At 42.4% G+C, this 115,343-nt stretch carries 105 protein-coding genes, 1 tRNA gene, 2 rRNA genes, 1 pseudogene and 1 riboswitch (1 of these 110 running past the window's edge); of the genes and pseudogenes, 79 read left to right on the plus strand and 30 right to left on the minus strand.

Going from position 1 to position 115,343, the window contains the following annotated elements; genetic code table 11:
- The 6 genes and pseudogenes from V6C11_RS09970 to V6C11_RS18705 form a co-directional block, all read left to right on the plus strand.
- Positions 1–91, plus strand: a 23S ribosomal RNA gene (locus V6C11_RS09970); the annotation flags it as partial.
- Positions 92–164: 73 nt separating this feature from the next.
- Positions 165–281: ribosomal RNA gene (gene rrf, locus V6C11_RS09975) — 5S ribosomal RNA — on the plus strand.
- A 185-nt stretch (positions 282–466) separates the two neighbouring features.
- Positions 467–1,642: an FkbM family methyltransferase gene (locus V6C11_RS09980; protein WP_333531013.1), complete on the plus strand. Its 1,176-nt coding sequence runs from the start codon at positions 467–469 to the stop codon at positions 1,640–1,642.
- A gap of 450 nt (positions 1,643–2,092) precedes the next feature.
- Entirely contained in the window at positions 2,093–2,218 is a 126-nt protein-coding gene (locus V6C11_RS09985; protein ID WP_333531014.1) for a hypothetical protein, read from the plus strand.
- Positions 2,215–4,755: a sensor domain-containing diguanylate cyclase/phosphohydrolase gene (locus V6C11_RS09990; RefSeq protein ID WP_333531015.1), complete on the plus strand. Its 2,541-nt coding sequence runs from the start codon at positions 2,215–2,217 to the stop codon at positions 4,753–4,755. Before V6C11_RS09985 ends, V6C11_RS09990 begins: the two co-directional genes overlap by 4 nt.
- An 18-nt stretch (positions 4,756–4,773) precedes the next feature.
- Positions 4,774–4,896 (plus strand): annotated as a pseudogene (locus V6C11_RS18705) (hypothetical protein); the annotation flags it as partial.
- Positions 4,897–5,412: 516 nt separating this feature from the next.
- Here the strand turns inward: V6C11_RS18705 and V6C11_RS09995 are convergent.
- Positions 5,413–6,078 (minus strand): universal stress protein, encoded by a 666-nt coding sequence (locus V6C11_RS09995; RefSeq protein ID WP_333531016.1) that lies wholly within the window; start codon positions 6,076–6,078, stop codon positions 5,413–5,415.
- 387 nt (positions 6,079–6,465) lie between these two features.
- On the opposite strand from V6C11_RS09995, the gene V6C11_RS10000 reads away from it, so the two are divergent.
- A complete protein-coding gene (locus tag V6C11_RS10000) occupies positions 6,466–8,832 on the plus strand; it encodes a Na+/H+ antiporter subunit A (RefSeq protein ID WP_333531017.1) in 2,367 nt (788 codons plus the stop codon).
- Positions 8,833–8,922: 90 nt separating this feature from the next.
- On the opposite strand, the gene V6C11_RS10005 is transcribed toward V6C11_RS10000, so the two are convergent.
- Positions 8,923–10,167, minus strand: a complete 1,245-nt coding sequence (locus tag V6C11_RS10005; RefSeq protein WP_333531018.1) for an IS110 family transposase — start codon at positions 10,165–10,167, stop codon at positions 8,923–8,925.
- A gap of 301 nt (positions 10,168–10,468) precedes the next feature.
- Here V6C11_RS10005 and V6C11_RS10010 point away from each other — a divergent pair, with 301 nt between their 5' ends.
- The 12 genes from V6C11_RS10010 (at position 10,469) to V6C11_RS10065 (ending at position 20,308) form a co-directional block, all read left to right on the plus strand.
- Entirely contained in the window at positions 10,469–10,891 is a 423-nt protein-coding gene (locus V6C11_RS10010) for a Na(+)/H(+) antiporter subunit B (protein WP_333531019.1), read from the plus strand.
- A gap of 1 nt (position 10,892) precedes the next feature.
- Positions 10,893–11,234, plus strand: a complete 342-nt coding sequence (locus V6C11_RS10015; RefSeq protein WP_333531020.1) for a Na(+)/H(+) antiporter subunit C — start codon at positions 10,893–10,895, stop codon at positions 11,232–11,234.
- Complete coding sequence (locus V6C11_RS10020; RefSeq protein ID WP_333531021.1) at positions 11,227–12,708, plus strand: Na+/H+ antiporter subunit D; 1,482 nt, start codon at positions 11,227–11,229, stop codon at positions 12,706–12,708. Before V6C11_RS10015 ends, V6C11_RS10020 begins: the two co-directional genes overlap by 8 nt.
- 21 nt (positions 12,709–12,729) lie before the next feature.
- Complete coding sequence (locus V6C11_RS10025) at positions 12,730–13,215, plus strand: Na+/H+ antiporter subunit E (RefSeq protein WP_333531022.1); 486 nt, start codon at positions 12,730–12,732, stop codon at positions 13,213–13,215.
- A complete protein-coding gene (locus V6C11_RS10030) occupies positions 13,215–13,499 on the plus strand; it encodes a Na(+)/H(+) antiporter subunit F1 (RefSeq protein WP_333531023.1) in 285 nt (94 codons plus the stop codon). Before V6C11_RS10025 ends, V6C11_RS10030 begins: the two co-directional genes overlap by 1 nt.
- Positions 13,477–13,842: a monovalent cation/H(+) antiporter subunit G gene (mnhG, locus tag V6C11_RS10035; RefSeq protein ID WP_333531024.1), complete on the plus strand. Its 366-nt coding sequence runs from the start codon at positions 13,477–13,479 to the stop codon at positions 13,840–13,842. The genes V6C11_RS10030 and mnhG overlap by 23 nt, the downstream gene beginning before the upstream one ends.
- A 405-nt stretch (positions 13,843–14,247) precedes the next feature.
- Entirely contained in the window at positions 14,248–15,138 is an 891-nt protein-coding gene (gene menA, locus V6C11_RS10040; RefSeq protein WP_333531025.1) for a 1,4-dihydroxy-2-naphthoate octaprenyltransferase, read from the plus strand.
- A 10-nt stretch (positions 15,139–15,148) separates the two neighbouring features.
- Positions 15,149–15,775: a CPBP family intramembrane glutamic endopeptidase gene (locus V6C11_RS10045; protein WP_333531026.1), complete on the plus strand. Its 627-nt coding sequence runs from the start codon at positions 15,149–15,151 to the stop codon at positions 15,773–15,775.
- Between the two features lie 147 nt (positions 15,776–15,922).
- Positions 15,923–17,515 (plus strand): HAMP domain-containing methyl-accepting chemotaxis protein, encoded by a 1,593-nt coding sequence (locus V6C11_RS10050; RefSeq protein WP_333531027.1) that lies wholly within the window; start codon positions 15,923–15,925, stop codon positions 17,513–17,515.
- A 175-nt stretch (positions 17,516–17,690) separates the two neighbouring features.
- Positions 17,691–18,431, plus strand: a complete 741-nt coding sequence (locus V6C11_RS10055; RefSeq protein WP_333531028.1) for an SIMPL domain-containing protein — start codon at positions 17,691–17,693, stop codon at positions 18,429–18,431.
- A gap of 290 nt (positions 18,432–18,721) precedes the next feature.
- Positions 18,722–19,615 (plus strand): methyl-accepting chemotaxis protein, encoded by an 894-nt coding sequence (locus V6C11_RS10060; RefSeq protein WP_333531029.1) that lies wholly within the window; start codon positions 18,722–18,724, stop codon positions 19,613–19,615.
- Between the two features lie 15 nt (positions 19,616–19,630).
- Positions 19,631–20,308 carry a type IV pili methyl-accepting chemotaxis transducer N-terminal domain-containing protein gene (locus tag V6C11_RS10065; RefSeq protein WP_333531030.1) on the plus strand — a complete coding sequence of 226 codons (678 nt, stop codon included), beginning with the start codon at positions 19,631–19,633 and terminating at the stop codon, positions 20,306–20,308.
- 55 nt (positions 20,309–20,363) lie between these two features.
- Here the strand turns inward: V6C11_RS10065 and V6C11_RS10070 are convergent, their stop codons facing one another.
- The gene (locus tag V6C11_RS10070) at positions 20,364–21,242 is read right to left on the minus strand and encodes a hypothetical protein (protein ID WP_333531031.1); all 879 of its coding nucleotides are present in this window, start codon (positions 21,240–21,242) and stop codon (positions 20,364–20,366) included.
- Between the two features lie 93 nt (positions 21,243–21,335).
- Here V6C11_RS10070 and V6C11_RS10075 point away from each other — a divergent pair, with 93 nt between their 5' ends.
- The 4 genes from V6C11_RS10075 to V6C11_RS10090 all read left to right on the plus strand — a co-directional run bounded on the left by V6C11_RS10075 (position 21,336) and on the right by V6C11_RS10090 (position 25,037).
- On the plus strand, positions 21,336–21,989 hold the full coding sequence (locus tag V6C11_RS10075; protein WP_333531032.1) for an NUDIX hydrolase: 654 nt from the start codon (positions 21,336–21,338) through the stop codon (positions 21,987–21,989).
- Between the two features lie 352 nt (positions 21,990–22,341).
- The gene (locus tag V6C11_RS10080) at positions 22,342–23,328 is read left to right on the plus strand and encodes an ABC transporter substrate-binding protein (RefSeq protein ID WP_333531033.1); all 987 of its coding nucleotides are present in this window, start codon (positions 22,342–22,344) and stop codon (positions 23,326–23,328) included.
- Positions 23,329–23,338: 10 nt separating this feature from the next.
- Positions 23,339–24,262: an ABC transporter permease gene (locus V6C11_RS10085; RefSeq protein ID WP_333531034.1), complete on the plus strand. Its 924-nt coding sequence runs from the start codon at positions 23,339–23,341 to the stop codon at positions 24,260–24,262.
- Positions 24,240–25,037 (plus strand): ABC transporter ATP-binding protein, encoded by a 798-nt coding sequence (locus tag V6C11_RS10090; protein WP_333531035.1) that lies wholly within the window; start codon positions 24,240–24,242, stop codon positions 25,035–25,037. Before V6C11_RS10085 ends, V6C11_RS10090 begins: the two co-directional genes overlap by 23 nt.
- A 39-nt stretch (positions 25,038–25,076) precedes the next feature.
- Here V6C11_RS10090 and buk read toward each other — a convergent pair whose 3' ends face one another.
- The gene (gene buk, locus V6C11_RS10095) at positions 25,077–26,135 is read right to left on the minus strand and encodes a butyrate kinase (protein WP_333531036.1); all 1,059 of its coding nucleotides are present in this window, start codon (positions 26,133–26,135) and stop codon (positions 25,077–25,079) included.
- A 140-nt stretch (positions 26,136–26,275) separates the two neighbouring features.
- Between buk and V6C11_RS10100 the strand changes: the two genes are divergently transcribed.
- On the plus strand, positions 26,276–27,289 hold the full coding sequence (locus V6C11_RS10100) for an asparaginase (protein ID WP_333531037.1): 1,014 nt from the start codon (positions 26,276–26,278) through the stop codon (positions 27,287–27,289).
- A 36-nt stretch (positions 27,290–27,325) separates the two neighbouring features.
- Here V6C11_RS10100 and V6C11_RS10105 read toward each other — a convergent pair whose 3' ends face one another.
- From V6C11_RS10105 to V6C11_RS10125, 5 genes are all read right to left on the minus strand, one after another.
- Positions 27,326–28,156 (minus strand): methyl-accepting chemotaxis protein, encoded by an 831-nt coding sequence (locus V6C11_RS10105; protein ID WP_333531038.1) that lies wholly within the window; start codon positions 28,154–28,156, stop codon positions 27,326–27,328.
- Between the two features lie 142 nt (positions 28,157–28,298).
- Positions 28,299–28,742, minus strand: coding sequence for a hypothetical protein (locus V6C11_RS10110; protein WP_333531039.1), 444 nt, complete (start codon positions 28,740–28,742; stop codon positions 28,299–28,301).
- 115 nt (positions 28,743–28,857) lie between these two features.
- A complete protein-coding gene (locus V6C11_RS10115) occupies positions 28,858–29,172 on the minus strand; it encodes a DMT family transporter (protein WP_333531040.1) in 315 nt (104 codons plus the stop codon).
- Positions 29,172–29,513: a DMT family transporter gene (locus V6C11_RS10120; protein WP_333531041.1), complete on the minus strand. Its 342-nt coding sequence runs from the start codon at positions 29,511–29,513 to the stop codon at positions 29,172–29,174. Before V6C11_RS10120 ends, V6C11_RS10115 begins: the two co-directional genes overlap by 1 nt.
- Before the next feature lie 102 nt (positions 29,514–29,615).
- Positions 29,616–29,712: riboswitch (guanidine-I (ykkC/yxkD leader) on the minus strand.
- A 14-nt stretch (positions 29,713–29,726) separates the two neighbouring features.
- Positions 29,727–29,867, minus strand: coding sequence for a histidine kinase dimerization/phospho-acceptor domain-containing protein (locus V6C11_RS10125; RefSeq protein ID WP_333531042.1), 141 nt, complete (start codon positions 29,865–29,867; stop codon positions 29,727–29,729).
- Between the two features lie 155 nt (positions 29,868–30,022).
- Here V6C11_RS10125 and yqeB point away from each other — a divergent pair, with 155 nt between their 5' ends.
- The 17 genes from yqeB (at position 30,023) to V6C11_RS10210 (ending at position 49,189) form a co-directional block, all read left to right on the plus strand.
- Positions 30,023–30,823, plus strand: coding sequence for a selenium-dependent molybdenum cofactor biosynthesis protein YqeB (yqeB, locus tag V6C11_RS10130; protein WP_333531043.1), 801 nt, complete (start codon positions 30,023–30,025; stop codon positions 30,821–30,823).
- Between the two features lie 9 nt (positions 30,824–30,832).
- A complete protein-coding gene (locus tag V6C11_RS10135; protein WP_333531044.1) occupies positions 30,833–31,609 on the plus strand; it encodes an XdhC family protein in 777 nt (258 codons plus the stop codon).
- Positions 31,602–31,922: an XdhC family protein gene (locus V6C11_RS10140; RefSeq protein WP_333531045.1), complete on the plus strand. Its 321-nt coding sequence runs from the start codon at positions 31,602–31,604 to the stop codon at positions 31,920–31,922. Before V6C11_RS10135 ends, V6C11_RS10140 begins: the two co-directional genes overlap by 8 nt.
- 18 nt (positions 31,923–31,940) lie before the next feature.
- A complete protein-coding gene (locus V6C11_RS10145) occupies positions 31,941–32,966 on the plus strand; it encodes a molybdopterin-binding protein (protein ID WP_333531046.1) in 1,026 nt (341 codons plus the stop codon).
- Position 32,967: 1 nt separating this feature from the next.
- Positions 32,968–33,600, plus strand: a complete 633-nt coding sequence (locus V6C11_RS10150) for a nucleotidyltransferase family protein (protein WP_333531047.1) — start codon at positions 32,968–32,970, stop codon at positions 33,598–33,600.
- Positions 33,601–33,717: 117 nt separating this feature from the next.
- The gene (dpaL, locus tag V6C11_RS10155) at positions 33,718–34,932 is read left to right on the plus strand and encodes a diaminopropionate ammonia-lyase (RefSeq protein WP_333531048.1); all 1,215 of its coding nucleotides are present in this window, start codon (positions 33,718–33,720) and stop codon (positions 34,930–34,932) included.
- A 22-nt stretch (positions 34,933–34,954) separates the two neighbouring features.
- Positions 34,955–36,142, plus strand: a complete 1,188-nt coding sequence (locus V6C11_RS10160; protein WP_333531049.1) for a YgeY family selenium metabolism-linked hydrolase — start codon at positions 34,955–34,957, stop codon at positions 36,140–36,142.
- A 13-nt stretch (positions 36,143–36,155) separates the two neighbouring features.
- Complete coding sequence (locus V6C11_RS10165; protein WP_333531050.1) at positions 36,156–37,748, plus strand: N-acyl-D-amino-acid deacylase family protein; 1,593 nt, start codon at positions 36,156–36,158, stop codon at positions 37,746–37,748.
- A 13-nt stretch (positions 37,749–37,761) separates the two neighbouring features.
- Entirely contained in the window at positions 37,762–39,090 is a 1,329-nt protein-coding gene (gene ssnA / locus V6C11_RS10170; protein WP_333531051.1) for a putative aminohydrolase SsnA, read from the plus strand.
- Between the two features lie 44 nt (positions 39,091–39,134).
- Positions 39,135–40,484 carry a nucleobase:cation symporter-2 family protein gene (locus tag V6C11_RS10175; RefSeq protein ID WP_333531052.1) on the plus strand — a complete coding sequence of 450 codons (1,350 nt, stop codon included), beginning with the start codon at positions 39,135–39,137 and terminating at the stop codon, positions 40,482–40,484.
- Positions 40,485–40,505: 21 nt separating this feature from the next.
- Positions 40,506–41,585, plus strand: a complete 1,080-nt coding sequence (locus tag V6C11_RS10180; protein ID WP_333531053.1) for a 4Fe-4S binding protein — start codon at positions 40,506–40,508, stop codon at positions 41,583–41,585.
- A gap of 214 nt (positions 41,586–41,799) precedes the next feature.
- Complete coding sequence (gene hydA, locus V6C11_RS10185; protein WP_333531054.1) at positions 41,800–43,194, plus strand: dihydropyrimidinase; 1,395 nt, start codon at positions 41,800–41,802, stop codon at positions 43,192–43,194.
- A gap of 219 nt (positions 43,195–43,413) precedes the next feature.
- Complete coding sequence (locus V6C11_RS10190) at positions 43,414–44,064, plus strand: Crp/Fnr family transcriptional regulator (RefSeq protein WP_333531055.1); 651 nt, start codon at positions 43,414–43,416, stop codon at positions 44,062–44,064.
- A 345-nt stretch (positions 44,065–44,409) separates the two neighbouring features.
- Positions 44,410–45,894: an SLC13 family permease gene (locus tag V6C11_RS10195; RefSeq protein WP_333531056.1), complete on the plus strand. Its 1,485-nt coding sequence runs from the start codon at positions 44,410–44,412 to the stop codon at positions 45,892–45,894.
- 26 nt (positions 45,895–45,920) lie between these two features.
- Entirely contained in the window at positions 45,921–47,786 is a 1,866-nt protein-coding gene (locus tag V6C11_RS10200) for an aryl-sulfate sulfotransferase (protein ID WP_333531057.1), read from the plus strand.
- Positions 47,787–47,945: 159 nt separating this feature from the next.
- On the plus strand, positions 47,946–48,866 hold the full coding sequence (locus tag V6C11_RS10205; RefSeq protein ID WP_333531058.1) for an NAD(P)/FAD-dependent oxidoreductase: 921 nt from the start codon (positions 47,946–47,948) through the stop codon (positions 48,864–48,866).
- A gap of 14 nt (positions 48,867–48,880) precedes the next feature.
- Complete coding sequence (locus tag V6C11_RS10210; protein ID WP_333531059.1) at positions 48,881–49,189, plus strand: thioredoxin family protein; 309 nt, start codon at positions 48,881–48,883, stop codon at positions 49,187–49,189.
- A 55-nt stretch (positions 49,190–49,244) separates the two neighbouring features.
- On the opposite strand, the gene V6C11_RS10215 is transcribed toward V6C11_RS10210, so the two are convergent.
- A complete protein-coding gene (locus V6C11_RS10215; protein ID WP_333531119.1) occupies positions 49,245–49,793 on the minus strand; it encodes a DsbA family oxidoreductase in 549 nt (182 codons plus the stop codon).
- 377 nt (positions 49,794–50,170) lie between these two features.
- Here V6C11_RS10215 and xdh point away from each other — a divergent pair, with 377 nt between their 5' ends.
- Together xdh and V6C11_RS10225 are read left to right on the plus strand one after the other, a co-directional pair.
- The gene (gene xdh, locus V6C11_RS10220) at positions 50,171–52,735 is read left to right on the plus strand and encodes a selenium-dependent xanthine dehydrogenase (protein WP_333531060.1); all 2,565 of its coding nucleotides are present in this window, start codon (positions 50,171–50,173) and stop codon (positions 52,733–52,735) included.
- A 253-nt stretch (positions 52,736–52,988) separates the two neighbouring features.
- Positions 52,989–53,882: a DMT family transporter gene (locus tag V6C11_RS10225; protein ID WP_333531061.1), complete on the plus strand. Its 894-nt coding sequence runs from the start codon at positions 52,989–52,991 to the stop codon at positions 53,880–53,882.
- Between the two features lie 99 nt (positions 53,883–53,981).
- Here V6C11_RS10225 and V6C11_RS10230 read toward each other — a convergent pair whose 3' ends face one another.
- Positions 53,982–54,425 carry a hypothetical protein gene (locus tag V6C11_RS10230; RefSeq protein ID WP_333531062.1) on the minus strand — a complete coding sequence of 148 codons (444 nt, stop codon included), beginning with the start codon at positions 54,423–54,425 and terminating at the stop codon, positions 53,982–53,984.
- A gap of 232 nt (positions 54,426–54,657) precedes the next feature.
- Here V6C11_RS10230 and V6C11_RS10235 point away from each other — a divergent pair, with 232 nt between their 5' ends.
- Genes V6C11_RS10235 through V6C11_RS10250 form a run of 4 tightly spaced genes read left to right on the plus strand, consistent with a single transcriptional unit; the run spans position 54,658 to position 59,200 of the window.
- Positions 54,658–55,206: a SiaB family protein kinase gene (locus V6C11_RS10235; protein ID WP_333531063.1), complete on the plus strand. Its 549-nt coding sequence runs from the start codon at positions 54,658–54,660 to the stop codon at positions 55,204–55,206.
- Positions 55,207–55,216: 10 nt separating this feature from the next.
- Entirely contained in the window at positions 55,217–55,606 is a 390-nt protein-coding gene (locus tag V6C11_RS10240; protein WP_333531064.1) for a DUF1987 domain-containing protein, read from the plus strand.
- A 40-nt stretch (positions 55,607–55,646) separates the two neighbouring features.
- A complete protein-coding gene (locus V6C11_RS10245; RefSeq protein WP_333531065.1) occupies positions 55,647–57,512 on the plus strand; it encodes a SpoIIE family protein phosphatase in 1,866 nt (621 codons plus the stop codon).
- Positions 57,488–59,200 (plus strand): bifunctional diguanylate cyclase/phosphohydrolase, encoded by a 1,713-nt coding sequence (locus V6C11_RS10250; RefSeq protein WP_333531066.1) that lies wholly within the window; start codon positions 57,488–57,490, stop codon positions 59,198–59,200. Before V6C11_RS10245 ends, V6C11_RS10250 begins: the two co-directional genes overlap by 25 nt.
- On the opposite strand, the gene V6C11_RS10255 is transcribed toward V6C11_RS10250, so the two are convergent.
- A complete protein-coding gene (locus tag V6C11_RS10255; RefSeq protein WP_333531067.1) occupies positions 59,107–59,988 on the minus strand; it encodes a sulfite exporter TauE/SafE family protein in 882 nt (293 codons plus the stop codon). The genes V6C11_RS10250 and V6C11_RS10255 overlap by 94 nt on opposite strands.
- A 16-nt stretch (positions 59,989–60,004) precedes the next feature.
- A complete protein-coding gene (selD, locus tag V6C11_RS10260) occupies positions 60,005–61,060 on the minus strand; it encodes a selenide, water dikinase SelD (RefSeq protein ID WP_333531068.1) in 1,056 nt (351 codons plus the stop codon).
- A gap of 114 nt (positions 61,061–61,174) precedes the next feature.
- Here selD and V6C11_RS10265 point away from each other — a divergent pair, with 114 nt between their 5' ends.
- On the plus strand, positions 61,175–62,056 hold the full coding sequence (locus V6C11_RS10265; RefSeq protein ID WP_333531069.1) for a LysR family transcriptional regulator: 882 nt from the start codon (positions 61,175–61,177) through the stop codon (positions 62,054–62,056).
- 115 nt (positions 62,057–62,171) lie between these two features.
- Entirely contained in the window at positions 62,172–62,303 is a 132-nt protein-coding gene (locus V6C11_RS10270; RefSeq protein ID WP_333531070.1) for a hypothetical protein, read from the plus strand.
- 126 nt (positions 62,304–62,429) lie between these two features.
- On the opposite strand, the gene V6C11_RS10275 is transcribed toward V6C11_RS10270, so the two are convergent.
- Positions 62,430–63,293 (minus strand): DUF6544 family protein, encoded by an 864-nt coding sequence (locus tag V6C11_RS10275; protein ID WP_333531071.1) that lies wholly within the window; start codon positions 63,291–63,293, stop codon positions 62,430–62,432.
- 180 nt (positions 63,294–63,473) lie between these two features.
- On the opposite strand from V6C11_RS10275, the gene V6C11_RS10280 reads away from it, so the two are divergent.
- The 10 genes from V6C11_RS10280 (at position 63,474) to V6C11_RS10325 (ending at position 74,730) form a co-directional block, all read left to right on the plus strand.
- Positions 63,474–64,076 (plus strand): TetR/AcrR family transcriptional regulator, encoded by a 603-nt coding sequence (locus tag V6C11_RS10280; RefSeq protein ID WP_333531072.1) that lies wholly within the window; start codon positions 63,474–63,476, stop codon positions 64,074–64,076.
- Between the two features lie 129 nt (positions 64,077–64,205).
- Positions 64,206–64,691, plus strand: a complete 486-nt coding sequence (locus V6C11_RS10285) for a PaaI family thioesterase (RefSeq protein ID WP_333531073.1) — start codon at positions 64,206–64,208, stop codon at positions 64,689–64,691.
- Positions 64,692–65,049: 358 nt separating this feature from the next.
- Positions 65,050–66,627 (plus strand): DUF1538 domain-containing protein, encoded by a 1,578-nt coding sequence (locus V6C11_RS10290; protein ID WP_333531074.1) that lies wholly within the window; start codon positions 65,050–65,052, stop codon positions 66,625–66,627.
- 168 nt (positions 66,628–66,795) lie between these two features.
- On the plus strand, positions 66,796–67,509 hold the full coding sequence (locus tag V6C11_RS10295; RefSeq protein WP_333531075.1) for a P-II family nitrogen regulator: 714 nt from the start codon (positions 66,796–66,798) through the stop codon (positions 67,507–67,509).
- A 550-nt stretch (positions 67,510–68,059) separates the two neighbouring features.
- The gene (ppsA, locus tag V6C11_RS10300; protein WP_333531076.1) at positions 68,060–70,675 is read left to right on the plus strand and encodes a phosphoenolpyruvate synthase; all 2,616 of its coding nucleotides are present in this window, start codon (positions 68,060–68,062) and stop codon (positions 70,673–70,675) included.
- A gap of 168 nt (positions 70,676–70,843) precedes the next feature.
- Complete coding sequence (locus tag V6C11_RS10305) at positions 70,844–71,731, plus strand: phosphate ABC transporter substrate-binding protein (protein WP_333531077.1); 888 nt, start codon at positions 70,844–70,846, stop codon at positions 71,729–71,731.
- Positions 71,732–71,794: 63 nt separating this feature from the next.
- On the plus strand, positions 71,795–72,658 hold the full coding sequence (gene pstC / locus V6C11_RS10310) for a phosphate ABC transporter permease subunit PstC (protein ID WP_333531078.1): 864 nt from the start codon (positions 71,795–71,797) through the stop codon (positions 72,656–72,658).
- A gap of 1 nt (position 72,659) precedes the next feature.
- Positions 72,660–73,499 (plus strand): phosphate ABC transporter permease PstA, encoded by an 840-nt coding sequence (gene pstA / locus V6C11_RS10315; protein ID WP_333531079.1) that lies wholly within the window; start codon positions 72,660–72,662, stop codon positions 73,497–73,499.
- 1 nt (position 73,500) lies between these two features.
- Positions 73,501–74,247: a phosphate ABC transporter ATP-binding protein gene (locus V6C11_RS10320; RefSeq protein ID WP_333531080.1), complete on the plus strand. Its 747-nt coding sequence runs from the start codon at positions 73,501–73,503 to the stop codon at positions 74,245–74,247.
- Between the two features lie 12 nt (positions 74,248–74,259).
- Positions 74,260–74,730 (plus strand): HAD family hydrolase, encoded by a 471-nt coding sequence (locus V6C11_RS10325; RefSeq protein WP_333531081.1) that lies wholly within the window; start codon positions 74,260–74,262, stop codon positions 74,728–74,730.
- 177 nt (positions 74,731–74,907) lie between these two features.
- Here V6C11_RS10325 and V6C11_RS10330 read toward each other — a convergent pair whose 3' ends face one another.
- Entirely contained in the window at positions 74,908–76,041 is a 1,134-nt protein-coding gene (locus V6C11_RS10330) for an NAD(P)/FAD-dependent oxidoreductase (protein ID WP_333531082.1), read from the minus strand.
- A 362-nt stretch (positions 76,042–76,403) separates the two neighbouring features.
- Between V6C11_RS10330 and V6C11_RS10335 the strand changes: the two genes are divergently transcribed.
- The 9 genes from V6C11_RS10335 (at position 76,404) to V6C11_RS10375 (ending at position 86,522) form a co-directional block, all read left to right on the plus strand.
- On the plus strand, positions 76,404–76,841 hold the full coding sequence (locus tag V6C11_RS10335; RefSeq protein WP_333531083.1) for a universal stress protein: 438 nt from the start codon (positions 76,404–76,406) through the stop codon (positions 76,839–76,841).
- A gap of 442 nt (positions 76,842–77,283) precedes the next feature.
- Positions 77,284–79,194 (plus strand): acyltransferase family protein, encoded by a 1,911-nt coding sequence (locus V6C11_RS10340; RefSeq protein WP_333531120.1) that lies wholly within the window; start codon positions 77,284–77,286, stop codon positions 79,192–79,194.
- A 4-nt stretch (positions 79,195–79,198) separates the two neighbouring features.
- Positions 79,199–79,912: a response regulator transcription factor gene (locus V6C11_RS10345; protein ID WP_333531084.1), complete on the plus strand. Its 714-nt coding sequence runs from the start codon at positions 79,199–79,201 to the stop codon at positions 79,910–79,912.
- The gene (locus tag V6C11_RS10350; protein ID WP_333531085.1) at positions 79,909–81,303 is read left to right on the plus strand and encodes a sensor histidine kinase; all 1,395 of its coding nucleotides are present in this window, start codon (positions 79,909–79,911) and stop codon (positions 81,301–81,303) included. Before V6C11_RS10345 ends, V6C11_RS10350 begins: the two co-directional genes overlap by 4 nt.
- Entirely contained in the window at positions 81,296–82,768 is a 1,473-nt protein-coding gene (locus V6C11_RS10355; protein WP_333531086.1) for a hypothetical protein, read from the plus strand. The genes V6C11_RS10350 and V6C11_RS10355 overlap by 8 nt, the downstream gene beginning before the upstream one ends.
- A 510-nt stretch (positions 82,769–83,278) precedes the next feature.
- Positions 83,279–83,602, plus strand: a complete 324-nt coding sequence (locus V6C11_RS10360; protein ID WP_333531087.1) for a hypothetical protein — start codon at positions 83,279–83,281, stop codon at positions 83,600–83,602.
- A 152-nt stretch (positions 83,603–83,754) separates the two neighbouring features.
- On the plus strand, positions 83,755–84,078 hold the full coding sequence (locus V6C11_RS10365; RefSeq protein ID WP_333531088.1) for a hypothetical protein: 324 nt from the start codon (positions 83,755–83,757) through the stop codon (positions 84,076–84,078).
- Positions 84,079–84,873: 795 nt separating this feature from the next.
- Positions 84,874–85,215: a PadR family transcriptional regulator gene (locus V6C11_RS10370; protein WP_333531089.1), complete on the plus strand. Its 342-nt coding sequence runs from the start codon at positions 84,874–84,876 to the stop codon at positions 85,213–85,215.
- Complete coding sequence (locus V6C11_RS10375; RefSeq protein WP_333531090.1) at positions 85,206–86,522, plus strand: FtsW/RodA/SpoVE family cell cycle protein; 1,317 nt, start codon at positions 85,206–85,208, stop codon at positions 86,520–86,522. Before V6C11_RS10370 ends, V6C11_RS10375 begins: the two co-directional genes overlap by 10 nt.
- A gap of 464 nt (positions 86,523–86,986) precedes the next feature.
- Here V6C11_RS10375 and V6C11_RS10380 read toward each other — a convergent pair whose 3' ends face one another.
- On the minus strand, positions 86,987–87,952 hold the full coding sequence (locus tag V6C11_RS10380) for a hypothetical protein (RefSeq protein WP_333531091.1): 966 nt from the start codon (positions 87,950–87,952) through the stop codon (positions 86,987–86,989).
- Between the two features lie 165 nt (positions 87,953–88,117).
- On the opposite strand from V6C11_RS10380, the gene V6C11_RS10385 reads away from it, so the two are divergent.
- Together V6C11_RS10385 and V6C11_RS10390 are read left to right on the plus strand one after the other, a co-directional pair.
- Positions 88,118–88,684 carry a hypothetical protein gene (locus V6C11_RS10385; protein WP_333531092.1) on the plus strand — a complete coding sequence of 189 codons (567 nt, stop codon included), beginning with the start codon at positions 88,118–88,120 and terminating at the stop codon, positions 88,682–88,684.
- Between the two features lie 805 nt (positions 88,685–89,489).
- Positions 89,490–91,946 carry a hypothetical protein gene (locus V6C11_RS10390; RefSeq protein WP_333531093.1) on the plus strand — a complete coding sequence of 819 codons (2,457 nt, stop codon included), beginning with the start codon at positions 89,490–89,492 and terminating at the stop codon, positions 91,944–91,946.
- On the opposite strand, the gene V6C11_RS10395 is transcribed toward V6C11_RS10390, so the two are convergent.
- The 3 genes from V6C11_RS10395 to V6C11_RS10405 all read right to left on the minus strand — a co-directional run bounded on the left by V6C11_RS10395 (position 91,935) and on the right by V6C11_RS10405 (position 94,470).
- Positions 91,935–92,972, minus strand: a complete 1,038-nt coding sequence (locus V6C11_RS10395) for a hypothetical protein (protein WP_333531094.1) — start codon at positions 92,970–92,972, stop codon at positions 91,935–91,937. The two genes, V6C11_RS10390 and V6C11_RS10395, sit on opposite strands and share 12 nt — an antisense overlap.
- An 88-nt stretch (positions 92,973–93,060) precedes the next feature.
- Positions 93,061–93,984, minus strand: coding sequence for a tyrosine-type recombinase/integrase (locus V6C11_RS10400; protein ID WP_333531095.1), 924 nt, complete (start codon positions 93,982–93,984; stop codon positions 93,061–93,063).
- Positions 93,985–94,385: 401 nt separating this feature from the next.
- Positions 94,386–94,470 (minus strand) — tRNA-Leu (locus V6C11_RS10405).
- A gap of 201 nt (positions 94,471–94,671) precedes the next feature.
- Between V6C11_RS10405 and V6C11_RS10410 the strand changes: the two genes are divergently transcribed.
- Together V6C11_RS10410 and V6C11_RS10415 are read left to right on the plus strand one after the other, a co-directional pair.
- On the plus strand, positions 94,672–95,064 hold the full coding sequence (locus tag V6C11_RS10410; RefSeq protein WP_333531096.1) for a hypothetical protein: 393 nt from the start codon (positions 94,672–94,674) through the stop codon (positions 95,062–95,064).
- Positions 95,065–95,206: 142 nt separating this feature from the next.
- Complete coding sequence (locus tag V6C11_RS10415; protein WP_333531097.1) at positions 95,207–96,640, plus strand: NAD(P)/FAD-dependent oxidoreductase; 1,434 nt, start codon at positions 95,207–95,209, stop codon at positions 96,638–96,640.
- 195 nt (positions 96,641–96,835) lie between these two features.
- Here the strand turns inward: V6C11_RS10415 and V6C11_RS10420 are convergent, their stop codons facing one another.
- Both V6C11_RS10420 and V6C11_RS10425 read right to left on the minus strand, forming a co-directional pair.
- On the minus strand, positions 96,836–97,987 hold the full coding sequence (locus tag V6C11_RS10420; RefSeq protein ID WP_333531098.1) for a SpoIIE family protein phosphatase: 1,152 nt from the start codon (positions 97,985–97,987) through the stop codon (positions 96,836–96,838).
- A gap of 12 nt (positions 97,988–97,999) precedes the next feature.
- Positions 98,000–99,721, minus strand: coding sequence for a [Fe-Fe] hydrogenase large subunit C-terminal domain-containing protein (locus V6C11_RS10425; protein ID WP_333531099.1), 1,722 nt, complete (start codon positions 99,719–99,721; stop codon positions 98,000–98,002).
- 208 nt (positions 99,722–99,929) lie between these two features.
- Between V6C11_RS10425 and V6C11_RS10430 the strand changes: the two genes are divergently transcribed.
- From V6C11_RS10430 to V6C11_RS10450, 5 genes are read left to right on the plus strand one after another with little or no spacing between them, the layout of a single operon-like run.
- Positions 99,930–100,916 (plus strand): HlyD family secretion protein, encoded by a 987-nt coding sequence (locus tag V6C11_RS10430; RefSeq protein ID WP_333531100.1) that lies wholly within the window; start codon positions 99,930–99,932, stop codon positions 100,914–100,916.
- Positions 100,916–101,812 carry an ABC transporter ATP-binding protein gene (locus tag V6C11_RS10435; protein WP_333531101.1) on the plus strand — a complete coding sequence of 299 codons (897 nt, stop codon included), beginning with the start codon at positions 100,916–100,918 and terminating at the stop codon, positions 101,810–101,812. The genes V6C11_RS10430 and V6C11_RS10435 overlap by 1 nt, the downstream gene beginning before the upstream one ends.
- Positions 101,812–102,735, plus strand: a complete 924-nt coding sequence (locus V6C11_RS10440) for an ABC transporter ATP-binding protein (protein WP_333531102.1) — start codon at positions 101,812–101,814, stop codon at positions 102,733–102,735. Before V6C11_RS10435 ends, V6C11_RS10440 begins: the two co-directional genes overlap by 1 nt.
- Positions 102,728–103,837 carry an ABC transporter permease gene (locus V6C11_RS10445; protein ID WP_333531103.1) on the plus strand — a complete coding sequence of 370 codons (1,110 nt, stop codon included), beginning with the start codon at positions 102,728–102,730 and terminating at the stop codon, positions 103,835–103,837. The genes V6C11_RS10440 and V6C11_RS10445 overlap by 8 nt, the downstream gene beginning before the upstream one ends.
- Before the next feature lie 17 nt (positions 103,838–103,854).
- Positions 103,855–104,418 carry a TetR/AcrR family transcriptional regulator gene (locus V6C11_RS10450; RefSeq protein ID WP_333531104.1) on the plus strand — a complete coding sequence of 188 codons (564 nt, stop codon included), beginning with the start codon at positions 103,855–103,857 and terminating at the stop codon, positions 104,416–104,418.
- A 146-nt stretch (positions 104,419–104,564) separates the two neighbouring features.
- Here the strand turns inward: V6C11_RS10450 and V6C11_RS10455 are convergent, their stop codons facing one another.
- The 7 genes from V6C11_RS10455 to polA form a co-directional block, all read right to left on the minus strand.
- Complete coding sequence (locus tag V6C11_RS10455; RefSeq protein ID WP_333531105.1) at positions 104,565–105,812, minus strand: glycosyltransferase; 1,248 nt, start codon at positions 105,810–105,812, stop codon at positions 104,565–104,567.
- Positions 105,761–106,258 (minus strand): hypothetical protein, encoded by a 498-nt coding sequence (locus V6C11_RS10460; protein ID WP_333531106.1) that lies wholly within the window; start codon positions 106,256–106,258, stop codon positions 105,761–105,763. The genes V6C11_RS10455 and V6C11_RS10460 overlap by 52 nt, the downstream gene beginning before the upstream one ends.
- A gap of 269 nt (positions 106,259–106,527) precedes the next feature.
- Positions 106,528–107,112, minus strand: coding sequence for a lytic transglycosylase domain-containing protein (locus tag V6C11_RS10465; protein ID WP_333531107.1), 585 nt, complete (start codon positions 107,110–107,112; stop codon positions 106,528–106,530).
- A 90-nt stretch (positions 107,113–107,202) separates the two neighbouring features.
- On the minus strand, positions 107,203–107,808 hold the full coding sequence (coaE, locus tag V6C11_RS10470) for a dephospho-CoA kinase (protein WP_333531108.1): 606 nt from the start codon (positions 107,806–107,808) through the stop codon (positions 107,203–107,205).
- A 27-nt stretch (positions 107,809–107,835) separates the two neighbouring features.
- Positions 107,836–108,480 (minus strand): sporulation membrane protein YtaF, encoded by a 645-nt coding sequence (gene ytaF, locus V6C11_RS10475; protein WP_333531109.1) that lies wholly within the window; start codon positions 108,478–108,480, stop codon positions 107,836–107,838.
- A gap of 68 nt (positions 108,481–108,548) precedes the next feature.
- Complete coding sequence (mutM, locus tag V6C11_RS10480; protein WP_333531110.1) at positions 108,549–109,382, minus strand: bifunctional DNA-formamidopyrimidine glycosylase/DNA-(apurinic or apyrimidinic site) lyase; 834 nt, start codon at positions 109,380–109,382, stop codon at positions 108,549–108,551.
- A gap of 23 nt (positions 109,383–109,405) precedes the next feature.
- On the minus strand, positions 109,406–112,051 hold the full coding sequence (gene polA / locus V6C11_RS10485; RefSeq protein WP_333531111.1) for a DNA polymerase I: 2,646 nt from the start codon (positions 112,049–112,051) through the stop codon (positions 109,406–109,408).
- A gap of 232 nt (positions 112,052–112,283) precedes the next feature.
- Here polA and V6C11_RS10490 point away from each other — a divergent pair, with 232 nt between their 5' ends.
- Complete coding sequence (locus V6C11_RS10490) at positions 112,284–113,732, plus strand: S41 family peptidase (RefSeq protein ID WP_333531112.1); 1,449 nt, start codon at positions 112,284–112,286, stop codon at positions 113,730–113,732.
- An 89-nt stretch (positions 113,733–113,821) separates the two neighbouring features.
- The gene (locus V6C11_RS10495) at positions 113,822–114,433 is read left to right on the plus strand and encodes a DedA family protein (protein WP_333531113.1); all 612 of its coding nucleotides are present in this window, start codon (positions 113,822–113,824) and stop codon (positions 114,431–114,433) included.
- 17 nt (positions 114,434–114,450) lie between these two features.
- Here V6C11_RS10495 and V6C11_RS10500 read toward each other — a convergent pair whose 3' ends face one another.
- Positions 114,451–115,176, minus strand: a complete 726-nt coding sequence (locus V6C11_RS10500; RefSeq protein ID WP_333531114.1) for a TVP38/TMEM64 family protein — start codon at positions 115,174–115,176, stop codon at positions 114,451–114,453.
- 142 nt (positions 115,177–115,318) lie between these two features.
- A protein-coding gene (locus V6C11_RS10505; RefSeq protein ID WP_333531115.1) for a cupin domain-containing protein crosses the window boundary here: on the minus strand, positions 115,319–115,343 show its end. Its footprint extends 320 nt past the window's final position; the window shows 25 of its 345 coding nt (coding positions 321–345); its start codon lies beyond the right edge, outside the window; the stop codon is at positions 115,319–115,321.

Here is a 115,343-nt window from a genome sequence, read left to right on the forward strand (position 1 = left end):
TCCCATGGAGACAACATGGTAGATAGGCCGGGAGTGTAAGAGCAGCAATGTTTTCAGCTGACCGGTACTAATCGATCGAGTTCTTGACCAAAGCAGAAGACGCAATACGAAGTAGCTGTTTAGTTTTGAGAGAACAGATAAGATTATATAATAGCATATAAGTTTCTGGTGGCGATACCGGAGGGGGTACACCTGTTCCCATCCCGAACACAGCAGTTAAGCCCTTCAGGGCCGATGGTACTTGGAGCTCACGCTCCTGGGAGAGTAGGTCGTTGCCAGAGTATTTTTAAAACCCTACAGTTGCAATAACTGTAGGGTTTTCTTATGTGCAGAAAGTGGCAGGGGGGATGTTTTGTTTGCCATATCCTTACCACCCCAAAATAATCCCTCGTTGGGAACGATTTACCAGGCCTTTACATAGTTTAAAATGGGGTCTGTGATCTGCTGAAAATAATAAGAAAAAGGGGTGGTAACAGTAGAAAACAACAATGACATGCGACGGAGAGCGGACGACGGGCTGGAGCAAGACCAAAAGGCAATCATTGAAAGATTTATCCGGGAAGGAGACATCGTCTTAGATACCTCTTTAAAGATAGAAGATTGGGGAGAATACATCCTGCAAAGAATTGCCGATGTTCAGCTTCACCGACTTGACGAAGAGAATATGTCCCTGGATGATTATTGCCGGGCCAAGGAAATTTACAGAGTAAACTTCTTAAGAGTGGATGAAAGGGATCAGGAGTTTAACGTTTTATTAGGCGCTCATCAATTAATAATGAAGGAAAATATTGATTATATACAGTTCAGATTTACAGATACGTCCCCAAACAGTGGAGCAAAATTGCTTCAATTACTGGAAGATTTGCAAAGACATCATTACCAAATTTTCCTGATTCAGAATCATGCTGCCTTGCGTATTGAAAAGATAGTCCCTTCCTTGTCGCAATTTCATAACCGTTATTTTTTAGTGGTTAACGGCAGACTTAAAAGGCATGTATTAGGTGGCCCGGCAGAGATGTTTGATTTAAATGTGTTATGCAGGGAGCATGGTATTAAACCTAAGGGTGTTATTCATATTGGTGCCCATGAAGGAAAAGAGTTGGCAAACTACTTAAAAATGGGCTATCAAAAAATTCTATTTATTGAGGCAAACCCCGAGGTCTATCAAAGGTTGTTGGACCATATCCAGGGCAGAGATAATGTATTGGCTGTTAATGTAGCGATTAGTGATTACGATGGGATGATTGAGCTTCATGTCACTAATTTTGATCAAAGCAGTTCGATCTTGCCTTTAAAAGAACATAAAGATATTTACCCTGGTATCCAAGAAGCATATCAAACGAAAGTCCCCTGTCGAACCCTCGATCAACTGCTTAGAGATTTGGAACTGCCACCAGAGGATTATAACCTTCTCAATATAGACATCCAGGGAGCGGAGTTGAAAGCTTTGCAAGGAGCAACTCAAGTGCTTAAAAATATTGACGGCATTAACACAGAAGTTAACTTTGCGGAGCTCTATGAAGGCTGTGCCCTCATTCACGAAATAGATGAATTTCTTGAGAAACAGGGGTTCCAACGTGTTGAAACCACCTGTCCATTTCATCCCTCCTGGGGAGATGCCTTCTATATACGAAAGAAGTAGTTTATTTCCCGTGATGCTGTATGGATGGTGCCGGTTGTTGAATTAATAATTTGTCCGGCAAGTGTCATGGGACTGTTAAAATCTGTTCAGCTTTTAGAGACTAATTAGCTAAACGTTAGGCATAAGAAACCCCGCAGTTGTAATGACTGTGGGGTTTCTTATGCCTAACGTTACCAAAAGGCTATTGGCTTTCTATAGCAGAGGATAAAAAGGTAGTTTCCAATGAATTTGACAAAGCTACCTTCGTAGGAATTCCTAGGAGATAAAACCGATGCTGTTCCCTTCTTACCAATCCCTAAAAAAAACATGACAAAATTTCTCTTTTCCTTTATCTATATTGACTTAAATAAAAGGGGTATATATTCTACTTGTTAACAAGGTAATTCTGCCTTATTAAATAAGTTATTGTAAGGGCTTTGGGTATTTTTATGTGAAAAGGTGACTATTTAAATGAAAAAATATTTGGAAGGTTATGCTTTAGAATACAGTAATTATCATCTGCAACAGGAACTTAAAAAGAAAGATGAATTATTAGAAGTATTCTTTCAGCAATCACTGGGCGGCTTTTTTTTATGATGCTGGAAGAGCCGGTTTTTTGGCATGACGATGTGGACAAAGAAAAGGTTATGGATTATGTATTTGCCCATCAAAGGATAACCAAGGTAAATGATGCTATGCTTTTACAGTATGGCCTTTCCCACGAAGAATTTATCGGACTCACCCCCAAAGACTTTTTTTCTAATGATCTTGCCTATGGAAAAAAGGTTTGGACAGAGTTTTTTGATCAAGGCAGGTTTCATGTGAATATGGAAAGAAGGAAAAAAGATGGTTCACCAATGTGGGTCGAGGGAGACTATTTCTGTCTCTACGATGACCAGGGCAGAATTGTCGGACATTTTGGTATTCAACGGGAACTTACGGAAAGAAAAAGATTGGAAAGGGAATTAGAGGAGACCCATATTAAGCTAAAAACTGTGCTGGATAATTCTGATTCCGGGATGATCTTTGAAGACAAAAATCGCACAATCGTTTATTGTAACAAAACCTTTTGTAAAATGTTTAATCTCCCGTCGCCGGATCTTTGGATCGGTAAACAGTGTGAAGTGTTAATGGAAAAGGCAAAACTACTATTCGCCGATCCCGAGGGATTTGTTAACAATATATTGGCTATTATTAACAACCCAAGGATTGTCAAAAATGAAGAATTACACCTAGCAGATGGCAGAATATTGGAACGAAGTTTTGTCCCCATTAAGGAGAATGATTTAATCATTGGTTACCTCCGGGAATATAAAGACCTTACTGACAGGAAGAGTTTAGAAAAAAACCTGATGGAAAAAACCGCCTTGCTGTCGAGTTTATTTAATTCCATTCCTGATCCAATCTTTTATAAGGATACCAAGGGTATTTTTCTTGGTTGTAATGCACCCTTTGCAGTTTTAGCCCAAGGAAATGTTGATGAAATTGTAGGAACTACCGATCACCAGGTGTTACCAAAAGAGGTGGCAGATGTGTGTGTGGCCGGCGATCGGGCTGTACTGACCCAAGTTAAACCCAGACGAACGGAAGAATGGATTCCCTACCCAGGCCGGGGAAAAGCATTGTTTGATACTTTACGGGTCCCCCTGCTGGATACGGACGGCAATGTTACAGGGGTATTGGGTGTATGCCGGGATATTACCGAACGTAAAAGATTAGAAACAAAGTTTGAGAAATTATCAGAGACCCAGTCTATCTTGCTGGACAATATCGATATTCAAGTATGGTATTTAAAAGATATAAATACCTATGGGGCAGTTAATAAAGCCCATGCTGATTTTTTTGGCCTCAAAAAACACCAGTTGGAGAATAAAAACGTCGATGAATTCTTGTCTAAGAAAGAGGCTGAGGTTTGTGCAATGGGTAACAAACGAGTTTTTCAAACGAAAAGGCAAGTTCACACAGAGGAATGGTTAAAAAATGCCAACGGTGAACATCGGCTTATTTCTATTGTGAAAACCCCAAAATTAACTGCCAACAACGAGGTGGAATATGTAATCTGTTGCGGTCAAGACATAACCGAACGTAAAAGGGATGAGTTACAGTTAAAATATCTTAGCCTGCATGATCAACTGACTGGTTTATATAATCGCAACTTCTTTGAGGAGGAAATGAAAAGGCTTCAAGGGGGGAGGGATTACCCCATTACTGTAATGATTTGTGATGTTGATGGTTTAAAAATAATTAATGACACCATGGGTCACGAGCAGGGTGATAAAATGCTAAAGATCTGTGCCAAATTATTAAGCCAAGCCCTGCGCCAGTCAGATGTTATTTCCCGCACCGGGGGAGACGAATTTACTGCCCTACTAGCAAAGGCAGATCAGACCATCGGTGAAAGGATAGCGAAAAGAATTAAACAGCAGGTTGAGCAATATAATAAAACCCATCAAGATTTGCCCTTAAGCATTTCTATCGGTGTAGCCACAGCAACTAACCAGAAAAAATCCTTAAAAGAAGCCCTAAAAACAGCAGATGAACTGATGTACCAGGAAAAATTAATCCAAAAGAAAAGCAGCCGCAGTCAAATTATCGATTCTTTAATGGCGACCTTAGCAGAAAAGGATTATATTACCGAAGGACATTCCCAAAGGTTAGCAAACTATTCTACGAAAATGGGAAAAAAACTCAACCTAACAGCCAATGCCATCACGAACTTGAATCTTTTGTCTCAGGTGCATGATTTAGGTAAGGTAGGAATTCCGGATGCTATTTTATTTAAAGAAGGCCCTTTAACCCAAGAAGAATGGTCAGTGATGAGACAGCACTGTGAAAAGGGCTACCGAATTGCATTGGTATCTCCAGATTTGGCTGGAATTGCTGATTTAATTTTGAAGCACCATGAAAAATGGGACGGTACAGGATATCCCATAGGAATTAAAGGTACAGATATTCCGATCGAATGCAGAATTTTAGCCATCGTGGATGCCTTTGATGCCATGACCAGCGATAGACCCTATCGAAGGGCTAAAAGTATAAAGGAAGCAATTTTAGAACTAAAAGAATGCTCCGGCACACAGTTTGATCCCCAATTAGTGGAGTTATTTTACAAAACCGTGTCGGTTGTTAAATAAGCTGGCTTTCGTGACGTAAGCTCCGCAGCTTGGTACTACGGCGGAGTTGGCACAGCCGCTGAATACGGTATAGTAAACGGATGTGGGAACGGCATAATGACAAAAAACAAGGACATAGGATTTAGGTCTTGCAGCTATTAAAAATGTCATGTATTTTATAAGCAAATGCAAATGAAGGGAGAGAAGATAATTTGCTGGCATCGGTTTTAATTTCCCTGGGGTTTTTACTTTTGCTTGGTTTAATCATGATAAAAGGCTCCTATGAAAGGCTGAATAATCAAGATAGGCCTGAACTTTATCAAATACCAACAGTAAAGCAAGTGCTAAAGTTGTCATTATTTCTTTTCGTGGCCTATGCAGGATTTTTCATCTTCTATAACTGGAAACTGTTTTTGATTTTACTGGTAGTTGGAATTCTTACAGCCAGGTTTACTACTGTGATTTTTTGGGATATTTTGTTTAGCACCATTTTTGGGAACAGAACAAGTCAGCGGCTTCAAAAAAGAAAACCTTACCGGAGTAAGAGGTAATTAATTTAATAGACACGGGTAGACCCAGTGTTGTCACCTTCCAGAGTTAAGCCCTTCAAAAGAGGTCCTCGCCAGAGTAATATTAAAACCCGTTGTCCATGTGACAGCGGGTTTGTGTGTTAATTTGCTAATTGGTAATGTTAACATGCTTAAGTTCTTTTACATAATCTTCGTAGACATAAACCTGCATTGTTTTGTTGTCTTTCATAAATTTAAAAATACCATTGTTGAAATCAGTGCCTACTTCCTTGAAGAAGATACCTTCGTAAACTACTTCTTGGGTATGAACAAAGCTTAAATCGTAGCCCTCCCCTTTTTTAATTAAGTAGGCACGAACGCCATTTTCATAGGTATCTTTTTGGCTCCTGATGGTGCGTGCTAAAGAGATAACATGAAGATCGATAAAAGGAATCTCCCGTAATAAGGAATTGATAAGGGACCCCTTGGTGATTTGTTCCCAGCGGCTTTGGACTGTTTGACCAAGGACGATCTGGGTAATTTGTTTTTCGCGGGCTACCTCGGCAATTACTTTGGACACAGGTCGTTTTTCATTATCTTTAATAATAAATTCTTCCACACCGTTTTCTTCCGCCAACTTTTTCCACTTGTTTATATAATCAAATCTCTCGGCATCTAATTCGTCAACGGGCAACGGATCAATGGTTAATATATAAAAGGGGCAATCCAGCATGCTGGCAATTTTAGCCCCACGGTGTATTAGTCGTTGTCCGTTTGGACCATAGTAAACACATACCAGTATTCTTTCATCCATTCTGGCTCTTTGTATCCTCAATACTAAATCACTCCTCTCATTATAAGTTATCTTAAAGAGTCCATTGTCTTAGTTATTTGGCAAGGAGTCATAGAAATAATTGGAATACTTGGGCCATTATATAATAAACAGAAAAAATGATCAATTATGACTGCTCCCAATATAGGCTCTTATTAAGTGGAAACAAAGGAAATTTATGATATACTAAGTAAGCAATCCGTATTATCCTCTAAAACCTCAAAAATTTCTTCTTACATAAAGCTATTCAATTGAGAATATCAAAAAGTAAACACAGGATAGATAAAAAGATTAGTTAAATATTCTGAGGGGTATATTATAAGCACCTGTCAAACGACCTCTAAAATAAAGGGTGCGACAATATTAACACGAAGGAGGTAAATCTTTCTTTTGTTTTATTTTATTCTTTTATTTCCTTTTTTATTTGCTCTAGTAGTTCCATTACTCTATAAGTACATTTCCCGTATTCATACCGGTTGGTTTGTGTTGGTAGTGCCAACGGTTATATTTATATATATGATAAATCTACTCCCCGTTATAGCTGACGGGGATGCAATTGCTAACTCACTTGCCTGGATACCCTCCTTAGGCATAAACTACAGCACCTATGCAGACGGATTAACGTTAATCTTTGGGTTGATCATTTCAGGGATAGGGGCCCTGGTGGTGCTGTATTCCATATACTACATGTCCAAACAACGTGAAGCCCTGCATAACTTTTATGTTTATTTATTGCTATTTATGGGTGCCATGCTGGGGGTCGTTTTTTCCGATAACATTATCGTATTATATATGTTTTGGGAATTAACCAGCGTAGCATCATTTTTATTAATTGCTTACTGGTATCAACGGAAGCAGTCCCGGTACGGAGCACAAAAATCTTTGATTATAACCGTATTTGGCGGATTAGCTCTCCTGGCAGGGTTGCTGCTGCTCTCAATCATCACAAATACCTTTAGTATTCGGGAAATAATTGCAGCCAATGAAAGCATAGTGGGTCATGAATTATTTTTGCCTGCAATGTTATTAATCCTGCTTGGGGCTTTTACCAAGTCGGCTCAATTCCCCTTCCATATATGGCTGCCCGATGCAATGGAAGCCCCTACCCCCATTAGTGCATATTTGCATTCGGCCACGATGGTTAAAGCCGGTATATACCTGGTGGCCCGATTCACTCCTGTCTTTGGCGGTGCTATTGAATGGTTCTGGTTAGTAACCGGAACGGGGATAATTACCCTATTATGGGGTTCTTTTTCAGCAATCAGGCAAAACGATTTAAAGGCATTGCTTGCTTTTTCTACAATCAGCCAATTAGGAATGATTATGTGTTTGCTGGGCATCGGTTCTATCACTTCATACTCCGCCATCCCGATGGTGGCCGCTTTGTTTCACTTAATGAACCATTCTACTTTCAAGGGCTGTCTGTTTATGGTGGTGGGAATTGTGGACCATGAGACCGGAACTCGTGATGTCCGCAGGCTGGGCGGATTAATGAGCATTATGCCAATAACATTTACGTTAACGGTTATTGGCAGTTTCTCAATGGCCGGTCTGCCACCCTTTAATGGTTTTCTTAGCAAAGAAATGTTTTTCACCAGTGTTTTAGGGGCAGCTAAGTTAAATATATTTCACTTGAAAACTTGGGTTGTTCTGTTGCCTATCCTGGCTTGGACTGCCAGTATATTTACCTTTGTATACTGCATGATTTTGGTATTTAAAACATTTGCTGGCAGATATAAACCAATTAAAGCTGAAAAAGAGGTGCACGAAGCGCCCTGGGGTATGCTAATTTCACCCATGATCCTGGCTTCACTGGTAATATTATTTTTCTTCTTTCCTAATATCGTTTCGAAAAATCTGCTTCAACCAGCCACGGCAGCTATCCTGCCCGGCATCCCAGGGGTCGGGATTGAAAGCAATATTAAAATTTGGCATGGGTGGACAACAGAATTATTGATGACCATTGGAGTTGCAGTTTTGGGAGGGCTTTTATTTATCTTCTTACCTAAATGGTCGGGGATCTATGGATATCTGCCGGAAAGGATTAACCTTAATTATATCTATGACCGAGGATTAGTCGGGATGGAAAGGCTATTTGCCAGGATTACGAATGCCTATATGTCGGAAAGTATCCGTGATTACTTGCTTTACATATTTGTATTTTTTGTGGTTACGATAGGCGGTTCCATGGTGGCGTTCGGTAATTTTGCCTATGATCCTTCCAGCAACGGGCCCATCAGTGCCTATGAAATCGTATTGGTCCTGGTGGTGATTTCTGCTGCTGTTTTGGTTTTGCTGACCAAATCCCGCTTAACGGCTATTATTGCTGTGGGAGTTATTGGCTTCGTGGTAGCAATGTTCTTCGTGATTTTAAGAGCACCTGATTTAGCGCTGACACAATTGGTAGTAGAGACTGTGATGATAGCTTTATTCCTGTTATGTTTTTACCATCTGCCGGAATTGGGACAAGAGGCTGAAAAGCCTGGTTTTCCAGTTGTCAAAACGGTTGTTTCCTTAGGGGTGGGCATATTAGTTACAATGATTGCCCTGACAGCCCAAAGCAGCTCCTTGCATAACCCTATATCTGCCTTTTTTGAGAATTCCTACGAATTGGCAGGTGCCAGAAATATGGTAAATGCTATCCTTGTTGATTTCAGGGGTTTTGATACCATGCTTGAAATCCTGGTGCTGACGATTGCCGGCTTGGGTGTCTACACCTTGATAAATTTACGTTTAAACGGGAGGGATAAAGTCTGAAATAGTAAGCTAGAATTACCTGTAAGCAAAAGGGCATAACAAATAAGCCATCTCTTGATTACTTTAAAAAAGATATGGGAGACAAATAAATTAAGACGCCACCATAATACGGTAACCTTGAGATTTCGCTAATAAAATTGCTTGCTCTACCGTAATTTCACGATTTACTGGAAGAGCATCTGATTTTGTATACAACTCAGCATTATAAGGTTCTTTCTTTTTAAGAATATTGTAAATGGCTGTAAGGAGCATTCTTGCAATGGCAATAATTGCCCGTTTATGACCACGACGCTTTTTAAGTCTTAAGTAGCGGTTACGGATTTCTGGATGCTTTTCACTTTTGACTACAGCGGTGGCACACTGTACCAGAAGCGGCTTTATATAACAGCCAGCTCTTGAAATCCTTACTGACTTTTTCTTTCCAGCACTTTCGTTATTCGTAGGTGTAAGCCCTGCCCAGGAACATAGCTGCTTAGCTGTCGGAAACACGTCCATGTTAACACCTATTTCAGAGACCACGGCTATGGCTGAAAAGATGTTCTTAAAGGACGGAACAGTTAAGATCAGATTAATTTCTTCGGTGTAGGGCACGGAAAGGGAAAGGATGATTTTTTCAAGATCAGACTTGCGTGACGTAAGGTTATCGTAGTGCCGCTTTATTACCTTAAGTTTTTCAGCTTGTTCAGGCGTGAGGAAACCATTGATGGCAAGTTCCAATTCAGGAAGCTTGTCCTTCATAGAACTGTGTACGAGGGGTTCTATGTCGAAACTGTTATCCAGAGGACTTTCCAAAAGCCTGTTAATGATGTTCATGGAGCTTTTGCCAAATGTATCAGAAACAACATTTGCGAGTTGAATATTGGATACAGTTAAACAGTTTTGAAGACGGTTTTTTTCGCTTGACATAAAGTTAGTCAGTTTAAAGCGGTAACGCATAAGATCACGAAGCTGCCTGATAGCAAGAGGAGGCATAAAGCTTCCAGCAACAAGGTCATGCTTGAATAGATCAGCAATCCATTTAGCGTCTTTTTTGTCAGTCTTCTTACCACGGATTGCTTTGACATATTTGGGATGTGCCAGAGTGATGTTGCAGGAATCGTCAAGTACATTAAACACGGGAATCCAATACTTTCCGGTGGATTCCATACAAACATCTTTACAGTTGTTTTCACAAAGCCACTGTGACAACTCTTTCAGCCCTTTGGTAAAGGTAGAAAAGCGATGGCGTTTGTAGGTGGTAACCCCTTTGCTGTTAGTAGTGGCAATACAAGCAACAACAAAAGTTTTGTGGACATCAATGCCACAACAAATTTGGTAAACGATTTTTAAAGCCATAGAGAAAAATCCTTTCAAAAAATTATGGGATAGACAGCATTGACTGATTGCCTGGCAATAAACGAGTAATGTTTATACAAAGATAAGTCTGCGTGCTTAAAGTCACACTTATTTGTGCTTGGAAAGGCAATCTACACATATATAAATGCGGTCACTCCAATGTAGGAGCAGCCCACTCACCTCCCCGTGATTTGTAGTTGACTGTTATCCCTATGGCTTAGAATAATAAAAAAGACGCTCGAATCCAACACATTTCATAACGTTTTGTGCCTTGAGCGAAGCGAAAGGAATGGGTATATAAATGAAGCCCAACGATGTAATTTTGCAAACTGTGACCAAAGTAGTTACTTTTATTATCCTTACCTTTGCAATTTATTTGTTTTTTTCAGGTCATCATGAACCGGGCGGCGGATTTATTGGCGGTCTGGTTGTCACTTCTGCTTTAACACTTCTTTACCTTGCCTTTGATATTGAAACTGTTCGGGAGGGGATTCCTGTTGATTTTAAAATTGTTGCTGCAGTGGGGGTTCTTATTGCAGTGGCAACGGGGATGGGGTCCTTGTTATTTGATAAACCTTTTCTAAGCCACGGTTTTGGTTATTTTAACCTGCCCATATTTGGTACTACTGAGCTGGCAACCGCCGTTTTATTTGATTTGGGTGTGGCTATGGCTGTTGTTGGCACAGGGGTTACGATTATTTTAAGTATAAGTAGGGATGCCTGATATGGAGACTTTAATGGCTTTACTAATTGGTGTGCTGTTTGCTGTGGGGGTTTTTTTAGTTTTATCTAAGAACCTTCTAAAAATTATACTGGGAACATCCATCTTAGCTCATGGCACGCATCTTCTGATACTTACCATGGGGGGGTTAAAAAAGGGTATGCCCCCATTATTATTAAAGGGAGAGGATCTATCCTATACAGACCCCTTGCCACAAGCCCTTATTTTAACTGCCATCGTAATTAATTTTGCAGTGACGGCATTTTTACTGGTATTGGTATACCGAATCTACCAGGATCTGGGTGCTGATAACATTGAGCAACTAAGAGGTACTGCGGATGAATAACCTAGTGATTCTGCCGATGATAATTCCGCTTTTAACAGGAATTATCCTGGTAATCTTTCGACGGAATATTCCTTTTCAAAGATGGATCAGCTTATTTGCCATTCTTTCCACCGCAGCGGCTGCCATCTACCTGCTGCAGATGATTTCCCGGTATGGTATTCAAGTATTGGAAATAGGCGGCTGGGAAGCGCCTTACGGGATTGTTTTAGTTGCGGATATGTTTGCGGGATTATTAATACTAACCACCAGTATTGTAAGTGCTGGATGCCTGTTATTTGCTATTGCCACAGTTGATCTAGAGAGGGAGAAATTTTATTTTTACCCTTTCATGCTATTCCTGGTTACCGGGGTGAACGGTTCCTTTTTAACAGGTGACTTATTTAACCTCTTTGTATGTTTTGAAGTGATGCTAATATCTTCTTATGTATTGATTTCCTTCGGGGGAACGAAGGTACAATTTAGGGAATCGATTAAATATGTGCTGATTAATGTTATATCTTCCACCCTATTTCTTTTGGGAATTGGTTACTTATATGCCGTTACAGGAACCTTAAATATGGCCCATCTTTCCGTTCTAATTGCTGAAACAGGGCAAAGTAGCTTGTTAACTACGGTGGCCATATTGTTTTTAGTGGTCTTTAGTCTAAAGTCAGCCCTGTTTCTTTATTTTTGGTTGCCCGGGGCATATAGTGCCCCTCCCACTGCCGTTGCGGCGATATTTGGCGCACTGTTGACTAAAGTGGGAATATATGCCCTTTTTCGCGTATTTACCCTGATCTTTTATCACCATCCAGAGATAACCCATCTGCTGCTTGCGGTGATGGCGGCTTTGACGATGCTTTTGGGAGGAATAGGAGCAGTCTCTCAGTGGGATATCAGAAAGATCATAGCTTATAATGTTATCATTGCGGTTGGCTTTATTGTCTCTGGATTGGCTGTGTTTACATCCACGGCGATGGTTGGGGCCATTTATTATTTAATACATGACATAATTGTTAAAGGGCTTCTTTTCCTGCTGGGCGGTGTCATGATAGGAATTGCCGGCACCAGTAAACTTAAGGAGATGAGCGGACTCATTCGCAATCATCCGCTCCTTGGCTGGATGTTTTTTATTGCTGTTCTGGCCTTGGCCGGGATACCGCCTTTGAGCGGATTTGCGGGCAAAGTTTTAATGACCCGAGGAATATTGGAAGCGGAGTTTTACTGGCTGGCAGCTATCGGTCTATTGTCCAGTCTGATGGTCTTATATTCCGTGATGAAGATTTTTGTCAGTGGATTTTGGGGACCGACTTATTTGCGCAGTGAGCAGGAAAAAGGAACTACTTCGGGTTTGTTGTTTCCCTGTATGTTTCTGACAGCAGTGAGTGTTGGTTTGGGATTAGGGGTTGAAGGTATCCATTATTATGTTGAATATGCAGCAAATGGCTTGATGAATCCGGATATTTACATTAAGGCGGTATTGAAGGGCTCATAGGGATGCTCATTCAGATAAGAGGTGATCAGGTTGCCTGCGCAGGTATTATTAAATTTGTTTATTGCTTTTTTGTGGATGTTTCTCCAGGATGAGTGGAAAGTGTTAACTTTTTTTAGCGGTTATTTGATTGGAATGGCACTGATTTTTTCGATGCGAAGATTTTTTTCCACGGTTTTTTATGCCAAAAGATTGATAGCTGTCGTTAAACTGTTTTTCATATTTATTAAAGAACTGGTACTGTCCAGCATTTTGGTTATAAGACAAATCCTGCGTCCCAGAATAAATATTACACCAGGGATATTCAGGCTTACGACCGAACTAAAAGGGGACTGGGAAATTACTACGTTAACGCTGCTATTGACGTTAACACCGGGTTCTGTGGTGATGGAGGTAGTGCCTGAGGAAAATTTATGCTATATCCATGTTATGGATATACCGGAATCCAGGGATGCTGTGCTGCATGCTACAAAATCCTTTGAAAAGGCAATTATGGAGGTAACGCGGTAATGTTTGAAGGGATACTTCTAACTGCTTTGTTTTTTTTGTCCGTATCCATTTCAGTGGGTTTATACCGGGTTATCAAAGGTCCTTCCCTGCCTGACAGGGTGGTGGCCTTGGATACCATAGGAATCAATATCATTGCAGGAGTAGCTATTTTTTCTATTTTGTTAAATACCAGTGCTTTTTTTGATGTAATACTGTTAATTGGCATTTTATCCTTCATTGGCACCATCTCCTTATCAAAGTTTATTGAGAGGGGGTATATTATTGATTATAAGCGTGATGATTAAAACCGTGGTAGTTGTACTAATCCTTACAGGTACGGCTTTGAGTATATTAAGTGCCTATGGCATGGTGCGTTTACCGGATGTCTATACCCGCACCCATGCCGCTACTAAAAGCACCACCCTGGGGGTTCTCTGCACCCTGACAGGAACATTCCTTTATTTTGGGCTTATTGAGGGTATTGTAAGCATACGCTTACTATTGGGTATCGCCTTTGTATTTATAACAGCCCCGGTGGCCGGTCATTTAATATGCCGGGCCGCATATCGTTCTGGTGTTAAATTAGCGGAGGAGACTTCTAAGGATGATTTGAAAGAAGTGATTCCCCGGGCCGATACATCTCGTTGACCTGGGGCTAAGAAGAAAAAGCAGCTTAATTCGAACAGGGGAATAATATTAGGAAGGGTAAAAAAGGGAATTTCGCAAAAGGGATAACTTTCTGTGCAAAAACTATATTTTCGAGATTTTAACCGATCTTTGAAAAATTCTATATCCTTGGAGTCCAGGAATTACGAGGCTTCGGACGCACCCACCAAAGTCGGTTACAATTATCTCCCGATTATCATGGGACTATTAAAATCGGTTCAGTTTTTAGAGACTAATTAGCTAAAAATAATTATAAGAAACCCCACAGTTCTAATGACTGTGGTTTTTTTATGCCTAACTTTACCAAAAGGCTATTGACTTTCTGTAAAAGCAATTTTATGATAAAAATGAATCATCATTCATTTTTTGATATTGGGAGGTGGCGAGTTGGTAGGAATATGGTTTCTGGCCCTTAGGCCGTGGTCCTTTACAGCTGCGGCTGTTCCAGTAACATTGGGTACAGTGGTGGCACTACAGCAGGGGTATTTTAATGTTTTATTATTTATTCTTACTTTAATAGGGGGCATTTTATTGCAAGCGGGAACAAATCTAACCAATACATATGGAGATTATATTTCCGGTGTTGATACTCCTGAATCCGCTGTGACTTGCCCTCAGTTAGTAAACAACATTTTAAATCCAAAACAAATGAAAATAGCAGGGATTTACGCTTTTCTATTGGCAGCAATCATTGGCAGCTATTTTGTTTATCTGAGAGGGTGGCCAATTTTTGTATTAGGGAGTATAGGGATTATTTTTGGTTACACCTATACCTTGGGACCAAGACCATACAAATATCTAGGCTTGGGATCAATTTTGGTTTTCTTTCTGATGGGGCCTCTTATGGTCATAGGATCTTACTATGTTCAAACAGGTTTTTTTAACTGGTCAGCCCTTTGGGTTTCTTTGCCGATTGGTTTTCTAGTATCCTCTATTCTCCATGCAAATGATTTGCGGGATGTTAACCATGACTTTATGGCAGGGATTAATACCTTAGCGATATCACTAGGCTGCAATAAGGGCTTCGCATGGCATTATTTGTTGAATATAAGTGCGTTTTTGTCATTGGTTATTTTGCTGGGGATTGGAAAAATACCTTGGTCAGCTTTACTGCCTATTTTTTTAATTCCGGAATTAATTAAAATCATTAAAAAAACTCGGGCTTCTTGGCATGGCGATAGGGAGTGCTTAGTTATGTTAGAAGTAAGTGCGGCTAAATTTCATATGCAGTTTGGCTTGCTGTTTATTGGTGGTTTTTTGCTGGATTTTATAATTTAGGGGGGCTAACATGAAAAACCGCAGGATTAAGGATAGACACGTTTTTATTACCATCGGTTTAGCAATCGTTTTTTGGTATATTACCTTTTCCTTACAGCTATTTAATTTTTGGCTTTCCATGGGATTTGCTGCTACTATGCTAAGTATCTTGGCCATGGGGTGGGGTGGCTTTCCTTATAGCAGAGAACAGCTAAACTTCAGAACCATCGTTATTGGTGTAGGGTCAGCTATATTGCTATACTTTATTTTTTTTCTGGGTAACTATTTATCCCAATTGATTTTTAACTTTGCAAAGCCTCAAATATCATCAATATATAACATTCGCAGCCAGGCAGAAGCCATTGTGATTACGCTCGTTTTACTTTTTATCACCAGTCCAGGTGAGGAGATATTTTGGCGAAACTTTTTACAGAGATGGTCAATGCAAAGGTTTGGTGGGTTTATGGGGTGGATTAGCGCAGCACTGGTTTATGGCGGTGTACATATGTCTTCTGGAAATTTTATGCTTACGATGGCTGCCCTTACTGCAGGATTATTTTGGGGATATATTTACTGGAAAGAAAGAAACACCCTGGCGGTTACAATTTCCCACTCCTTGTGGACAACCAGTATATTTGTCCTTTTCCCCCTCATGTAAATCCGTATTATTTATAAAATTCCTAAAAGTCCTGAAAAAAAGCCTGTGAAACGATGACAACTCTTTCTTTACCTATATTGACTTGAACAAAAGGAATATATATCCTATTTATAAGAAAGGTATTTTTTAAAATTGAGGTGATTGATTGTGAAATTAAACATTAGGCAAAAGCTATTTGCTGGTTTTGGGGTCGTTTTGTTAATAACCCTGCTAACTTGTCTGTATCTGGTCACAAATATGAAAAATATTGACAGAAACTATGGTGAGCTTATTGATCAAAGGGCTTATCTTCGTTATTTGTCAGTGCAGACAATCTCTGAGGGGAATAAGGCAGCGGGCAGTCTAAGGGGTTATATCATTAATGGTAAGGCTGAAGGCCTTGAAAATTTTCAAGGGGCCATTAGCAATATGGAAAAGACCTTTAAGGAAATGGAACCACTCGTAGTGACCGAAGAAGGTAAAAAATTATTTAATGATTTTACCAATAAATTTGCAAATTATAAGGAACGTACAGCTCAGTTAGTTATCTTGATTAAGGAACGTGAAGCAAGCCAAGGTTCTGAAAGAATAGTGGCTGAAAAGAATGTAATGGAACTTTTCGGCAAAAGCAGCGGGGTAATCGTTGACCTGGATCAAGCAGGTAATAATTTTGCAAGTCACGTTTCTGTTTTATTAGAAGATGGCAGTAAAGAAAATGCGGAAAATGTTAATAGGGTTATCGCATTTTCCAGTATCTTAGTTTTTATTACTATTTTACTGGGGCTGATCATTGCCTATGTGGTAAGTCAGATGATTGTAAATCCTGTCCGGGGGGTCAATGAAGAAGCAGCTAAGATTGCCAGCGGCGATCTAAGTGGTAATGAGATAAAAGTGAAATCACAGGATGAAATTGGCCAATTGGCCCAATCCTTTAATACAATGTTTATAAATCTAAAGAATATGGTTCAACAATTGCAAGAAAAATCAAATAGTGTTGCCTCCTCTGCGGAAGAACTTTCTGCCGGGGCAGAAAATGTTTCTGCTGGTGCCAATGAAACTGCTTCCACCATTACCCAGGTGGCGGCAACGGTGGAGCAAGTGTCCACTAACACCCAGAATATTGCAGCCGCTTCGGTTCAGGCCACTAAACATGCCAATGAAGGTGAAATAGCCATTCATAATATTAGGGAAAAAATGGATTCCATTCAAAGGGTGACCGAAGTCAATGGCAAGATAATTAAGAACCTTAATCAATCAACAACCCAAATTTCTAAAATTGTTGATTTGATTAACCAAATTGCTGATCAAACGAATCTGTTGGCCCTAAACGCAGCCATCGAGGCAGCCAGGGCTGGGGAACAGGGCCGGGGATTTGCTGTGGTGGCAGAGGAAGTAAGAAAATTAGCCGAGCAGTCAACGAATGCCACCAAAGAGATATATACCCTCATTGCCAACATTCAACAGGAATCCCAACGGGCCGTTGATAGTATGCAGCAAGCCCAGAACCAAGTGGGTGAAGGTGCTGCTGTTGTCCACAATGTAGGGGAAACAATTGAACAAATCATTTTATCCGTACAAAATATTGCCGATGACATTCAGTCAGTGGCTGCTGCAACGGAAGAAATGACTGCTTCGATGCAAAATGTAGCGGCTGCGGCAGAGGAACAAACAGCAACCATGGAAGAAACTTCTGCCAATTCCCAGGATTTGGCTAGAGTAGCAGAGGAGCTGGACAATATAACTAGACAGTTTAAATTATAAGCCACTAATTTAACCCTTAAATAAGTTAATGTCTTATGATAGCCTAATACTTCTGTATAGATGGAAGATTAGGCTATTTTTATTGTCTGAGAAGCAACACAAATTTTTAAAAAGCTCGTTACAATTATCTGCTTCATACGTCTATATTTTTAAGTTTAATAAAAGGTGGGATTTTATGGAACAATTTAATAAGGGGAAGTATTATGTTATCGCAGCGGGTTTAATTGCTTTGTCTCTGGTTATTTGTGCACTGGTTTTGGCAAATCCTCTATCAAATTTTGCTTCCAGCAAGACATCCATTGTGGTTACGGGTGCAGCAAAAAAGGAAATTGTTTCAGATTTTGCTGTTTGGAGTGGTTCCTTTTACCAAGAGTCAGCGGATTTAGCGGAAGCCTATGGCAACCTAAAAAATGCTTTGGCAACAGTTAAGTCTTACTTAGTAAGTAAGGGAGTCCCAGAGGATCAGATTATTATTTCTTCCATTTCTACCATGCCGCAATATATTTATAATCAAAATGGCAATAGCACTGGGCAAATCTCCAGTTATCGACTCTCGCAAACGGTAGAAATTAAATCCAATGATGTTCAGAAAATAGCTAGCATTGCCAGAGAATCCACGGAGCTTATTGAGCAGGGTTTGATCTTCGAATCCCTGCCGCCACAGTACTTTTATACCAAACTGAATGATTTAAAAGTAAATATCTTGGCCGAAGCTACTAAGAATGCCAAAGAAAGGGCAGAGAAGATGGCTACCAGTACGGGAAGTAATATTGGGGCTATCCGGTCCGCCAAGATGGGTGTTTTCCAAATTACGCCTGTAAACTCCAATGAAATCTCTGACTATGGAATTAATGATACCTCTTCCATAGAAAAAGAAATTACAGCGGTGGTAAATGTGGAATTTGCCATAAAATAATAGACGAAGGGGACAGTTGATAATTATTTTAAGTGAGAGTATCGCAAACTACTTTAACAGTAGCCGGCGACACTCTCTTTTATTTAAAGAGGTAAATAAAAAGCAGGCAAACTATGACATAGTTAACAGTATTTATGAAAAAAGTTGTTATTCTATTAAAAAAATCCCCTTTTAAATTAATAGCTGTATACAAGCGTTAATAATGTAATTAAATCGTAATAGATGGTCTTATTTGTGGTAACATTTTCTTGATATAATTTAAAGAAAAGACAAATTTAGGGGGGTAAATTGTGGCTATTAACAATCATACGAATTTAAACAGCACCGATGAAATAGGAAAACTTGCCAGTTCCTTCATGATGATGCGCCAAAACCTACGGGAACTAATTGGTCAATTAGCTGAAAAATCCCACCAGACCAATGACTTAGCCAATACCATGTCCCAGAGTACGAGTCAAGTATCCCAGGCATCTTCCTCCACGGCTGCTACCATTATGGAGATATCTGCCAGTTCGGACGGCGTGGCTGAACGGTCCCAGGAAGTTGCCGCAAAGGCTAGGGAGTCGGCGGCTTTAGCTGATCAGGGCGCGAAAAATATGCAGCAAATGACCGCCCAGATGAGTTCCATTTCCACTGCTTCCCAGGATGCTGTGGCAGCGGCTCAACGCTTGAATGATACTTCTGCTAGAATCAATCAAATCCTATCAGTCATTGGAAATATTGCCGATCAGACCAACCTATTGGCCTTAAATGCTGCCATAGAGGCTGCTCGGGCTGGGGAACATGGCAGGGGCTTTGCAGTGGTGGCCGATGAAGTGCGTAAACTGGCTGAAGAATCTGCCCAGTCTACGAAGGAAATCAGCAATTTAATTAATGGGATTCAAGTTGAAATTTTAGAAATTGTGTCAAAGATGGATAGTACCAGCCGTGAGGCTGTGAAAGGAAACGACATTGTACAGCTAACCTCCCAATCTTTTATAGAAATTCACCATGCAGTCGATGACGTGAGCTCCCAGATTGAGGATATGGCCGCGGCTACCCAGGAAATATCCAGTGGCGTACAAAATATTGCCGCTGCGGTGGAGGAGCAGACAGCTACCCTGGAGGAAATAAACAGTAATATTGAAGTATTGGCCAGTGTGTCCGATGACTTACAAGGAATGGTAAAAGGATTTAAACTATAGAGCTTGGAGGGTGCCATGAAAAATTTAAGCTTAAAGTGGAAGGTATTGATCCCCTTGGTGCTGGTGTTAGCCACCACGGCTTTGCAAATCAACCTAATTATTGCCATGAACCAAGCCCAGCAGGAAGATGCGGTGAAAGTTAATGTAGCTGGCCGGCAGAGAATGCTGAGTCAACGCATGGCCAAAGATGTGTTTGGCTATGTTCTAACCTCAAACTCCCAACACCAGGAAGATTTAAAAGTAGCCATGGATATCTTTGAACAGTCCCTACATGCCCTAAAGACAGGAGGTCAATTGGATGTGGGGGGAACAAAGGTAGAGGTAACGAAAACGGAAAACCCAGAAATCGTAACCCTCTTATCCGAAGCTGAAACAAGCTGGCAGGGGATGAAGTTAGAAATTAACGGCGTTGACGGTAGTTCAACGGACGCCATAGCTAAGGCAGAAGCCATTAATGAACAGTTAATTAAAATGGTAAACACTTTTGATCAAGCAACCAAAATGTATGAGACCGCTTCGGCTGTTACGGTTAAAAAGAATATGAGTGTTATTTATGCCTGTGCAGTGGGCTATTTGTTTCTGATATTCTTTTCCTGGTATATTACAAACAAATATATCATTAAACCCGTAACGGCATTGCAGAGGGCCGCAGAGGATATTGCCAAAGGGGATTTATCAGGAAGCAGCAGGTAAAGAGGTTTGAAAAAACGCCCCTCAAGGGCGTTTTTTAGTATAAGGTTGATTTATTTCAGATTTTTACGGATGCTTCACGGTATTTTTCTACTTCATCGGTTAATTTATTATTATTCTTACTGATTATGTTTAAATATTCTTCCAGGATTTTCAAGAAGTCACTTGTGCCGCTGTTTTTAATAGCCTTGGTATACGCTTCTTGGGCTTTGGGGTTTAGGGTATTGGAATCGTAACTAAACAAAGGGGTATTGTTGAGACCATAAAGGGTAAAGAGCAGATATTTTTCATATAATTGTTTCACGTCATTAAGTTTAACTGAGTCTTTGTAAGTATGGATAAACTTTTCCTGTTCTAAGGCTCTTTTTACAACTTCATCCCAGCTTATTACCAATGCTGCATCCTTTGCAGGAACTTGATTAGACTCTACGGCCATAATTTCTATATAATTTTTCAAATCGGGAGTTACATAATCACTATATTTCTTATAGAATTGGTAATTAAGGATAGGGAAGAAGGTACCCTCCGCGGTTTCTACTTTGTAACCACTGTTGTTCGTTTTTTGCACCAGTTCTTTTAGTCCGGGGTCCTTTACAGCGCCATTCATGACAGCTTCATATTCATTGGCAAATTTACTTTGGTTGTCACCTTCTGTAAACATGGTTTCATATTGAGGTAGTTTTTTCAACTGGAGTTCCTCAAATTTTATAACCATTTCAGAAGCATTTTCTTTCGTAACGAGGGATATATTGTCACTGATAAATTGGGCCACATCTGCTACGCTGGAATCCTTTTGCAGCATGGAATGGAAATTTTCCATTACTGAATCTGATTTTGCTTGCTGCTGATCGATGGGTTTGGTTTCATTATTGGAGGTGCAACCACTAACTATAAAAAGGGTGAAGCAAATCACAAGAACCATAAACTTTTTTAGCATTTTTCATCATCCTTTCTCAATCTAATACTAAGACGAATTAAATAGAAAAATGTTACGCTTATTAAAAAAGGAATGGATAGTGATAATAGGAAAATGAAACTCGAAGTGCTGATACAACAAAAATTAGACCGGGAACCAGCGATTTTGGATCGGGAAGAGTATTTTAACTCTGTGGTGCTGATGCTACTCATCAAAATAGAGGGAGAATACCATTTTATATTTCAAAAGAGAGCATCAACCATTCGTCAGGGTGGGGAAGTCTCCTTTCCTGGAGGGAAATATGAGGAATCCGATAAAACCTATGAATATACTGCCCTGCGTGAGACGTCTGAGGAAATGGGTATTGCAGAGAATAAAATAACCATCCTGGGAAGTTTGGGTACGCTGGTGGGTCCCATGGGTGTTATTATAGATACCTTTGTTGGCATAACGGATATCTCGATCGATCATATTCAGGCCAATCCCGATGAAGTTGAAAAAATCTTTACTGTACCAGTGGAATACTTTATCAAAAATCAACCTGAGAGATATTATGCTACCGTCCAGTTTCACCCATCCCATACCGATGAGAAAACGAAGCAGGAAATTGTATCCTTTCCCGCTGATATATTAGGACTTCCGGAGGGGTATAAAAAGCCTTGGGGTAAACGTAAATATAGCATTCTGGTCTATAAAACCCAAGAAGAAATGATTTGGGGTTTAACGGCAAAATTAATTGATAACTTTGTTAAAAAAATAATGCAATAAAATCAATATGCCGGCATTAGCCTTTATCAGAATGTTGTACAAATTAACATGGCAAATAACTTACAGTTTATTGACAGTTAGTTAGATATGGTTTAACATAAATTCTAACGGTAGAATGGCGAGAAATAAATGTAAAATGGGCAGGACGGTAGGTATAGAAGGGGTTATGAAAATGCACTTAAAAAGCCTTGTTCTTGAGGCTTTTTTGGCTGATTGGAAAGGATAAACTTTCCAGTATGCAAGGGCATCCTGGCATTCACCTACGCCTCTATCCTTGGGAGTAGGGATGCGAGTATTTTTCTAATTTTTTCTGCCCCGCCAACTACCAAACTATTTTGGGAGGTAGAAAGCGTTGAAAAAATTATTGTTGTCTCTCATGGTTATGCTATTGGCAATGGGACTCACTGGCTGTGGCGGTGGCGGTGAGGCACCGAAGAACCAAGCGGCTGAACAGGTTAAACTGGGCATTATACAAATTGTTGAACACCCTGCCTTGGATGCAGCGAGAAAAGGATTCTTGGATTTAATGAAGGAAAATGGTTATGATGACAAAAAAATGGTCGTAGACTATCAAAATGCCCAGGGAGATCAGGGCAATCTGCAGACCATAGCCCGCAAATTTGTACAGGATAAATCCAATCTTGTTCTAGCCATTGCTACCCCTTCAGCTATGACCATGGCTAATGAAACAAAGGATATTCCGATCATTATTACTGCGGTTACAGATCCGGTAAGTGCTAAGTTAGTCATGAGCGTGGAAAAGCCGGAGACCAATGTTACCGGCACAACCGATATGAACCCGGTAAAAGATCAGCTTCAGCTGATCAAAGATCTCGTGCCAACGGCTAAGCGGATTGGTGTTATTTATAATTCCAGTGAAATAAATTCCCAAGTGCAGGTTGATGTAGCAGAAAAAGCTGCGCCCGAATTGGGTTTAGAATTAGTTAAGGTTACCGTCACGGTCAGCAGTGAAGTAATGCAAGCAGCACAGTCCTTAATTGGTAAGGTAGATGCGATTTACCTACCCACAGATAATATGGTTATTTCTTCGATGGCCGCCGTGCTTAAGGTGGCGGAGGATAATAAGATACCTGTTATTTCAGGAGAAAGTAATTCCGTAGAAAATGGTGCGTTGGCTACGGTAGGTATTGATTATTACCAATTGGGCCGCACCACAGCCGAAATGGCCATTCGGGTATTAAATGGTGAAAAACCCCAGGAAATGGCGATCCAGGGTCAACCAGGGACGGATATTGTTATTAATTTAAAGGCTGCTGAGAGAATGGGTGTTACTATTTCCGAGGACTTTAAGAAAAAGGCCAATAAAATTATTGAATAGGTGATTAAAGGTGACAACAAGTATTTGGCTAGGTGTGCTTGAACAAGGCTTATTATGGGGTATCATGGTATTGGGAGTTTACATAACCTTTCGCGTACTAAATTTTCCAGACCTAACGGTGGATGGAGGTTTTACTCTCGGTGCTGCGATCTCCGCCAGAATGATTTTTGAGGGGTATGATCCTTGGATAGCAACTGCAGTGGCACTGGTTAGTGGTGCTATAGCTGGTATCTGTACAGGTTTTTTGAATACTAAACTGAGAATTGCGCCTCTTTTAGCGGGGATCCTAATGAACATAGCATTATACTCCATTAACCTTAGGGTAATGGGAAGTAAAGCAATGCTTTCATTGCTGCGTATGGATAATATCTATACGGATGTTACCAACGTTGGTATTCCTGCCGGACTGGCAGTGGTAACCCTTGGTTTAGGCACCACCATACTGATAACATACTTGTTGTATACATTTTTACAGACCGAAATTGGTATGGCTCTACGAGCCACTGGTGATAATGAACAAATGATCCGCAGTTTAGGTGTTAACACAAACTCCACCAAGATTATGGGTTTATCCATCGGTAATGCCTTGGTGGCATTATCCGGTGCCTTGGTTGCCCAATACCAGAGCTACAGTGATGTAGGGATGGGCATTGGTATGATTGTGGTGGGATTGGCCTCTGTTATTGTAGGGGAAGTTGTGTTTGGCAAGCGTACATTGCTGAGAGCCCTTGTGGCGGTGGTGATTGGTTCTATCATCTACCGGGCAGTTATTGCTGTGGTTATGCAGTTGGGTCTGCCTACCACCGATCTTAAACTATTTACGGCTTTATTAGTTATATTGGCGATGTCATCACCGCTTATAAAAGAAAAATTCTCTGGTCAGTCGGGGAAAGCGAAGGGGAGTGTGGACAATGCTGTCGATAACAGAAGTTAAAAAAACCTTTAACCCTGGCAGTGTTAACGAGAGATTGGCTTTGGCTGGAGTTTCCCTTAATTTAAAAGCGGGTGATGTAGTTACCGTTATTGGTGGAAACGGAGCAGGGAAATCTACTTTATTGAATATGGTTGCAGGTGTCTACCCGGTGGACGAAGGGAAAATTGCCATAGAAGGCCAGGCCGTAGAACATCTGCCGGAGCATGCCAGAGCTTCTTTTATTGGCAGGGTGTTTCAAGATCCCATGAAAGGGACCGCCGCTTCTATGACCATTGAGGAGAACCTGGCCATGGCCATAAGGCGAGGTCAAACCCGCAAGCTAAGGAGGGGGATTCGCAGCAAAGACAGGAATTTTTTCTGTGAGCAGCTCAGTTTACTGGGCTTGGGGCTGGAAAACCGCCTAACCACACGGGTTGGTCTTCTCTCCGGTGGGCAAAGGCAGGCTTTAACCCTGTTGATGGCAACCCTGGTTCCCCCCAAACTTTTGCTGCTGGATGAGCACACGGCAGCACTAGACCCTGGCACCGCTGAAAAGGTTTTAGAGCTGACCAAGAAGATAGTAAAAAAACATAACCTTACCACCCTGATGGTTACACACAATATGGAGGATGCCTTGAACATTGGCAACCGAACCGTCATGATGCATGAAGGACGAGTAATTTTAAACCTCAAGGGTGAGCAAAGAAAAAATACAAGGATACCCGACCTGTTAGAAATGTTTAAGAAGGCCAGTGGCAAAGCCATGGCCAATGACCGGATGTTATTAGCAAATTAAAAGGAACGGTTAAGGCCGTTCCTTTTCTATGTGTATTATTTAATAACGAAGGGCCGGGTCCTCCTGTCTCAAAACCCGTAAAGCACCCAGGGCCAAGGCCTCCATCTCTTCTTCCCCAGGTACCACAACCACTGGGGCAATAAAAGAAACCCGGCGGATAATTTCCTCTGTGATAAATTTTGAATGGGCCATTCCCCCGGTTAAAATGATCCGATCTACATTCCCCGCCAGTGTGGTTGACATGGCACCGATTTCCTTGGCAATTTGATAACACATGGCATTTAAACTAAGCTTCGCTTGTTCATCTCCTTGATTTGCATGTTTTTCCACTTCCCTGACATCTTTGATACCAAGGTAAGCATACAGGCCACCCTTCTTCAGAAGAAGAGCAAGCATTTGTTCTTCCGTATATTTACCAGAATAACAGAGTTTAATTAATTTGGCAGAGGGGAGGGTGCCGCAGCGTTCTGCTGAAAAGGGACCTTCATTATTGGCATTGTTAACGTCAATCATTTTGCCTCTGTGATGAGCTGTTACTGAAATTCCGCTGCCTAAGTGTACAACTACTAGATTCGTGTCCCCATAGGCTTTGCCAAGGGTTGCGGCCACTTTGTGAGCCACAGCCTTTATATTTAAGGCATGGGACTGACTGCTTCTCGGTAGTTCCGGAAGGCCAGAAAAACGGGCCAGTGGGTCCATCTCATCCACCGTTACCGGGTTCACAATATAGGCAGGAATATTGTGAGGGACGGCTAAATAATAGGCAAGAATGGCACCTAGGTTCGCAGCATGCTCTCCCCCCGGGGCGTAGTAACTTTCTTCGACTAGGAATTGATCAATCAGGTAAGTGCCACCAAGCAGGGGTTTTAATAACCCGCCCCGGCCAACAATGGCACTGAGCTTTTCTATCGTACAGCCCTTTTCTTGAAGGGTATGCATGATTGCTTTTAAACGATATTGATATTGGTCACCAATTTTTTTAAAGGAGGACAGTTCTTTGTCAGCATGTTCAATAACCTGTTTCCAAAGGCAAATTTCATTTTCAAAAAGAGCTACTTTAGTAGAAGTAGAGCCGGGGTTTATGGCTAATATCTTCATGTTATCCACTCCATTGATATTTTCCATTTAATGCAATGCCAGTACACTTGTATTATTATGCGGAAGTAATATAATTTATTTGTTATAAAGTCGCTATAAGCGGCTGTTTTTTCAGTGACTACATGATTGGGGTGTTGGCTATGAAAAAAATTCTCCTGTTAGCCACTGGTGGAACCATTGCTTCGGTACAGGGTCAGCAAGGATTGGCGCCGGCCTTGGCCAGTGAGGAACTGATAAGTTATTTGCCTCAGTTAGATCAAAACTATGTTATAGAAAGCAAAGGGCTGATGAGTATTGATAGTACCAATATGCAGCCGGAATTTTGGATCACCATCGCCGAAGCCGTTTATGAAAATTACCAGCTTTATGATGGCTTTGTCATTACTCACGGTACCGATACGATGGCCTTTACTGCTGCTGCCCTTTCCTATATGCTCCAAAACCTAAATAAGCCAGTAGTGTTAACTGGCTCTCAGGTACCCATCAGTTTTCAGAGAACCGATGCTAAAAAAAACCTAACGGATGCTATTTTCTTTGCCTGTGACGGGATTGGTGGAGTTTATGTCATTTTTGACGGAAAGGTAATAAGTGGTACCAGGGCAGTAAAGCTTCGGACCAAGAGTTATGATGCCTTTGCCAGTGTCAATCACCCTTATGTAGCTTATATTGACGGTTCACAGATATACTATCATTGGAAACCATCCCCTCCCATCGATCAAAAGCCGAAGCTGGACACCAGTCTATGCCCGGATGTATTTCTATTAAAACTATATCCCGGCATGAAGCCGGAATTATTTGACAGTCTTAAACAGATCTACAAGGGTATTGTGATTGAGAGCTTTGGCAGTGGTGGTGTGCCATTTCAGGGTAGAGATCTGTTGCCCAAGATAAAGGAATGCATAGACGAAGGGTTAGCCATGGTGATAGCTACCCAGTGCTTGGAAGAAGGAGAGGATCTAAAACTCTATGAAGTAGGTCATAAGGTGGCCAATGATCGTGTGATTCTTTCTGGTGATATGAATAGTGAGGCCATTGTACCCAAGTTGATGTGGGCCTTAGGTAAGACGAAGGATCTGCAAGAAGTAAAAAGAATGATGGAAACCCCCATTGCCAGTGACCTTAACTGTAAAACCACAAAGACCGCCGTACTTTAAGAAATCAATCCTTCTCATAAGCTAATTAGTTAGTATTTAGTTATTTAGTTTTTTTGCTAAATCACTTAAATCCTTGGACATATAAAGAATCTCATTGACCGAAGCTGAAATTTCTTGTACCGAAGCAGTTTGTTCTTGGGCAACAGCAGCAATTTGATGTATTTGTTCGTTAAAATCAGACACGGAGGTCATAATTAACGTCAAGATATTTTGTATCTCCCTGACGGAACCAACTGTTCGATCGGAAAGTTTTCTAATTTCGTGGGCAACAACATTAAAACCCAACCCATGTTCACCTGCCCGAGCAGCCTCAATAGCAGCATTCAAGCCAAGCAAATGGGTTTGGGCGGCAACATCTTTGATCAGATTCAGGACTACATCTGTTTTCTGAACATTACTATTGATAGCGTCTGCCTGGCCTGTTAGATTACTGGATGTGGCTGCTAATTCTTCAGACGCTGCGGATAAATTAGTGGTGGTTTCATTGATGATAAAAAGGGATTTTTCTAACTTCTCAGCGTCTGCCAAGAGACCATCCTGGGTTGTGGTTGGTTGAAAAATTCCCAAAGTGCCAATTATCTCACCCTGCTCATCATAAAGGGGGGAACAGGTTGCCAAATAAGCCACACCATAAAATGAAGTGTCGGTTATTTTAGTAACAACTTTTTTTTGACTCTGTAAAACCTGATGGGTTGTGGTACCAGGCTTTATCGGATCACCCCGCTTTACCTGATGATTAAGGGAGATGCCAGGTTCATAATAATGAAATATTTCCTTATCGGTTAAAGAGAGGGCACACTCCGATCCGATTGTATTTTTGATGACCGCAGCAAAATTAATGAATTGTTCCCAATTGATGTTTGACATTTATTATCACCTCTAACGGTTTCTTATGGTAAAGATATTATTCATAAAAGGTAAAAACCCTTTTTAGTTATCTGATTCTTCTGTATTTTTTTCGCTAATTATGTAATATGCTGTCTAGATAATGGCAGGAGCAGATGTTCTTTTATTGCTTTACCAGTAATAAAAGGGTTTTTATGTCCTTTCTTTGATAAATATCTGTTGATAGTTTTAATAAACCGCCTTCACCAAAATGTATCGTAAGGATGTTTCCTTGAGGATTTAATGCAACACTTCTAATATCAGAAACTTGGATATAAATATTCAAGACTTTTCGTTTCACTAAAGCGGATAATAGGCCGGCACTTGTATCCCAGCCACGTATATGCAGCATATGGGGGGTGAAAGTAATTTTATGCATCAGGATAAAGGTAACCAATAACGCGCCGCAGGCCGCTATGCACATAGATATGACCACACTTACTAGATAGAATGAAATGGGGAGGTAGTTTATAAATAAGAGATGATTGAGTAAAATGCTTAGGTTAACAGCCAATATAAGAACGAGTAAAATTATTTTGTCCTTACGTCTAACAGTAAAGTCGCACATTTTACCACCCCGTAAATATGTTTGCTAGCTATTTCTATAATTAGTATCAAAAAACCTCCCCACCTTGAAAAAAAAATCACAAGCATACCGGGGTGATGTTTTTCAAGATATTCATTTAAGAAACAAGTTTTAGTCCGATTGCGGAACCTAAAACCATAGCTATCAGGACAATTCTTTTCCAATCCTTTGATTCTCCAAAAAATAGCATGCCGACTAAGGTACCGCCAACAACACCAATCCCTGTCCAAATTGCATAACCTGTTCCCATCGGAATAAATCGCAAGGAATAACTAAGTAGGGCAAGGCTTAAGCCAAACCCCAAAATCAATAAGCTGACGGTTTGCCAATTTCGCTTAACAGACAATTGATTAATCATTGCAACACCAAATGTCTCCAATAAGCCTGCTAACATTAATGTAAACCAAGCCATCAGGATTCAGCTCCCTTCTCGACCTTATTATCTGTGACTAGTTTCAAACCAATGACGCCAACTAATATTATTATTATTAGCATAATTTTTTCCCATTTGAATGGTTCTCCAAAGAAAAGAATTTCTGCAATGACAGTACCTGCTGTTCCTAATCCTACAAAAACGGCATAGACCGTTCCAGCAGGAAGTACTTGTGCCGCTGTAATCATTAAATAATTACTGACGATGATAGCGATAACTGTCGCCGTCCAGGTCCAAAAATCATAGGCATGAGTTAGTCCAATCACCCAAAATACTTCAAGAAAGGCCGCAACAAATACTTTAATCCAGTTTGTGTTCATTTAAATGACACCTCTGTTTATTTTATTCCTGCAAAAATCAAAGTAAATTCCTGAGTGTTTTTCTTTTAAAACAAATAAGCCCGGGGATATCCTATAAAAGATATCTCCCGGGCTTTTATCCCTCCGTGTCACAGTAAGCCTGTGGTTTTCTCTCGGACCTGACCAGTCTGGAGACTGCGGAACCCTAGAAAACTTTATTATTACTTTAACAGATTATTTCGAGGGTGGCAAGGCTGTTTTAGCTAAACAAAATTCCTTTTCCCCAGTGAATTTTGGCTTTTGGCCCAGCATTTGAAAGAACCCCCTTACCGCCGTCATTGGGTTTCTTACCTCATGTCCTATACCAGCCGCCATTTTTTTATAGGTGATGAAGGAATAATTTCAACGATTCAAATGCAACCAGTTGGGTATTTCTATATCCCCTTGGATTCTTATTATTTTTAGATTATAATGTGGTATTTAATGAAACTGTTAGCTAAAGGCTAACAGCTAACAGGGGGAGTTTTGGTGTGAATCGATTGATCGTGGTCAAGGGTGCGGGGGACATAGCAACCGGCATTGCCTATCGTTTGTGCCGCTGTGGGTTTCGGGTGGTAACCACGGAACTTTCTCAGCCCACTGTGATTCGACGTACAGTGGCCTTTGCTGAAGCCATTTATACTGGAAAGATGGTGGTGGAGGAAGTCACCGCAGTGAAAGCAGTGGGAGAGGAAGCCCTTTCGGTGGTGGCGTCGGGGAAAATTCCGGTTGTGGTAGATCCAGCTGGTGCAGTGATCAAAGATATAAAGCCCTGGGCGGTGGTGGATGCCATTTTGGCCAAAAGAAACACGGGTACTCAGATATTCGATGCCCCGGTGGTGGTGGGGGTAGGACCTGGCCTTAGGGCTGGCGTGGATGTACATGCGGTGGTGGAGAGTGCGCGGGGCCATTACCTTGGTCGTGTCATTCACACGGGACAAGCGATTCCTGACACAGGTTTTCCTGGTGAGGTCGGTGGGCATACCAAAGAAAGAATTTTGCGGGCTCCTTGTTCAGGGGTATTTCGGGCGGAAAGTGAAATTGGTGCTGTGATTAAGGCTGGTGAAGTGGTAGCCATGGTGAACCAACAGCCAGTGGCGGCAACCATCTCTGGCGTGCTGAGGGGCCTTCTGCATGATGGACTTACCGTAGAGCATGGAATGAAAATAGGTGATATTGATCCACGCTGCCAGCCGGATCATTGTTTTACCATCTCGGACAAAGCCAGAGCCATTGGCGGTGGGGTCTTAGAAGCACTACTTTTTCACGCTGCCAGGGAATATAAGAATTGAGGTGACAGGATGACACTTTTTAATGGGTTATTGGCTGTGGCGGAGCGGGGTGAGTCAGCATACCTAATTACCCTGGTGGGTGTGCCAGGGGATGGAAATGCTGCCCTCGGACAAATGCTGGTACTTTTTCCCGAGGATAGGATAGAGGGGGAGCTTGTGGATGCCACTTTTACCCAAAAAGTCTTAGAGGAGATCAAGGGCCGGCAGTGGGAAAAGCCTAAGTTGCTTACCATTTCCTATCAGCAGCAAGAATACCAGGTGTTTTGGAATTGCCTGGCCGGTAAAATGCGAGCAGTCATTTTGGGGGGCGGGCACATTAGCCAACCCTTAGCCTTGTTTTTAACCTTGTTGGACTTTGAAGTTACGGTGATCGATGACAGACCGGAATTTGCCAACCGCCAACGCTTTCCGAAGGCAGATCATATTATCTGTGAGGATTTTACCAAGGCTTTAGAGCAGACAACCTTTGATGACAGCACAGCCGTTATCATTGTTACCCGGGGACATCGCTACGACCTGGATTGCCTTAGAAGCATTGCCGATCAAAGGGCAGGTTATATGGGTATGATTGGCAGTTTCCGACGGGTCAAGGCGGTACTGCAATTATTAAAGGAAGAAGGAGTTTCAACTGAGTGGTTAAATGCTCTAAAAACACCCATTGGATTAGACCTGGGGTCCCAAAGCCCAGCCGAAATAGCGCTGAGCATCGCCGCAGAAATAGTGGCACAGTTTAAGGGTGGCAATTTTCTGCCATTGAGTTCACAGAGGGGGAATCTAAATGGATAAATCAATGTTGCAGCGAATCTGTGAACTACGGCAAAGGGAAGAGACCTTTGCCCTGCTGACGATCCTTTCGACCAAAGGTTCAACCCCTCGCAAAGCCGGGGCAGTGATGCTGCTGGAACGTACAGGCAGAACCTTTGGTACCATTGGCGGTGGTTGCGGTGAAGCAGAGGTCAGGCAGCGGGCTCTTATGGCCATGGATGAAAAAGCCTCCTGTACCCATCGGGTAAGTATGCTCAATGATGTGGCGGCTGAAGAAGGTATGGTTTGTGGTGGTATTATGGACGTATTTATTCAGGTTTTTACAAATTCCTAGAAATTGCGGGAGGGTCCCATGACGATTAAAAAGGTAAAGGTAGAAGATGCGGTGGGCATGGTGCTGGGTCACGAACTGACGAAAATCGTGCCAGGCAGCTATAAAGGCCCAGCCTTTCGTAAAGGACATATTATCCGAGAGGAGGATATACCTCATCTTAAGGATATTGGCAAGGAGCATATTTATCTCATAGAGATGGGCCAAGGACAACTCCATGAAAACGAGGCCGCTGACCGTATCGCTCGGGCAGTATGCGGTTCCAACGTAGAAATTGCGGCACCTTCGGAAGGCAGGGTAAATCTTAAGGCTAAAATCCCAGGCTTATTAAAGATTAACCGAGCGGCAGTGGCCGAACTGAACGAAACGGAAAATGTGGCCTTATCTACTAAACATTCCGATATACTGGTAAAACCCGGTGATCTAGTGGCTGCTGCAAAAGTTGTACCACTGGTAATTGAGGAGAATGCCGTGGCAGAGGTGGAGGAAAGGGCGGCAAAATATAAAGAAATTGTTCGGATACTCCCCCTTGCCCCACTGAAAGTCGGTACTGTTATCACCGGCAATGAAGTTTTCTATGGCAGAATAGAGGATAAGTTTGCGAAAGTGATTACCGCCAAAGCCCTGCATTATGGTGCAGAACCAATGGGTATTGTTTACCGGCCGGATGATTCCCAGGCTATTCGGCAAGCTATCCTGGAACATATCAAAAAGGGAGCGGATATCGTCATTGCTGCCGGGGGTATGTCGGTGGACCCAGATGACGTTACCCCGGAGGCTATCCGTGCCACCGGAGCAGATATTGTAACTTATGGCAGCCCAGTGCTGCCCGGGGCCATGTTTATGCTGGCCTATTTGGGGGACACGACCCTTATTGGTCTGCCGGCCTGCGGTATGTTTGCTAAAACAACGGTGTTTGATCTAGTCTTTCCACGCATCCTGGCTGGGGATCATCTAACGAGAAAGGACATAGCAGCATGGGGTTACGGGGGATTATGCAGCAGTTGTCCTTCCTGCACCTATCCCCATTGCCCCTTTGGTAAATAGCATGGTTTCTGCGGTAATCTTAGCAGCGGGGCAAGCTAAGCGGATGGGGCAACCCAAACAATTGCTGCCCCTGGGTGGCAAACCCATGGTTTATCATGTTGCGGCGGCGGCCTGTGGGGCAAAGCTGTTAGAAGTGATAGCCGTTACCGGGGCCGCAGGGGAACAAGTGGGGCAGGTGCTTACCGATTTGCCCCTACGAATTAGCCATAATGAAAACTGGCAAAAGGGACAAGCCAGTGGGGTTCGTTTGGCCGTACAGTCCCTGGATCCCAGGGCCAGAGCAGTGCTCTTTCTGCTGGCGGATCAGCCCCTGGTGGACAAGCAGCTTATTAATATGCTGGTAAAGTCTTATCAGGACAGTGGTGCAAGCCTAGTGGTTCCCCGCTGGCAAAACCAACGAGGCAACCCGGTTTTATTTGATCTTAGCCACTGGCGAGCCGATCTGCTGCAACTCACAGGCGACCAAGGGGCCAGAGGTATTATAAAAGCTCATCCCCAATGCATTCACTATGTTGACATACCCAGCCCGGAAATATTTCTTGATGTGGACACACCGGAAGAATACCAACAGATGCAAAAATTGTGGATCAGACTCAGGGGAGACTCAGGGGGAAGGTTCTCTTTAGTCTTTTAAAACGCAGGAAGATATCCAATTCTTCATGCGTTTTTTATTGCCATAACCAATATTTACAGCTTTTTTTTGGCATGATAGTAGCGAATATTAATAGACAAAATATAAATTGAGAGGTGCATGATGGACAGGATCCAATGGGAAGCAAACAAAATGCAAGGAAAAGAGAAAACTTCCACAGATTTTCTAAGTGAAAAAGAAATACAAAAGGCCAAGCAGTTTCACCAGAGTTTTCCCGAGTATAGTATTACTCCCCTGCGCAGCCTGAATAATTTAGCCAAATTTTTGGGTGTGGCCGGTATTTACGTGAAGGATGAATCCTATCGCTTTGGCCTAAATGCTTTTAAAGTGTTGGGTGGTTCCTTTGCGATGGCCAAATACCTAGCTCAAAAACTTGGGAAAGATATAAGTGAGCTAGACTATCCTACCCTGACATCCGATGAAACACGCCGCCAGTTAGGTGAAATTACCTTTGCCACAACCACCGATGGCAATCATGGCCGTGGTGTGGCCTGGACCGCCAACCGTTTAAAGCAGAAGTCGGTGGTTTATATGCCCAAGGGTTCTTCCATTACCCGTTTGGAAAATATTCGTGCCGAGGGGTCCGATGCCTCTATCGTAGATATGAACTATGATGATGCGGTACGCTTGACTGCTGAAAATGCCCAAAAATACGGTTGGATTGTTGTTCAAGATACTGCTTGGGAGGGTTATGAGGAAATCCCGACTTGGATTATGCAGGGCTACGGCACGATGGCAGCAGAAGCCTGGGAGCAACTTAGGCAAATACAGGTAGAAAAACCAACACATGTATTTGTTCAGGCTGGTGTAGGTTCCTTAGCTGGTGCAGTACAAGGTTACTTTGCTTCCGTATTCGGTAAGGACTGTCCCAAAACCGTTATTGCAGAAGCGGATAAGGCAGACTGTCTTTATAAATCTGCCCTGGCCAACGACGGCAAGCCTAGGGTGGTGGGCGGTGATATGGATACCATTATGGCTGGTTTGGCCTGCGGTGAACCAAATATTATTGGTTGGAAGGTATTAAGGGACTATAGCGAGATGTTCTTTTCCTGCCCCGACTGGCTGGCGGCTAAAGGCATGAGGGTACTTGGCAACCCCGTCTTAGATGATCTGAGAGTTATCTCCGGCGAGTCCGGTGCGGTTACCACCGGCCTATTGTTTGAACTGATGACCAGCCCAGACTTGGCAGAAGCCAAAGCGAAGCTGGGTCTCAATCAAGATTCTCAGATTCTTCTATTTAACACCGAAGGAGATACAGATCCAGATCACTACCGCAGCGTAGTGTGGGATGGTAAGAATCCTAGCTACAGGTAAACGATACGTGGGGTGACAAAAAATGCTTACTGAAAAAAGAAAGCAAAATTTAATAGAACTTTGCCAGGAACTGTTGCGTCAGCAAAGCTATTCCGGTGAAGAGGGCAAAGTGGTTCAAAGTATCTCTGAAGCCTTTAAAAACATGGGTTTTGATGACTATTTTGTAGACAGCTATGGCAATGTTATTGGCCATATTAAAGGAAAAAAGCCAGGCAAAAGTATTTTATTTGATGGTCATATCGACACCGTACCCGTGCCGGATGCTTCAAAGTGGGTTCATGCACCCTTTGGTGGTGAACTTGTTGCTGGAAAAATCTATGGCCGAGGGGCCTCTGATATGAAAGGGGCAGTCAGTGCCATGATTGCCGCGGCTGCCTTCTTCGCCGAAGATACCCAGCGGGATTTTGCCGGTGACATTTATGTCGCCGGAGTGGTGCATGAAGAAATCTTCGAAGGCATCGCAGCCAGAAAAATCAGCGAGGCGATACAACCGGATTATGTGGTCATCGGCGAGGCCTCCGAGCTTAACCTAAAGCGGGGTCAAAGGGGACGGGCAGAAATTGTGGTCGAAACCTTTGGTAAGCCGGCTCATTCCGCCAACCCGGAAAAGGGTATTAATGCCGTGTTAAAGATGTCCAAACTAATTGACCGCATTGAGGGCATAGAAACACCTGAACAAGAGGTGTTAGGGAAAGGTATCTTGGTGCTGACCGACATCAAGTCTTCTCCTTACCCCGGGGCTTCGGTGGTACCTGATCACTGCCGGGCAACCTATGATAGAAGACTGCTGGTGGGTGAAACGCCTGAATCGGTTCTGGCCCCCATTAAGGCACTGATTGCTGAAATGGAAAAACAAGACCCCGAATTTAAAGCCTCCGTTTCCTTTGCAGTGGGCGCAGAAAAATGCCATACCGGCGAAGTTATTAAAGGTGAACGCTTCTTCCCAGGTTGGCTTTATGACGAAAGAGATGAATTTGTCCAAGCAGCCCTAACCGGCCTAAGGGAGATTGGCCTAAATCCGGAAGTGACCCATTATTCCTTCTGCACCAACGGGAGCCACTATGCCGGGGAGAAGGGTATCAAAACCATTGGTTTCGGCCCTTCCAGGGAAAACCTGGCCCATACTATTGATGAATATATCGAAGTAGAACAACTTTGCAAGGGTGCCGAAGGGTACTATGCCATTATGAAATCGGTACTTAAAGCATAATAAGGAGAGCCCGATGAGGACAATATTAAAAAATGGCCTAATTGTGGATGGGACTGGTCAAAAGGGCTTCCGGGGCAGTGTAGCCATTGAGGGAGAACGTATTCTCGCCCTTGGAGATATTCCTGAGCAGGACAATGATGTAGTGATTGATGTCGGCGGTCTGGTGGTGGCACCTGGGTTTATTGACACCCATAGCCACTCGGATCTTAAAGTACTGATTGATCCCTACATTGAGCCAAAAATCCGTCAGGGGGTAACCACCGAGGTACTGGGACAGGATGGCATCTCGATGGCCCCACTGCCGGAACAATATATCAGTCCCTGGCGTAAGAACCTGGCTGGTTTAGATGGTGATAGTGACAATATAAACTGGCATTATAAGACAACAGATGGCTATTTAAGCATGATGGAACGGCAAGGAGTGGGGCTAAACCAGAGTTATTTGGTGCCCCATGGGAACGTTCGGATGGAAGTTTTGGGGCTGGGCAATCTCCAACCCAGTGTAGCAGAAATCAAAAAAATGTGTGATGTGACCCGGCGGGAAATGGAAGCAGGTGCCTATGGATTATCAACCGGCCTTATTTACATGCCCTGCGCTTATTCCGAAACCAATGAAATAATTGAAATGTGCAAAGTTGTGGCGGAGTTTGATGGTGTCTTTGTGGTACACCAACGCAGTGAAGCGGATACCATTCTGCCCTCCATGGCAGAGGTTATTGAAATTGGCCGTCGCTCCGGTGTTAAGCTGCACTTCTCACATTTTAAGGTTTGTGGCCGAAAAAACTGGCGCTTCATTGAGCCGGTGCTGGAATTTTTAGATAGGGCCGCAGCAGAGGGTCTCAAGGTTTCCTATGACCAGTATCCCTATGTAGCTGGCAGTACCATGCTTGGCGTTATCTTACCCCCTTGGGTCCACGATGGCGGTACCGATATGCTGCTTAAACGCTTGAAAGACCCAGAGTTAAGGAAAAAAATGATCGATGACATGGAGCGGGGTATCCCTGGTTGGGATGATTTTGTTGATTTTGCCGGCTTGGATCAAATTTTTGTTACGAGTGTTAAGACAGGGAAAAACCAAGACCTAGTGGGTAAAAGTTTAGTTGAAATCGGTAAGATGCGCGGTAAGGACCCCTATGAGGCCACCTTTGATTTACTGTACGAAGAAGAAAATGCCGTGGGCATGGTGGATTTCTACGGTAAGGAAGAACACGTTGTTACCTTTCTGACCCGCCCGGAGCAAAATGTCTGCACGGACGGACTGCTGGCCGGCAGGCCCCATCCTCGGGTTTATGGTTCCTTCCCCCGGGTTCTTGGACGTTATGTAAGGGAAATGAAGGTTCTGACGCTAGAAGATGCCATTCGTAAGATGACCTTTCGCCCGGCGGAAGTCTTTGGCTTTGAAGGCAGAGGGGCACTGAAAAACGGTTATTTTGCCGATATTGTGGTGTTTAACCCGGATACCATCATTGACAAAGGAACCTTTGTGGATCCCATTCAATTCCCCGAGGGAATTGAACATGTCTTTATTAACGGCGAAGCGGTAATAAAAAGGGGTGTGTATCACCCCCTGTTGGCCGGTAGGGTGCTAAGAAAACGTCAGAAATAAAAGGAGTGGCGAAATGCTGCTGGTTGGCAACGGACAGGTTATCACCAGGGATGCTGCCCAGCCCTACTTAACCAAGGGTTGTGTGGCCATACAGAACAATCTAATTGCAGAAGTGGGAACTACCGAGGAACTGCAGAAAAAATACCCGACGGCTCAATTGATTGATGCCGGGGGTAAAATCATCATGCCGGGTATGATCAATGCTCACATGCATTTGTACAGCACCTTTGCCCGGGGCATGGCCCTCAAGGATGCACCGCCCGGTAACTTTCTCCAAATATTGGAGCGTTTGTGGTGGCGCTTGGACAAGGTGCTTAGTCTGGAGGATGTCTATTACAGTGCGATGCTGCCTTTGATTGACTGTATTAAAAACGGTACTACGACCATCTTTGATCACCATGCCAGCCCAGGTGCAGTAAGGGAAAGCCTGTTTACCATTGCTAAAGCAACGGAGGAATTGGGTGTGCGCAGTTGCCTTTGTTATGAGGTATCAGACCGAGATGGTGCTGAGATCATGGACCAGGGTATCAAAGAAAATATGGATTTCATTAACCATACCAAGGTTAATGATAATGATATGGTTAAGGGAATGTTTGGTCTTCATGCCTCCATAACTCTCAGCGATGCCACTCTGGCCAAATGCTGTGAGGCCAATGCTGGTTCCGGTGTCGGCTATCATATACATACAGCCGAAGGGTTGGCCGACGTCACGGATGCCCAGGAAAAATACGGTATGCGGGTGGTTGAACGGCTAAACCGCTTTGGCATTCTGGGCCCCAAAACCATCACGGTCCATTGTGTACATGTCAATGAAGCGGAAATGGATTTGTTAAAACAAAGCTTAAGCCGAGTAGTGCACAATCCTGAGTCCAATATGGGGAATGCTGTGGGTGCCGCTCCGGTCATGGAAATGATGCAGCGAGGTGTCTTTGTGGGTTTGGGAACCGATGGTTATACCAGTGATATGTTTGAATCCTTTAAGGTAGCCAATATCCTGCATAAACACACCCAGCAGCATCCCAGTGCAGCTTGGGTGGAAGTACCCACCATGTTGTTTGAAAACAACCCCGGGATTTGTCAGGAATACTTTGCCAAGCCCCTGGGTTGCTTAAAACCAGGGGCCTATGCGGATGTTATCATTGTCGATTACAACCCGCCCACACCCATGTCCAGTGATAATCTTAATGGTCATATTTTATTTGGTATGTCTGGTCGGGCAGTGGATACTACCATCATCAACGGACGGGTAGTTATGCATAATCGTAAGCTTCAGGGCATTGACGAAGAAGAGATTTTTGCCAGGGCAAGGGAATTAGCAGGCAACATGTGGCAGAGGTTTTAAGCAATAATCAATACTATGACGATGGGAAGTAGGTGCTAACAAGTATGGCAGATCATGTTGCTCCGGTAGATGAGATGTTACCAAAGGGACAATTATTTGTTTTTGGTTTACAGCACGTGATGGCTATGTATGCCGGTGCCGTGGCGGTGCCTATTATAATTGCCAACTCCTTGGGGTTATCAAGGGAAGAATTAATTTATTTAATTAATGCTGATTTGTTGGTGGGTGGAATTGCCACGGTCATTCAATCTTTGGGTGTTTGGAAGCTGGGGATTCGCAGCCCAATTATGCAGGGTGTATCCTTTGCCGCTGTGACACCCATGGTTATGGTGGGCGCTCAACATGGGTTACAGGGTATCTTTGGTGCCACCATAGCAGCCGGGCTGATTGGATTTCTAATTAGTCCTTACTTCAGTAAGCTTATTCGCTATTTTCCGCCGGTGGTCACGGGCACCATTATTACACTTATTGGGGTTTCCCTGATGCCGGTAGCAGTACGTTGGGCCGGTGGTGGCAATGCTGCTGCGCCTGATTTCGGAAGTATGAAATATATTGGTTTAGCCCTGATTGTGTTGTTGTTTGTTATCTTTATGTTTAGGTTCTTTACAGGCTTCTATCAGAGTATTGCGGTGCTTTTAGGTCTGATCTTTGGCACAATAATTGCCATTCCCCTAGGGATGACAAACTTTTCACAGGTAGCAACTGCTTCGTGGTTTCAAATTATTACACCTTTCCATTTTGGGATGCCCATCTTTGATTTATCATCGATTTTGGCCATGACCCTGGCCATGCTGGTGATTATGACAGAGACCACGGGTGACATGGTAGCTGTGGGTGAAATTGTTGGACAGAAGGTCGATCGAGAAGGTTTGACCAGAGGCCTGCGGGCAGACTGCTTTTCCACTATTTTAGGCGGTGTAATGAATACCTTCCCCCATTCAGCCTTTGCCCAGAATGTTGGATTATTAGCCCTTACCGGGATTAAAAGCCGTTTTGTGGTGGTTGCTGCCGGCATTATTTTGGGTACCTTGGGTCTGTTCCCTAAAGCAGCAGCTGTGGTGGCTGCTATCCCTCAACCAGTGTTAGGTGGTGCAGGCATTGCCTTGTTTGGCATGGTGGCAGCCAGTGGTATTCGGACACTCAGTAAAGTAAAATTCGATGGTACCAATAACTCGATCCTTGTGGCAGTGAGCCTGGGGCTAGGTCTGATTCCCTTGGCTGCACCTACTTTCTATCATCATATGCCCCAATGGGCCCAGCTAATTTTGCATAGTGGTATTACCGCTGGAAGTTTAGCAGCAATTGCCTTAAATTACTTTTTTAATGAAACGGGTAAAAGACCGGAAGACTCTATGGAAGTTGATGCAGAAGTTGCAGCTTATAGCCAACATTAAGTATAAAAAGGAGATTAAATCATGGCTAAAATTAGCGTAAATATATGCGGACTGGAATTTCCTAATCCTGTGATGCCTGCGGCTGGCCCTGGGTCCAAGGACGGGGCCATGTGCCAGGCTGCGGTGCAGGGTGGAGCCGGAGGTCTTGTTACCAAAACCATCTCAGTAAACCCCGCTGAAGTACCCCGCCCCTGTATGGCGCAAGTTAAAGGCGGCTTTTTAAACACGGAATTATGGTCCGAACTACCCAAAGAGCAATGGTTGGCAAAAGAGTATAAGCTGGCCAAGGAAACCGGCGTGCCGGTAATTGTTGGTTTGGGCTATACGGCTGAGCAAATTAGTGAATTGGCCAGACTGGTCAAACCCTATGCCGATGCCTTGGAATTATCCACCCACTATGTGGGTACTGATCCGGCTCCTATGATTAATGCCCTAAAAGCTGCCAAGGCGGAAGTAGATGTGCCGGTATTTTTAAAGATGAGCCCCCATACAGACATTCAACAAATAGCCAAGGCTGCAGAAGAAGCCGGTGCAGATGGTTTAGTTATGATTAACTCCTTTGGTCCTTGCATGGGCATTGATGTGGATACGGGACTTCCCCTCATGGGCAGCAAAACAGGTTATGGCTGGCTTTCCGGTGCTGCCATTCGCCCCCTGGCGGTGCGTTGTATTTATGATGTAGCCCAGGTTGTCAAAATACCTATCTTTGGAGTAGGCGGTGTAACCAGCGGTCGCGATGTGGCTGAGATGTTTATGGCAGGTGCATCGGCGGTTCAAGTATGTACCGAGGGAATCCTCAAGGGTCCCAAAGTATATGGCAAAATTGCCAAGGAACTAAATGATTTCTTAGATAGCCATGGCTATACGGATGTAGCCCAAATTAAAGGACTTACCATCAAGAAGATGGCGGAGCGGGCCTTCCGGGCTGAATCCATTGCCCCGGAGGTCAATCAAGATGCTTGCAGCAAGTGCGGCATTTGTGAGACTAGCTGTGTGTACAGTGCCATCACCCGGGAGGAGCAACTGAAAATCGATCCGGAAAAATGCTTTGGTTGCGGTCTTTGCGTAACCCGTTGTCCAAAGAGTGCACTTCGTTTGTAGGGGTGGAAAGCTGAAAGCGGCACCATCAAATTGAGAATGAAAACGGGATGTCATCCTGGGTGACAGCGAAGGATCTTGGGGGCAGCCTTTTATTGTAAAAAGATCCTTCGCTATCGCTCGGGATGACAAAGACGGAGGGTAACCCAGGTGTTTGGTACTGTCGAATGATTGCCATTTTTCAGGACAGCTAAATTTATAAGTGGGGAAGTGCTACATGGGAATCGTACTAAGTGGAGGAACAATTGTTACTGCAGTTGATTGTTACCGGGCTGATGTCCGTTTGGCAGGAGAAAAAATTATCGCTATCGGGAACGACCACCTGGCTGGGCCCGGGGATCAAGTAATTTCTGTGGACGGTTGTTACCTATTGCCCGGTGCCATCGACCCCCATACACATTTCGATATGCCAGCTGGTTCCTTTACCACAGCAGATGACTTTGTCAGCGGGACCGCCGCCGCTGTGGTGGGTGGAACCACCACGATTATCGATCATATCACCCAGGAAAAAGGGGAGAGTCTCTTCAATGCCTTGGCCAAATGGCAGGCCAAGGCTGGTGGGAAAAGCTACACCGACTATGGTTTTCATATGGGTATTACCGATTATCATGGACAGGTACCGGAGGAAATGGCGGCCCTGGTGCAGCAGGAAGGGCTTACTTCCTTTAAACTATATACGGCTTACAAGCGTTTGCGTGTAAATGATGGGGAAATTTTTCAAACCTTGCAGCATTGTAAGGAGCTTGGCGCCCTGGCCTGCTTCCACTGTGAAAACGGCGATGTTATTGATGTGCTGATTCAACAAGCCAAGGAGCAGGGCTGCACGGGACCGATATCTCACCCACTGACAAGGCCGTCTGCCACCGAACAGGAGGCTACCTCCCGGGTAATCATGCTGGCGGAATTAGCCGGGACACCGATTTACATCGTCCACCTTAGTTGTGCAAGTGCCTTGCAGGAAGTGGTTGCAGCCAAAACCAGGGGTGTGGAAGTCTATGCCGAGACCTGCCCTCAATATCTGCTGCTGGATGACTCCTGCTATGCCGGGGAAGGTTTTGAAGGGGCTAAATATGTTATGTCGCCGCCCTTGCGTAAACCCCGGGATCAAGCAGCTTTATGGCTAGGTTTAAAAACCGGTGCCCTGGATACCATCGGCACCGATCACTGCTCTTTTAATTTTAAAGGTCAAAAGGAAATTGGCCTGGGGGATTTTAGTAAGATACCCGGCGGTGCGCCGGGGGTAGAACATCGGTTGGGACTCTTGTACACTTATGGTGTAGGGACAGGTAAAATCAGTATGCAGCAATTGGTGGCTATTACTGCCACCAACTCAGCAAAATTATTTGGTTTATACCCCCGCAAAGGTACCCTGGCGGTGGGCAGTGATGCTGATATTGTGGTGTGGGATCCTCGTCCGTCCTATATCATTCGTGCAGCCAACCAAACGCAGCGGGTAGATTATACCCCCTTTGAGGGATGGCAACAGCAGGGCCGGGCCGAGCAGGTTTTTATTCGCGGCCAACAAGTGGTAGACCGGGGTAAACTATGCCCGGAAGAACCCAAGGGACAGTACCTCTTACGAAAACCCTTTCAGTTTAGAAGCATAACTTAAAAAACAAGGCCTTTGAAGGAGGCCCTTATGTTATTAAAAAAGGCGATTCTGTATTTAAAGACTGAACAAGAATCACCTTTTTTATGTATCTACATAATGGGTAAAAGTATTGAAATTTTTCGCAATTATGCAAGGGAAAACATCTATGTTAGAGAATATTACTAAAAACTAAAAGCAAATGGTTAGTTTCTTTATTTGCAAGGGGAAGGGAGAAACCGTATGGATTTGCTCAAACAACCGGGTGTTGTTCGCTGCGAATTTAAAAAGGGTGAATATATAATTCGGCAGGAGGAAAATGTCCAGTTCCTGTATTATTTAGAAAAGGGTACTTGCCATCGGACAACCTTCACTGAAAAAGGTGATGAGATAATTTTTGGTGTTAAAAAGCCATCGCCAAAGTTTATTCAATCTCTTGTAGGTGTGTTGATTTTATATAGTGATGGCATCAGCATGAGCAATTTTATTGCCGATAGTAATTGTAGTTGCTATAAAATTCCGAAAGATACCTTTCTTCAGTATGTGCAGGATAAGCCGGATATTTTAAACGAATTGATATTTATGGCCATGCGGGAGTTGCGGGAATTGGCTAACTCCTTTCAAGCCAGACAAGAAGGGAAGGTAGCCAATCGACTTTGTGCTCAGTTGTTGAAAAACTCACAAACCAAACAAGGAAAGCTGCTGGTGAATAAAGACTATAGCAACCTTACCAAAATGGGTCGTTTTTTAGGTATCCATAAGGTTACTGTGGCAAAAATAATTAAAGCACTAAAAGAGGAAGGGATAATAGATAAGGAAAAAGAAGGTATTGTTATCCTTGATGAGATACAGTTGGCTAGCTATGCAAAAGGGGAGAAAACAATCAATTACTGAATTGAGTAGGGAATGTACCCTTACTCACATGAACAAAAGGGTTATTGCACGATACTTTTAGATGATCGTGCAATAACCCTTTTGTCGTCCTTAATACGACAATAAATACGACAGGCAAACGACATTAAAAGTGTCATAAAGGATAAAAAATAATTAGAATGTTAGTCTATGTTATACTTTTCTCTAACTTCAAACTGGTATGATGGTCTTGTAATAAAAAGTGCATGAATCGACAAAGTTTTTATAATAAGGAGGTAATATTAAGGCTAGATAAAAATTATGTTAACTCGTGCATGCCGGAATACTTCTATTATATTAAATTATATTATAAGGAGTGATTTACAAGTGAATAAAACCATTAGCACAAAGGCTGCGCCGGCAACAAAACCTAACAACACCTTATATTATATTCATTGTATTATTGGACTTTTATTTATGTTTGGTTTTGGCAGGTTAGAACCCTTTGAGCCAATAACACCAATGGGTATGCAAGTTTTAGGTGTTTTTATCGGTATGATTTACCTATGGTCCTTTGTTTCCATTCTATGGCCCAGTTTGTTAGGTATGATTGCCCTGGGGTTAACAGAATACGCTAACATGAAAGAAGTATTGGCACTATCCTTTGGTGATACCGTTCCCATTTTGGTGCTTTTTGCCATGATCCTCTTTGGTGCTATCCAACATGCTGGTGTAACCAAATACATTAGTAGATGGTTTTTAACCAGAAAAGTTATTAACGGTCGACCTGTGATGTTTAGTTTTATCTTTATTTACACCGCCTATGTTTTGGCAGCCCTGTCGGCAAACATTTTACCTGCTTTGTTATTGATGTGGTCTATCCTTTACGATGTGTTAAAGGATGTTGGTTACAAGCGGGGCGACAAATATACCACTATCATGGTTATTGGTACGATGTTCGGGGCTATTTCTGGTCAGGCCGCCAAGCCCTTCACTGGTTCGGCCCTCATGATTGTAGGCTCCTTTGAGAAAGTTACTAAAATGCAGCTTGATTATTTACCCTATATGCTCTTTGGTTTTATTATGTCGACCCTAGGTATTATCGTATTTAGCTTACTAATCAAATTTGTATTTAAACCAGATATGAGCAAGATTGCCAATATTAGTACCGAGCGATTTGAAAAAGATAAGCTGCCAGCCATGACTTTACAGCAAAAAATCCTGTTTGGTTGCTTGTTTGGCTACCTCATCCTGATTCTTTTACCCAGTATTTTACCAAAGACCATTGGCTTTATTGCCATTATCAATAAAATTGGCCCCTGGGGTGTGGTAATGGCCTTTATTGTTGGCCTGTGTTTAGTTAAGGTGGATAACAAACCCATTATCGATTTCAAAGAAATTATCGGCCGTTATGTTACCTGGGATGTTTACTTCCTAGTGGCCTCAGCGATGGTCATCTCCGGTGCCTTAACTGGAGAAGGAACCGGTATTAAAGAGTTTGCCACCCATGCCTTAAACCCCTTATTGGGAGACCGTTCACCGATGATCTTTGCTGCAATACTCCTGGTATTTTCTATGTTGATTACAAATATCGCCAATAACGGTGTAATGGGTGTACTGCTGATGCCGATTATCTTCACCTTTGCTCAACAAAACGGTGCCAATGCCATGGCCATAACCACTGCAGTAATTTTTGCCCTGCATGTGGCTATCTTAACACCGGCAGCATCACCCTATGCGGCGATCCTAATAGGTAATAAAGAATGGGTAGATGCCAATGATGTAGTTAAATATGGTGGTGTAATTGTATTAATGTCCTTTGTTTTATTCCTGTTGATTGGCATGCCTTTAGCAAACCTTATCTATAGCTAATAAAAATTATGAAGGGGGAAACCAACATGACAGTAAAATTTAAAAAGTTTGATCACATTATTACCGAGCAATATCAAGCAGAACAAGCCTTTGTGGCAGAATACCAAAAGGGAGAATATACCTTTGCTAATCCCTATGTAAAAATAAATCCCTATCTCATTGCTCCTTTAACAGCCTTGGTAATGTTTAAAACAGCAGCACCAACTACCCTAGCAATCACAGTTAAAGGAAAAGAAGAGGCTGGCAATATCAGCTCCAGTTTTCCCGCAGCCACTGAACACATGATACCTGTTTATGGTCTTTATGCCGGTTGCGCTAACCAGGTGGAATTGGTGCTGGGCACCGGCGAGACTACCGTTTTAACGATCCAAACCGAAGCAGCATCCGAGCTAGTTAAGCAACCAACCATGACTGCCACCACGGCAGAATATTTCCAGGATAATATCATGTTTGTAAGTCCCACCTCCACAGCAGCCACTGCCGGCTACGACTATAAAGGTGATGTTCGCTGGTATAGCACCCTAAACTTTGCCTTTGATATCAAGAGAGTTCAAAATGGTCGGTTGCTAATCGGTACCCATCGTTTATTAATGCCTCCTTATCATACTACCGGCATCTATGAAATGGGCATGATCGGTAAAATTTATAAAGAATATCGTATACCAGGCGGCTATCATCATGACCAATTTGAAATGGAAGATGGCAATCTCCTAATCTTAACCCAGGATCCCCCAAGGGGTACCGTTGAGGACATGTTAGTATTGGTTGATCGTAAGACTGGGCAAATTCTAAAATCCTGGGATTATCAAAAGGCTCTGCCCACCGATGTAGGTGGCTCCGGCAGTCAGGACAGCCATGACTGGTTCCACAACAACGCAGTTTGGTATGACAAAAAGACTAACAGCTTAACCCTGTCCGGACGCCATCAGGATGCCATTATTAACATAGACTATGAAACCGGTGCTTTAAATTGGGTTATCGGTGACCCAGAAGGCTGGCCCCAGGAGTTAGTTGATAAATATTTCTTTAAGCCAGTGGGTGAAGGTGACTTTGATTGGCAGTATGAGCAGCACGCCTGTGTGGTATTGCCAGATGGTGACATTATGGCCTTTGATAATGGTCACTGGAGAGCCAAGGTTAAAGAAAATTATGTTCCGGCTAAAGATAACTTCTCCCGTGGCGTAAGATATAGAATTGATACCGAAAAAATGGAAATTGAGCAGGTTTGGCAGTATGGTAAAGAAAGAGGAGCAGAATTCTTCTCTACCTACATCTGCAACGTAGAATACTACGACGAAGGTCATTATCTGGTACACTCAGGCGGAGTAGGCTTCTTTGATGGTGAGGTCTGCAATAGACCACCGGTGCAATTTAGAGGCGAAGATGAGAAAAAGGTAGTATTTAACTCGATCACCGTAGAATTAAAAGATGATGTGGTAATGTATGAAATGCAATTGCCAGCCAACTTCTATCGTGCTGAAAAATTAAAGCTTTATGCGGCAGAGGATGTATTAACCCTTGGTAAAGGTGAATTATTAGGTACCTTAGGTGTCACCGAAGAGTTTACCACCATTCCCCCTGCAGAAGCTGGTGGTATGGTGCCTGCTCAATACAATGTCAAGCTGGGTCTGGAAGAAGATAGAATGATCCTCAAAGCAACCTTTGAGAAGGGTCAAATGGTTCTGCTGCAATTGGAAGGTGAGACCACCCATAGTTACTTTGTACCAACCACCAAACGCCCCTTCTTGGCCATGTGTGTCGGTACCTTCCAGGAAAGCGATGAGCGGGCTGTTGAGTTCCCCGTTAGTAGAGAAGGACTAGCAGGTGAATATAAAATCTCCCTAATCATAGATGAGTATAAGTATGAAACAGGGGTTACGGTTAATCTTTAAAACGAATTAACGAAAGTGAAAGCACTAAGGGGATCAATTTCAACTTAGTGCTTTCTCAATCATCATTTAGGATAAGTTAGTCTATGTTATTTATGATCACTTTCACTAGCTGATAAAATTAAATGAATAACAAACTCTTGGTTTATGGAGGCGAGATAAATGGCACTATATGATGTAGCGATTATAGGTGCTGGTCCTGCTGGTATGACCGCAGCAATTTACGCGGCAAGGGCAAACTTACAGGTACTGCTATTAGACAAATTGGCCCCAGGTGGGCAAATTGTAAATACCTTTGAAATTCAAAACTATACCGGTATGGGAACCATCAATGGAGCAGAATTGGCCATAAAAATGTTTGAGCATACCCTGGAACTTGGGGTCAATTTTGATTATGGCACAGTAACTGAGATCCAATCAGAAGGCCATGTTAAAAAATTGCTCTGCGAAGAAGGCCATCTCTTTGAAGCAAAGGCAGTCATTATTGCTACCGGCACCAAACCCAGAATGTTAGGGGTGCCTGGTGAATTAAACTTTGCGGGAACCACAATTAGTTGGTGTGCCATTTGCGATGGCCCTCACTACCGCAATAAAAAGGTAATTGTCATTGGCGGTGGCAACTCTGCGGTGGAAGAAGCCATCTATTTGGCAGGGTTGGCAGAGGAAGTGACCATTGTTACCCTGTTTGATTTAACAGCTGACCCCTTAGCCTGTGAAAAATTAAGATCTTTGCCCAATGTTAAGATTTATGAATATTATGATATCCTAGAATTCATAGGCGAAGATAAATTTGCCGGACTAAAGGCTAAATCCACCAAAACCGATGAAGAAATTACCGTACTGGCAGATGGTGCCTTTGAATACATTGGTTTAAAACCCACGGCGGAAGCCTTTAAGGATTTGGGGATTTTAAATGATTATGGCTATATCGAGGCGGATGCCTGCATGGCCACAAAGGTACCTGGTATTTATGGTGCCGGGGATATCATCAGCAAGCACCTAAGACAAGTGATAACCGCCTGCAGTGATGGGGCCATAGCTGCCCAATCAGTGGCCAAATATATCGAAAAATTAAACGTATAAAAGGGTGAAAAGAAATGGCTGTTACAGTTAGGGAGATTAATGGTGAAGAATTAGAGCAGGTTATTAGACAGGGTAAAGCTTTGGTTGATTTTTATTCTAAGACCTGTGGTCCTTGCAAAATGTTAGGCTTCGTTTTGAAAGATGTGGCCAAAAGCGTGGATGATGTAGAAATCGTTCTGGTAGACTTTGATGTAAATAAAGAGGCAGTGGAAAAATACGGCGTTGAGAGCTATCCAACCATGATTGTATTCAATGATGGTCAAGAGGTAACCAGAGTAAAGGGGCTGCAACAAAAGCCTAAGATTGTCCAAATGATTAGCTAATGGATTGGTATTTCAAATCAAAACCCGCCCGGGTTAAAACTCGGGCGGGTTTTTGCTATTTAAGGAAGTGCTCTACTGCTCTTTTGAAAGTATCATAGGACTGTGCGCCGACGATTCTTTGCTGATCTTGTATGATAAAAGTGGGTAAACCAGTTACCTGCCATTTTAGGCCGGCTTGTCGATTATCCTCCAGACGTTTCTGATATTGAGGATCGACCAAGGCAGCGGCGACCTGTGACTTGTCCAGACCAAGGGAGACGGCAATTTCAAGAATTACCTCCTGGGAGCCAATATTCTTACCCTCACTAAAATAGGCCTTAAATACCCCGGCGTGAAATTCCTCAAAAAGACCCTGGTCTTTGGCGTACTCCGTTGCCATTAGGGCCAACTTTGTATTGGGAAGAAAGGTCACTGGGTTAAAGGTTAGTCCATAGTCTGCACCAACCTTATTAAAACGACCGTAGGCGGCCACAGGATCGAAATTTGGAAATAGCTCAGCCAGTTCTTCACCTTCTGCCGGTCTTTCTGGTTTTAATTCATAACCCAACCAAATAATCTGCAGCGGATATGCCTGGGAAAGTTTTTCGACAATACCTTTGCCGATATAACAGAAGGGTCAGGCATAGTCGGAGAAAATTGTTAGATTAATAGCTTCCAAATTAAATCACCTCTTTTTCAATGATCCTTTGCCATTTTATCACATATATTTTCTGCTGTCCCAGGGCAACCTATTCCCAACAATTAATTCGGGAGGTAACTAGGAAATACCACCCATAATACAGTTTGGGATTTCACCGCCGAGGAATTACAAAGTGTCTTTAATTTCTAAGATTACCAAGTGTATCAAGGGAGTGTTGTGAAATAAGCAACAGTTCCCTTTTTGATATTGGAAAATATTCTAAGAGTTTTTTTGCTATAAAAACCTAAAACTACAGATACTTAATGCAGCAAAAAAACTTATTTAACTGAGGGGTTGATCGGATGTACACCATAAATCTTAATGATAACACGGTTACGGTGGAACAAAACGGCAGTCTGATAGATTATCTTCGGGAAGAAGCCCGTTTAACTTCTGTGAAAAACGGTTGTGGTGAAGGTGCCTGTGGGGCCTGTATGGTTTTGGTGGATGGTAAGGCTATGAAGGCATGTGTCTTAACCCTTGAGAAAGTAAATGGCAAAAGGATCATAACCGTCGAGGGACTATCGGAAAAGGAAAAGGATATTTACAGTTGGGCCTTTGCGGCAGCAGGGGCAGTACAATGCGGCTTTTGTATTCCTGGTATGGTGATCAGTGCCAAAGGGCTGCTTGATAAAAACCCTGATCCATCAGCCGCTGAAATCAAAAAGGCACTACAGGGTAATATCTGCCGCTGCACCGGTTATGTAAAAATTGAGAAGGCCATTGCTATGGCAGCGAAGGCTCTCAGAGAAGGTTTTACCCCAGAATTGAAGCCAGATAATTACCGGGTGGGAGATCGTATGCCCCGGGTAGATGCCGTTGGGAAAACCCTTGGCACCGCTGAATACGTGGATGATATGCAGGTAGAAGGCATGCTGCATGGAGCGGTATTAAGAAGTAAATATCCCCGGGCTGTGGTCAAACACATCGATGTTTCAAAGGCCCAGGACTATTCTGGTGTGGTAGCTGTATTAGTAGCGAAGGATATTCCCGGTGAGAATTTAGAAGGGCATATTGTACACGATTGGCCCACCCTGGTGCCTGTGGGCGGAGAAACTCGCTATGTGGGAGATGCCCTGGCCATCGTGGCGGCTGACACCCGCAAAATTGCCAAAGAAGCAGTGGAGCGAATTGAAGTGGAGTATGAAGTACGAAAGCCGCTCCTGAGTCCCCAGGAAGCCCTGGCGGAAGGAGCACCAACACTTAATCCAAATTTCAAAGGGAATATCCTGCGCCATACCGTTGTAAAAAGAGGGAATGTAGAAGAAGCCATAGCCAAGGCTAAACATGTGGTAACGCAAAAATACACCACTCCCTTTACGGAACATGCCTTTTTAGAGCCAGAAAGTGCCTTGGCAGTACCAAATCAGGATGGGACCCTTACTGTATATGTGGGCAGTCAAAACGTCTATGATGACCATGCCGGCATTATTCAAATTCTGGGTGTACCGGAAAAACAGGTAAGAGTGGTTAGTAAGATGGTGGGTGGGGGCTTTGGCGGCAAGGAAGATTTGTCTGTACAGCACCATGCAGCCCTTCTGGCTTGGCATACTAAAAAGCCGGTAAAATTGACCTGGGATCGTCGGGAAAGCATCCGGGTACATCCCAAAAGACACCCGGCATATATGGACTATACCGTGGCCTGTGACGAAAAGGGTATGATCACTGCCGTCAAAGCAGAGATTATCACGGATACCGGAGCCTATGCTTCTCTGGGTGGACCAGTGACCGAACGTGCCTGTACCCATGCCGCCGGCCCTTACCAAATACCAAATGTAGACCTTACAGGTATTGCGGTCTATACCAATAATCCGCCCTGTGGTGCCTTCCGTGGTTTTGGTGTACCCCAGTCTTCCTTTGCCATGGAATCGACCATCAACCTGCTGGCTGAAAGGGTTGGAATTTCACCCTGGGAGATTCGCTACCGTAACGCCATTGAACCGGGTGGGGTACTACCCAACGGTCAAATTGCCGATGAAGGTACAGCCCTTAAGGAAACCCTGTTGGCAGTCAAGGAGGCCTTTGAAAGCAACCCGAAGGCTGGCATTGCCTGTTCCTTGAAGAACAGTGGGATTGGGGTAGGCCTTTCTGATGTGGGCCGTATGAGGTTATTGGTTAAAGATGGTAAGGTAATGATCCTAACTGGTGCTGCCTGTATTGGACAAGGGATGACCACCGTATTAACCCAAATTGTAGCAGAGGCCACGGGCCTTAATTACACCAAGTTGGAAACCGGCAACCCGGATACTTACACCACCCCAGACGGAGGTACCACCACAGCATCCAGACAGACCCTATTCACCGGTGAAGCAGCCCGGAAAGCTGCTCTGCAATTAAAGAAAGATTTAGAAAATCATAGTTTAGAAGAATTAGAGGGACGGGAGTATTACGACGAGTTTTCTGCCGTAACGGACCCCATCGGTGCAGACAAACCGAACCCAGTAAGCCATATTGCCTACGGCTATGCTACCCATGTGGCGATATTAAATGAAGAGGGTAAGGTGGCAAAAATAGTGGCAGCCCATGATGTGGGACGGGCGATCAATCCCATTGGTGTAGAGGGGCAAATCGATGGTGGGGTGGTCATGGGCCTGGGCTATGCTTTAACCGAGGATTTCCCCTTAAAGGACGGCATGCCCACAGCGAAATTTGGCACCTTGGGTCTATTCCGTGCTGCCAATGTACCGGAAATTGAAGGTATTATTGTGGAAAAGAATCAGGTACCCTTAGCCTACGGGGCCAAGGGTATCGGAGAAATTGCAGCCATACCCACCGCTCCAGCGGTGGCCGGAGCCTATTATAGAAGGGACGGCAAGTTTAGAACCAGCTTACCCCTAGCAGATACAGCTTATAATAGAAAGAAATAAGCAACTGGGAGTGTCGCAAAACTACTTTCTAGTAGTAAGCGACACTTCTTTTTTGTCTGCTTTTCTAGATGAATAATGTATTCTGAGCAGTTAGCGGAGGATCTAAAACATAGAGGGGCTAAAACCCAAGGTCCTTCGCTGCCACTCAAGATGACAAGTTGTTTGGAATGGCCTTTGGAAAATAGTGTTTGGGTCTAAGCATGCATATAATAGAGTAGAACCATTAAAGGAATACCTGGAAGGAGTTCCTCAAGTGAATGAACCGAACCAACAGAAGCAATATCAGCAAACAACTGGCATTTTATTGATAATGATTGCTACCTTGAGCCTTAGTACGGAAGCTATTTCTGCAAAATTTGCTTATCAAGCTGGGACTACGGTGTTTACTGCCCTGGCTGCCCGTAATGTGTTGGGAGCACTGCTTTTTTGGGTTACTTTGATCATAACAAAAACGCCTGCGGTATTGCCGGGCAATCAGCTTATTCGGGTGATTGGCTTAGCCATTGGCGGTCAGGCCATGCTTACCCTGGCCCTGTTTAATGCCTACAAGTATATACCGGCTGCTATGGCAATTTTATTATTTTTTGTTTACCCTACCATAACCTCGGTGCTTTCCTACTTTATTCTTAAGGAACCCCTACACCGGCGCAAGTTGTTGGCCTTGGGTCTAACCTTAATAGGTTGTATGATTATTTTGGGTAAGCCCATGGAGGCCTTGGACCCGCTAGGCATTTTCCTGGCCTTAATCGCTGCGCTAATTAATGCCATATTCCTGGTTTTTTCCGGCAAGGTTTTAAGTGAAGTGGCAGTACCCGTGTTTAATGCCTATATGACCAGTTCCTGTGCAATATTTTTTCTCGTGGTTGGTTTAACCCTTGGTGAGATTAATTTTAGTCTACCTGCCCAAGGCTGGGTTTCCTTGATCTATCTGGGGATCATCTGCACCTTTATTGCTATGTTTACCTTTCTTAAAGGGATCACCATCATTGGTGCCTCCCGTTCAGCCATCATAAGTTCTTTGCAACCTGCCTTTACAGGCGTGTTTGGATTTTTCCTTCTGGGAGAACATCTCAGTATATGGCAAATAATTGGTGGAGCAGTGGTGCTGCTTGGTGTGCTAATTCAGAGGGAAGAGGAGAAAGAATAGAGCCATAAACATGACATGAGAAAAAACGCCGTAAATCCTCCAAGGATTGCGGCCGTTTATTTTATACTATCAGGGCGGGGCATTGCTATCGTATGATGGCTAGAGACGGTTTTTGGGTAGTACTTTGAGTAGGTCAGCCAGATAAACCATTAATAACAGCCCTGAATTTAGTAGAAAATAGCTGTACCATAATTCCCAGTTGGGATACTGAATTGCTCCTACGCTAAACATAGCTGCTTCCACCGCTAAAAATAGGGTAGAAGCACAGACTGTATAAAGAATCCTTTTCCCCCACGCCTGTGGCAGCCAATTAAGGTAAATGATGCAGTTGGCAAAGGCATTTACCAAAGCAAATACAGGTTGGTTACCGATATGAATGATACCTTTGGTATAATAATAAAGGTTGTATTTCATACCAAAATAATCCGCGACAATCGTAATTCCTAGCCCGATTAAAGCAGTCTGCCAGAGCCTTAAGAATCTGCTGCCAACAAAGAAATAGATGATACCCCAATCGACAAGGGTGTAAATAAGATAGTGCATGGTTATGTGACCTCTTATTAGTAAATTTCAAGGGATAACGTTTTTTTTATTATTTTCTTTATTATGGAGTTTCGGTCTAAAAAATAATCAATAATACCATTATTCCAATATATGAAAAAATATATGAAAAATAAAAAAACATTTTATGTCAAAGCCTTATATCTTAAAGGAAAATGAGGAAAAAAGTCTAAATACTCATATAATGAAGAACTCGAATCAAGGGGGAAAAAACTTGGTTTATTCTGGACTGATGAGCTTACAAAGCCATTTAAGACAGCAAGGTATTTTGATTAGTTTTTCTGGTAAATTTTCCCAAATAATAATTGAGGAGTTGGGAGAGGCAGTAAAAAAATACTTAGAAACAGAAGAACATCCTAAAACTGACATTTTCAATGTTTTTTCAGTCTTTATTGAACAAACCCAAAATATCAAAAATTATTGTGAAAGTAAAATTGCTGCCGGTTCTTATGATACAATTGCCAACTCTTGCATTGTCATCATTGGCAAGGATGAGAACGGCCATTATGTTAGCTCTGGTAACATTATAGAAAACAAAGATGCAAAAAAACTGGCCACACGGATTGAGAATTTGATCCCACTTGATAAAACTTCACTGAAAAAGCTTTATAAAGAAAAAATAAAACAAGAACTTCCTCCAGATAGCCTAGGAGCCGGTGTAGGGCTGATAGATATCGCCCGTAAGGCCAGAAAACCGTTGGAATATACAGTTAACATGATTGATGAACAATTTTCCTTTTTTACCTTAAAGGTCATTGTTTAGGGGGATAAACATGAATATATTACACATCGAGGGTAGCAGAAGTACACCAACCGTCATTTTTGATTGCGACAAAAACCTTTTATTCCTACAGGGTCAGTCCTACCCAGAAAACGCCTTTAAATTTTATGAGCCTATTTTTCAATGGCTGGATGAATATTTAGAAAAGCTAAATACAGATGTTCTGGTGCAAATTGATTTTAACCTGCCCTATATTAATACCAGCAGTTCGAAATGTATTATGATGCTGCTGGAAAAACTGGATAAGGCCCATGAGTCTGGTAAAGGGATCATTCTCAACTGGTACTACCATGAAGATAACGAAAGCGAATTGGAGTGTGCAGAGGAATTTAAAGAGGACCTTAGCTTACCTTTTAATATCATCCCCAGGGAAGACCAATAAACAAAAAGGAACGGCTGGGAATAATTTTTATTGGAGTTGTATGGAAATAAACAAGAATATGTTTAAACCGGATACGGAGGTTAAAAAAGTAACATTATTTGCCAGCTTCATTATTATTTTATCTATTTTATTGGTTGGCTCGATTTCCTATATCATTACTGAAAAAGAGGTCGTTAATAAACTAAAAAGTAAGGATCTGGCAACCATTGCCGATGCCATTTCTTCTAAAATTGACGGTCGTATCCAAAGGGCCCAGGAAACCTCTTTGATACTTGCCCAGGACCCTGAAATGATGCACTGGGTTGTCAATGGGGAAAGGGACATCGTGCAGCAAAATAATGTTTTGCAAAGGATTTCCCAGCTAACCAGTGGTATGGATTACAGCAATTCCTTTGTGGTCAGTAACCTTACCGGCCACTACTGGACGGAAACAGGGCAGATAATCGATACCATGTCTCCCACAGACCCGGATGATCAGTGGTTTTATCGGACCTTAGCTGCTAAACAAAGGGTATCGATCGATATTGATTATAACCAGGAAAGAAAGGATACCTTTGTCTTTATCAATGCCATCATGGGTGATGTCAATAAACCCCTGGCCATAACAGGTGTAGGTTTAAGTTTAAAGGAATTCTCCCGGCATTTTGAAGCCTTTAAATACGGTGAAAATAGCCACCTTTGGTTAATTGACAAAGAGGGCAATATCTATCTCTCCAATGACCTATCCCATAACGGCAGGCATGTCATAGATTTTTTGCCCAAGGAAGTAACCAAAGCTTTTTTAGCCACCATGGATCAAGAAATATCCTCAAACCAGGAATATAAAAATAATCAAGGGCAATTAGTGGATTTAATTAGTTATCCCTTGGCATCCACCGACTGGCTGCTTTTGGTAGAGATACCACGTAATGAAACGGTAGCTTTTTTAAATACGATTAAATTAAATACCCTGTTGGCATCCATTATTGTATTGGTCTCCATTACCTTTTTCTTTATCTTTGTTTCAAGGAATCTCACGGATCCCTATAAGAAGGCACTGCAGCTAAATCAGCAATTGGAAGAACAGGTGGCTGCCAGAACGCAAGAACTGTCTGAAAAGAATCAGAAGCTAATGGACAGCATTGATTATGCCAAACGTATTCAGGAAGCGATTTTACCTTCTAATCATAAATTAAATACATTTTTTAAGGATTATTTCCTGTTATGGAAGCCCAAAGATTTAGTGGGCGGTGACTTTTATTGGAGCAAGCGATTTGATAAAGAATTATTGATAGCAGTGGGTGATTGCACGGGACACGGTGTACCTGGTGCCCTGATGACAATGATTACCATCTCAGTCCTGAATCAAATAGCAGATGAAGAAACCAAAGCGGACCCTGCTAATATACTGCAAAAATTAAATATATTTATTAAGGAAACCCTTAATCAGGAAACCAAAGAAGCTCTTACCGATGATGGTTTGGATATCGGTCTGTGCTATTTTAATGGCGAGGATACGATGGTATTTGCCGGTGCCAAATCTTCACTTTATATCAAGGCCAATGAAAATATCCAGATTATTAAAGGGGATAAGAAAAGTATTGGCTATGTTCGAACAGAAAAGGACTATTACTATACCAATCATACCTTGGAAATTAAACCAGGAACCCTTTTCTATCTAACCACAGACGGCTTCTTGGATCAAAACGGTGGGTCCAATGCTAACTCCTTTGGTAAAAAACGTTTCATTGAAATTATTAACGGCAGTTATCAAAAGGACCTCTCAGAACAGGGCAAGGTTTTTCTTAATGAGTTATTAAATTATATGGGGGATGAATCTCAAAGGGATGACATCACGGTCATGGCCTTTACATTTGATCTCTTTGGAAGGGAAGAAGAATCTTGCAGATATATAGAGAAATCCTAGACCAAGTATTTCAAAAAGAAATAGCTTTATTACAATCAGGTAAAGAAGAAATGAATAACCCTCTATATATCGGTAATGAGTTATTACCAAAATACCAAGAATTATTAAAGGAGTATGAAAAGCTTCTCAAGGTATCCAGAAAGGTTTTTCTCATTAGTGATTCCCAGGGCAAGATTCTCAAAAGACGGGAGTATGAAATAAAAAACTTGCTGGATAATACGAACCAAGGGTTTTTAACCTTTGGTCAAGACCTATTAGTAGACACGGAATATAGCGTCGAATGCAAAAGAATATTTGGAAAAAAGGTTGCAAATGCCAATATTATTGATTTGCTTTGTATTGATAATCCAGATTCAAAAGAGCGTATGGAAAAAGTGTTGGAAATGGTTTTTCATGCCAATTCGCTAAACACGAGGAAGCAGTATCTGTTGCAATTACCTAGTATAATCGATATAAATCAAAAAAGCATAGAGGTAGCATATAAATATATTGAGGAAACAGAAAGTGCCGGAAAACAGGTACTGGTGATCCTAACAGATATCACCGAAAAATTAGAATCAAAGGCTCAAATCGAGTTTCTTAGTAATTATGACAGCCTAACGGGTCTTTTTAACCGGGCCTATATTGATAAAATTATCTTCGAAATAGTGCGTCCGGCCAACTTACCCCTAAGTGTCATTGTAGGAGATATGAATGGATTAAAATTAATCAATGATACGTTCGGCCACGCGAAGGGTGATCAACTGATTATTAATGCGGCCAGGGTTTTACAAGAATGTTGCCGGGAATTAGGTATTGTTGCCCGCTGGGGCGGCGATGAGTTTCTTATTTTGCTGCCAAACACGAACCAAGAAATTTGTCAAAAAATAGAGGACAAAATAGCCAAAGCTTGCCAGGAAACACCTCCCAACCCCATTGAGCTTAGTATTGCCATGGGCAACGCTACCTTAGAAGATCCAGAAACTACTTTTTCCGAAGTTTTTAATAATGCGGAAAATAAGATGTATAAAAAGAAACTGGTCGAAAGCAAGGCTATTCGCCAGAAAATTATTGCGGATGTTCAAAAACGTTTGCAAACCAGTAGTTTTACCAATGAAGGTCATATCAACCGCATTCAAAAAGTAGCTATTCAGTTTGCTAAGTTTCTTGGTTGCTCTGTCACTTCCACGGAGGTAAGAAATCTGAAACTGCTGGCAGCTTTACATGATGTGGGGAACCTGGCCATACCCCAAGATATACTGTGCAAACCGGGTAAGCTTACTGACGAAGAATGGGAAATCGTTAAGAGACATAGTGAAATTGGCTATCGTATGGGGCTATCGGTGGGTGAGTCCACTGTGGCAGAAGCAATTTTAGCCATGCATGAACGGTGGGACGGCAGCGGTTACCCCAGTGGTTTAAAGGGAGAACAAATCCCCTTTATCAGTCGACTGTTGGCCATTATTGATACCTACGACGTGATGACCCACGATCGCATTTTCCGCAAGGCCTTTACCAGGGAGGAAGCTTTAGAAGAAATACGTTTACAGAGCGGAAAACAGTTTGACCCCACTTTAGTAAAGGCATTTCTCGAACAGGCAGATATCCTTTTTCCTTATGTTTCCAATGTATTTTTTTCATTTTTAGTTTTACGCGTTTTCAGAAATATTACGAACCCTAGAATTAGCCCGGTCATCAATAACAGGTAAAACACGGTTGCATTGAGTTGATACCAGATTCTTAGGGCCGTTCCAGCGATAATTATATTCAAAATTAAGCGCAATCTTGTAGTTTTCAACTTTTTACTGATATACCCGCCAAACTGTGCTCCCAAAACAGATCCGGACACAAGGACGAATGCCATCATAACAGGAATCTGACCCGTGCTATATTTACCGATAAAACCAGCAAGGGCAGATAGGAAGGCTATCCCACTGGAACTTCCTAGGGCGATTCGGGTGGGTATTTTTATTAGGTATAACATCAGGGGTATTAGAATAAAGGACCCACCTTGGCCGATGATACCGCCTAGCAAGCCCACTGGTAAAGCTACAAAAAATGCAAGAAATTTGTTGAATTTTACTTCTTCTAAGTCTACCTCATCATCGTCAGAGCCTTTAGGTAAAAACATAATTAAAGTTGCCATTAGGGCCATGCAAGCAAAAATCCCTAACATGGTATTACTGTCTATATTCTTTGAAAATAGCGAACCTACAAGTGCACCGATGATACTTGCGGTGCCCATGTTCATAACCAACGAAGGATGAACAAATTTATTCTTTCTATGTGCCACTAAACTGGAAAAGGCACCAGCTAAACTCTGTACCATCGTAATACCGGCAGCAGTTTTCATCGACAAGACTGCGACACCAGAAAGGGAGGGGATGTAAAGCAAGAGGGGGACCATAATAATCCCCCCACCAATACCTAAGAGTCCCGAAAAAAAGCCGCCCGTTAATCCTAGGGCAAAAAGGATGGTTAGCAATGGGGTGGTCATAATGCATTACCCCCGATCACTTACATATCTGCAGCCTGTTTAAATCATCTGTAATAACCCTTCCTACCACTGCATTGGTTTCAACGCCCGCTGCCTTTAATTCATGGATAAGGTTGGGTAGTCTTGCTTCGGAAACAGATATTAACAACCCCCCAGAGGTTTGGGCATCTGCCAGGATTAACAACTCTTCTTCGGCAATGCGATGGTTATAAACCAGATGCTCCCTTAAGAAATCGAGGTTTTTTCTGGTCCCCCCGGGGATTACACCTGTTTTATTTTTAATTAAATCCCATGCTTCCGAAATTACCGGAATCGCTTCCATATCTAGCCTTGCTCCCACGCCACTGGCTTTGACCATTTCATGTATATGACCTAAGAAGCCAAATCCCGTGATATCTGTGCAAGCGTTTACGCCAACCTGAATCATTGCTTCCGCGGCATTTTTATTTAAGGTGCTCATGACCTTAATTGCTTCATCGATGGTCTTTTGGCCCGCCACGCCTTTTTTCATGGCAGTGGTTATTATTCCTATACCTAAGGGCTTGGTTAAAACAAGATAATCTCCTTCCTTTGCCCCGGCGTTGGTAATAACCTTAGAGGGATGGATTACCGCTGTAACCACCAGGCCGTATTTAGGTTCTGGGTCATCAATGGTGTGGCCGCCAATGATGTTAATACCTGCTTCCACTGCCTTCGCTGCCCCGCCCCGTAATATATCAGCCAGGACCTTCAGCGGAAGTTTTTTAGAGGGAAAGCCAACTACATTTAAAGCAAATAATGGTTGCGCACCCATGGCATAAATATCACTTAAAGAATTAGCTGCTGTAATGGCCCCAAAGGTGTAAGGGTCATCCACGACAGGTGTAAAATAATCAACGGTTTGAACGATGGCCAAAGAATCATTTACTTTATAAACTGCCGCATCGTCTGCGGTACTTGTGCCAACTAAAACATTGGGATCATCAATTTGAGGTAAGAGGTGCAAAACTTGCGCCAAGTCCTTCGGACTTACTTTAGCTGCTCAGCCAGCACAGCTGGCAAGTTGTGTTAATGTAACTTTTTGCTCTTGCATAAACTCAACTCCCATTTTTGTATTTTCTTAACAAGATTATACATTCCGGAGTTGTATTTTAAAAATATATTAATATAATGATAATCATATCAAATTAATATTATTGAGGTGTATATGAATTTAAATCATTTCAGGGTATTCTACACGGTTGCCAAAAACTTAAGCTATTCAAGGGCTGCAGAGGAACTTTACACAAGCCAATCATCTGTATCGATTCAAATTAAAAAACTCGAAGAAAGTCTTGGCATTGAACTTTTTGAACAAATGGGTAAAAAGATTTATTTAACGGAGGCAGGTGCTGCTTTTTTTGCCTGCGCGGAAAGGGTATTTGGCTTGATAACCGAGGCACGCCAAACCATCGATGAAATAAAAGGATATAGTAAGGGAAGGGTGTTTATCGGGGCTAGTACCACGCCGGGTATTTATTTAGTGCCAAAAATTATTGGGGAATTTAAAAAGTATTATCCCGGGGTGATACCCAAGCTACAGATCGCAAACAGCAAAAGTGTAGAAGAAATGGTAAGTAAAAACCGATTGGATTTTGGCATTATTGGGGAAGAAACTACCTATCCAGGGGATATTCATATCGAACCTTGGCTAAAGGACGAACTACTTCTAATCTTTCCCAAGGGACATCCTTTGGCGGAATTAAGCGAGATTAAACTGAAAAATCTTGCGGATTTTGATTTTATACTAAGAGAACCTGGCTCAAGTACTAGAATGATTGTTGAAAACAGCTTATTGGTTAAAGGCTTTAATGTGAAAATCGCGATGGAATTAAACAATACAGAAGCGGTCAAACAAGCAGTCAGCTCTGGGTTAGGGATCTCAATCGTTTCAAAACTTGCAACCATTGGCACAACAAATCTAATTTGCAAACCAATAAGCGATTTTAGGCTTTTTAGAATGTTAAATGTTATCTATCATAGAGAAAAAACATTTTCACCTGCGGCACAAAAATTTCTAGTCTTACTAAGGCAATGGAGCGGTGGGTAATAAAAAAATGGAAGTCAAACCCCAAATTTAAAACCACTGTAACCTTTAAAGATGAAATACATATTATGTTTTAGAGGGAAAGTAATTCCTAGTAATGATTAAAGGAGGTTTTTTTATGGGTTTTGGTTATGGCGGTGGCGCAGGGGGATGTGGTGGATTTAATCCATATTCACCCTCATTTATTCTCTTCCTAGTGCTCATCCTTTTGTTCTTTGGTGAGGGATTCTACGGCTATTCCACCAAATAAGTGAGAACTAGTAATAAAAGCCAGGGGAAATATCCCCTGCTTATACATAAAATTTTGTATTTACATTACCAAACCGTAGCCGTATACTGTCTAAAACTACTGTAAAGTTAGACTTTACAGTAGTTTTTATGATATTGCATCACTGTTATATTTAACTTCCTTGATATCGGTAAACTTTGCATAACAATATTCACCTTCTGGGAGACTCCAGATAGCCTCTCCATAGGTAGCTAGTCTTAAGCCATTCCTTTCCTGGTAATTTCCAATTGGAGTTGACCATCTAACCCTTTTACAAGAGCCATCCATCGACAAGTAGTACCTATCCTCACTAACGAAACGGATCAGTTCTCCTTTATCATTAAAATACAAAAGTGCAGATACCTGACAATCGTAAGCATTGAAAGTGGCTTTTACTGTCAAATCATCGATCGATTCCCATTTAATTCTGTGATCAATGAGGGTTGCTGGCGCAAAAAAACACATATCATTAAACAGCGTTGTTGTATCACTTATTCTCATTTCCGGGCCAGTAGTATTTACCACCGTAATCAAACCCGCAACTTTTATTTTCATAGTGGCTTCCTCAGCAGTATAAGAATGTAAACCCAGAACTGGGATGCCAGACATTTTAACTCCCATATAAAACAATCGGGTGGGGAGACTGTCAAAGAAGTTATACTGTTCCGCCTTAATCTTGACCCAGCCTTTTTTAGGGTCCATTTTCATTTCGCCATCAACGGTCACCTTTACATTTTGCACCTTTTCTTTGCCGATCACCCCGACATAGTTTAGGTATTTTTGCACGGGTTTGGGTAAATGATGGATATCCTTTTCAGTTAAGATGTTATTTTCTGCCTTTGCATTACGTGCAATACCTTTTTGCACTTCTTTTTTATAGGTTCTTTTCAACTCCTGGGACATGTAAATCAGAAACGGGGCCATCAACATAATCGAAAACAATATAATTATAAAGATATATTTATTATCCATTTGTAATCCTCCTTACGGATCATCGGTACAAGTTACTTCTTAATGAAATGTTATTAACTATTCGTATAATAGTAATATATTACCTATTTGACTAAAATTCTATATCAATATAATCTTGACGGTTAATAATGATAGTGCTAAAATTTTACTGAACGTACGTACACTCAGAGGAGATATAACATGACTATACCAAAAATAAAGCAAAATAAAGAACGTCGGCAAAGGCTTTTGGCATGTGCAATTGATCTTTTTGTAGAAAAGGGATATTTTGATACCCCAGTTCGCGAAATAATAAATAAATCAGGTTTTGGGACAGGCACCTTTTATAATTACTTTACGGATAAGGAAGATATTTTAAAGACACTTCTGGAAGAGTTCGCGGATCAAATCATTTTAGGTGTCAATAGCTATTACACAACTGAAAAGGATTTGTACAAAAGATTTATTGAAACAAAACGCGTAACAATGGAAGTATTTGCCAAAAATGAGAAGATGTCGGAAATATATAGTCGAGTAGCTGGCACAAGTGAAGCCATTGACAAATGCCTAAAGCAGTTTGAGGATAAATTAATTGAGTTTTATATTAGAAATATTGAGTACGGCATTAATAAAGGTGCCTTTAATAACGTTTCGGTTCCCCCGGTTGCCCAGGCTATACTAGCAGTAGAAAAATACCTGCTGTACAAATGGATAGTATTAGGAGATATAACCAAAGAAGAAATGGTAGAAATGGTCATATCGTTCCATGAAACTCTGTCTAACGGTTTAGTTAAAAACAAGTAAAGATTCTAAAGGGCTTTTTTAAAAAGATTAAAGTGGTCTTATTATTTAACAATAAATGAACGCGCGTACGTTCATTTGGTATTTATCTTTCGGTGTGCATTCCAATCATTTAAGGTGGAGGTGTTATTTTTGCAAAAGTTGAATCCGGAACACATTAAAGCTGTAATCGATCTTTGTAATCAGGGGCCTTACTTCAGGCTGTTGTCGATGGAGGTACGTGAATTAGGGAAAGGTTATTGTAGGGTTGAGGTTAGCCTGCAGGACAAACATCTTAATCCTTTTGGGGGAATTCATGGCGGTGTTTATTCGTCGCTAATTGACACGGCTGCTTACTGGGCAGTTTATTGTGATGTTGAAGAAAATGCAGGACTTATATCCCTTGATATTAAGGTGGATAATTTAGCACCGATAAAAGAAGGGCATCTTGTAGTTGAAGGAAAAAGGATAAAGGCGGGAAGAAGTATCTGTCTAGCTGAGGCGGTAATTGTCGACAGCCAGGGCAAGCGTCTAGCGCATGGTACCTCCAAGCAGATGGTGACTCCCGGACTTCAAACAATAGAACAGGCGGTATTGGCGATGGGATATAAACCCCTGCCGCCAAAGTTCATTAAATGATTACCATACTATTCCGGTACCACCTTTAGATGTCGAGCTGTTGTTGTGTAAACAAATCATAAATGTATTCGACTGAGTTGGGAGTAATCCGACCCGGTCGAACTTTTTATTTACTCATCCAATAAGGCCTACGAACCTCTATTCACACCACTACCTAACTAATTTAGAATATCTTAAAAGGCTATAATATGTTATAATACTATTGATTAGGAGTTATGTTAACAATAAGTCATGGTAGGGCTGAAAAACAGTCGTAGCCTTTAACTTGTTAAAGTGTACGACTGTTTTTATGTAATAACGGGGTATGGTCTGTGTTGCTTGATTTTACAAATAATGTAATGAAGGATGAGGTGGTTTTTTGTTAAAACTACTATCAGAGAAATTAAAGGAGTCTTTTCTTTCAGTAATTCCAATCATTATCCTGGTTTTAGTCTTAAATTATACGATAGCCCCGATGCCTTTATGGAATATGGTACTGTTTTTAGTCAGCGCTTTTTTAATGATTTTAGGAATAACCCTGTTTAACATGGGGGTAGATGTGTCTTTAATTCCAATTGGAGAAAAAATCGGTTCTTCTTTAGTAAAGAGCAGGAATCTGCTTCTGATCGTAATTTTAACGATCGTTATTGGCATATTTATTAGTGTAGCAGAGCCGGATTTAATTGTGTTGGCTGGACAGATAAATGGGGTACCTGATTCTACTATTATCATTGTTGTTTCTATAGGTGTAGGTTTGGCATTAGTAGCGGCCTTTTTGCGAATCTTGTTTCAGTTACCGCTTTCATATATATTGATCAGTTGTTATCTACTGGCCTTTATTCTTTCTGGATATACTAGCAGGGAATTTCTTTCTATTGCCTGGGAATCTGGTGCAGTAACAACCGGTCCAATTATGGTGCCTTTTGTAATGGCCCTTGGACTTGGTTTAGCATCCGTACGTGGAGATAAAACAACAGAAGAAGATAGCTTTGGACTCATTGCTCTTTGTCTTATAGGTCCTATTCTTACTGTTTTAATTTTAGGAATGTTTTTTACACCTTCCGGTGGTAGTGCTATGGCTGTTCCTGAAATTCAGTCAATGTCAGATATCATCTCACTTTATGGCTCCAATTTTCCTCAATACTTTATGCAAATAGCAGTAGCCCTGTTTCCAATGCTCTTTCTTTTTGGCATATTTCACATCTCAAGGCTGCATTTAAGTAAAAAAACCATTTTGAAAATTAGTACTGGGACGATTTACACGTATTTGGGCCTTGTCTTGTTTTTAACCAGTGCAAATGTAGGTTTTATGTCTTCAGGATATCAACTAGGCAGTATCTTAATTGAGAATACCAGCACCGGGGTATTGATTCTCATTGGCATGGCTATCGGATATTTTGTAGTTGCGGCAGAACCAGCCGTTTTTGTTCTAAAAAGGCAGGTTGAAGAGATTACATCAGGAGCAATTTCGGCTAAAGCAATGGGTATAGGACTATCCATTGGAGTTGCTGTATCGGTTGGTTTAGCTATGCTTCGTGTTGTTACAGGGTTATCTATTCTTTATTTTGTTATCCCAGGATATGTGATTGCTCTTATCCTATCATTTATAGTTCCCCATCTTTATACCTCAATAGCATTTGATTCCGGAGCAGTTGCCTCCGGGCCTCTGGCTGCGACATTTATGCTTCCTTTTGCCATAGGAGCTTGTGAGGCTATTGGCAATAACATCTACACAGATGCATTCGGTATAGTTGTATTAGTTGCTATGACTCCGGTCATTACGCTTCAGTTGTTTGGTTTGGTCTATGTGATTAAATCCAAAATTGCAGCTAGGGAAGCTGTTATTCCTGTAGAGGATACGATTCTTGAGTTGGATTATGAAACAGATGCAGACTCAGATAATATATCGGACGAAAATAATGATAGACTAAGTAAAGGCAATACAAATGACAGTTAATAACTTGGGTTTAATTAACCAAAGGATACTGCTGAAATCACTTCAAAAACTAACCGAAATGAAGAAAGTATATAATCGTGACACATCAAAAAATATTGAAATAAATAATCCTATGGGTTATTATATCAACCAGTAACCACCCATGGGCGAGGGAACGGAGGGATACGAATGGCAGAGAGTTCAGAGACCAGACTGGAAGCACTGATTACAATAGTGGATTTTAGTTTAGGGAAAGCTTTGAGCAACTTATTTAAAAATAATAATATACCAATTGCTATACTGATTCATGGGTATGGTACGGCCAAGTCTGTAATCTATGATATTCTTGGTTATGGTAGTCCTAAGAAAATTGTTACAGTAAGCATTCAAACAAAAAATATGTCAAAGTCGATTATGAATCAAATTCATAATCGGCTTGATTTTAGCAAACCGGGAACGGGGATAGCCTTTACAATAAGTGTAAGTAGTATTAGTAATACCCTTTCCATGATCTGTAAACAGGCCGATGAGTATTTAAAGATAGGAAGTGAAGGTATGACTGTAAAGCCCAAGGAACCTTATCACTTAATCATAACCATTGTAAATAGCGGTTATTTTGAACAGGTTATGGAGGCTGCAAAGAAAGCTGGAGCAACTGGCGGTACTTTAATCCATGCACGTGGTTTAGGATCAAAGGAAGCTATAAAATATCTTGGCATAACGATACAACCGGAGAAAGACATTATCCTAATACTCACATCCCAAGAGAAGAAACTTGCTATTATGGGGAATATTATGCAAGATGTCGGACTAAATAAAGCCGGTATGGGTATCTGCTTCTCTTTACCAGTAAATAGTGCGATGGGATTAGGAACAAGAATTGAAAATGTTGACGAACTTTAATGAACACCTGAAAAAGATGATTCTTAATATTAAATCCCTCACCGGATGACCCATGAAGCAATTATCGCACGTGGTTTACTGGCATTTGTCAGGTGGTGGGAAATACTACCAAACGGATAAAAGATAGGCAAGAAATTCGCGTGCATGGAACAGCAGGTATATCAAAATACTGTAATTGAGAACACAAAGGGCTGTGCTGAAACTTAAAGTTTCGGCACAGCCCTTTACTTCATATGGGAGGAAAAAAGCTGAAAAAATAAAAATGGCCACATCCTACATGCCGGATGCTGCCGTTTTTCTCATATTATGAGCGATGCGAAATAAGTCTCACTCTCGCTTTACCTTCGCCTACACTTTAGGGTAAAGCGGCGCAAGCCAAAGTTTTTCTAAAAAAGAACTTTTCCTAGTTTAATTATAGCATATAAAAAATGGTCAATATAGGCTATATATTCACATTTATTACTGCTAAAATGCAATAGAACTATAATGAAGTGGTTGAAAGGGTAAAATGTCTAAGAAACCAAAAAAATAATGGTTAGGGGAGATATAGGTGGGTTCTTTGGTGCTTGGTTTTCAGGAAATAGAAAAAACACAGCCGTTGCTCGTTGGCGGGAAAGGGTTAAAATTAGGGGAATTATCAAAACTTCAAGGAATACAAGTGCCAGAAGGGTTTTGTGTTACAACCGTGGGATATCAAAAAGCCATCGAACAAAATGCAACGTTTCATTCATTGTTGGATCAGCTAACATGGTTAAAAGTGGAGGATCGAGATCAAATTGGTGAAATCAGCAGGAAGATTCGACAGATCATTGTGGAAGTCGAAATTCCTTCCGATGTAGTGAAAGAAGTTTCTTACTATCTCTCCCAGTTTGGCGATGAACATGCTTATGCCGTGCGTTCTAGTGCCACTGCTGAGGATTTACCACATGCTTCTTTTGCCGGTCAACACGACACCTATTTAAATATCATTGGAAAAGAAGCAATCTTGCAGCATATCAGCAAATGTTGGGCTTCCCTCTATACGGATCGTGCGGTGATCTACCGCATGCAAAACGGATTTGACCATAGCCAAGTTTATTTATCCGTTATCATTCAAAGGATGGTTTTCCCACAGGCTTCAGGAATTTTATTTACAGCTGATCCGATTACTTCTAACCGAAAGCTGTTAGCAATCAATGCTAGTTTTGGACTTGGAGAGGCACTGGTCTCTGGGTTGGTTTCTGCCGATTGTTATAAAGTATGGGAAGATGAAATCATCGATAAGATGATAGCAACCAAAAAACTGGCTATCTATGGACTAAAGGAAGGCGGAACAGAGACACAGCAAATCGAGCCTGGTCAGCAAAAGACTCAAACACTTACTGAACAACAAATTTTACAACTGGCACGCATAGGAAGACAGATCGAAGCTTATTTTGGCTGCCCACAAGATATTGAATGGTGTTTGGTTGATGATATATTTTATATTGTCCAGAGTCGGCCAATCACTACTTTATACCCAGTCCCTGAAGCAAATGATCAGGAAAATCACGTTTATGTATCGGTCGGTCATCAACAAATGATGACCGACCCCATGAAACCATTGGGAATGTCGATATTCCAGTTAACATCCTTTGGACCCAGGTATAAAGCTGGTGGAAGGTTGTTTGTTGATGTCACAGATAATTTGGCTTCACCTGACAGCAGAGAAATTTTATTAGATGCCATGGGACAACACGATCCGCTCATAAAAGACGCACTCAAGACCATAATAGAGCGAAGAGATTTCATAAAATCGTTACCAAATAATAAGAAAGAACCGAGTCTCAATAAAAGCAATACAGGTATCTCGTCTGTGGGTTTTCAAGCACAAATCGAAAACGATCCGACAATCGTTTCTGATTTGATTAAGCGTAGTCAAACATCGATAGAAGAATTAAAACAAAACATCCAAACTAAGTCAGGATCGGTTTTATTAGACTTTATACTTGAAGATATCCAGCGATTAAAAAAGATTTTATCTGACCCACAAAGTTCGAGGGTGTTCATGGCTGCTATGGATGCTTCCGCATGGATCAATGAAAAAATGAAGAAGTGGTTAGGTGAAAAAAACGCAGCAGACACACTTTCTCAATCTGTACCAAACAATATTACTTCGGAAATGGGCCTGGCGCTGTTGGATGTCGCAGATGTGATTCGTCCTTATCCGGAAATAATTGCTTATTTACAACATGTAAAAGATGATAACTTTTTGGATAAACTGGTTAAGTTTAATGGCGGACAGGAAGTCCAAGCCGCGATCCATGCTTATCTCAACAAATACGGCATGCGATGTGTCGGAGAAATCGATATTACGAAAACCCGTTGGAGCGAAAAACCAGTTACACTTGTCCCAATGCTCCTCAGTAACATCAAAAATTTTGAGCCGAATGCTAGCCATAGGAAATTTGAGCAAGGGCGGCAGGCAGCTTTGAAAAAAGAGCAGGAGTTATTCGATCGATTGAAGCAATTACCGGATGGCGAACAAAAAGCCAAAGAAGCAAAACGAATGATCGACCTAATTCGGAATTTCATCGGCTATCGGGAATATCCAAAATATGGCATGGTTAATCGCTACTTCATTTATAAGCAGGCTTTACTGAAAGAGGCCGAACAACTGGTACATGCCAAGGTTATTCATGAAAAAGAAGATATATATTACCTCACTTTTGAAGAACTTCAGGAAGTGGTACGCACAAATAAGCTGGATTACCAGATCATTAGCAAACGAAAAGAAGAGTACAAATTATATAAAAAACTAACCCCCCCACGTGTCATCACTTCTGATGGTGAAATCATTGGAGGTAAGTACCAACGAGAAAATCTTCCCGCCGAAGCCATTGGTGGTCTACCCGTTTCTTCCGGAGTCATAGAGGGACGGGCGCGCGTCATCTTAAACATGGAAGAAGCGGACCTAGAAGATGGAGATATATTAGTTACGACTTTTACTGACCCTAGCTGGACACCATTGTTTGTATCCATAAAAGGCCTAGTTACCGAAGTTGGCGGAATGATGACCCATGGAGCAGTTATCGCACGTGAATATGGCTTACCGGCAGTTGTCGGGGTGGAAAATGCTACTAAACTGATAAAAGATGGACAACCAATTCGCGTGCATGGAACAGAAGGGTATATCGAAATATTGTAATTGAGAACACCAAAGGCCAACCCAATTTAAAAAACCATTGGTAGACATAAAATAAAGTAATACATGACAAAAGATATATAACTTTTATTCATTTAACATACACCTCCAAATATGCTATGTTTTAGAAGGTGTTAATATTAGGAAGGAATTAAGCTTAGGAGGTTGCTTATGAAAAGAATTAAGTTGCTGCTAGTTAGTCTATTGGTGTTGCTGATGCTGGCAGGGTGTGGTCAATCAAGTGAAACTACCAGCCAAGACCAATCCATTAAACTTGGCGGCTCCAGCACCTTGGCTCCCACCGTTGCCAAGTGTGCCGATGACTTTACAGAAAAATATAAAACCTGGAATAACGTTGATCCTAAGTTACCCGAAGAACCCATTGTAATCTTTGTTTCCACCGGTGGCTCAGGTTTTGGTGTTAAATCTGCCTTAGATGGTACTGTGGACATCGGGTTAGTTTCAAGGGAGATTAAAGACGAAGAACAAGCAAAAATGCCAAATGGAAAGATTATTAAAATGGGTTCCGATGCACTGGCTATCGCAGTCAACCCTAAAAACCCCATTGTACAAGAGAAACCCGATCTAACCACGGATGAAGTTAAGACAATCTTTGCAGGGGAAGTTAAAACTTGGAAAGAACTGGATGCCAAGCTGCCGGATCGCCCAACCGTACTGGCCATTCGTGACCTTGGTGGCGGTGCTGCCCAGGTATTTGACGAGTTGGTTATGAAAAAAACTCCTGTAGCGAAAGAAGCCATTCAGCTGCCTTCTATGGGTGCATTAGCCGGTAAAGTGGCAGAAAATGCGGATGCCATTGGGTATGTTTCCACTGGTTTGATTAAACAAAACGAAGGTAAAATAATTGCCTTAAATATTGATGGTGTAGCTCCCACTAACGAGAATATCGCCAGCGGTGAATACAAAATTGCCCGACCATTGCTGCTAGTCACGAAAGATCAGCCAGATCAAAAACAACAGTTGTTTATAGATTACCTCATGTCCGAAGATGGTCTGAAGGTTTTGGAAGAGATGGGATTTGTTCCCGCTGTTAAATAGGAAAATAATTGTGGGTAGTTGAGTTATTCAACTACCCACAGGTTTTTATAGGTGTGTGAAAAGATGCAGGAAAAAACAGGTACATTTTGCTTGCTGGTCGCTTGGTGTTCGACCCTACTTTTAATGTCAATCATCCTATTTATGGCTTTGGAAAGCTGGGCAGTTTGGACAGAAGTGGGTCCCCTTAAGTTTATTCTGGGGCTAAACTGGAATCCTCTGGCAGAACCTCAGCAATTGGGCATTGGTACAATGATCTTAAGTACGTTGTGGACCGCTTTGGGAGCGTTAATAATGGCAGCACCTCTGGGTCTTTGCTGTGCTATTTTTCTGGCAGAGTTTGCTCCTGGCTGGATAACGAACTTCCTTCGACCAGCCATTAATCTGTTAACGGGCATTCCGTCCGTGGTCTATGGTTTTCTAGGAGCTACCGTGCTGGTGAAATTTTTTGAGGTAAACTTTTCCATGGCCAGTGGTGAATCATTATTTTGTGCTTCCCTTGTATTAACCGTTATGGTGTTGCCCTATATTATTAGTGCCTCAGAATCAGCCCTGCGAGCAGTGCCCCCGGAATACCGACAAGCATCGCTGGCACTGGGGGTTTCTAAACCTTACCTGACCTTACGCGTTCTGATACCTTTGGCTAAGAAGGGGCTGCTTGGCGCAATAATTTTAGGCTTTGGCAGAGCTGCCGGGGAAACAATGGCTGTATTAATGTTGGCGGGCAATACCATGGTGCTACCTACCTCCTGGTTTAGTAAGGGAGAGCCGCTCCCTGCACTGATTGCCTTAGAGCTTGGTACATCAGAAGTAGGAAGCTTACATTATCAAGGTTTGTTTGCAGCGGGCCTAGTATTGCTGATTTTTGTTCTTAGTATAAACCTGTTATTGGCTCTGTTTCGATGGAACCGAAGAAATGGGGTGAATTAATATGTCCTTACGACGATTAATCGACACGCTTTGCCTTGCCATTTTTTGGTTAGCTGGGCTGTTGCTGCTCATCATTCTTTTAGGTATCCTTGGTTATCTAATCTACCGGGGACACTCAGCTATAAATTTGGAATTTTTACTGGCCTCCCCAAAGGGACTGCCCCTGGGCACCGAGGGAGGGATACTCCCTGCAATTAAGGGGACACTTTGCCTGATAATGCTTGCTGTATCAATTGCCGCGCTACCAGGACTGGCCACGGCAGTATATTTGGCTGAGTATGCTCACAAAAACGTAATTTCCCAGATTATCAATACCACGGTTCAGTGTATGGCCGGGCTGCCTTCCATTGTCACAGGATTATTTTGTTATGCTTTGTTCGTGGTTCGTATGGGTTTTGGGATCTCCCTATTGGCAGGGGGGCTCGCCTTAGGTATGATGATTTTTCCAGTCGTCGTCGTTACGGCTAGAGATGCCTTGCTCGCTGTCAATAAGCATTATCGTATAGTCGGAACCTCTCTAGGGGTTTCCAAAAGCTATATTTTAGTTAGGATTTTGTTACCCCAGGCCGCACCGGGAATAATCGGTGGTATACTTTTAGCCATGGGCTATGCGGCTGGTGCCACTGCTCCTATTATGGTTACTGTCGCTGCCATAGCTACGCCATCGACGGGGGATTTATTTCAACCGGTAATGGCACTACCCTATCATCTCTATATTTTATTTAGCCAGCAAGTTTCTCTGGACAAAGCCTACGGAACTGCCCTGGTTCTGGTTTCTCTGTTACTGATTCTAAATGTTATCGCCATGTGCTTGAGGCATCAGAAAAGAAGGGAGGGTTAATATGTCCTTACAAATGGAGGATTTACAAGTTAGTTTTGGCAATAGTAAAATATTAGAGAGTATGAATCTTTCCTTTAGTAAAAATAAACTGCATGCGATCATCGGGCCATCCGGCTGCGGAAAAACAACACTCTTAAAGAGCCTGAACAGAACCTTGGAATTAGACAAAGGATATCAGATTAAAGGCAAGGTGAATCTCTCGGGAGAGAACATTTATGAATGCAAAGATACCTCATGGGTTAGGAAAAGAATCGGCTTGGTTTTCCAAACTCCCATTGCACTTCCTTTGAGCATTAAGGAAAATGTACTGTTTGGAGTTCGTTACTTCGGTGAACGGAATAAAGCGAAACTGAATGTAATCTGTGAGAACTGCTTAGAGCAAGCGGGACTCTGGGAGGAGGTTAAAGACAAGTTGAATCATCCGGCTAGGGAATTATCAGGTGGTCAAATCCAACGGCTCTCCATAGCCCGTGTGTTGGCAGTTTCCCCAGAGATCCTGTTGCTGGATGAACCTTGCTCGAACTTAGACCCTTCGGCCACAAAGATTATAGAAGGGTTGCTAAAGAAACTTGCCAAACAACTAACCATTATATTGGTTACACATAATCTTTTTCAGGCTAAAAGAATTGCCGATATTACAATATTTCTAATGAATGGGCAAGTAATAGAGGAAGGGGAGACAGAAGCTTTATTTGCCAACCCGAAAGAACAAGAAACAAGGGACTTTATATCTGGTTTAACATGGTAAGGGGGAATCTAAGTGATTTCAGTGGAAATACCAGGAATAGGTCAAATGCAGTTTTACTCTCTGGTTTTGGACTTTAACGGAACGATCGCCTTGGATGGATATTTAGAAGAAGATGTATTAGAGCAGCTAAATCACTTATCGAGTGATCTAAAAATCTACGTGATTACAGCAGACACCTTCGGCCGGGTTGTTGCTGAATGTAAGGACTTAAATGGAGAAGTGGTAATCCTACAAAACCATCTGGGCGCACAAGAAAAAGAGGACTTTATAAACTCCATCGGGGCAGAGCATGCAGTAGCAATAGGAAATGGTGTCAACGATTGTTTGATGCTAAAGAAAGCAGCCTTGGGTATTGTAATTATTGGGGGTGAAGGGGCTTCTGTTAAAGCAGTAAATGCTGCGGATATTGTGGTAACGGATATTCGTCAGGCATTAGGACTTTTACTTAATACAAATAGACTAAAAGCAACCCTTAGAGGTTAACGAGGTGTTAGGCGTGTCTAATCTAGACCTTAACAAATGAACTCTCAGAATAACAGGGAGTTCGTTTTTTAATGTGTCAAGGCAAACCTTTTTAGCATAATATGCTGTGCAATCCAACCATAGCCTTGCCCGATACTCATTATGCCCAGCCCATTAAATATGACCAAAAGCTTTCTGTTAAGTTGGTGAGGAGCTAATTTCGTGAAAGTTTGGAGATGTTTTTTCCGATACAAAAGGACCAATTGCTTTGGAACCATATTTAAGCCAGTCAATATTTGTTCCATATATAATTTTATTAATGTAGGGGTTTGCTTCTGTTTTGACTATTTTATCAAAGGTATCATCATCTATCGAGTCATAGAAGTATCTAAAGTTGCTCATTGTGTTTATGATCTTTTTATATTTCTGTGTTAGTTCATCGTAATCTTTATTTAGAGCGATTGACTTAGCCGCCATAATGCCAGTAATAATTGCGGTGGCAGCACCTAGACCTAAAAAGGGATCTAAGAAGCCACCTTGATCCCCAACGAAAAGACAGTTCTTCCATTGCTTAGTGCTTGAATTTGCCGCTACATGGGTTCGATCATAGGTTCCAAGAAGAGTTGTTTTTTCAAGGATACGTTCCTTTTTTAAAAACTTTTTCCAGCAATAATTAAACTCTTCCCAATTTTTTAAATGTGGGATCGTAACATACAATGAACCTATTTTAGAGCTGAAGGGTGCAAAAAAACCATAACCATCTTTAACGATTTCTTTATTACCCCATACAATAGCTGTATTCGTATTAAAATCACCATATAATTTAGCCACCCTAGTATGGGTAGCAAGGTATTGTTTCCAATCTGTTAAATACCGATCTGCAACGTAATCCTCTCCTCTGCTTCCAGTGGCAACTATAACATAATCATATTTTTTACTTAGCTCCTCTACCGATTGCCTTTGCTCATAAAGAATCTTAGAGTTTTTGATATTATTTAGAAGTTGATTGCCAATAGATAGTGGCTCTTGTCCCATAATAAAACTAAAACCGATTGTTTCTTTTGAAATTGTAGCCTTAGAATGTCTGCTGTGAATAATTAAGTCGGTTATCCTTTCTAGAGGAGATATTTCGATTGAAAGCAGCTTATTTATGTGTTTTAAAGGTTTCGTTGAAATACCTCTATAGGCCATATTAAACAAAACGCCAACATGCGAATAATGGTCAGATATAAATGAGTTTTGCTCGAAAATATCGGGTACAATTCCATACTTTTCCAAGGAAATTGCTGCAGAAAGACCCGATACGCCAGCACCTATAATTGCAATCTTCATAATAACCGCTCCTCATAACCTAATAAGAAGTAGTATATGAGTTATACGTGTTTATTATAAATTGCTTATTCTTAATTTAATACAAATTGTAGCTAATCTACACCTATGACATGACAACACTACGGAGCGGCATCCATAAAATATAAATAAGGACAGTCCTCCAAATGTTTAGGGATCGTGATGCGGATGTGACGAGTAAAGAATATATAAAGGGGCTGTTGTACAATGAACCAATTGGTTCTTGTGTAACAGCCCCTTTTAATAAAACAGTAGTGTGATTTATCTAATAATTAATTTATGGCACTGATAAACATTTCCTATTATGGTAGAATAATTCTAAAGCAGTTCGGAGGTGAGTAAAAATGTTAATGAATAAAATTCTATTAGCAGTTGATGGTTCCGAAAATGCAAAACGAGCAGTTGATTATGTCATTAAAGTAGCCAAAAAACAAGGAGATTTAAATATTACACTGATTCATGTTATAAATTCCAGAAAAGAAATAAATAAACTTAGAAATACCTCTTCAGAAATTGAAGAAATTAAGCAGCGGGTTATAAGCGAAGGTTATAAAATTATTAATGATCATGAAGAAATTCTTAAACATACTGGGTTATGTGTAACAACCAAGCTGATAGACGGTGATCCAGCCATAAAAGTTGTTGAGTTCGCCAAATTGGGTGAATATGACCATATCGTGTTGGGGACAAGGGGTTTAACAGACCTTCAGAGTATTGTCCTTGGAAGTGTAAGCCATAAGGTTTTAGCTTTATCTGAATGCCCGGTTACCTTTGTTAAGTAGACTTTGGTATGGCAACCAAGATCAGCTGATGCCATGCAATGGTTCGAGGTTGCTGATTTTTTGATTGCGTGCCTTAAAAGAATAATATAATTCAAATTTTTCCCGGGTTATAGCCCGGGATTTTATTTTTTAAAGTATTTAATTTAGGAGGTTGCACTGAAAATGAGAATATATAGGACTGCCGGAGCGGAAATAAAGGAGAGATAAAAAACTGTTTACAGAATTCGTAAAATTCACCAAATCACGGTTGGCATAAAGAGCGTTTACTTGCTCTTTTTCTTTTTATTCACGATTCGTACTTTTTTGATAAATTTTAACTTTTTCGTAAGAAATTTTAATTATTTTGTAAAACAATGAAGCATAAAACTTGGTATGGTAAAAAGGAAGACGCGGCTATGACGGCAAAAACGGAGGCCTGGCATAAGTGGAAAGTGAAGATAACATGAATTGCAGCAAGAAAACAAATCAATTGAATTGGCAATCAAAGCGACAGCAAAGGGGATTGCGGACGGATTCTACCGGCTATATGCCGGGCTTGGATGGATTGAGGGCCTTGGCGGTGTTTGCAGTGATTGCCTACCATCTCAATCTGACCTGGGCTCCGGGAGGGCTTTTAGGGGTAAGTCTGTTCTTTGTGCTGTCCGGATATTTGATCACCAATATTCTCCTGAAGCAATGGGAGCACGCCGGAACGATTGATTTGAAGGATTTCTGGCTACGCCGAGCCCGGCGGCTACTGCCGGCTCTTTTTGTGATGCTGGCAGGCGTGATGGCCTGGGTGATGCTTTGCGCACCAGAACGCCTGGCGGCCTTGAAGCAGGAAGCGTTGGCCGCAGTATTCTATACCAGCAATTGGTATCTGATTTTCCATCAGGTATCCTATTTTGAAAGCTTTGGTCCGCCGTCCCCGCTGGGACACCTCTGGTCTTTGGCGGTAGAAGAACAATTTTATCTCTTCTGGCCCCTTCTTCTGGGATGGGGGCTGCGCTGTCTCCGGCAGCGCAAATGGCTGATGTTTGGAACCGTTGCCGTCGCTCTGATTTCTGCTGCAGCGATGGCACTGATGTACATACCGGGTCATGACCCCAGTCGGGTCTATTATGGAACGGATACCCGTGTTTTCGCCTTGCTTGTGGGGGCTGTACTGGCCATGGTATGGCCCAGCCGGAAAATGAACGCAGACCTGTCTGGAAAAAAGAAACGGACGTTGGATGCGGTAGGAAGCCTGGGGTTATTGGTGGTACTTCTGATGATTGGCAAAACCAACCAATACCAGACCTCTCTCTATCAAGGCGGACTCCTGCTCTTCTCTTTTGCGGCGGCTTGTGTGGTGGCAGTTCTGGCCCACCCGGCCAGCTATCTGGGCCGGTTCTTCAGCTGGGGTCCCTTGCGTTGGCTGGGAGAGTGTTCCTATGGGATATACTTGTGGCATTACCCGATCATCATCCTGACGAATCCGGTTGTCAATACGGAAGGCCCGGACCTTTCACGCGCCCTCTGGCAAATTGCGGCAAGCATTATCCTGGCGGCTCTGTCCCGCTACCTGATTGAGGAGCCGATCCGTTACGGACGGCGGAAACGAGTACGGCGGCGGACGCCGGCCCTTCCGTGGTGGCAAAGGCCATTGGCCCACAGCGCAAAGATTACGTTCAGTATCGTGCTGGTTTTTTTGCTGTTATTCGTGGCCCCCAATGAAAACACGGAAATTTCGGCTAAAGCTTTAGACAGCCAGGTGACGACCGTGACTACAGAACAAGCTCAAATTCAGGGGACGGACAGGGAAGCTGGTGCTGTCACCGTGGAACCTGCTGTGGCAGATAAAGAGAGTGATGTCAGGGGAGATGAAATTACGGTCATTGGGGATTCCTTAATCATCAATGTGGAATCTGTTTTGCAAGAACGCTTGCCGGGCATTGTAATCGACGCGCAAATCGGTAGGCAGATGTATCAGGCTCCGCATGTCATTTCCAGGCTTGAAAAGGAAGGTAAGCTGGGGAGAATCGTGATTATTCAATTAGGCACAAACGGTTCGTTTACAGAAAAGCAGTTAACAGAGACCCTGGACTCCTTGCAAGGAACTACGGAGATCGTGCTGGTGAATGCCCGTGTCCCGAAGCCTTGGGAAGCGGTAGTGAATGGGACGCTGAGCAAGGTGGCGGAGTCTTACCCCAAGGCCAGGCTGATCGATTGGCATTCAGCCAGCAGCGGCCATGACGATTATTTTTATTCGGACGGTGTTCATCTGACCCAAACGGGTGTGGCGGCCTACGGGGAAATGCTGATCGAAGCCTTGATTTCCCATCAAAAGGATAAACATAAATCGTGTTATAATAACAAAAAATCTAAGGAATGATAATATGCACGATCAGAAGATAAAAGTATTGGTTGTTGAAGATGAAGCTTCGATTCGGCGTTTCATCACCCTCAATCTGGAGATGGCCGGATACGAAGTGGGAGAAGCGGCCAGCGGGGAGGAGGCACTGGTTGTGCTCACGGCGTTCCTTCCCGATTTGGTGGTGCTGGATCTGATGCTGCCTGGGATAAACGGTCTGGAAGTTTGTCGGCATGTTCGCGAAACCATGCCGGAACCGCTCATTATCATGCTGACGGCCAAAGGGCAGGATACAGATAAAATTATGGGTCTTGAACTGGGAGCGGATGATTATATGGTCAAGCCCTTTAATCCCTTTGAATTGATTGCCAGGATTAAAGCCATGCTAAGACGCCGAAACCGGTTTGAAACCGAAAGAACGACCTATATTTATGGCAATCTGCGACTGGATATTGCTGCTAATAAACTGCTCAGAAACAATCGGGAAGTGGAGCTGACCCCCACGGAATATTCGATATTAAAAATGTTCATGGAAAACCCGGGGAAAGCTCTGAAACGAGATGAGATGCTGAATGCGGTCTGGGGAGAAGATTATTTTGGGGATACCAAAACGTTGGATGTGCATATCCGGCGGCTCCGGGAAAAAATTGAAGATAATCCCTCTGAGCCTCGGTATATTAAGACTGTTTGGGGTTCCGGTTACCGGTGGCAGCTGGAGTCCGGCGGGAGGCTGCCATGAAAGGGATCAGAGGGAGGCTGACGGCCAATTTCATGATCGTGATTTTGGTTTCGGTGGCCATTTTGGAAGTGCTGCTGATCTATACGGTCCAGCAAAATTATTACGGTAGCCTAAGGGGCAACCTGACCAACCAGGTCAAAATCAGCGCGGATATGTATTCCAAATACTATTCCGATACCTCTTTGGAAGATAATATTCTGTATAATGTGGATGCCTTTTGGAATCAAAGCGATGCCGAAGTGGAGATTGTCGATCGGAACGGAAAGATTGTCATGAACTCTCTGGGGATAATTACGGAACAAGGAGAGCCCATGGCGGATATACAGGATGCGCTCAATGACAAGATGGGGGAATGGGTGGGGAAATTAAACAATCAGAAAGTCATGGCAGTAACGTATCCTTTAAAATCGGAGGGTCAAATTGTCGGAGCTTTACGTTTTATTGCTTCTACCGATGCCATTGATCAGGACATTCGAGACACAGCTAAAATTTTTATTGCCATCGGCCTTTTGGTTGCACTGGTCGTCGGTTTGCTCAGTATCTTTTTAGCCAATACCATTCTTATCCCCCTGAGGGAAGTAACCGCTGTCGCCGAGAGTATGGCGGCAGGCAATTTTCAAATCAAGAGCGAGAAAAAGCGAGATGACGAAATCGGCAAGCTTTCGGATACCTTGAACTACATGGCTGATGAAATCACCAAAAAAGAAAAGCTGAAAAATGATTTCATATCTTCCGTTTCCCATGAATTGCGTACCCCGTTGACCTCGATTATGGGCTGGGCGATTACGCTGCAAAGCGAAAAATTTCAGCAGAAAGAAATGCTGAACGACGGCCTCGGTATCATTGCCAAGGAGACGAAGCGGCTTACTCGGATGGTCGAAGAGCTCCTGGACTTTTCCAAGTTCGTTTCCGGCAGGATCAAGCTTGAATATGAAAATGTTAATTTAGCCGAGCTTATGGAACATATCCGCAAACAGCTGATGCCACGGGCGCTGCGGGATAATATTCATTTCACGGTTGTTTACCCGGAAAACCTTCCCGATCTGTGGACAGATGCTAACCGGTTGAAACAAGTATTGATCAATATTCTGGATAATGCCTTGAATTTTACAGCTGCCGAGGGGTCTGTCAGTTTTCACGCTGAGGTCGGGGAAATAGAATATACCTTTACGATTGCCGACAGCGGGTGCGGCATTGCTGCCGGGGAACTGCCAATGGTGAAAGAAAAGTTTTATAAAGGCAAGAGTTCGCGTTCTCAAAACGGCATTGGTTTATCCATCTGTGACGAGATCGTCAGCCTGATGAAAGGTAGGTTGGCAATCAGCAGCGAGGTCAATGTGGGGACAACCGTCGTCATTACTCTGCCTAGAGAGGTGCGTGCCAATGGTTAAAAAATACCTGCTTCTCTTGCTTCCTTTTTTGCTGCTCATGCTTGGTGGTTGCGCTGAATCTTCGGGCGAATCGGCTGGTAAGATTATCCCGCCGTCCAACCCATTCCATCCGTTAGTTGGTAAATGGACGGTGCTTCGAGAGCTGGATACCAACGGCAATGGGGAAGGGGCAACCCGGCAATGGGTTGGCAGTGATGTCCAGTTTGCTGCAGGTGCTGTCGCCTTTGGCGGACATGTCTGGGACAAGCTTTCCTATAAAATCAAAAGGGTGAATGCAGCCGATTACTTGATGATGAAATACATTCCGTCTACCGGTATTTCTATCCCGAAAACCGAGAGGGTCGATGTCATAACTGTCTACGCTGCCGCCAATTATCTGGGCGAATTTATGAAGCTTGATGATACAAGCATGATTTTCTTCATGCAAAATAAAAAACTACTCTTGAAAAAAGTTGCTGATCAGGCAGACAGTACGCTGAGAGTAGCCAATACCAATGCTCAGCATCTGAATCTGAACCGCAACGAGGGGATTTCCGGTGTCTTGCTGGGACTGAGGATGCCTTCGGGCACCGACTATACCTATCAGACACTTTGGATTGCCGTCGAGCATCAGCAACTTCACCCGATCCTGGCGGCTGAACGGATTTTTTTTCCGCGCACCAGCGGTTTTTGGGAGCTTGATGTCCAGGATAGCTCTGCCGCGGGAGAGACAGGCAATATCCTGACGGCCCGCAATGTGGCGACCAAGATTCCCGACACGAAGAAGGGGAAAAAAGGAACAGGCGATCAAGCTGATACCGATCCGGCACTAAGAATCATCCATTATATTGGTAATAATTATGTAGCCATTGAAAAGAGAACCGCCGGGGTTAATCAATTGCAGGTGCTTCCGGTGGACAAATTATCATCGCCTATCGAAATAAAGGTATCCGATTTACTGGGAGATAATGAATTGAATGCTTATTTGAGTGCCAGGGAACAGTCTGTTGCGGATTTAAGGGACAAAGGGGTTACCTTGCTTAACCGAGATGAGTCCGGGGAAAATCTTGGCCTGGTACGGAAAAACGGCCATTGGTTTCTTATCGGGAGAGTCAATTATCAAAGCGGCGGGAAGTTTGAGCAAACAGACTTTGAGCTCAAGATCATCCCGCCGGCTAATTTGATTTTCTATGATACCCTCGTCTTAAGCTGGCATAATATCAAAGACCGGGTTCCCGATGCCATGGACGCCTTCACTTCACCCAATAAGGATATCGCCTTGGTTAAAACTAAAAATAAATTAACGATTTACCCCATCGGTGCAGAGAAATTAGCAGAAAACCCTTTGGCGGAGCTTGAGCTGCCGGAAGGAACGACGGTAATCATGGCTGAGTGGGCCACCGGGTCTTACGTTGATAGCTGGGAGAAATCCTTTCTCGCCTATGGAGCCCAGGCCTTATCGGGAAGCTCTGTCCGGATGCGCTGAACATGCTGCAAGGGAATGAATGACCTGCATTACCTAGACAACCCGTGAAGAATCCAAGGGGTTATTACAGGTTTATAGATGATATCCATGATTTTTGCGGTAATGCGAAAACAATCTACATCGGTGGACAAAATGCAGCGAATGCAAAGGGAGAGTTGGTTGGATAGGATGATCTTGAATGGGAGTGTAAATAATTCTAAGTAAACAATTAAATAAAAACACAAGTAAAAGCAAAGCCCTTCAGCCCTTAAAGCAAGAAGCTTTGATTTATGTATTTTTGAGGCTAGTTTTACCATGCCGATTGACTAAAAACTATTAAGCCGGTAGTTCCTTGGTGGATAGTAGCTAAATGTTGCGTAAAACGACTAATCGAATTTGGGTTTACACCTGAAGATTACGAAAAAGCGTGGAAGATGGCAAATAGCACGTAGTATGCACTTCAACCACTAAACACAGTAAGGAGTTGTTAATTATGAAGGCTATAACATCTGGCAGCCCTGGGCCTCCCCGGTGTCCATCGGAGTCAAAAAGATTGCCCGGTCTTGGGAAACTAAGTACCGGGGGCCTTTAGCGATACATGCGGCTAATAAAAAGCCAAATCAATATATCAGCGATTTTATGTTTAAGTTAGTAGAGTTAAATTTAACAGAAATCATTCCTGCCAAAATTATGGGAAAAGGAACAAGTATAGATATTACAATGCCGCGAATGAAAGTTAATGTCCCTTTTGGGTCAGTGGTTGCTATTTGCAGCCTAGTTGACTGTGTACCTATTACACCTGAATTTGTGGCCACATTGAGCGAGAATGAACGGGCCTTCGGTCTAACGGCATAATTTGAAAGAACATTCGTTGTTGTAGTTATAGCGTATATTAAAAAGAATTATTTTTTTAACACCTCAAAGGAGGTAATTTTCTGGAAAATTTACGACGATTCCTTTGGTATTTTCTTTATACTATTTTTTTAGGATTTCTCTTGTGGCTAGAGATGTATTATACCCGAGCTTTGATGACCCCTATGATCTTTATTATGATCTGGCCGTTGGTAGTTGGTGCTTATTTAGCCCTACCCCATTTGATTAAGCATATTCGACAACAGGGACGCTGGTATTATGATTGGGTAAAATTACTGGCTGTTGGTCTGCCAGCACTTTATATTGCCTTATTTAAAGCATTTTACTTCTTTTTTCACCTAACCCATTGGATGCCCAGCCGGATTCAGGTCTTATTAGTTAACTCTTACTTCAGCCAAACTGTCGCTGGTTTGGTTTTTGGTTATGTACTGATTAGTTCTCTCGAAAAACGAATGTAATTTATATGGAAACTGAACACCCTGCACCCGAAGTTTAACTGGCAGATGGGAGTGGATTATTAGTATCAAGGGAGTATATTTCCCAATGGATTAAGGAACATAAAGCAAGAAGGTAGTTATTGCGTATAACATCAAAAGAACGTAGCAATTTAATTTTAGTTTACTAGTACAAACAGGAGGAGGTTATATAAAGGCTAATGCAAATGAACCATTTCCCAACTCTTATGGACCAATATTTTTTTAGTGAGAAGGGATCTCCGCCGTTTAGAATATAAAGCCGGGCGAAGGTATGCCGCCAAATGTGTGGCGAGGTTCTTATCTTTCTAATTCAAGGTTTTAAGTCATTTTTTCTTCTTCTCGACACGATGAGACACCTCCAAAAACATAATGTGCGCGGCTGACCACTTCGCACCACGCATAAAGATGTACGGGCGCGCGCATCCTGATAAAAATACGACCAAAACACAACAAAAAAGACTTGCAGGTAAAAACCTGCAAGCCTTGAAATATAACGTCTTGGTGTCGAAGGACTGACTTTACTTTATCCACTCCCAAGCATTTGCAGTTAATCATTTCTTCACCCCTCCCCCGGAGGGGTCTTTTAATTCCACCCACCCCGCTTAGTAAGATACCATCTCCACCACCTAACTGCCTTTCACGAATAGCAGCCTGTACTTGTAGTTCCAGGGAACATTTGTAAAAAAGAAGTTGACGAGAGTGGGGTATACTTTTATAATTATACCTAGATATACGATGCATCGCATATCAATAGTAAAATAAAGGTGGATAATTTAGATGAAGGTCAACAAAGAATTGCTGAAGGGCAGCACCGTCATTTTGATTTTAAAATTGCTTGATCGCAATCCTATGTATGGGTATGAGATGATTAAGGAGATTGAAACTGCATCTGGCGGAGTACTTGCTTTTAAGGAAGGCACACTTTACCCCATTTTGCATTCTTTAGAGGCGGATGACATGGTGGAATCTTATTGGTCTGACGCTAATGGTGGCCGCCATAGGAAGTACTACCGCATCACTGAAAAGGGTCGTGATCAGCTTAAAGAAAAATGTAGTGAATGGGTGGTATTTCGGTCAACGGTAGATAAAATTTTGGGGGAGGCAATTGTATGTCATTAGCGCAGAACGCTAAGGTGCAGGAATATTTGAATAATGTTTGTACCTATATAAAATGGGGTGAAGTGCATGAGCAAGTAAAGTTAGAATTGCTTGCCCATATTGAGGATTGTGTATTGGAGTATACTGCTGAAGGTATGAAGGAGCAACAGGCTATTGAAATGGCTATTAGCAGAATGGGAGATTCGGTGGCGTTGGGTAAACAGTTACATCAAACCCATAAACCACCCATTAATTGGCTGCTATTATTAATCGTAGCTATGCTAGCAGGGATGGGGTTATTTACACTGTATTCGGTAGAAATACAAGGTTTACTAATGAGACATATATCCGTATCTGTTTTTACTAATAGTGTAGTTTATGTTGTTATTGGCCTGGCAGTACTTTTAGGTCTGGCTTATTTTGATTACCGCAAACTAAAGTTTTATGGATGGCACTTGTTTGCTGGTACCATGTTTGTGTGGCTAATGCTGTTGGTGTTTGGTGGGACTATGGTTAACGGTAAACCATATTTGAACTTGGGGTTTATCAACATTAATTATGTTGATGTGACTCCAGTGCTATTGGCAGCGGCCTTGGCCGGCATTTTTTTCAACACAGACTGGTCTAAACCCAATTGGTTTGTTAATACCGTATTATTGCTGCTAGTGCCGAATATCCTTTACTTAATGAGTTCTTCATGGAACACCGCAGTTATATATACAGTGATGTTTTTAGTATTAATGTTGTTATCCGGCGTAAGTAAAAAACAGCTGGTGGGCATTGCAACAATACCAATTGGTGTGTTTGTATTTGCTATCGTTACCGAGCCATATATGTTGAAAAGAATGTTATCTTTTATTAACCCTTATAATGATCCTGCGGGCAGTGGATATATTTACATCCAATCAATTGAGACTATAAAATTGGCAGGGCTATGGGGACAGGGGTTTACCTTTGGGGGGAATTTACCTGAATTACATACCGACATGATCTTTTCGTATATAGTATATACCTTTGGTTGGGCTGGCGGTGCAGTGGTTACTATGTTAGCACTATCCTTAATAGCAATAATGATAAGTGCGGTTAAACAGATAAAGGATAGTTTTGGCCGACTGCTGGTTAGTGGGCTAACTAGTATTCTAGCATTGCACTTTATCTGGAGCATATTAATGACTTTAGGTTATGCACCCATAAGCGGTATCAGTTTGCCTTTCTTTAGCTACGGCGGTTCCCAAACGGTGATTAACATGGCTATGATGGGTATGGTATTAAGTGTATATCGGCGAAAAAATTTATTTACTAGTCCTAGTCCCATTACCATTAACTAGCAATCGCACATCATATGGCTAATACGAATTTGGCACTGAGACTGGCAATGGTATCCAGAGTACTATGCAAATTTTCATTACTACTCGGCGAACAGGATTCCTGCAGAGCAGGTCTCCTGTTCACGAAGGTACCCGGTACCTCTAAATTTCGGCAGGTTAGCAGGTTAAAGGAACTTGAAAATAGGCGGGAAGAGTTAAAGTCTCGTATTGTGAATATTATGATAGGTTTGAGCCACAATTCCGATTGTTGAGAGCCACACACAATGAAGTGCACCCCCTGATAAGGTTTATCGGCTTACCTTCTTGGCTGGCTAATACCTGGTACGCATTGGCTATAAAATACGTAACAACTTCATAAAAACTCTTGTACGTATTTTTAAGAGGTGTGCATTTCTTAAACAAATGGGCAGGTTAGTTCAATAAAAAATTAAGGATATTATGACCACCCTTTTGTTAGAGCCGGGTTAGTGTAGCTCAGCTCCACCCCATTCAACAACCGTAAAGCCTTTTCGCACAAAACCATTGATAGTCTGTTTATCTATTTCAAGATAATTGTCCAATGGCTTGAAAACCATAAACACTCTAAGAATAGAATCGGGCTTTGGGTAAACATGTATGGGTGCAAGTTCTTCATATTCTTTTTGGGCAAAATGAATAAGATTATACTTGTTATCTACCATCTGAGGCAACCAATAAACAATAAAATCATTATATTCCCTTGGAGTTAAGCCCATCTTAGAGAGGGTCTCTTGTAAAAACTTCTTCGTATCTTCACCTTTAACTACATACCCCTTTGATAAATTCCAATCATTAAAGTTGCTAACACCTTCCCAAAATAAATAAGAGTATTCTTTACTATCCTTAATATTTAATAAAGTGCCGTCTGGCTGTGCAATTATATGCCAACCATTGTTATATTCAGGATATGTAACCTTAAGATAACCGTGAAAATCCAACTTTACAGAAACCCTTTGTTCTGAAGTAGGGTATAAGTAAATTATTGGCTTTTTTATCTGAATTTCGAGTTTTTCCTCATGTGCCAACTCCTTTAATAACTCCTTAATCTCCGTTTGTTTTGCCCAGTAAGATACGGTTTTAAGATTAACAGTACGTTGAACCTCAAAATCCTTACCTGAGTTGATAATGGAAATGTCTCTTCCGTTTTTCAGGATTATTCTGATCCCTGCAGAGGGAGTACTCCCTGCGAATTCTTTATTCTCTGTTATATTAGTTAATGAATTAAACCATAGAACGATTTTTTCAAGTTCTGCTTTAGTTGCTGTTCGGCTTACGTGAGAAGGAATGTCTCCCCGAAGTTCGATTTTAGCCACCTCATTAATCGATATTGGTTCATGAGGGCTAGTGTTTTGCATTTTCCAAGCTAAAGCAAAAGCTATAATTATTATTGATAGGATAATAATCTTCTTCATTTGCATGTTCCCCCTAGTTAATATTTGTAAATTAGACGATTTTTTAGACCAAAAGGTAACAATACAACCAGAAAATCTTGTTGCATAGTTCATTCAAATCGCAACAAGATACACAAACCAGTTAGTGAATATTTCAACCATGCGGCGATTTAAGGTGGTGGAGTAATGGAAAAGCCAATACTTTTCAACACGGAAATGGTTAGAGTAATACTAGCAGGCAAAAAGACCCAGACGAGACGGATTATAAAAAATTGTATTATATGTGATGGAAACCTAGTAATGAAAAAATGGGGCATAGACGATACTGTTAGCCCAAGTAAACGAATATTTGGTGTCTCAGCATTACCTAAGCATGCACCATATCAGGTTGGTGATATTCTTTGGGTTAGGGAAACATGGGTTGAATATTGGCATAATGGTGAATTTGAGCATTACAGATATAAGGCTAACGGGGTGCATCCAGAAGAACATGTAAATTGGAAGCCATCAATCCACATGACGCGGGACGCTGCAAGGTTATTCCTTAAAGTGACAAACGTCAGTGTTGAGAGATTACAGGATATTACTGAAATGGATGCAAGGGCGGAAGGTTGCTTCTTGCCGTCATACGACATAGAAAGTGGTGAATTAGTAGGCAGCAGCACGACACTATTTAAAATAGTTTGGGACGGAGTTTACGGTAATTGGAAAGATAACCCTTGGGTATGGGTTATTGAGTTTGAGAAGATTTAGTTCATAACACAACAAAAGAACGGAGCAATTTAATTTAAGTTTACTAGTACAACAGGAGGCGGTTATATAAAGGCTAACGTAAAGTTTAAATGCTATAAGAAAGAATAATACTCAGTCAGATGAAGCAAAGCCTAGTATGGATTAACCTTATTTAATTGTAATATGGAGAATATCACACCTTTTTTTGTTAAACGTCCTAAAGCTTATCAGTGCCTGTGTAGATAGCATGGGCATTTCTTATTTTAGGAGATTTACTGGCGGGGAGAACGGTAGGTTGCGGATGACTCTCCCATTGTAAGCCCCACATGGGTCGAATGTGAGTCTTTTTTATTTAACAGAAAGGGGGCGTTGCATTGAATAACAAAAGAGAAAGGCCATCTGGAGAAACATAAAAAGCAAAGGGTGAAATTCCTTTGGTCTCCTTACCAACACCGCCATTAATAAGTATTTGCCCCTTTTAGATATTTTCAAATTGGATTTCGACAGAATTTTTAAACTTTCTGGATTCAATGATGGTAAAATATTGTTATTTTAGGTCGTTTAACTCAAGTGGGTTAAAAGATCCAAGCCCAGTCTGAAACAGGTAAAGTGGGATTTCGAAATGACTTCTTCTGGGAGTGTATCGTGAATTCTCTTAATAATAAAAAGCTATTAAACGATTTAACCAAATTTATGCAATTGCATAAATTTGGGATATGCCCAGAATATATGTCTAGGTAGGTTGATATTTATTGGCCTCTACAATTCAGATATTTATATAAGTAAAGGATAATATGCAATTATCAGGTAAAGATGGGGTTTTGTTATGAATCTGGCTGATTATCAGAGTGATATTGTGTCGCAGATTTACGCTTTGCTGTTAACCGATGAGAGGAACAGAGGAATAACCCTTCGTGGGAGTACTGGCAGCGGGAAATCCACAATTGCGCTTGGGATTAAGGATATACTTCAAGAGAACTGGATGTTTTTTTACATCAGAGGCGTAGATCCTGACCTGTCGCCCTATTTAACATGGCATATTGGTACGAAATTATATTCAAAAAGCAAAATAAACTTTGCTAGTAGAATTTCATTTGGTGTTAATACGTTACCAATTCCCTTGTCCTTCCAATTTGGAGGCGATATTCCTAAAAAGGAAAAGACGAATTTTATCTTATCCCCAAGCGAAGAGGCTTTGCTTACCAATATTAAAAAACAGGCAGAAACAAACAAAAATGTCCTATTCGTCGCTGATGACTTTGACCTCTGGGATATTCCATCCAAGCAGTTCCTCCAAAAAATTACACTACCAGAATTAGGATTAATGGCCGATTACCGTATAATCATCTTATTCATATCTCACGAAAAGATATCATGGGATAACGGTTTTATATGGTCAGACTTGTTTATTCCTTCGATAAGTGATGCCAACTTACTTTCTATACTACATCAGAAAGGATATACTTATCCTTTTAATTTAAACGAAATTAGGGCTTGCGCTGGTAATGACCTGTCACTCATGCTTATGGTAGCAAAATATTACGAAAATAACGAAAGTGGCCCGATTATGAACTTCAACGAGATTATAGACAGGCGATATAATGATCTCCCAGAACGTGACCGCCAGGCATGCAGTATATTAGAACCACTTTCTATAATTGACGCCTGCTTCTCACAATATGAAACGGCCTATTTTATTGATGAACCATCTATCGATGATGCAGAATTGTTGTATTTGGCGGATGAGTATCTATTATTGGCTAAAGAACATGCTTTTATAGCAGGCGAGCAAAGTTATCACTTTACAAACCCCAAAATAAGGAATTATTTTAAGATGCGGCTATCGCGACGCGAAAAATATCTTCATGGAAAATTTGCACTTTATTTAAAACAAAGGCACCCTGAGGATTATTTTAATCGCGGAAAACACCTCAAACTTAGTATCTGGAAAAATGATGACAGGCTTATATGTGAAGCATGGCAGCTATTTCTCCTCGCCTATATTCGCAGATCCTCGGAACTTAATTGTAGAGAAGACGTCTACAATATTTTACCTGAAATTGAGGCTCTTTTAGAACGTATCAGTCCCTCGCATGTAGATACTCAGCGTAACGTAATGAAAAGCTTTTTAGACGGATACTCTGCCTTTTCAAAATATGAATATAGAACTGCGCTCCAGCACTTGCAAGGGATCAGCCCCATGTTGTTTAGTTCGGCTTGCCGGTCGGAGTGTCAACGTCTAATTGTTCTTTGTCATATTCAATTGGCAGAAAACCCAATTATGATCAGGCAAACGGCAGAAGAGTTATACGATGTTATTCAAGCTCCTGACTTTCGTGAGGATGAACAATATTGTCGCGCTGCGCTTGTTCTGTTAAATGTGTACACAGGTCGTTTAAATGTTCCTGATAAAGCGAAGCAACTCAAGCAGAATTTAATACAAATTATCAATAATCATTTCTATTGTCCTGAATTTTTGGAGCTTAATGCGTGTTTTAATCGCAAGTCGGCCTTATACTATACAGCAGTAGTTGCCTGCCGTCTAACAGGTGAAAGCGTTCGATTTTACCGCGAACACAACAATCGCAACGGTTTATATATGGCGCTTTGCAACCATGCCGCCAATGCAATTATATCTGGAAACTATGACCTCGCCACTCAAGCTTTAAATGAATGCCAAAACTTACTTGAAAAACGCAGAAATTGGCATTATCCAAGCCGTTACAAAATTGAAAATAATAAGATACTGCTTGACTATTTACAGACAGAATCCCAGGTTCTAGGTAATCGGGGAAAACTCATGCTCGCCGCAGAAAAGGCGTTTTTAGCATTTTCCAAAATATTAGACTATCAGGACGAAGAAGTATCCCATGTAATTTATTTAAACCATTTGGCATTTTCAATACTCTGCGATCTTCATACCTGGCCTAACCAACTTGCAGAGGCAAATCGACGCCTTGCAGATACGGACGCATACTATAAATATTATTTGCATGATCTCAATTTTGCAGGTGCTTTGCTACAAAAAAATCTCGCTAAGGCTATGTCAGAACTAAAAATATTGGAAACTTTGGATGTCCCTCTTTTGTATTCCGATGTACCGATTTTTAAGGCAAAGCGACATATCCAAGAACGTCTTTTGGTATCCGAAGAACCTTTCAAGGGAGATGCCATAGACTATAATCAAGTTGTTTTGGCGGCCTGTTCTCATATTCAAGACCCATCATGCCGTTTCTATGGACGCGGTTTTTTGCTTTCAGATCTTCAATTTTTATCTTTCTAAACCTTTTGACCGCAAGAGTGCGGATGCAATGATAGCTTGGTAGATATCGTTATAATCGAATCCGAGATTATTAAAATCAAAGGCAAATGAACTGTGCTCGGTGGTATATGGTGTTGTAGATACATCAAAAACATACGGATTCCCATTTGCGTCAATTCGAAAATCAATGCGCCCATAAACATCCATTTGTAACAATTGAAACGATTCCTCAGCATATTTTTTAATTGCGTCAATCGTTGCTTTTGTTTGAGTATCCTCTAAAGCATAGAAGCCATAATGGTTATTAGCTGATGCCTTTTCATCAAGGATTTTATTACCATATAGATTAATACCAACAGGCGGGAGTGCTGTGGGAGTTCCTCTTATACTAAGTACCGGAACTTCACATTCAGCCCCATCAATGTACTCTTGGACCATATAATTGGGCCTGTGAAACGGCTCAAACCGTTTACTTGAAAAACGGAAGATACTTGTGTTGTTTACTCCCTGGCTCGCCGATTCTGAACAGGGCTTACAAATTATAACTGTTCCCTCTGGAGGAACATTATCTTGCCATGTTCCTGCTTCCGTTAATAACCAGCTTCTGGGGGTCGGAATACCATGCGTCTGAAGTAGTATAGAAAAATAATATTTGTTGCGACATAGCGCAGAAGTTAAGGATGTGGAAGTACTATAATTTAGCCCAACCAACTCACAGAAAGCAGGAATAATCGTCTTCTTATTATTTCCAAATCCATTTCGCGCTAAGTTGTATATTAAACAATCCACAAACCGCTCCGGATGTTTCGTGTACTCTTCAATAAAGTCCAGTTCATTAAAATAAACAGCCTGAATATAGTATCCTGCACCTACAATGCCTTGATAAATTTGGTTGAATTCCTCGATTGAGAATCTTTCTGTTCCACTGCACTGGAGCTGGGCTTGATTAATATGACCTCGGGGCTGTTGTACATGGGCCAGCAAAATGATGTTTAGGGTCTTTTTATAATTTTCAATTTTATCTTGTTTCCAAAAAGGAGTGATCATTTTACCTTCCTCCATTTTGCAGGATAATTGCATATTATCCTTTATTCATGTTTACGGCCGAACGCTTATTGTGCGTTCGGCCGTAAAATTATTTTATTGACATACGGTTTCTGGGATGTTTCAGGCTTAAAATATCATTTTGCTTTTTTGTAGACACATGGGTATAAATTTGAGTTGTGGTTATAGAACTATGTCCTAATATCTGCTGTATGTAGCGTATATCTACATCTTCCTCTAGTAATAATGTTGCAAATGAATGCCTAAACATATGAGGGGTCAAATGTCTGGCAATATTTGCTTTTTCGGCATATTTATTTATGATTGCCCGAACGGATTGTTCAGAAAGCTGCCTATTTCCTCTGTTTATAAACAAAATTCCCGCGCTTTCAATATGTTGGATAAAAGCTGCCTTATACTTCCTGAGAGCCTTTAGCACGTCAGGATTTGCAATAGTAACAACTCTTTCCTTTGCTCCTTTGCCAAAAATGCGAATTTGACCGTTTGTTAAGTTGACATCATCTACTTTCAGTGAGCATAGTTCCGAAACCCTCATTCCGCTTGCAAATAATAACTCTAAGACTGCTATATCACGTAAACAGGTCTGCTTTTGATAAGGAGTAAGGTTTTCATTTGTAGCCTCAACATAAGCGGATTTTAGAAGTATTTCGATCATATCGAGAGAAATCGTTTTAGGGAGAATCTTTGGCTCATGAAATTTTAGGTTAATTTTGGAGAATGGATTCTCCGGAATAATATCTTCATATTCCATCCAATTGCAAAAAGCCTTGATGCTGGCGATTTTTCTCTTTACCGTTTTTGGCATATATTTTTTGTGCAGATATGTGGCGTATTCCAATAAATTATTCTTAATTAACTTTCGGTCAATAGCCTCCAGGAAGTTTAAAAGCTGAGTAATGTCAATTCGGTAGGCCTTTAGTGTTTTGGCACTCAGGTTCTTTTGGTGTTTGCAGTGCTTGAAATAACGTTCAAAGAGTAATGTAAAATCCGGCATTCATGATCCCTCCGAAAAAATAGTTATAGGATATAATTGTGAATACATTTTTGGGAATTGTCTCCCGACTTTAGAAAATAGAAGGTTTAAAATTGTCGAAAGACCTGGAAAAACTCGGTCTTTGATTTCTTTGTTTTTGTTAAGAAACCCCTAAAGTCAGGTATCCCTCTTCAACTAAAAAGTAAAAGATTTTGTTACAGCGTTTGCGGTCAAAGGTTTTAAGTCATTTTTTCTTCTTCTCGACACGATGAGACACCTCCAAAAACATAATGTGCGCGGCTGATCACTTATCGCACCACGCATAAAGATGTACGGGCGCACACATCTTGATCAAAATACGACCAAAACACAACAAAAAAGACTTGCAGGTAAAAACCCACAAGCCTTGAAATATAACGCATTGGTGTCGAAGGAGGGACTTGAACCCTCACGAGTCTCCTCACACGCCCCTCAAACGTGCGCGTCTGCCGATTCCGCCACTTCGACATGTCTTAATCGCAAGTGTTATTATAGCATAACAAAAATGACTCGGCAAGAAGTTTGTTGAAAGAAATTTTTTAAATGTTGGTAGAAACCCTTTACCAACAGTGATAAACATCACCTTAGGAAGGTGACTGGGATCATATCCGGAAGTACTCCTTTTTAGTATTCTAAATGCAAGAGATAACGAAAGAGGGGGCGGGAATAATGACGGTGAAAAGGGATAAGTGGATGAAAAGACGCAGGGAGCTAATGGATTCGTGTGGTCAGTGTGTGGGCTTTAGGGCTAAGGGGTTAGCACTGCCGACGATGGAAGAAGGGCATGTTTGTCAGCCCAATGAAGCCTGTCCGACACATTGTCCCGGATTTCAGATGGATTTTGCTGAGATTGCCCAGGAATTGTCCGGGGATATTACGGAAGTAGCAGTACCAAAGGAAAGCGAAGCCGAAGTAAAGGTCCCTGTCGATAAATCGGCCAGTGCGGTATATTGTAAAAACTGCGGCAGATCCGATGATACTGGCTATCTGTTGCCGATGCGGCATAAGGGAGAAAGCACCTGGATATGCACGAAGTGTTTACCCAGTTTAATACATGGATAATAATGAATGCAGGGGCAATGTCCCTGCATTTTAATTATTTGGTATAAATTAGATATTGCAATTCTAGGTAAAATGGTTCACAATATTTATGTTTGCTTATTTTCATTTTGTGAATTATATAAGGTAGGGAGTGATACCCTTTATGAGAAATTACGATGTAATTGTTGTGGGTGCTGGTCCGGCAGGTATTTTTACTTGCTACGAACTGAGTCTAAAGGCACCGCAGTTAAAAGTGTTGCTAATAGAAAAAGGCCGTGATATTTACAAACGATTTTGTCCGATTTTGGAGAAAAAACTGGTTAAATGTCCTCCACCAACCTTAAAGAAGGATCATGCAGGGTGTATGCCTGCCTGTGCGGTGACCAATGGTTTTGGTGGGGCGGGTGCGTATTCAGATGGTAAGTTTAACATTACCACAGAATTTGGTGGTTGGATGACTGACTACATGGCACCCTCAGAGGTCCTCGAGCTAATTAAATATGTAGATGGAATTAACCTAAAGCATGGTGCCACCACGGTGATATCGGATCCCACAACCCCCGCGGTCAAGAATATAGAAAAACTTGGTCTGGGTGCTGGGTTAAAATTACTAAGGGCCGAGGTACGGCACCTGGGTACAGAACAAAATTTGGAAATTCTCAAGAGTATTTTTGAAACTTTAAAAGATAAAATTGATATGCAATTTGAGACTGAAGTTGAAGATATTATTGTTGAAAAAAAGATTGATAGTAAATATATTAAGGGAATCGTAACTAAAACGAAAGAGGAAATTTATGCCAACAACGTAATTATTGTACCAGGTCGGGATGGTTCAGAATGGTTAACAGGCATTTTTAAGAAACATAATTTAGAAATGACCAACAATCAGGTGGATGTTGGGGTTCGTGTGGAGACCCTGGATACCATCATGGAAGAGATTAATGAGCATCTGTATGAGGGTAAGTTTATTTATCGGTCTTCCACTGGCACTACCGTAAGAACCTTTTGTAGTAATCCCTCGGGTCACGTGGTTATTGAAAACCATAGCGGGGTGATGCTGGCAAACGGCCATGCCTATAATGACAAAAAACTGGGCAGCAATAATACAAACTTTGCCCTGTTGGTATCCCATAAGTTTTCCTACCCCTTTGATAAACCCATTGAGTACGCCAAGTCCATTTCCCGTCTGGCCAATGATCTTTCAAATGGAAGTGTGCTGATTCAGCGTTTTGGGGATATTCTAAAGGGGCGTAGATCCACTGAGAAGAGAGTCCAGGAGGGGTTTCTGGAACCAACCCTCAAGGAAGCCGTTCCCGGCAACCTAAGTCTGGTACTGCCCTACAATACAATGAAAAGTATTATTGAAATGATTCAAGCCTTGGACAATGTGACACCTGGTATTGCCTCCGAGCATACACTTTTATACGGTGTGGAAGCTAAATTTTACTCTTCTCGCCCTCAATTAAACGAAAAGTTTCAAACGGAAATTAACGGGTTATATGCTGGTGGCGATGGTGCGGGAATTACCCGTGGCTTAGCCCAGGCAGGTGCCTGTGGAGTGAGGATAGCTAGGGATATTGCAGAAAGGTTAGTATAACTTTAGAAGTGTTAGGAAGGGCCATGGGTTTTCTGATTATGTCATACTTAAGGGTTATTAGACCATGGCTCATGGCACAGTGTCCTTACCAAGTTCTCCGAAAGCTTAAGGCTCATGGCTGACGGCTAAATTAAAAGGGAATGCCCTTTGCTACTGGAATAATGGAGCATAGCGGCATTCCCTTTTAAAATTGCTCTAAAAATAATCCTCTTTTATATCTTTGCCCATTTCCTTTAGACTGTTGATGAGGTCACGAATGACATGGTGTTTATAGGCATAAATGGCCGGGACATCGTTGCAGTAAAGGGCTTCATTTTGAGCCCTGCCCACCATAATATGGATGATATCGGCCTTTCTTAATAGGGTTGTTAATCTGCTGGCACCATCCTTGCCAGCCTTGAGTTCGTTTAAACCGGTGTTTGCTTTAATATGCTCCAGTGTTTGCACCAGAGTGACAGCACCTTCGGTAATTAGATCAATGCCTGGCAGCATGCCCACAGGGGGGATGCCCTCGACAACCGAGGAAACGTCCACAAAAACCTTTCTGCCCAGTACACGTCCCACAATTTCACTGGTTGTTCCACCACAGATCACTTTGGCCCCTGGGGCTTCCATCAGCTTACGAACCACCATCCGGTCGTCCTCCTGGTTTTTTGGGGGGCCAATTAGCAGCGTTACATGAATCGGATGCCTTACTTTTACAGCCACCACGGTCACGTCATCCCCGGGTTTTTCTCCGTATAGGGAGTTGCAAAGGTTGGTAATTTCATTGGCCCAATCGCAGGCGGATTTTTCCTCGGCATAGGTGTCCTCAATAAACCGGCTCATACGATCCCAACCCCAGTTGACATTCATGTGTCCGCTAATTCCTGCATTGAGGACCCCGTCTGAGGTTAGAACCAGCCAGTCATGCTCATCCACGTCAAATTCATATTCCAGAATCTTTTTGCCAGCCACCATTCTTTCTTCTCGCCGAGGCGTAAAAAGCGTGTTCTGGTTGCCAATAAAGACGTCCGGGTTATCGTATTCTACCAGGTTTAGTCTGCCGTTATTTTGCACCTGCAAAATGGAAAAGGTGCTGTAAGCCGCATTAATTACCTTATCAATGGGCAGGGTTTTAGCCACCGTATCAATGACTTCATCGATGTTGCCGCCCATTCGGAGCATACTGGCTGCGGTCTTGGTAGTAAGGCGGGACAGGATATTAGCCTTAACGCCACTGCCCAGTCCATCGGAAAGCACCACGATATTTGCTTGATCGGTGCGAACAATTTCCACACTATCCCCACAAAGTTCTTCGCCATATTTTTTTAATTGGGATACGCCAATATCTAAACTGATTTTCATAGCGGCACCTCCCTAAAGATCTTCTTGCCGCATTAATTTTATTAGTTTCCCCAATTGAACCTTGGTTTCTGCGGTTGCTTCTCCCAAAAGTCCGGCTATTTCCTGGGCCACCATCATTTGTTTTTCAATGACTTCCTGGGCCTGTTGAATGGTTTGGCTTTTCATAAGTTCATACTGTTCTTTGTGTTTTTTCTCTGATGTGATATTGATAAAGATTCCTACCACCACATCTGTTCCCTTGACCGGGAAGAAAATTTCTCTGGTTACGATGCCAAAATTGGGGTAGGTACTGGTAGTATTCATCATTTTACCGCTTTGCATTACCTTAAGGAAATTGGTTGCTGGTATTAGGGATAAAATTCTTTGACCCACCACTTCGGCAGCGGTGCATTGAAAAAGTGTTTCTGCGGCGGAATTGATCTCCAGAATATCTAAATCCTTGCCCACCACAATAACGGCATTGGGCATGGCGGAGATAATTCGGTTGGACATTGACTCGGCCCTTTTTCTCATATAGGGTATGCACATTTCTACTTCTGCCTTACCCTGATAAACGGCCACCGCTTTATCCCGGCAGGAATCATAGCCGCAATTACCACAGTTAAATTCCTGGGCCGGGGAGTTTTTACCGGTTCTGGCCAGGATGTTTTGAATTTCTGCTTCGCTAGGGTAGATTTGTTCTACTTTCCGATTGATGAAATCTCGTTTTAAGGAGATTTCCGGCAAGCGAGTGTTGTCAATTTCAAAGACACATTCTCCGGATGAGTTGTAATAGTGCAATAGCTTGCGCTGCCGCATGAAGAGGCTTTCTTCACGACAGAGGGACAAGGGGCCATTGATACAGCCACCTTTACAAGCCCAGAGTTCCATTAGCTTGGGTGGATTGATTATCTGGCCTTGACCCAGATGTTTAATAAACTCGATACAGCTTTCCATGCCGGAAATGGTTAGAAAGCTCTCACCGGCCTGTCGCAGTTCCTCTGCCACTGCCCAAATGACCCCTCCCTCTACTGGGTAAATGCGATTGTGACAGGGAGAAAAACTATCAAAATTTGAGGGAGTTAGTTCTTCCATAACCACCTCTGAGTCTTGGATCCATTGCCAAAGTTCATGAAAGTCAAGGAAATAATCGATACTATCCGTTAAGCCCAAAAGCTGTGCTTCATCTCGTTTGGCTGCACAGGAACCGATGTATACCACCTTAGACTGGGGTTTAAGGGATTTAATAACCTTACCCTGGGCAATCATGGGTGAAACAATGGGAGCCAGCATAGAAATAAGTTCGGGATAATGTCTTTCGATTAAATTTACGATTACCGGACAGTAACTAATTAAACGGGGGTGTTCAAAACCCATATCCAGATATTCCTGGGTTACCAGGCTTGCCCCAATGGAAGTTTCTTGAACTTCGCTAAAGCCCAGTGCCTTTAAAAGGGTAGGTAACATATCTGGTTCTTTGAGGGGAAGGGAACCCACAAAGGAAGCAGCCACCACGGCGATTACCGGGGTTCCTTCGGCCAATAGCTGTTTAACCTGCCTTAGGTCAGAGATAGGTTTTTTCGCCTTCTGGGGACAGGCTAGAATGCACTGACCACAGTGGACACACAGTTCATCGATAACCTGGGCATGAAATCTGCCTAATTTACCCGTATTCATTTTTATGGCCTTTAGGTTGCAATAACGAACACAACGATAGCAATCACGACATTTTGCTCCGGTATAGATTAATGCCATGCTGACACCTCACTTTTTTTCGGTCATAGGCCATGAGACATGGTCTTGGGTGTTAAGTAAAGATTTCAACTCAAAAAGAAATTATCCTTTAAACGGGCTGAATAAAAGCTTGTTTTCCAATAAATAGAGTAGTAACATAACACTAAGGAAACGATTTTTGTATCAATAGTTTACCCTATAACAAGAAATACCTGGAGGCGATTATTTTATGAAGAAAAGGCCTATTGCGGTTATTCTAGCAGCTTTATTGGGGTTAGCAGCATTCTTGGGTTATCAATATTGGAAAACCCCCGGGGATGCTGCGCTTACAGCCAGCGGTACCCTAGAGGTAACCAAGGTGGAACTGAGTGCCAAGCTCCCCGGTACCATTGGAACTCTATCGGTTGATGCCGGGGAAAGGGTTTTAAAAGGACAGTTAATTAGTCAAATCATCAGAAATGACCTGATTGCTCAAAGGGAGAGGGACTCATTGGGAGTGCTCAAGAGTGAAGCCCAATTAAAGGATCTTACCTCCGGAGCCAGGGAGCAGGAGATAAATGAAGCTGCCTCCTACGTTAAAATCGCTCAGGCTGCCTATGACAAGGCCGTGCTTGATCATCAAAGGGGGGAGGTTCTGTGGCAGGAAGCTGCCCTGCCTCAAGAACAACTGGAAAAGCTGCAAACGGATCTGGTGATCAAAGAAAATCAATTGGCCTCAGCCAAGGCGAAATTAAGTCTACTGGAAGCTGGTAACCGACCAGAAACAGTGAAAGCTGCCCAAGTGGAATTGGAACGCTCCCAGGCAGTATTAAAGGCCTCCGAAGCATTACTGGCAGATACGAAGGTTTTTTCTCCCATTAATGGGACGGTATTATCAAGGAACCGGGAGCCGGGGGAATTTGTGCAAGCCGGGGCATCCCTGGTCACTGTGGCGGATTTAAAAGACATGTGGCTAAGGGTGTATCTGCCCACCGATGATCTGCCTAAAATTAAACTAGGTCAAAGGATTTATTTTACGGTCAGTGGCAGCAGTGAAAAGTATCAGGGTGTCATTGAAGAAATTGCCTCCCAGGGGGAATATACCCCCAAAACAATTCAAACCGCCAAGGAGCGAACCAATATTGTCTATGGTGTGAAAATCCGAGTTAGTGAACCGTCTGAAACCCTAAAACCTGGTATGCCTGCTGATGTGGTTTTCAACAGTGGGGTGGAGTAATGATAAGCATTAGGGAATTAAGTAAAACATTTGGTTCGAACCAAGCTGTGGCAAAGGTATCACTGGAGGTTCAGGGCGGAGAAATATTTGGCCTGGTGGGTCCCGACGGTGCAGGTAAATCCACCTTAATTCGGATGATTTGCGGTCTTATTACACCGGACAGTGGCAGTGTGGTGTTATCCTTGCCGGAACCTACCCCAGAGCGAGGGGCATTTGGTTATATGCCCCAAAAATTTAGCCTGTATGGTGATCTTTCGATAATGGAAAACATTAATTTTTTTGGTTCTATGTATGGGCTCAAGCAACAAACCATTGGTCAGAGATCGGAAGAAATTTTGCAACTGACGAACCTCCTTTCATTTAAAACAAGACTGGCAGATCAGCTTTCCGGCGGGATGAAACAAAAATTAGCTTTAACCTGCGCCTTGATTTCCCAACCAAGTCTGCTGGTTCTGGATGAACCAACCTATGGGGTTGACCCAGAATCAAGAAAGGAATTTTGGAAAATCCTTTATCGGCTAAACAAGTCCGGCATGACTATTTTAGTTTCCACCCCCTATATGGATGAGGCAGAGCTTTGTCAAAGGGTGGGTTTTATGAATAATGGACGACTGGCCGCAGTGGATACACCGTCCAACCTAAAGGCAAACTTTCCCTATAAAGTACTGGAGATAAAGGCCGCCAGCCGTGAGCCGGAACTCTTTAAGGATTTTAAGTATGTTTTAGATGCCAATTTTTATGGTTATAAATACCAGGTTGTGGTTGAGGATGCAGCCATGGCCGTTAGTGAGATTCGTTCCTTCCTGACGGCACGTGCTATTTCTTTGGAGTCCATCGGTGAGGTGGCACCGACCATGGAGAATGTCTTTGTGTCCATGGAGGAGGGGGTGGTTTAATGGCCTATGCGGTGGAAACCTTTGAATTAACAAGGAAATTTGGCAGCTTTATCGCGGTTGACAGGTTAACCATTCAGATACGTCCTGGTGAAATTTATGGTTTTCTGGGTCCCAATGGTTCCGGTAAGTCCACCACCATAAGGATGTTGTGTGGTATTTTGGAACCAACCTCGGGCAGTGGCAGAGTATTGGGCCATGATTTAACCCAGGAGGCAGAGAAAATTAAAAGCCGTATTGGCTACATGTCTCAAAAATTCAGCCTATATGATGATTTAACCGTTCAGGAAAACCTGCATTTTTATGCTGGTTTGTATAGTGTGCCCTATCGGCAACGGAGCGTCAGAATTCAAGAGATGATAGAAATGGCTAATTTAAGAGGCAGAGAAAAAGAATTGGTTGCGAATCTAAGCATTGGTTGGAAGCAGCGTTTGGCCTTGGGCTGTGCCATTTTGGCCAAACCAGCCATCTTATTTCTGGACGAGCCCACCAGCGGCATCAGTCCCACCAGTCGTAAGATGTTCTTTAATACCATTCAACGGTTGGCCAATGAGGGAACCACTGTGATGGTCACAACACACTTCATGGACGAAGCGGAACGCTGCAGCAATATTGCCTTTATTTCCGAGGGACAGTTAATCGCCAACGACACACCCGATCATTTACGTCAGCATGTGTTGGAGGGGGTCATGGTGGAAGTGGCTGTGGAAAATCCCATGGATAAGCTGCAGGCCATTGAGGAACTTACCTATGTAAAGGAATGTTCTGTGCATGGTTCTCTTTTGCATGTACTGCTCCGTACAGAGGAGCATATACCGCAGCTGCAAGAGTATACAGCCGGTATAGTCAGGAAGATTACGCCGTCCTTAGAGGATGTTTTTATCGCTTTGGCCGGTCAAAGAAGGGAGGGGAAGGCCATTGAGTAGGATATTAGCCATTTTGTATAAGGAATTTTTACAAATGAAAAGAGATCGGCTTACCATTGGTCTAATTTTTATGCTTCCCCTGGTACAGTTACTGCTCTTTGGTTACGCCATTCAAACCGAAGTCAAGCATATACCCACGGTGGTTTTTGATCAATCCTTATCGCCTGAAAGCAGGAAACTTTTAGAGTCCTTTCAGGCTTCGGGATACTTTGAGGTTACCCAGGTGGCCGGCAGCTATGACAAAGTGACTCAGATGATTGACCAGGGTGTCGTTAAGGTTGGGGTGATCTTTCCGCCGGATTATGCAAAAAACGTCAGGAAAGGGGCAGCGGCACAGGTACAGGTGTTGGTGGATGCCACGGATAGTATGGTTTCCAATTCGGCCATTGCCACAGCCAATGCCATTAGTCTGATGGAGTCCCAAAAAATCCTCATCGAAAAAATGGGTCATATGCAGCCTGCCTATGACATTCGGGTAAGGCCCTGGTATAATCCGGATGGCATTACTGCCTACTATATGGTACCAGCCATTCTAGGCATTATTGTTACAATGACCATGGTTATGATGACCTCCATGGGCATTGTCCGTGAGAGGGAGCGAGGGACACTGGAGCAGCTGATGGTCACGCCCATTAAATCCTATGAATTGATGATTGGCAAAATCATTCCCTACATTGCTTTAGGTTACCTGCAAATTACCGTGGCCTTGCTAGTAGGGGTTGTGGTTTTCGGCGTCCCTATTCGGGGCAGCCTATTGCAGCTTTACCTATTAACGCTGTTCTTTATTACAGCTTCCCTGGGGCTTGGTGTTTTTATCTCCAATATTGCCAAGACTCAGATGCAGGCCATGCAAATGTCCTTTTTTGTTCTGCTGCCCAGTATTTTGCTATCTGGTTTCATGTTTCCCCGGGAGGCCATGCCTGTTTTCATTCAATATCTCAGCAACATCATTCCCCTTACTTATTACCTTACCATCATCAGGGGAATTGTTTTAAAGGGCATTGGTTTTTCTTATTTGGTTCCGCAGGTGTTTTCCTTGCTTATCTTTACAGTAATACTGATGACAGCAAGTATCCTGAAATTTAAGAAGAAGATTGTTTAGTAGTGCGGGGGGATTGGATGGGTACAAGGGAGAAGATTATTGTCCTTTTCAGGGAATTGGCAGAAGAAAAGGGTTTTTACGGGGCCACGGTGGATGAACTGGCAGCCCGTAATAATATGAGTAAGCGTACGATTTATCGTTATTTTAAGAGCAAGGAAGAAATCATCGCGGCGGTGATGCAGCAATTTATGGCTGATGTAGAACAAGAAGTGTTTTGCGTACTGCAAAGTGCAGTAAATCCCATTGAAAAAATCACCCTTTTTGTTAAACTGATTTCTGAACGTCTACGAGTTCTATCACCCAGGGTTTTAAGTGAATTACAGCGGCATTATCCGGATATTTGGGAACAAGTGGAGCAGTTTCGAGCGGAAAAAATTAAGTACCTGATTCAAATCATGCTTGAGGGAAGTAAAGAAGGATATTTCAAAGAAATAAATCCTACCATCGTCACGGCATCTCTCCTAGCAACGGTCCGGGCAGTGGTGAACCCAACCTTTGTGGTTGAAAATAACCTAACCATTGAAGAAGCCTTTACAACTGTACTGAACACCTTTTTATACGGAATTGTATCGAATAAGTAAGGGAACGGCCTCGACCGTTCCCTTACTTGTTTAAAAATGAAGATGGCGGTAGGCTTACCACCACCAATCGAATCATTTCTACCATAGAAGTGGGGCCAGGGCCGCTTTATCCTAGTATTTTGAGTTTGCCAAGAAGCTAATTCAATTTACCAGGAGCCCGGCAGAGAATTTCTGGCCGGGCTTTTCCATTTGCCGGCTGATTCAAGCTTTCCGAAGAGTCCCCGGTAGCTTGTCCATACCACGGTTAAGGCACCGATGGAAAAGTAGAATAACGGATACCAGGGAACCCAGAAAAAGCTATGGTAAAGCTTGCTATCATACTGGTGATTTGTCAATAGTGCAGCAGCAAATTGGACTAAACAAATAAAACTGATCACAGCACCATACCAGGCGGGAAAAGGGGACAAGCCGAGGGGTTCTATACCTATTAAAAAAGTAATAAGCCAAAGAAGTGTGCCCAGCACCAGGCAAAAGGACCAGACATAACTAATGACAAAATCTAAATAGACTGGCCAGAGTCTTCGCCAGTACCAACGGCTAAAGATATTTTTGTGGCTTCGTAAGAGATGCCACCCCCCTAATGCCCAGCGGCACCGTTGCTTCCAAAATTCCTTAAATGTTCTAGGAGCCTGGATATAACCCACGGCCCGGGGTTCAAACCAAACCTCGTAAAAGCTTTTTTGAATAGACCAGGTAATATCGATGTCCTCGGTGGCGGAACGGGAGGAAAAACCGCCAATTTCCTTTAGTACATCGGTACGAAAGGCAGTAAGACAACCAGATATCGTCAGCACCCGACCCAGGGAACGTTGGGAACGCTTAATTAGCCCTAGAATTGAAGCAAATTCCGCTGTCTGAAGATTCTCCAGTGAATTATCACGATTATATACCAGGGGATTTCCTGTTACAGCACCTAAACGGGGCCTGTAAGTAAAGGGAGCCACTAGCCATTTTATGGTATCTGTAGTAATCAAAGTATCCGCATCAATAATGACCGTTATTGGTGTGTGAACAGCCCCTTGTAAGCCACAGTTTAATGCCATCGCTTTACCCTGGTTGTTTGTTAAACGCAAAAGATGGAAAAAGGGAACTTTGGGCAGCCATTTACGGATTAGGTCAGCCGTATTGTCGGTGGAGGCATCGTCAATAAAAACGACCCGAAGGTCTGGGTAACTTAGCCTGCTCAAAGCATCACAGGTGGCATCCAGGCTGACTGCTTCGTTGTGGCAAGGAACCAGGAGGGTTACCGCTGGCCAATCCCCAGGGAATTTTATCCTTTGTTTTTTCCTCTCCTTATACCACCAAAAAAATAAACCCCCGACAATCCAGATAACACTCATGATCACTGGATAGAGGAATGTGAAGTAGCCAATGGAGTAGAGAATATTCTGCAAAGGTTTATGCTCCTTTCCGGGGCAGTTTTAGCCATCAGCCACCGGCAAGTTAAAGGGCTATCCTTCCTTAAACTGAGGGCTGACGGCTGATGACGAATACTCGGATCAAAGACTCTTTCCTGCCAATTTAAGGCAGGTGACTGGGTTTCGAGTGGCCTGTACTGTCGTTTGTCTTTGATAAAATACCTTTTATAGTTATAACGGGCCCAGAAAATAAAGAAACCAAGAACCATACTGGACCAAACTGTTATTAAGAGCATGGCCTGTACAGTTGATAAAACACTGCGGGGAACAACTAACTCATGCCACCACAGCTTACCAAGCAACCACCAACCCAGGGCAACCCAGACCCAGCCCACCAAACTAATAAAAAACGCCCAGGCAATGAAGGTTGAGATCGTTCTTCGGTTAAATATTTTTTTTGCTAGGATAAAGAGTTTTTTCATCTGTTTTCTCCGTGTAAGTCCAGTATATATGTCAATTATACATTTATTTATGCTGTTTTTCGTCAGTTAAGATCTGCCAAAAAAGGGAAACAATTCGTCCGAGGAGTGATTAAATTGGTATGTCATCCTGAGCGTTAGTGAAGGATGACAAAGTTATCGGTTCAAGAAAGCATAATTTCCAATAGAATAAAAAGCAGGCCTGTTTTGCTAAACAGACCTGCCAAATTTTTTGGTATTTAGTTCAAATGGCGCAAGCACCCCTGTAACGATCAGCTTGTTTGTTGCTTCGTATCATACAAATAATAATACATCTTCTGGTTCCATTGTACCCGCCGGATATATTGTCTGGTTTCCATGAAGGGGATCTGGTCGATGGTCTTTCTTTCGCCGGTCCAATGCTGTTCATTTAGCCAGCGTGTTACGTTGCCTCGCCCGGCATTATAGGCGGCAATAACTAAAACTGGGTCATTTTTAAAGCCTTCAAATAAATCGGCCAGATACCAGGTGCCGAGACGAATATTGGTTTCCGGGTTGAAAAGTTCCTCAGGTTGCAAGGGTTCTTTGCTAATTTGTTGCGATATCCAATTGGCCGTGCTTGGCATAATCTGCATAAGTCCCCGGGCACCCTTGGGGGAAGTAGCTTGGGAATTAAAATTACTTTCCGTCTTGATAACCGACACGACCAGTAAGGGGTCTAGCTGATTGACCTCCGAGTAATGATAAATCAATTCCTGATGCTCAAAGGGGTACCACGAACGTCCGATTTCTTTGTGACTAAACCACAACAGCAACAGTAAGGCCAGCAGCAGGAGTCGTCTTTTTATTCCCTTTCTTTTTTTGCGTCGTAAAATCACCTTGATCACTCCTGCAATTATTGATGGCCTTGGGCCATCTCCCAAAGCTTTTAAAGCGGAAGGCTATACTAATTATATACCAGTAAATGGTTAATAATGATTAAAACCTACTAAATTGTCCCATAGAGCTTTTATTTTTTCTTTTACCCGCTCTGGTGAATTCGAGTTATTAATAATGACATCCGCATGTTTCATTTTTTCTTGCTGAGGCATTTGGCTGGCAATGCGCCCCTTTGCTTGCTCCAGGGAAAGCTCGTCCCTTTGTATTAGACGATCGATTTGTACCCCTTCGTCAACTGTCACTAACCAAACCTGATCCACCCATTTGTGCCAGCCCACTTCGATGAGGAGGGGCACCTCCAGAATAATCACCGAAGAGGGGTCGACCCGGGAAAAATATTTAATTTGTCGTCTTATTTCTTCCTCAATACGGGGATGGGTAATGTGTTCTAATTTTTTTCTGGCCTGAGGGTCATTAAATACAATGGCCGCTAATTTTTCCCTATCTAATGTTAGATCCTCATTTAAAACACCCGACCCAAAGGAGGAAACAATCTCCTTTAGGGCCGGGGTGTTTGGTAAAACAATTTCTCGAGCTATCCGGTCGGTATCAATCACTTTGGCACCTAAACTTTGTAAATATCTGCCCACTGTACTCTTGCCACTGGCAATATTGCCGGTTAACCCAATAATCATAAACCACAACTCCTTAACTGACAAGAATCATTTAATTTTAAAGATACCTAAAATAATTAGGATGCAGCCAGGCAGCATTGCCAGTTGACGACCCAGGGAACTGCAGGCGCAATATTTTCCTATTATTAAACCGCAATAGGTTAGTAAAATGTGTCCCAAGCCCACCACTGTGGCTGTTAAAGGGATACTAAAACCAAACATGGATACTGCAAAGCCTGCACCAAAGGCGTCCATAGACAAAGCAAGACCTAAGAGCAAGGCTTCGCGGGAGGAAATGACACCGGATTTATCCAGGTCAGCCTTGGCAGGCTCTCGCAAAATTTGAATTACTAAACCCAATGATTTAATACGGATTCGCATTACCGTTCGTTCAAGATCAGATAAATCATCGGTACTCTGTTGTTTGGTATCCTTGACAGATTGAATGAGAATCCAAACTCCAACCAATAACAAAAGTATACCACCCAGTCTGTGGGCAAAGGTTGGTGAAATTAATTGTGAGACCATTTGTCCTGCGGACATTGAAAAAACAATGGTTATTACAGACATACCGCTAATAATTAGCAGTGACAAAAATGGAATACGAATTTTTCGTATCCCATAGGCTACCCCAGTGCCCAGGGCATCCATGTTTAGGGCCAGGGCAAAGGCAACCAAAGCGAGCAATTCCATGACTTCCCCCCCAGTCAATTATCTTTCACTTACAGACTATGAGGGGGCATAAAAAGGGGTGCGTGCTACTATTTGGCTTTTTGGCAGGATGGGCAGTAATAAGAACTCCTGCCAGACACCTTAATGCGGCGAATCGGTTTACCACAGTTGAAGCAAGGAAGCTCTTCGCGGTTATAAACTCTTAAATGTTTCTGAAAGCTGCCGGAACGACCTTCCCCGTCAACATAATCCCGAAAGCTGGTGCCCCGGTGCTGTATGCCGTCCGAAATAACTTCCACAATGGCCTTGTGCAGACCAGAGGCTTCCCTGGTGGTTAAATCCGGTGCTAAACGTTCGGGATGGATCTTTGCCCGATGCAAAGCCTCATCTACATAGATATTGCCTAAACCGGCAACAAAACACTGATCCAGCAGCAAGGGTTTAATACGAGTTCTTCTACGACGCAGTTCTTTCTTTAAATATTCCCTGCTAAATTCATTCGCCAAAGGCTCAGGGCCCATTTCCCTGAGGCCGGGCATCATGTCTATTTCGGTGGTAGGCACGAGACTGATGCGCCCAAAACGTCTCACATCGGCAAATCTTAAATGTTTACCATCATCCAAATGAAAAATTACGTGGGTATGTTTTTCCTTCGGTAATTCAGCATCACAATAAACTAATTTACCGGTCATTCTAAGATGAACAACCAGTGTTAAACCGTCGCTTAAATGGATGAGCATGTATTTACCCCGACGGCCTAGTGCCTTTTGGAACTTCCTGCCAATAACTTGTTCCAAAAAAATTTCAGTTCGGGGTGAACGGATTACTTCTTCCTTTAGCAGATCCACGTCCGTGATGGTAAGTCCCGCTAAATGTTTTTCTAAGGATCGAACGACAGTTTCTACCTCTGGCAATTCAGGCATTTGTCCACCTCCAGGACAGAGGATTAAATGGGTTTTGCTTCGTACCAATTGGAGCCAAGCTTGATATCCACAACCAGGGGGACATCAAGGGTTAAGGCATTTTCCATACATTGGCGAACTAATTTAATGAGAGGTTCAATTTCGTTTTCCGGGGCATCAAAAATCAATTCGTCGTGTACTTGTAATACCATTTGTGAAGAAAATTGCTGGGCCTTTAATTCCCGATGTATTTTAACCATGGCCAGCTTTATGATATCCGCAGCGGTGCCTTGGATGGGTGTATTCATGGCCGCTCTTTCGCCAAAGTGACGGATATTAAAATTTTTGCTAAAAAGCTCCGGCAGGTAACGGCGTCGATTTAAAAGTGTGCTGACATAGCCGGTTTCCTTAGCTTCCTTGATGACCCGGTCAATATATTGCCTGACACCGGGGCAACGGGCAAAATAGTGCTCGATATAGCCCCTGGCCTCGTTTCGGCTAACCTTTAAGTCTCTGGCCAAGCCAAAATCACTGATGCCATAAACAATGCCGAAGTTTACGGCCTTGGCTTTACCACGCATGTCGGAGGTTACGAGTTCCATGGGTATGCCAAAGACCTCCGAAGCGGTTCGCGTATGAATATCTTGCCCCAGGCGAAAGGCATCCAGAAAGCTTTTATCCTGGGACATATGGGCCAGGACCCTTAATTCTATTTGTGAATAATCCGCAGTTAATAGTAGGTTACCCTTTTGACGGGGAATAAACACCTTGCGAATTTTTCTGCCAGTTTCCAGCCGTATGGGAATGTTTTGTAAATTTGGTTCCGCGCTGGATAATCGGCCGGTGGCCGTAACTGTTTGGTGAAAGGTTGAATGCAACCGTCCACTAACCTGGTCTATCAAGGCTGCTAAACCATCGGCATAGGTGGATTTTAATTTGGCCAGTTGTCGGTATTCCAGCAGCAGCGCCACGATGGCGTGCTCTTCGGCTAGTTTTTCCAGTACCTCTGCATCGGTGGAGTAACCGGTCTTGGTCTTTTTTAAGACTGGCAATTTGAGTTTATCAAAAAGAATGGTGGCAAGCTGTTTGGTTGAATTAACATTAAAGGTTTCCCCAGCCAGTTCATGTATTTGGGCGGTTAGTTTTTCTGTTATTTCCTTCAACTCCGTGGACATTTCCTTTAATCCTTGTTTGTCAACGGCTACCCCGGCGATCTCCATTTCTGCCAAGATACGTACCAAAGGCAATTCCACTTCGGCAAGCAGTCTGTCTTCCTGACGTTCCGCCAGTTTATCATATAATTTCTGGGCCAGCAGTCGAATGGCCTCGGCCCTGGCTGCCTTTGCAGTTTCCCCCTCGGCGGGAAGTACCATCCCCAGATGCTCCAATGCAATATCATTGATATCGTAGGTGGCCGCTGTGGGGTTAAGCAGATAGGCAGACACCATGGTGTCTGCGGCCAAGGCTTTTAGTTCAATACCATGGTGCTGCAGCAACCAGAGGGCTTGCTTGGCATCATGGAAGTATTTCTTTACGGTTTCACATTCACATATTGCTTTAAGTACCGTAAGGCAGGGGTCTGAAACAGAATTGGTTTCGATAACCAATCGATAGACGTCTTGGTCGGCCAGGGCAAGGTAAGCAGCTTCAATGCCATTTTTCGGTTGTCCATCTAAGAAAATAGCCACTTTTCCCTGTTTGGTCACCTCAATTAAGAGTTCATCCAGGTCATCCTGATCCTTGGCGTTGCGATAACCCACCTGGTAAGTTTGCAACGGCGGCAAATCAGCCGACTCCTGCTGGCCCTTAGCTGTTTTAGATACTTTGGGGGTAGTAAGTTGTTTGATTAAAGTCTTAAATTCAAGTTCTTGAAAAATCTCCAAAAGTTTAACACTATCTGGTCCACGCCAGGAGCAAGCAGATAAATCCAAATCCATGGGCACATCACGAATGATGGTTGCTAGTTTTTTGGATAAAAGTGCAATCTCCTCACTTCCCCGCAGTAACTTTTGATGTCTGGGGGAGAGGTTGTCTATGTTTTTGATGATATTTTCGATGGAGCCATATTCTTTAATCAAGGCACTGGCGGTTTTTTCGCCAATGCCAGCCACCCCGGGAATATTGTCCGAGGTATCCCCCTGCAGACCTTTCAAATCAACAATCTGTTCCGGGGTAACACCATATTTATCCCAGACCTTTCCTTCATTAAAAAGATCTGTTTCAGTGATTCCCTTGCGGGTCAGCATAACCTGAGTCTTAGGTGAAACCAACTGCAAAGCATCTCGATCTCCGGTAAGAATTAGCACGTTAAGTCCAGCAGCTTCGGCTTGAGTGACAATGGTACCGATGAGATCATCCGCTTCGAAGCCATCCATTTCAAAATAGGGAATACGCATAGCCTTTAGGACGTCCCGGGCTAAAATAAATTGTGGACGCAGCTCATCGGGCGTGGCCTTGCGGGTTCCCTTGTATGCTGCATATGCCTGGTTGCGAAAGGTCACTTTGCCTTTATCAAAGGCCACCGTCACCAGGCCTGGTTCTTGTTCCTGAATAATCTTTGTGATCATGTTGGTGAAACCATAAACGGCATTGGTAATAACCCCTTTGCTATTTGAAAGCAGCGGGAGGGCATGAAAGGCCCGGTGAATCAGACTATTGCCATCTATTACAATCAAGGTATCGAGGGACAAAGTTAGCACCTTCCTTATTTACACTATCAGAAAGTATAAAAATTCTAATGATGATCGTATAAGAAAAGCGAAGGCTCGCGCCAAGCTTTTCTAAGCATCTTTTAGTATTTTCCTCAGGAAAGTGCAAAATACCTTCCTCCATGTTAATTTTACCAGTGGAAGCTAAATAGGGAAGGGATTTTATGTAAGTATCTCGAAATTATCCCATATTAAAATATTATGAGGTGGTAGTTTGTTAAAACGCTTGCTAGTCATTTTATCCTTTGGCTCTCTGCTTTGGACGATGCCTGCCTATGCCCAAGAGGATGAAGCCATCAATAGTGCAGCAACTCTGGGGGAGGTTTTTGGTTATATAAGTCAATTTCATTTAGCTAAGCCCGATACCACGGAGTTGGCCAATGCCAGCATCAAGGGGATGTTGGATCAATTGAAGGATCCCTATACGGTTTATTTTTCACCCGGTGAATTGGATCATTTTAGTGATGAACTAAATGGTGACTTTGAGGGGATCGGTGCAGAGTTAGAGATGCAGGGAACCTATCCTAAGGTGGTTCGTTTACTGGAACAATCTCCTGCCCAACAGGCGGGGCTGCAAACCGGAGATATCATCCAGCAGGTGGATGGCCAAGATATTGCCGGTCAGTCACTGTCTGATATTGTAAGCATGTTGCGGGGAACCAAGGGAACAACGGTAACCTTGACGGTTAAACGGGCTGCCCAAGAAGACTTCCAAGTGAGTATTACCCGTAACACAGTCCATATGCCTACCGTTTTTAGTGAGCTGATAAATAATAAAATCGGCTACATTGCCATTGATAGTTTTGGTATGGATACCGGAATGGAATTTGGTAATGCCTTGATCGAGCTGACAGAAAAAAATGCTGAATCACTTATCATTGATTTACGTAACAATGGTGGGGGTTATGTGGATTCGGCAGCAGAAATTGCAGCCTATTTACTGGGTAAGGATGAGACTATTTTTATCACGGAGGATCGTAATAAAAGAAAAGATTCCTACTCTACCGAATATGAAGGGGTAGTTCGAAAGATGCCACTGGTGGTTTTAATCAATGGAGAAACGGCCAGTGCTTCAGAAATTTTGGCCGGTGCCCTGCAGGATTATGGCATGGCCACTTTGCTTGGCACGAACAGTTATGGCAAAGGAACGGTGCAGGACATTATTCCCTTGGGTAACGGTGGTGCCCTAAAAATGACCACCGCTGAGTATTTGACCCCCAAAGGGCGAAGAATTAACGGTACTGGTCTTAGACCAGATCGCACGGTAGTGACACCGGCCCTTCAACTACATGGGGCAATACAGTTATTGCAGCCGGAAAAAATAACCCTTCGTTATGGTAATGATCGGGTTAGTATCAACGACAAACCCTTTACCATCCCTGGCCCACAAAGGATAAACGGAGAATATTTTGTTCCCCTGCGCCCGACCATGGAAGCCCTGGGTTACCAGGTGCATTGGGAAAACAACGGGATTGTGGTCACGGGCAGTAATTTGACCTGGCAGCTGCCAACGAATGGGGGTAAAAGCATGTTAAACGGCCAGCCAAAATCTACCCAGCCCTTGTTCAAAAAGGATACCAGTACCTATCTCTCGTTAAAGGATTTATCTTTATTGGAGTGTCAGGTGCAGGTTCAGGGTGATGAAATCGTTATCAATAATTAAAGGATGATGACCGGGGCTTGTTAACCCCGGTCATATTTTTGAGGGACAAAAAGTATAATTAAAAGGGAATGGAACAAAGGGGGGAGATCATGCTCGATTTTTTAGAACCTCTGCTGCACCAAGTGACGGTAATTATTGCAGCCCTTGGCTACTGGGGGGTGGGGGTTGGCATGGCCATTGAAAGTGCCAATATCCCCTTGCCCAGTGAAGTAATACTTCCCTTTGGCGGTTATCTTGTTTATACCGGGAGACTTGGTTTTTGGGAAACGGTAATGGCTGGTACCATAGGGGGTACATTCGGTTCCATTGCATCCTACTACCTGGGTCTGCGGGGTGGTCGACCCTTTTTGCAAAGATATGGTCGTTATTTTGGCGTCACACCAAGTAAATTGGCCTTGGCAGACCGTTGGTTTAGCAAATACGGGGAGGCTACGGTGTTTTTTACCCGTTTGATGCCCATTGTCCGGACCTTTATCTCCTTACCGGCCGGTATCTCAGGTATGAACTTTAAAAGGTTTGTTCTTTATACTTTTTTAGGCTCTTTGCCCTGGAGTATCCTTTTAGTTTATGCCGGATATGCCCTGGGACAAAATTGGCAGGCTTTAAAACCCTGGTTTCACCGGGCGGATTTTTTAATGGCGGGTTTATTGGGAGCTTTGTTAATTTATTACCTTTATTCCAGGAAAAAAAGAAAGCGTTAAAAAGCAATACCCCCCGTTCACTGAATGGGGGGTATTTTCGGTGGTTTTTTGCTAAAGAAGAAATTTTTCAAATGATTATCTTTACGGTTTTTTCTCTTATGGGCAAACAAAGGCCAGGCAAGTAAGGTTAACAGGATGAGTAGGATGGTGACTTTAGTTGCCAGACCCTCAGCTTGACTAAAGCTATGTCCTAAAGCTGTATAAATGATAATTTCTGGCATTTTACCTACAACGGTTGCAATAAAAAAGCCTCGGAAGGTCATTTTACTAAGCCCGGCAACATAGCTAATCATACTGGAAGGAATTACCGGGATTAAGCGAGCCATAAAAACTACCCAGGGTCCTTCGCGGTGACTCATTTCGTCAACCTTATGGATGTAACTTTCTTTAAGATAGCGGGATACGAACCCTCTGCCGAAACCCCGAGCTACGTAAAACGCAAGGGTAGATCCAAGCATTGAGCCTGCCAAGGTCAATAAAATACCATATGCGACGCCAAAGATAAAACCGTTGGCACCGGCCAAGAGAAAAAGCGGTAGGGGAGTAAAGAGAGTTTGCAGGATCATCAAGGCAAGGCAAACAACCACTGTCATAGCCCCAAAGGACCGAAGGTATTCTGCCAGATTTTCTGGATCTGAAAAATAATGTGCGCTTCCGGCAGGGAGTGTATGAACGCCTATAAAATAGATGATTGCTGCGATGACGGAAGTAGCAAGAATTACAAGGGTAATTTTTTTTATCATAGGTTATCCCCTAGTTTAAAGGATATGAAGCAAGTAAACTATACCAAAACCCGGTAATTTTGAAAAGATAAGAGTTTATAAGTTAAGATATTATTTTCATGCCAAAAAAATGCTCCCCTGGAGAACCGTGGGGAGCAAACTTTTATTGGCTAAATACAACAATTAGA

It is taken from the genome of Desulfotomaculum sp. 1211_IL3151 (assembly GCF_036763075.1).
In the GTDB taxonomy this organism is placed as follows: Bacteria; Bacillota; Desulfotomaculia; order Desulfotomaculales; family Desulfotomaculaceae; genus Desulfotomaculum.

What these genes read in the sequence shown, in the direction of transcription:
- V6C11_RS09985 (WP_333531014.1), top strand. Translation starts at nt 2,093, where the DNA reads ATGAAAAAATATTTGGAAGGTTATGCTTTAGAATACAGTAATTATCAT.
- V6C11_RS09990 (WP_333531015.1), top strand. Translation starts at nt 2,215, where the DNA reads ATGATGCTGGAAGAGCCGGTTTTTTGGCATGACGATGTGGACAAAGAA.
- V6C11_RS10005 (WP_333531018.1), bottom strand. Translation starts at nt 10,167, where the DNA reads ATGGCTTTAAAAATCGTTTACCAAATTTGTTGTGGCATTGATGTCCAC.
- V6C11_RS10010 (WP_333531019.1), top strand. Translation starts at nt 10,469, where the DNA reads ATGAAGCCCAACGATGTAATTTTGCAAACTGTGACCAAAGTAGTTACT.
- V6C11_RS10015 (WP_333531020.1), top strand. Translation starts at nt 10,893, where the DNA reads ATGGAGACTTTAATGGCTTTACTAATTGGTGTGCTGTTTGCTGTGGGG.
- V6C11_RS10020 (WP_333531021.1), top strand. Translation starts at nt 11,227, where the DNA reads ATGAATAACCTAGTGATTCTGCCGATGATAATTCCGCTTTTAACAGGA.
- V6C11_RS10030 (WP_333531023.1), top strand. Translation starts at nt 13,215, where the DNA reads ATGTTTGAAGGGATACTTCTAACTGCTTTGTTTTTTTTGTCCGTATCC.
- V6C11_RS10045 (WP_333531026.1), top strand. Translation starts at nt 15,149, where the DNA reads ATGAAAAACCGCAGGATTAAGGATAGACACGTTTTTATTACCATCGGT.
- V6C11_RS10055 (WP_333531028.1), top strand. Translation starts at nt 17,691, where the DNA reads ATGGAACAATTTAATAAGGGGAAGTATTATGTTATCGCAGCGGGTTTA.
- V6C11_RS10065 (WP_333531030.1), top strand. Translation starts at nt 19,631, where the DNA reads ATGAAAAATTTAAGCTTAAAGTGGAAGGTATTGATCCCCTTGGTGCTG.
- V6C11_RS10070 (WP_333531031.1), bottom strand. Translation starts at nt 21,242, where the DNA reads ATGCTAAAAAAGTTTATGGTTCTTGTGATTTGCTTCACCCTTTTTATA.
- V6C11_RS10075 (WP_333531032.1), top strand. Translation starts at nt 21,336, where the DNA reads ATGAAACTCGAAGTGCTGATACAACAAAAATTAGACCGGGAACCAGCG.
- V6C11_RS10090 (WP_333531035.1), top strand. Translation starts at nt 24,240, where the DNA reads ATGCTGTCGATAACAGAAGTTAAAAAAACCTTTAACCCTGGCAGTGTT.
- buk (WP_333531036.1), bottom strand. Translation starts at nt 26,135, where the DNA reads ATGAAGATATTAGCCATAAACCCCGGCTCTACTTCTACTAAAGTAGCT.
- V6C11_RS10100 (WP_333531037.1), top strand. Translation starts at nt 26,276, where the DNA reads ATGAAAAAAATTCTCCTGTTAGCCACTGGTGGAACCATTGCTTCGGTA.
- V6C11_RS10105 (WP_333531038.1), bottom strand. Translation starts at nt 28,156, where the DNA reads ATGTCAAACATCAATTGGGAACAATTCATTAATTTTGCTGCGGTCATC.
- V6C11_RS10110 (WP_333531039.1), bottom strand. Translation starts at nt 28,742, where the DNA reads ATGTGCGACTTTACTGTTAGACGTAAGGACAAAATAATTTTACTCGTT.
- V6C11_RS10115 (WP_333531040.1), bottom strand. Translation starts at nt 29,172, where the DNA reads ATGGCTTGGTTTACATTAATGTTAGCAGGCTTATTGGAGACATTTGGT.
- V6C11_RS10120 (WP_333531041.1), bottom strand. Translation starts at nt 29,513, where the DNA reads ATGAACACAAACTGGATTAAAGTATTTGTTGCGGCCTTTCTTGAAGTA.
- V6C11_RS10125 (WP_333531042.1), bottom strand. Translation starts at nt 29,867, where the DNA reads ATGGCGGCTGGTATAGGACATGAGGTAAGAAACCCAATGACGGCGGTA.
- V6C11_RS10135 (WP_333531044.1), top strand. Translation starts at nt 30,833, where the DNA reads ATGACACTTTTTAATGGGTTATTGGCTGTGGCGGAGCGGGGTGAGTCA.
- V6C11_RS10140 (WP_333531045.1), top strand. Translation starts at nt 31,602, where the DNA reads ATGGATAAATCAATGTTGCAGCGAATCTGTGAACTACGGCAAAGGGAA.
- V6C11_RS10145 (WP_333531046.1), top strand. Translation starts at nt 31,941, where the DNA reads ATGACGATTAAAAAGGTAAAGGTAGAAGATGCGGTGGGCATGGTGCTG.
- V6C11_RS10150 (WP_333531047.1), top strand. Translation starts at nt 32,968, where the DNA reads ATGGTTTCTGCGGTAATCTTAGCAGCGGGGCAAGCTAAGCGGATGGGG.
- dpaL (WP_333531048.1), top strand. Translation starts at nt 33,718, where the DNA reads ATGATGGACAGGATCCAATGGGAAGCAAACAAAATGCAAGGAAAAGAG.
- V6C11_RS10160 (WP_333531049.1), top strand. Translation starts at nt 34,955, where the DNA reads ATGCTTACTGAAAAAAGAAAGCAAAATTTAATAGAACTTTGCCAGGAA.
- V6C11_RS10165 (WP_333531050.1), top strand. Translation starts at nt 36,156, where the DNA reads ATGAGGACAATATTAAAAAATGGCCTAATTGTGGATGGGACTGGTCAA.
- ssnA (WP_333531051.1), top strand. Translation starts at nt 37,762, where the DNA reads ATGCTGCTGGTTGGCAACGGACAGGTTATCACCAGGGATGCTGCCCAG.
- V6C11_RS10175 (WP_333531052.1), top strand. Translation starts at nt 39,135, where the DNA reads ATGGCAGATCATGTTGCTCCGGTAGATGAGATGTTACCAAAGGGACAA.
- V6C11_RS10180 (WP_333531053.1), top strand. Translation starts at nt 40,506, where the DNA reads ATGGCTAAAATTAGCGTAAATATATGCGGACTGGAATTTCCTAATCCT.
- hydA (WP_333531054.1), top strand. Translation starts at nt 41,800, where the DNA reads ATGGGAATCGTACTAAGTGGAGGAACAATTGTTACTGCAGTTGATTGT.
- V6C11_RS10190 (WP_333531055.1), top strand. Translation starts at nt 43,414, where the DNA reads ATGGATTTGCTCAAACAACCGGGTGTTGTTCGCTGCGAATTTAAAAAG.
- V6C11_RS10200 (WP_333531057.1), top strand. Translation starts at nt 45,921, where the DNA reads ATGACAGTAAAATTTAAAAAGTTTGATCACATTATTACCGAGCAATAT.
- V6C11_RS10205 (WP_333531058.1), top strand. Translation starts at nt 47,946, where the DNA reads ATGGCACTATATGATGTAGCGATTATAGGTGCTGGTCCTGCTGGTATG.
- V6C11_RS10210 (WP_333531059.1), top strand. Translation starts at nt 48,881, where the DNA reads ATGGCTGTTACAGTTAGGGAGATTAATGGTGAAGAATTAGAGCAGGTT.
- xdh (WP_333531060.1), top strand. Translation starts at nt 50,171, where the DNA reads ATGTACACCATAAATCTTAATGATAACACGGTTACGGTGGAACAAAAC.
- V6C11_RS10230 (WP_333531062.1), bottom strand. Translation starts at nt 54,425, where the DNA reads ATGCACTATCTTATTTACACCCTTGTCGATTGGGGTATCATCTATTTC.
- V6C11_RS10240 (WP_333531064.1), top strand. Translation starts at nt 55,217, where the DNA reads ATGAATATATTACACATCGAGGGTAGCAGAAGTACACCAACCGTCATT.
- V6C11_RS10245 (WP_333531065.1), top strand. Translation starts at nt 55,647, where the DNA reads ATGGAAATAAACAAGAATATGTTTAAACCGGATACGGAGGTTAAAAAA.
- V6C11_RS10255 (WP_333531067.1), bottom strand. Translation starts at nt 59,988, where the DNA reads ATGACCACCCCATTGCTAACCATCCTTTTTGCCCTAGGATTAACGGGC.
- V6C11_RS10265 (WP_333531069.1), top strand. Translation starts at nt 61,175, where the DNA reads ATGAATTTAAATCATTTCAGGGTATTCTACACGGTTGCCAAAAACTTA.
- V6C11_RS10270 (WP_333531070.1), top strand. Translation starts at nt 62,172, where the DNA reads ATGGGTTTTGGTTATGGCGGTGGCGCAGGGGGATGTGGTGGATTTAAT.
- V6C11_RS10275 (WP_333531071.1), bottom strand. Translation starts at nt 63,293, where the DNA reads ATGGATAATAAATATATCTTTATAATTATATTGTTTTCGATTATGTTG.
- V6C11_RS10280 (WP_333531072.1), top strand. Translation starts at nt 63,474, where the DNA reads ATGACTATACCAAAAATAAAGCAAAATAAAGAACGTCGGCAAAGGCTT.
- V6C11_RS10295 (WP_333531075.1), top strand. Translation starts at nt 66,796, where the DNA reads ATGGCAGAGAGTTCAGAGACCAGACTGGAAGCACTGATTACAATAGTG.
- V6C11_RS10305 (WP_333531077.1), top strand. Translation starts at nt 70,844, where the DNA reads ATGAAAAGAATTAAGTTGCTGCTAGTTAGTCTATTGGTGTTGCTGATG.
- pstC (WP_333531078.1), top strand. Translation starts at nt 71,795, where the DNA reads ATGCAGGAAAAAACAGGTACATTTTGCTTGCTGGTCGCTTGGTGTTCG.
- pstA (WP_333531079.1), top strand. Translation starts at nt 72,660, where the DNA reads ATGTCCTTACGACGATTAATCGACACGCTTTGCCTTGCCATTTTTTGG.
- V6C11_RS10320 (WP_333531080.1), top strand. Translation starts at nt 73,501, where the DNA reads ATGTCCTTACAAATGGAGGATTTACAAGTTAGTTTTGGCAATAGTAAA.
- V6C11_RS10330 (WP_333531082.1), bottom strand. Translation starts at nt 76,041, where the DNA reads ATGAAGATTGCAATTATAGGTGCTGGCGTATCGGGTCTTTCTGCAGCA.
- V6C11_RS10335 (WP_333531083.1), top strand. Translation starts at nt 76,404, where the DNA reads ATGTTAATGAATAAAATTCTATTAGCAGTTGATGGTTCCGAAAATGCA.
- V6C11_RS10340 (WP_333531120.1), top strand. Translation starts at nt 77,284, where the DNA reads ATGAATTGCAGCAAGAAAACAAATCAATTGAATTGGCAATCAAAGCGA.
- V6C11_RS10345 (WP_333531084.1), top strand. Translation starts at nt 79,199, where the DNA reads ATGCACGATCAGAAGATAAAAGTATTGGTTGTTGAAGATGAAGCTTCG.
- V6C11_RS10350 (WP_333531085.1), top strand. Translation starts at nt 79,909, where the DNA reads ATGAAAGGGATCAGAGGGAGGCTGACGGCCAATTTCATGATCGTGATT.
- V6C11_RS10355 (WP_333531086.1), top strand. Translation starts at nt 81,296, where the DNA reads ATGGTTAAAAAATACCTGCTTCTCTTGCTTCCTTTTTTGCTGCTCATG.
- V6C11_RS10365 (WP_333531088.1), top strand. Translation starts at nt 83,755, where the DNA reads ATGTATTATACCCGAGCTTTGATGACCCCTATGATCTTTATTATGATC.
- V6C11_RS10370 (WP_333531089.1), top strand. Translation starts at nt 84,874, where the DNA reads ATGAAGGTCAACAAAGAATTGCTGAAGGGCAGCACCGTCATTTTGATT.
- V6C11_RS10375 (WP_333531090.1), top strand. Translation starts at nt 85,206, where the DNA reads ATGTCATTAGCGCAGAACGCTAAGGTGCAGGAATATTTGAATAATGTT.
- V6C11_RS10380 (WP_333531091.1), bottom strand. Translation starts at nt 87,952, where the DNA reads ATGAAGAAGATTATTATCCTATCAATAATAATTATAGCTTTTGCTTTA.
- V6C11_RS10385 (WP_333531092.1), top strand. Translation starts at nt 88,118, where the DNA reads ATGGAAAAGCCAATACTTTTCAACACGGAAATGGTTAGAGTAATACTA.
- V6C11_RS10390 (WP_333531093.1), top strand. Translation starts at nt 89,490, where the DNA reads ATGAATCTGGCTGATTATCAGAGTGATATTGTGTCGCAGATTTACGCT.
- V6C11_RS10395 (WP_333531094.1), bottom strand. Translation starts at nt 92,972, where the DNA reads ATGATCACTCCTTTTTGGAAACAAGATAAAATTGAAAATTATAAAAAG.
- V6C11_RS10400 (WP_333531095.1), bottom strand. Translation starts at nt 93,984, where the DNA reads ATGCCGGATTTTACATTACTCTTTGAACGTTATTTCAAGCACTGCAAA.
- V6C11_RS10410 (WP_333531096.1), top strand. Translation starts at nt 94,672, where the DNA reads ATGACGGTGAAAAGGGATAAGTGGATGAAAAGACGCAGGGAGCTAATG.
- V6C11_RS10415 (WP_333531097.1), top strand. Translation starts at nt 95,207, where the DNA reads ATGAGAAATTACGATGTAATTGTTGTGGGTGCTGGTCCGGCAGGTATT.
- V6C11_RS10420 (WP_333531098.1), bottom strand. Translation starts at nt 97,987, where the DNA reads ATGAAAATCAGTTTAGATATTGGCGTATCCCAATTAAAAAAATATGGC.
- V6C11_RS10425 (WP_333531099.1), bottom strand. Translation starts at nt 99,721, where the DNA reads ATGGCATTAATCTATACCGGAGCAAAATGTCGTGATTGCTATCGTTGT.
- V6C11_RS10430 (WP_333531100.1), top strand. Translation starts at nt 99,930, where the DNA reads ATGAAGAAAAGGCCTATTGCGGTTATTCTAGCAGCTTTATTGGGGTTA.
- V6C11_RS10435 (WP_333531101.1), top strand. Translation starts at nt 100,916, where the DNA reads ATGATAAGCATTAGGGAATTAAGTAAAACATTTGGTTCGAACCAAGCT.
- V6C11_RS10440 (WP_333531102.1), top strand. Translation starts at nt 101,812, where the DNA reads ATGGCCTATGCGGTGGAAACCTTTGAATTAACAAGGAAATTTGGCAGC.
- V6C11_RS10450 (WP_333531104.1), top strand. Translation starts at nt 103,855, where the DNA reads ATGGGTACAAGGGAGAAGATTATTGTCCTTTTCAGGGAATTGGCAGAA.
- V6C11_RS10460 (WP_333531106.1), bottom strand. Translation starts at nt 106,258, where the DNA reads ATGAAAAAACTCTTTATCCTAGCAAAAAAAATATTTAACCGAAGAACG.
- coaE (WP_333531108.1), bottom strand. Translation starts at nt 107,808, where the DNA reads ATGATTATTGGGTTAACCGGCAATATTGCCAGTGGCAAGAGTACAGTG.
- ytaF (WP_333531109.1), bottom strand. Translation starts at nt 108,480, where the DNA reads ATGGAATTGCTCGCTTTGGTTGCCTTTGCCCTGGCCCTAAACATGGAT.
- mutM (WP_333531110.1), bottom strand. Translation starts at nt 109,382, where the DNA reads ATGCCTGAATTGCCAGAGGTAGAAACTGTCGTTCGATCCTTAGAAAAA.
- V6C11_RS10495 (WP_333531113.1), top strand. Translation starts at nt 113,822, where the DNA reads ATGCTCGATTTTTTAGAACCTCTGCTGCACCAAGTGACGGTAATTATT.
- V6C11_RS10500 (WP_333531114.1), bottom strand. Translation starts at nt 115,176, where the DNA reads ATGATAAAAAAAATTACCCTTGTAATTCTTGCTACTTCCGTCATCGCA.